Below are 110,692 nucleotides of genomic sequence, written 5' to 3'. Positions count from 1 at the left end.
TTGAGCCAGCCGGCGAGCTTCAAGGCAAAGGGGTCGAGCTTGGAAGGGCTGACCCGCTTGGCGTAGTGCGGCTCGGCCTCGCCCGCGCGCAGGTACTTGCGGATGGTGTTGCGCGAGAGGCCCGTGCGGCGGGCGATCTCTCGGATGGACAGCTGCTCTCGCAGGGCCCAGCGCCTGATGACACTCAGTGTTGCCACGTCTATCACTCCTGGTCTCCTGCTGCTTAAGAAAGCAGCAGGTTAGGGTTAGTACGTGGATCAGATTTAGATGGAAATCCTGGGGGTTAGTGGGTCACTTCTGCGTGGAAATCAACAAGGGGAGCCAGGACCCGTCGAAGGCACCTTGCCTGAAACTTTGCGGAGAGGTCAACCAGTCGGCAATGCAGAAGACGCCGACCTTTGCGTTCGACCTTATTGGGCTTCCGCCCCCTTCCTATACTGCCTGGGAACCGGCCCCGGCGCTGGCTCTGCGAGCCATCCTATTGAGGAGCCCCCAGCGGGCTCACCCACAGCCGCCTGCTTGGCTGCTGTTTGCACGTCTCGCGTTATAGCCCCTCCTGTGAGCGCTGTGCCGGCTATGTCCCGCACGCGTCTCGTACGCCTTGACTCTGTACCCGGCTACGGAGTTCTCATATGGGATTTGTCTTCTGGAAGCGCCACTTGGCTCGACCAGACGACAAAAACCAGCGGCTAAAGGAGAAAGAAATGACATTCGTGCGCTCCATCGCGGTCGTCTTCGGCGCCGCCCTCGTCAGTTTGTTTTCATTCGGGCAAGACGACCATCAGGCCCATCATCCTGCGGGTTCGAGCGCCCCTGGGACTTCGGCTCTAGTGGCGCCGAGCTTCGAGGGCATCCCGGAGCACTCGCGGATCAATGCTGCCTGGAACGAGCAGGCGTAACGGAGAACCCCATGGCAAAGAACAAGAAGGCCGCGACAGGCGCGAAGAACAAGGCTCATGCGGACGTGACCGATGTCGCGCACAACCCGTCGCGCGACGAGGCAACGGAACGCTCGATCGGCCGCGAGGACTATGAGGCGCAGTTGCACATGCTGCAGATAGAACTCGTGAAGCTGCAGCGTCACTTCATCAAATGTAGCGACCGCATCCTCATCCTCTTGGAGGGACGGGACAGTGCGGGCAAGGATGGCAGCATCAAGCGACTCGTCGAACACCTGAGTCCGCGGGAAACCCGGGTCGTCGCGCTCAGCAAACCCTCCGATCGGGACCGCACCAGTTGGTACTTCCAGCGCTACGTGCCGCACCTACCGGTCGGCGAAGAACTCGTTGTGTTCAACCGCAGCTGGTACAACCGCGCCGGCGTGGAGCCGGTGATGGGTTTCTGCACGGCTGAGCAGCACGAGGAGTTCATGAACTCCGTGCCGAAGTTCGAGGAGATGCTGGTCAACTCCGGCATCAAGCTGCTGAAGTATTACCTCGACATCGGGAAGAAAGAGCAGACCCGCCGGCTCAGTGAACGCCGCCGTGACCCGCTCAAGCAATGGAAATCAAGTCCGGTCGACGCCGTGGCGCTGAAGCACTGGGACGGCTACACGCGTGCGCGCGACGAGATGTTCATACGCACGCACACCGCTGCCGCTCCCTGGTCCGTCGTGCTCGCCGACAACAAGCGAGTCGCCAGGCTCAACCTGATCAGGGACGTCCTCTCGCGGCTCCACTACGCGGGCAAGAAGCACAAGCTCATCGCACCCGACCGGGAGATCGTCTTCGAGTTCTCGCAGGACTGCCTGGATTCCGGCCGACTCGCACGTTGATACATCGAACAGAACCAACAGGATGAACCATCTATGAAGTCAATCAACGTTGAAGTCGGAGGGCTCATATCGAGCCTGAGCGCGGAGGGAGTACGTCGCAAGTTGCTGCAGCTTCCCGGCGTCCATCACGCGGATGTCAACTACGTTGCGGGAAGCGCAACGGTCCATCTCGACGAACGGCAGCTCAGTGTCGAGGATCTGCGCCGCCGGATCGTGGAGTGCGGCTATCACTGCAGTGGCGAGCAGACGCCTAAGCATGTGTGCGATCCCGCCACGGGCAGTACGGCGGGCCAGCGCCATGACGGACACGCCGATCACGCCGTGTCTGCGAAGCAGGAGGATCACGCGGTGCATTCGGGGCATGCCCATGCAGTCGGAGCGACTGCGACGATGGCCGCCTCGCCGGCCTCCCATGCCGGGCACCAGGGCCACGCAGGCGAGCCCGTCATGGACGACATGATGCACGACATGGGGCACGGGTCTGGGTCGATGCAGGACATGGCCCGGGACATGCGCAATCGGTTCTTCGTGTCCCTGATCTTTTCGATTCCGGTGTTTCTCTATTCGCCGATGGGGAAGATGTTCGGCGACTTCCAGACACCGTTCGGGCTGGACAACAAGCTCTTTCTTTTCATCTTCGCGAGCGCGGCGATCCTCTATCCCGGCTGGCCTTTCTGCATCGCTGCGTGGCGCGCTTTGCGCAACGGTGTCGCCAACATGGCCACGCTGGTCGTGCTGTCGGTGGGCGTGGGATACCTGTTCAGCGTCGGAGCGACCTTCTTCTACGAGGGTGAGGTGTTCTATGAAGCGGCGTCAGTGCTGCTGGTTTTCATCCTGCTGGGCCACTGGTTAGAGATGCGCGCCCGCGCGGGTGCGTCCGACGCGATTCGCGCGCTGATGGATCTCGCGCCACCGATGGCCACCGTCGTGCGCAACGGTGTCGAGACCAAGGTGCCAACCGCCGAGGTCGTGGCCGGTGAACTGGTGGTGATCAAGCCCGGCGACAAGATCCCGGTGGATGGCGAGATCGTCGAAGGAGCCTCGCAGGTCGACGAGTCGATGCTGACCGGCGAGTCGATGCCGGTCAAGAAGGTGGTAGGCAGCACCGTCGTTGGCGCCAGCATCAACAAGAGCGGGAGCTTCCGCTACAAGGCCACGAAGGTCGGTGCGGACACGGCATTGGCCCAGATCGTCAAGCTGGTCCAGGAGGCCCAGAACTCGAAGGCACCCGGCCAGCTGCTGGCCGACCAGGCGTCGCAGTGGCTGGTGCTGGCGGCGATCGTGATTGGCTTGTTGACCTTCAGCGTCTGGTACTGGGTGATGGGCCAGACGCTGCTATTCGCACTCACCTTGACCATCACGGTATTCGTGATCGCATGCCCTGATGCGCTGGGCCTGGCCACGCCGATGGCCATCATGGTCGGGACCGGCCTGGGTGCGATGAACGGCATCCTCTTCAAGAACGCGGCCGCGCTGGAGAACGCTACCAAGCTGACAGTGGTGGTGTTCGACAAAACCGGCACCTTGACACTCGGGCAGCCCGATGTCGTCGAGATCGTGGCCGCGCCCGGTTTCGAAGAGGCGCGGCTTCTGGCGACGGCCGCCGCGGTGGAGAAGTTCTCCGAGCACCCCCTTGCACTCGCAGTGCTCAAGCGTGCGGGGGACATGCCGACGGAGGTCACAGAGAACTTCACCAACATCGATGGGCAAGGTGCACGGGCCACCATCGGGGGCGAGACGGTGCTGCTCGGGAACCGGCTGCTGATGCAGTCGGAGCAGGTAGACCTGGCCGTCCTCTCCAGCGAGGCAACGCGGCTGCAAGGCGGCGGGCGCACGGTGGTCTATGTCGCGCGCGGCGGCCGGCTGATTGGCCTCATTGCAATCGCGGACGCCGTCCGGCCGACCTCGCGCGAGACGATCTCCAAGCTGCAGGCGCGGGGCGTGAAGGTCGCGATGCTGACCGGTGACAACCAGGCGACCGCCGAGCGTATCGGCAAGGAATTGGGGATCGACATCGTCCTTGCGGACGTGCTGCCCGGCCAGAAGGCATCCAAGATCAAGGAGTTGCAGCAGCAGGGTCACAAGGTGGGCATGGTCGGCGACGGCATCAACGACGCGCCAGCGCTGACCCAGGCCGACGTGGGCTTTGCGATCGGCGCCGGGACGGATGTCGCCATGGAGAGCGCCCAGGTGGTGTTGATGAAAAGCGACCCGTACGACGTCGTCGGGGCCATCGAGCTCTCTCGCGCAACGCTGCGCAAGATGCACCAGAACCTATGGTGGGCCGTGGGCTACAACGTGGTCGCCTTCCCGCTTGCGGCTGGGGTATTGTACCCCTTCACGCTGTCGCCGGAGGTTGCCGCGTTGTCGATGTCCGGTAGTTCCGCGATAGTGGCCATCAATGCACTGATGCTCAAACGCACGCGCCTACCGGGCATCAAGCGCGTCACGTCGCGCGCCTCCGCTCAAGCGGTCGCGTGAGCCCGTGCTGCGAACCACCATGGTCGAGAGCCACCCGATGAGATCGCCGCCATACAAAGCCACGCCGGCCCGTCAGGGCGACCTGGGCGTCGTTCAGCTGGGCTGGCTGTCGGCGGCCGTGTTCGTTGTCTCGGCCGGGTATGGCGCGTTGATGCCCTTGATTCCCGACTGGCTGCGCCCTCTGATGGGCGACGCGGATCCAGCGGTGCTCGCGCGCCATGTCGGCTACCTCAGCGGCATCTACACGGCCGGGATCCTTGTGGGGGCGCCGCTGTGGGGCGTGCTGGCGGACAGGCTGGGACGCGCCCGCGTGCTGCTGGTCGGGCTGGTCGGCTATGTGGCGAGCCTGCTTCCGCTGCTGCGCCCCGAATCTGTGGGCGTGGTCGGCATCTATGCGCTTCGCGGCGCTGCGGGCTTCTTTGTCGCCGCAGTCGTGCCCGTGGTGCCGGCGCTCGTCGCGCAGTACACGCCTCAGGCGATACGCGCCAAGCGCTTCGCATGGTTGGGCGCGATGTCGCTGCTCGGGTTCCTGTTCGGACCCGGCCTCAACGCCGTCGCGGATCGCCTTGCCGGCTTGGGCGTCGTCGCCGCCTTCGTGCAGGGGTCATCGACCAAGCTCGTGATCGGACTCTCGGCTGCGCTGGGTGCGTTGATGATGCTGGGCCTGGCAGCCACGCTTCCCGCGCCGTCCACCACGCTGGATGCGGGCCCGAGCGATGACGACGGCGCGCCCGAGAGCCGGTCCTTCACGCTCTGGCTGCTCAATGGCGTGGTCATGTTCGTGCTCGCCGGCTTTGAACTCGGCATCGTGCTGCAAGGCCAGCGTCATCCCGATCTCACGTCGCGCGAGGTGTCGTTGATGTTCGCCGAATGCAGCCTGGTGATGTTGGGCGTCAACGCGGTCCTGTTTTTCACCGGCTTGCTTGAGCGCGCTGATCCCCGTCGCATGTTGGCTGCCGGCATGGTTCTGGGTATCGCGGGACTCGCGGTGCTGGCTCGCCATGGCAGCGAGACCTGGATGTACGTTGGCGTCAGTTTTACAGCGGCGGGCACCGGTATCGTGCTGCCGACCGTTGCCTACCTCGCCGCAGGCTCCGCACGTCGGCGGCTCGGAACCGCGATGGGCGGCCTAGCGGCAGCAACTGGCTTCGGGCAGACGCTGGGATCGGCAGTCGCCGGCTGGCTATTCGGCACCGACATGCAGGGCAGCTTCGCATGGCTGTCCATCCCGCTCGTGGTCACCCTCGCTTTCTTGCTGATTCCCCGGAAGTGGTGGCCAGCGAACCCGGCCCTGCTGACAGCTTCATTTTCCTCCACTTCATCCACCTCCACGGAGACCGAACCATGAGACTTATCCTGACGACCCTGCTCGCAGCGCTTGCCCTGTCGCTGAGCGGATGCGGCTACAACGACTTCCAGCGGTTGGACGAACAGACCAAGTCTGCCTGGTCCGAGGTGCTGAACCAGTACCAGCGGCGCGCAGACCTGATACCGAACATCGTGGCGACGGTGAAAGGAGAGACCAACTTCGAACAAGAGACGCTGACCCGGGTCGTCGAAGCGCGCGCCAAGGCCACCTCGATCCAGGCTACTCCGGAACTCGTCAACAACCCCGAGGCGTTCCAGAAGTTCCAGGCGGTGCAGGGCGAGCTGTCCGGCGCGCTGAGCAGGCTGCTGGTCGTGAGCGAGAACTACCCGCAGCTCAAAGCCAACCAGGCCTTCCAGGAACTGCGCGCGCAGCTTGAAGGCACCGAGAACCGCATCACCGTGGCCCGCGGGCGCTATGTGAAGGTGGTGCAGGACTACAACGTCCTCACGCGCAGCTTCCCGACCAACATCACGGCCAAGGTGTTCAGCTACGACGTCAAGCCGAACTTCTCCGTCGCCGACGAGAAGGCGATGGCCACGCCGCCCCAGGTCGACTTCGGCGCCTCGGCACCGGCGGCGCGCCCCTGACATGAGCACGCTGAGAACAGCGGTGCCGTACCCGGCCGCCCACCTACGCCTGGCCCGCATGTTGGCTTGGCTGTTGCTGAGCCTGTTCCTGGTGGTCGCGTCCGCGCAGGAACTGGTCGCTATTCCGCCGCTGCAGGCGCGTGTCACCGACCTCACGGGGACGCTCGCCGCCGATCGGATCGCCTCGCTGGATGCGCAGCTTCGTGCTTTCGAGGAACGCAAGGGCGTGCAGATCGCGGTGCTGATGGTCGGCTCCACGCGGCCCGAACCGGTCGAGCAGTACGCCATGCGGGTGGTCGAACAGTGGAAGCTCGGCCGCCGCAAGGTGGACGATGGTGCACTGCTGCTGGTTGCCAAGAACGATCGCGCCGTGCGTATCGAGGTTGGCTACGGCATCGAGGGCGCGCTGAGCGATTTGGTGGCGCGGCGCATCATCGACGAAGTAATCACGCCGCGCTTTCGCCAGGGCGATTTCGACGGTGGCATCGCGGCAGGCGCCGAACAGATCATGCGCGTCGTCGACGGCGAAGCCCTGCCTGCGGCGGATCCACGGCGGCAAGGCCGGACCAACGACATCGGCCAGGCCTGGCCCTTCCTGTTCATCGTGGCTTTGATGCTGGGCGGATTGCTGCGCAACGCGCTCGGTCGGGTCCCTGGCGCCGTGGTCACAGCCGGGGTATTGGGTGCTGCGGCGTGGCTGGTGGTGGGCACCCTCGCGGTAGCCGCGCTGGCCGGATTGGCGGGATTCTTCGTCACGCTGCTAGGCATCGGCATGGGCGGCCACGGCGGCATGCATGGGCACCATCGGGGTGGTGGGTGGCCTGGTGGCGGATTCGGCGGCGGCGGAGGAGGATTCCGCGGCGGTGGCGGTGGCTTTGGTGGCGGTGGCGCCTCAGGACGGTGGTGAGATGAACATTCAACGACTTCTTCGCCACCTCGCCACCACCGGCCGCGCGGTACGCCGCGCCTTCCCGCCGCGCACTCTGGACGCCATCGAGCAAGCCATCCGTGCGGGAGAGTCCCAGCATGGCGGCCAGTTGCGCTTTGTGGTCGAGGGCGCGCTGGATGGATCGCCGCTGTGGCGAGACCAGTCGCCGCGCGAGCGAGCGCTGGATCTGTTTGCCCGTATGGGCGTATGGGACACGGCGCATAACAGCGGCGTGCTCATCTACGTGCTGCTGGCCGATCGGGCGGTGGAGGTCGTGGCCGATCGCGGCATCCATGCCTGTTGCGGTGCCGACATGTGGTCAGGTGTGTGCCAGCGCATGGAAGCCCAGTTCGCGCAGGGGCACTTCGAGGCCGGTTCCATGGAAGGCATCGCCGCCGTCAGCCATCTGTTGATGCAGCACTTTCCGCGCGACGCGGGCGACGGAAACGAGTTGCCCGATCGGCCAGTTCTTTTTTGAACGACAACATCCTTGGAGACTTTCCATGCAACTTCAGTTTTTGGGTGCCACGGGCACCGTGACCGGTTCGAAATACCTCCTGCGCCATGGCGACTCGACAATCCTGGTGGACAGCGGCCTGTTCCAGGGCTTTAAGCAGCTGCGGCTGCGCAATTGGGAGCCGCTGCCGGTCGCGCCCAAGACGATCGATGCTGTCGTGCTCACCCACGCCCACATCGATCACAGCGGCTACCTGCCGCTGCTGGCGCGGCAGGGTTTTCGCGGGCGGGTCTATTGCACGTCCGCGACGCATGAGCTATGCAAGATACTGCTCACCGACAGTGGTCATTTGCAGGAAGAAGAGGCGAAGTTCGCCAACCGCTACGGCTTCTCCAAGCACAAGCCCGCGCTGCCGCTGTACACGCGGGAGGATGCCGAGCGCTGCCTGAAGCTTTTCTCACCGCGTCCGTTCGCCGAGGCCTTCGAAGCTCTGCCCGGACTCACAGCCCGGCTGGAGCCCTCGGGGCACATGCTCGGCTCCGCCTTCGTGCACCTCAGCGATGGGCAGCGGTCGGTGCTCTTCTCCGGCGACATCGGCCGCCCGAACGACCCGGTGCTGCGCCCGCCGGTGCAGGTTCCGGGCGCAGACTACCTGCTGGTGGAGTCTACCTACGGCAACCGCAAGCATGAAGAGACTGACGCGCTGGAAAAACTGGAGACCGTGATCAATCAGACCGCCGCCCGCGGCGGTGTCGTGGTCATCCCCGCGTTCGCGGTCGGCCGCGCCCAAAGCCTGATGTATGGCATCTACCAGCTCAAGAAGCAGGGCCGCATCCACCACCTGCCGGTGTACCTCGACAGCCCGATGGCCATCGATGCGACGCAGCTGTATCACGCCCACCGTGACGAGCATCGGCTCTCGCCCGAGGAGTGCGAGGGCATGTGCCACGCCGCGAAGATCGTCAACAAGGTCGAGGAGTCCAAGGCGCTCAGTGCCAGCCGCGGCCCGATGGTGATCATCTCCGCCAGCGGCATGGCCACGGGTGGCCGGGTGGTTCACCACCTGAAGTCCTTCGCACCCGATCGGCGCAACACGATCCTGTTCGCCGGCTACCAGGCGGGTGGAACCCGCGGCGCGGCGATCCTGCATGGTGCGTCCACCGTTCGCATCCATGGCGAAGACGTGCCGATTCGCGCCGAGGTGGCCTCGCTCGACAACCTCTCCGCCCATGCCGATGCCGACGAGATCATCGCGTGGCTGCGCGGCTTCACGCAAACGCCGCGCCGCACGTTCGTGACGCACGGCGAGCCCGAAGCGGCCGATGCGCTGCGCTCGCGGATCGACCATGAACTCGGCTGGGCGGTCTCGGTGCCCGACTACCTGCAGACCGTGGAGCTTGCATGACAGCGCAAATGCATGAAGCCGGCCGCACCAAGGAGGCCGGGAACAGGCTGCAGGCGTGGCGCACGGGCATCGACACCTATCAGGAGCCGGTGGTCTACATGCGGCGCGACTGCCCTGTCTGCCGGTCGGAGGGTTTCACGACCCAGGCGCGCGTGCAGCTGACGGCCGGCCGCCGCAGCATCGTGGCGACGCTCAGCGTCGTCGATGGGAATTGGCTGGCCGAGAACGTCGCTGGCCTGTCCGAATCGGCATGGGCGTCGCTGGGGGCGCAGCCGGGCCAGCTGGTCACGGTGACCCATGCACCGCCGCTGGATTCGCTCAGCCATGTCCGGGCCAAGGTCTACGGCAATGCCCTGGGCGATGCCGAGTTCAGCGCCATCATCTCCGACGTCGCGGCGGGCCATTACTCGGACCTGCATCTGGCCACCTTCATCACCGCCTGCGCCGGCGATCGCCTGGACCTCGCGGAGACAGTCTCGCTCACGAAAGCCATGATTGGCGTCGGTGACCGCATCGATTGGGGGCGCCCGCTGGTGGTGGACAAGCATTGCGTCGGCGGCCTGCCCGGCAACCGCACGACCCTGCTCGTGGTGCCCATCGTGGCCGCCTGCGGCCTCACGATGCCCAAGACCTCCTCGCGCGCCATCACCTCGCCGGCCGGGACGGCCGACACGATGGAGGTGCTGGCGCCGGTGAACCTGGATGTGCCGAGCATGCGGCGCGTGGTCGAACGCACGGGCGGCTGCATCGTCTGGGGCGGCTCGGTACGGCTCAGCCCCGCCGACGACATCCTCATCCGCGTCGAGCGGCCGCTGGACCTGGACAGCGAGGGCCAGCTCGTCGCCTCGGTCCTGTCCAAGAAGGCCGCCGCGGGCTCGACCCATGTGCTGATCGACCTGCCCGTGGGTGCCACCGCCAAAGTGCGCAGCGCGCAGGCCGCGGCGGCGCTCGGTCGGCGCCTGCAGGAGGTGGGCAGCGCCATCGGCCTGCACGTGGCCTTGCGCGTCACCGATGGTGAGCAGCCGGTCGGCCGCGGGATCGGCCCGGCACTGGAGGCCCGCGACGTGCTGGCCGTCCTACAAGGGACGCCCGAGGCCCCGGCCGACCTGCGGGAGCGAGCGTTGCGGCTGGCGGCGGACATCCTCGAAATGGGCGGTGCAGCGCCCGCCGGCGGCGGCCTGACGCTCGCCGCGCAGGTGCTGGCCGACGGCCGCGCCTGGGCCACGTTCCAGGCGATCTGCGCTGAGCAGGGCGGCCTGCGCAGCATCCCGGTGGCAACGCATCGGCACACCGTCGCATCGCCGTCCACGGGACGGGTCTCCCGAATCGACAACCGGCTGCTCGCGCGGGCGGCTAAGCTCGCCGGAGCACCGACCGCCGCTGCCGCCGGCATCGACGTGCATGCGCGCCTGGGCGACCAGGTCGAAGCGGGACAGCCGCTCTTCACGCTGCACGCCCAGGCGCCGGGCGAGCTGGCCTATGCGCTGCAGTTCGTCCGCTCGCGCCCACCGATCTTCCAGATTTCGGAGAACCTATGAAACCTCTCGTTTTTCACCTGCCGGGCGACGAAGACTTCGCCGATGGACTGATCCGGGCGTTGGGCGCGCAGCGGGCTGCCCTGCAGCTGCACCGGTTCCCGGACGGCGAGTCGCTGGTGCGGCTGGACGCCGACGTCACCGGCCGCACCGTCGTGATCGTGGCCAGCCTGGCACAGCCGGACGCCAAGGCGCTGCCCTTGTTGTTCGCCGCGGACGCAGCGCGCGACCTCGGCGCCACCCGCGTGTTGCTGGCTGCCCCGTACCTGGCGTACCTGCGTCAGGACCGGCGCTTCAACACGGGCGAAGCCATCACGTCCCGCACGTTCGCTGCGCTGGTGTCGACGGTGTTCGACGGTATCGTCACCGTCGATCCCCATCTGCACCGCTACCGCTCGCTCGGCGAGGTCTACCGGGTGCCGACCCGTGTGGTCCAGTCCGCGCCCGCCATCGCGGCCTGGGTCGCAGCCCATGTGGACCGTCCCGTGTTGATCGGACCCGATGCGGAAAGCGAGCAATGGGTCCAGGAAGTCGCGCGCTTGGCTGGCGCGCCGTTCACGGTGTTGCAGAAGATCCGCCGGGGCGACAAGGACGTGGAGGTCAGCCTTCCCGACACCGCGGCCCTGGCAGACCGCCAGCCCGTGCTCATCGATGACATCGTGTCCAGCGCGCGCACGATGATCCAGGCAATCGTCAGTGTGCGCAGCGTGGGATTGCCGCCACCGGTGTGCATCGGGGTGCACGCCCTGTTCGCCGCCGACGCGTACCACGCACTTCTTGCGGCAGGGCCCCAGCGGGTGGTGACCTGCGACACCGTGCCGCATGTCTCCAACGGCATCAGCGTGGTGGCACCGCTGGCGACAGCGGTGCAGGAACTGATGGAAGTCGGCGCGCCATGAGCCGCTGCGCCACGCTCGTCATGACGCTCACGATCGAGGGGAGATGACTGCCCATGTGCTTTTCCGCACCCGCCAGTTTCACGGCCGCAGCGGTTCTGCTGGGCCTGGGGACCGTCACCATGCGCCGGGCCCGCTCACGGCGCGAACTGCCGTATGCCGCCATCCCGCTGCTGTTCGGGGTCCAGCAACTGCTCGAAGGCATGCTGTGGCTGACGTTCCCCGACCGCGCGCCCTTGCTGAACGTGGCGCTAACGCATCTCTACTCGTTCTTCTCGCACGTCCTGTGGCCGATCTACGTCCCGCTGGCTGCGCTGGCGCTGGAGAGCGTCCGTTGGCGCCGTCGGGTTCTGGTGGCCATTGCAGTCGCGGGCGCGCTCGTCGGTCTGTACCTGCTGGCGATGCTGGTGAAGCTGCCCATCACGGCCCGCGTGGTCGGCCAGCACATCCTCTACGACTCTCCGCACTTCTACGTGATGACCACGATGGCCCTGTATCTGATCGGCACCTGCGCAAGCCTGATGGTTTCTAGCCACCGGCGCGTGGCGGCTTTTGGGGTGGCCGCCTTTGTCTCCGCAATCGCCGCCTACATGTTCTATGCAACCTGGTTCATCTCGGTGTGGTGCTTCTTTGCCGCTGTGCTCAGCTTCATCGTGCTGTGGCAGTTCCGTGAGCCCCGAGCGAGGCTGGCCGTGCCATGACGAATCCTCCGGCCAGATTCAAGCCCGCACTGGCCTACGCGGACTGCGGCCGCACGCAGGGCCCGATGCGCCGCGCGGCGTTCTTCACGGTTCAGTTGCTCGACGGATTCGAGACCATGCGCGATGCGGTCGCCGGCCGGCTGCCGACGGTATTCGCGCAAGCGGAACTCGCGCAAGGCACCAAGACCGGGCACTTCATCGCCGCGTTCTGCATCCTGTCCCTGCACCGGGTAATCGAGGAGGGCTCATGACCGCACAAAACCGTCTGTCCGTTCTGTTCTCCGACATCGCACCGGCGGACCAGGCCGCGCTGCAGCAAAGGCTTCCGACCCACTGGCACGCGCACTTCGTCCAGAACGAACGCCTGGTGGTATCCGATGTCGGCGATGAAGACACCGAGGTGCTGTGCGTCTTCGTGCGCACGCGCGTTGACGAATCGGTGCTCCGGTTGCTGCCGCGCGTGCGGCTCGTGGCAACGCGCTCCGCGGGCTTCGATCACATCGACCTGCAGGCTTGCCGCCGACGCGGCATTGCCGTGTGCCACGTGCCGGACTATGGGTCTGCCAGCGTCGCCGAACATGCCTTCGCGCTGCTGCTGGGCGTGGCTCGCCATCTGACACAAGCCCACGAGCGGGCGCGCCAAGGTTCGTTCGCTTACCGCGGCCTCACCGGCTTCGAGCTGGAAGGCAAGACGCTGGGCATCGTCGGGCTGGGCCGGATCGGGCGCCACGTGGCCCGTATCGCCCTGGGCTTCGGCATGGAAGTTCTCGCGTACGACCCGGCCCTCGCCCCATCGCTCGACATCACGGCAGCACCCATCGCCGGCGTCCGCGTGGTGACGTGGGAGCAGATCCTGCAAAGCAGCGATGTTCTGAGCCTTCATGTTCCGGCCACGCAGGCCACGCACCACCTTCTCGATGGCCAGGCCTTCGCGCGCATGAAACCGGGCATGGTACTGATCAACACGGCACGGGGTGCGCTCATCGACGAGGCCGCCCTGCTGCACGCACTGGAGGCAGGTACCGTCGCCGCAGCAGGACTGGACGTGCTGGAACAGGAAGGGGATCTGTCTCCCGAAGTGCCCACGGGCTGCGGCGGACTGGGTTGCGATACCGGCTGGTCGGCATCCAGCCCACTGCTGACGCATCCGCGTGTGCTCGTGACACCGCATGTCGGGTTCAATACGTCGGAGGCGATCGCGCGCATCCTCGACGAGACCATCTCGAACATCGCAGCCTGGCATGCGGGCCGCCTGCGCAACAGGTTGGATGAGCCATGACGCGACCGAACCGCCCCGTTTCCACCGTGCGTCTTGCGGGCCGCCCAACGCAACGCTCGGCGCTGCGCCGGGCCACGCAGATCGCTATGGCCCTGAGCGGGTTCCTGCTCTGGGTGGCCTGGCACCGGGGCCTGATGCGCTGCGATACCCACCGGGCGGCCGACCGCTTCGCCGAAGTGCTGCAGCGATTGGGCACGACCTTCGTGAAGCTGGGCCAGCATCTCAGCCTGCGGGCCGACATTCTGGCGCCCGATGCGCAAGAGGCTCTGGCCAGCCTGCAGGCCAATGTGGCGCCGTTTCCTCCCGAGCAGGCGGTCCAGGAGGTCGAGGCGGCGCTCGGCCGCCCATGGCAGCAGGTCTTCGCACGCTTCGACATGCACGCGCTCGCCGCGGCCTCGATCGCCCAGATTCATCGTGCAGCCCTGCCGGACGGAACGGAAGTGGTGGTGAAGATCCGCCGCCCTGGCGCGGCCGAGCAGGCCGAGATCGACATGCGCATCCTGCGCCGCATCGTCCTGGTCATGCAGGGGCTCGTGCCCTCGCTGCGTCGCTGGGGGCTGGCAGCCATCGTGGACGAGGTTGCGGCCAACTTCCGCTACGAGATGGATTTGTCGCGCGAGGCAGCTTCCGTGCGACGTTTCGCCGACGCCTGGCGCGGCTCTGCCGACATCGTGATCCCCGACGTGGTGGACGGCCTGTGCACGCCGACCGTCATGGTCCAGCAGTTCAGCCACGGAGCTCACCTGCACGGTCTGCCTTCGCCCACCGCGGTGGCGGCCGCGGGCAAACTCGTGGACAGCTACGTCGCCCAGATCTTCCGCGATGGCTTCTTCCACGGCGACCCCCATCCCGGCAACGTCTTCGTGATGGACGATGGCCGCATCTGCCTGCACGACTTCGGCATCGTGGGCCGGGTCGACGGCAACATGCGGCGGGCGCTGGTGGCGTTCGCCCTGGCCTTCGTCGAGCAGGATGCCGAATGGGTGGTCGACGCCTGGCTGGACCTGGGCCTGCTCGGCGACGGCACCGATCGGGCCGTGTTCGTGCCTGTCGTGCGTGCCCTGGTCGCAGACTGCGCACAGAGGCCGCTGAAGGACTGGTCGCTCTCAGGTGCTCTCGCGCAGCTCGTGGCGGCGGGCCGGACCCAGGAAGTCCGGCTGCCCAGGGACCTCCTCGTGCTCACGCGTACCCTGTTGTTGCTCGAAGGGACGGTGCGCCTGCTGGCACCCGAGTTTTCCATCATCGAAGCCATCTCTCGCCACACGACCACGGGCGTCTTCGACGAGCCCAAGTCTGCGGCATCGCAGCGTCTGCCCTATGAACTGGGGAACGCGGCCCACGCCCTGCCCACGCTGCTGGCGCGGCGCCTGCACAGCGTACTGCGGCAGCGTGAGTTGCTGCAACTGTCGATCAAGCCCGACGCCCGGATGCTGAGCGGTATCGACCGCCTCGGCCGCCGCATCGCCCTCGCGCTCGTGACGCTGGGCCTGTACATCGCGTCAAGCTTGCTGATGCAGCACGCCGTAGGCCCTCGCTGGGGCGACATGCCGGTGCTCGCGCTGCTGGGCTATGCGCTGGCGATCCGGTTCACGTTTTTCATTGCGCGCAGCCGTGGCTGACGCGTCTCATCAAGTCAGGAGCAAGGAATGAACAAGGTCAGAGTGGCGGTGAACGGGTACGGTGTGATCGGCAAGCGGGTGGCAGACGCGGTCGCGCTCCAGGAGGACATGGCACTTGCCGGCGTCGCAGACGTGGTGCACGACTATCGACTACAGGTCGCCGCGCAGCGCGGCTTCGCCATCCACGCGGCAACCTTTGAAGCTGAAGGAGCGATGCGCGCCGCAGGTCTTGCTTTGGCGGGCAATCTGGCAGAACTGCTCGCGAAGGCCGATGTCGTGGTCGACTGCACGCCCAAGAAAGTCGCTGCGGTCAACAAAGAGGTGTACGCCGCGGCCGGCGTGAAGTCGATCTTCCACGGTGGTGAGTCTCATGCGCTGACGGGGCACTCATTCGTCGCGCAAGCGAACTATGCGTCGGCCATCGGCCGCGAGTCCACTCGCGTGGTCTCCTGCAACACCACGTCCATCGTGCGAACGCTGGGGGCGCTGCGGACGGCCGGCCTGCTCAAGCGTGCACGCGGCACGCTCATCCGCCGCGCATCCGACCCCTGGGAAGCGCATGCTGAGGGCATCATTAACACGCTCGTGCCGGAGAAGACGATCCCCAGCCATCAGGGACCGGACGCGCGCACTGTGATCCCGGACCTGGACGTCGTCACGATCGCGGTCAAGGCGCCGCACAACAGCAGCCACCTGCACACCTGGTGGGTCGAACTGACGAGGCCGGCCACGCGCGACGAGGTGCTGGCGGCCTTCCGTGCGGCACCACGGATCGCGTTCGTGCGTTCCTCGGATGGCCTCGTGGCACTCAACAGTACGGTGGAGCTGATGTCCGATCTTGGCCGCCCGCGCGGCGACATGTGGGAGGTCGCCCTGTGGGAGGACGTCCTCGCGGTAGATGGCGACCAAGCGTACTACACCTACCAGGTCTTCAACCAGGCGATCGTGATTCCCGAAACCATCGATGCGATCCGCGCGCTGAGCGGCATCGAGTCCGATCCGTCAGCGTCAATCGCTCGGACGGATGCCGCACTCGGCTTGCGGCACGACTTCATCCACGACCGCGACTAGGCGTCGATTCACGCTTGGGCGGTACATTCTGCCGCTGGTGCCGATCGTGCCTCGACGACCGTGCATCACAGCAGGTGCGATATCTCGTTCAACGGCTTTAGGCCTGAGCCGAATCTGCCGATCGCATCGCGATGCGCGCCAAGCTCGCTGTAGGGGAGGTAGCGAATTCCCAGCTCCGCCACCCGCGTGAATGCCGGCCGACGCAACTGGCTGCGGACATCCTCGCGGCGAGCGTCCGGCGCCACCAGGAACATCGATACGCCCGCTCCCAGTTCCGTTCCCAAGGCCAGGTCGAGCATGCGCACGATGCCGGAATAGATCGAGGTCGAGTGCTCGACCTCGAAGGCAGCGGCGACCTTCGAGCCGTCGGCCTCCACCCAAATGACGTCGATCAGGCGAACAGAGTCCAGACCGGCCCGGGCCTGCGCGGGGAGCTGCGTCAGACAGCCGTCTCCAAGGCGACCTCCCTGATAACTGCGCCCCTGATCGTTGGACGCAATCCAGACACCGTAGCCGAGCGACTTGCCCAGGTCGCGCAGCCATCCCTGAATTTCGGTGTGGGTCGCGTCGCTCTCGCGCTCCGCGGCCCAGCGTTTGTGGGCCGCGGCCGATTCCTCGCGCACCTTTTCGAGATCGGCCTCCCAGCCCTGGAGGGCGGCCGCATCGTCATCGCGCGGTGGCGCCGCGTACCGGCCCGAGCCGATGTCGAACAGCAGCCCAGCCAGTGCCCCCATGTCGTTCGACAACGCGTTGCGGTGCTGGGCATTGAGGCGAAGGCCGCCTTCGCGCATCGAGAGGTAGTGCTCCCACTTGCCGAGCTTGACGCTGCTGCCCGTGACCGCGTTGTAGCCCTTCACGATCGCGGTGTTGAACGGCATCACGATCGTGGGGTGAACGAAGTACAGGAGATTCGCCACGGCGGGGCCCAGACCCTTGATCTGACGAGCGTCGATCCGCCGTATTGCTTCGATCACTTCCTCTGCGCTGTTGCAGCAGTCGCAGGTGTGCAACAACCGGGCAAAGGCCTGTTGGTTGGTCGCGTTCTCGTAGATGTCGGGAATGCGCAGCTTGGGCTTCCACAGGAATGCATGGTCTGCCCCCTTGAAGATCTGGCGCTGCTCTGCCACCGAGCCGACCACCGTTTCGAGCGAGGAACCGCGGAATGCGCTACCGAAGGTGCCCGCATCGATGTCCTTGACCACCTGCGCCAGGCCGCGGCGAATCGAGCGGAAGTTCTTCAGCCGTTCTTCCCAAAGGAACCAGGTGTTGTAGGTGCTCAGCGGATCGGCTTTCCAGTGACCGATGAGAGTTTCAAGCGCGTGGGACATGGTCTCGATAAATGGGCGGGCACAGGGTTCCAATTGGACCACGGCCTCGTACCGATCGGCGCCGGAAACGACGTTATTCTTGTCCCTATGGGGAGAACAGGGGAATCATGCCGAGACCATCACCGCCCGCGGGTCGCCGTGGCCTCCCACCGCGGCCAACTCCTCGGCGGTCAATATGCTCGCGGGATCGACGCCGAGCGCCTGCGCTGCCTCGGTCGCGACGTGCGCCCACGTGCAGCGGTTCGCGAACAGCATGCCGGCAACGTCGAGCGTCCCACCGCGCGCCTGGTAGCCCAGTGCACGGGTCTGCCGAGGCCCTGTATCGATGCGGCGCAACAGGCCCAGCGTCGGCTCCGGCCGCATGTGCGAGACGATGACGCGCACCGCAGCGGTGTCCGGGAACAGCGAGCGCAATGCCGCGTCGCCCGCCACGAAAGCCCGCTCGCGCTCGTCGCGTGGCAGCCGGAAGCGGCCCGGCTCGATGACGCAGGTGACTGCCGTCCGATGCCCGGCGTCGTCCAGCCGCCGCGCCGCGAGCAGCGCCTGCTGTAGCTGGTACGCACCGATGGCGACCAGCAAGACATCGGGTGCGTCGCAGGGCTTCACCACGCAGGCACCCTCATCGGCCAGACGCTGGGCCTGTTCGCCGCTCAGTTGGCTGGCCATGGCCCGCTTTGGAACGACCAGTGTCCAGAACTGGCCATGCGAGGTGTAGGCGGCTCGCAGCGCCGCGACGGCACTGTTGGCATCCACCGGGAACAACACACGTGCGGTGTCGGACATCTCGCCCAGCAGCGCTTCGGCCAGTGTCGGGTCCTGATGGGACTGCTCGTTTTTGCCGTTCTCCCAGGTGTGGGATGTCGCCACCGTCACTACCGACAGCCAGCCCGGAGGCATGCCGGCCTCCGCCTGGTGGCGCGCGAACAGGATTTCCTGCCGCAGTGCACCCAGCATCTTCACGGCAAAGGCCTCGTAAGAAACAACGAGGTTGATGCCGCCCTTGTTACCCAGCGCCGCACTGACCACAGCCTCTTCGTTGAGGGCCGTGATCACGGCACCATCCACGGCTTCAGCCAAGCCCGGTTCGGGCGTGAAGACGCGGTGTTTGAGCAGGTCCAAGGTCTGGCCCATGCGGTTGCTGCGCAGCTCGTCGGGATTGCCGACGCGCGGGCGCAGTTGAGTATTGGCCTTGATGATTGCGGCGAAGGCCCCGTCGAGCGCGCCCATCGGCGAGACATCGTTGTCGTGCCACTGCGGCTCCGGAAGCCTCGGCGCTGCGACCTGGCGATGCGCTAGGGCATGGTCCCGCTCAAGGGGACGGCGCTGCACCTCATGCCTGCAGAGCAGGGCCACCGCTTGGTCGATTTCACCCGGCGGTACAAACAACGCGCGCGCGCCCTCGTTGAACTGCTGCCGTGCTGACGGGTCGAGACGGGGATTGCCCGCCAGCGGCAGGTTGTGCGCGGCGTTGGTTCCGGCACCGGGAAAACCGAATCCTTTGGGCGCTTCGGCGATGGTGTAGTGAAGTGGCACCGGGTACTGAACGGTTCCACGCGAAACCCCCGTAGCGCAGGCCGCCAGCCGTTCCTCCATCGCGTGGATGGCCCAGGCGAATGCGGCGGGGTCGGTGCCGTCGATCTCCATAGGGTCGAAGCCGTTCAGGCGCAGATGCTGCTGGAACCATTCGAGGCCGCCCTGCTGCTGCATGGTGCTGCGCTGCTCAATGCGACGGCCGTTGAGGATCATGAACGGAGCCACGAATCCACTGTCCTCGGCGCGCCACCAGCGCGGCGCCCAGTCGCTGCCGCGCTGCTCCTCGAATGCACCGTCGCTGAGGAACACCACCAGCCGTTCGCCGGGCAGGGGCATGTGCACGTACTGCAGTTCGGCAAAGCCGAGATAGCCCCCCTCGGACAGGCCGCCTGCCGTGTTCGGGCCGACGTGGCTGCCCAGCGGCGAGGCCGGGCGCCCCTGCGCGTCGATCGCGTAGCTGTAGAAGTCCCGAGCGAAGCGCGTAAGGCCGTTCTCGCTTCGGTCGTACCGCTCGGCGTGGCGCGGCGTCATGTTGCCAACAAGCAGGTTGCAGGCGTCGATGCCCGCCACGCAATGGCCTTGACCCATCAGCCAGCCGCGTGTCAGGCCGCTGAGCGCGTTCGCGGCAAGGTAGCCGACATAGGCCGGCACGATGTTCAGTGATCCGCCGGTGTGGCCTTCAGGCGTCTCCTTGAAGTCCTCGGCCGCCATTTCCCGGCCGTCGGTATAGACCCGATCGGCATAGGTCATGTGAACCGTTAGCCACATCCCGGCCACGGCCAATCGGTCTGCGGCCCACAGCGTGCGGTAGATCGCGGATGTGTCGCTCGCCTTGCCTTCGGCGACCAGCACCTGTGCGAGGTCGTGGATTCGCAGCTGCGTGAGGTCGTTGTGGGCGATGGGGCCATGCCCGCGCGCCCAGCGCGCGAACTCGGGATCGAATTCGCGGAACAGTCGCACCCGCTCGGCGACCCAGGGGAGGTTGTGATTCATTTTGAAGGTCCTTGGAACCGACCCGCAATGACGAGCGTCGGTGGGGTTGGGAACGCCGGCGTCTCGGATCGCCGGCGCAGAAACGAATGGCATGGCGCTGGGCACGTCAGACCTGCCTCGCATATAGCACCGCGGCCACGGCCCACAGCAAGGCAGGCAGCAATAGCACCCAGCGGAAGTCCGAGTGGAGGACGAAGTCCATCGCACTCATCAGCCCGACCGTCACAAGCCCGGAGAACGCGACGGCCCCGCCGGTACCGCCTTGCCGCTCGCGCATGGCCATGCGCGCCAGGTGGACGATCAGTACGCACGCGCCCGTCATGAAGCCGCCCATCACCGTGAACACGATTCGCCGCCATGCCTCCAGACCGGGTGCCAATCCACGAAGCCGATCCAGCGGCACGCTGATGAAGCGCGGATCCTCGGGCAGCAGCGCCGGCCGCAGGAACACGAAGTAGGCGCCCAGCCTGACGAGCCAGACGCCGCAGGCCATGAACAGCGACATGGAGGTGCGCGGCGCCTGCGTGCGCAGAGGTGCCACCGCGCTGTGTCGGCGGGCGTCTCGGCGTGCTTGTCGGCGGCTCACGGCGTACCATCGCTGCGGCGACCGCGTCACTGCGACCACGCGAAGCCGAACTGCGGATAGGGCGAACGCGGGTCTGCTGACCGTCCACCTCCACGCCCTCACATTGACCTGCATCGGACAGAAGAATACAACTCGCGCAACCCGGTCAGCGGGCCTGCTCATTTTTCGCGCACCGTCATTGGCTTTGATGGGGTAGTACCCGAGTAAAGATCGCGGCGCGTCAAAGGAACGGGCCATCTTCCGTCGTCTCGTTTGGACGCTACGATCTGGTAGATCCCTGTGCCGCCCGCCTCGAATTCCAGCGCGCATGCCGCCATGTACAGGCGCCAGACGCGGAAGGTCACCTCATCGACTTCCTGCAGGGCCTCCTCTCGGCGCGCTTCGAGTCGCTGAACCCAATGACGCAACGTCAGCGCGTAGTGTGATCGAAGACCTTCGACATCATGGATTTCGAAGCCGGACCGCTCCATCCCGAGCTGGATGTTGCTGACGCAGTCCAATTCGCCGTCAGGGAAGACATAGCGGTTGATGAAATCGGTCGCGACAGTTCGGTTCCAGCCCTCTTCGTCATGGGTGATTCCATGGTTGAGGAAGAGCCCGCCCGGCCGCAAAACACGCTGCACCACGGCGTAGTAGGCCGGCAGATGAGCGAGGCCCACATGCTCGAACATGCCGATGCTGGACACCTTGTCGAATACGGCAGTGTCATCGAGGTCGCGGTAGTCGCGCAGCTCAACCGTGACGAGGTCCTGCAAGCCTTCTGATCGGATGCGCTCGCGCGCGTATTCGAGCTGCTGCTGGCTGAGAGTGATGCCGTGCGCGCGGACGCCATGTTCTCGTGCCGCCCAGCACACGAGCGCGCCCCAGCCGCAGCCGATGTCGAGCAGACGTTCGCCGGGCTGCAGCCGCAGCTTGCGGCAGATGTGCTCCAGCTTGTTGCACTGCGCCTGGTCCAGCGTGTCGTCCGGCGTCTCGAAGTAGGCGCAGGAATAGACTCTCTCGGCATCGAGCCAGAGACCATAGAACACGTTTGAAACGTCGTAGTGGAACGAAATTGCTGCTCGGTCGGTTTGGCGCGAATGTCGATGGGAGAAGCGGCGCGCAACGCGCGAGGCCAGACTACGCGATGGTTTCAAACCATCCTGGTCAGACACGCGCAGTATCAGAGCGTCGCGCAACAGGGCCAGCTTGTCGCGCCAGGAGAGCGAGAACTTCTCGAAGTGCGCCTTGAGCCCAAGCGCGGTGTACAGGTCCCCTTCGATGTCGATGGTGCCGCGGAAGTAGGCCTCCGCCAGCAGCAGAGGATCCGGCCGCAGGACAAGGCGTCGAAGCAGTCCCGGGTCGCGGATGATCAGGGTGTACTCTGGATGCGCCTCGAACTCGTGCAGGAGCACATCGCCCAGACGCAACGCCGGCTGGCGCTCGATGCCGGCCAGCAACCGGCGCAGGATGCGCAGCGCGGCGGCATTCATGTCTGGTGACGGGGATTGCGCAAGTGTCTTGGAATGGTTCATCTGGGGCACCTCAGTTGCTCGCGTGCAGCGCAAGCTGCGATGTAGCAGACGACTCTTTTTCGCGCCGGCACGATCGACATGACCAACGCCACTTTTTTGCATGTCCGTAGAGCCTCATGATGTCTGGGACTATCAAAATCGATCAAAGTCGGTCATGCGCGTACACGACTAGACTTCGCTCGCACAGATTTGCGCTGAACGTCCGCTGCCGCTCCTTCGATCAGACTGCAGACGGAATGGCCATCCGGTACTCCGTCAGGGAGTCGCGTCCAGTCGCGGTCTGCCTGCTGCATGCGCAGATGCAGCTCCGTCGCTTCCTTCAGTCGTCGAGCCTGTTCGTCAAGCCGCTCGCTCAGCAGCGCCCGAGCGCGCGGACAAGGAGATGTTCCGCGTTGACTCATCTCAACGAACTCCGCGGCGTCCTTGAGCGTGAAGCCGAGCGCCAATGCGTTGCGGATGAACCGCACCCGCGCCACGCTGCGCTCGGAGAACGCGCGATAGCCGTTCGCGCCGCGACCATCCGGCACCAGGAGGCCAACCCGCAGGTAATGGCGCAGCGTGTCTGGGGTCACACCTGCCTCCCGGGCGCATTCAATGAGTTGCATCACCGTTCTCCAGCGGGGTAGTCTCGCGTCGAAACGCATGGCAGGAGTTTGAACCCAGGTGCCGCACATAGGTCAAGAGCGTGGGTGTTTGATCGGCTGTGATCCCATTGTCCGTGCGCTTTCGGAAGTACAACCGGCAGAACACGGTGACAGGGGTGGACCGGCTTGTGGGCGACGCCGAAAGCGGGGCTGTTGCTGACCACGGTGCTCTCCCTATTCATCGATTTCGTGTTCGGCACTTACCGAACCATTCAACAACCTGGCAGTCTCGTGCGCGATCACCCACTGTTCGCGCGCACGCACGGCCAGCACCGCGACCGAGGACCTTGACGCCTGAAGCTGGGCGACTTCGGATGCCGGACTGAAGGCGAGATTGCGCTCCTCGTCCAGATGCAGGCCAAGGAATTCCAAGCCGTCCAGAATGCGGCAACGCAGCGTCGGGGAGTTTTCCCCTGCTCCGCCAGTGAAAGCCACCGCATCGCAGCCGCCCATCGCCGCGGCGTAGGCACCGATGTACTTGCGCACGCGGTAGGCATGGACCTGCAACGCCATTTGGGCAGCAGCATGACCATCCCGCGCGCGACTCTCGATCTCGCGCAGGTCCGAGCCCACACCCGACAACGCCTTCAGTCCACTGTCGCTGTAAAGCGCCGCTTCGATTTGCACCAGTGACAAGCCCAGGGTACGCGCGACATAGCCTGGCACGCCGGGGTCGAGGTCCCCGCTGCGTGTGCCCATCACCAGACCTTCCAGGGCCGTCATCCCCATCGAGGTGTCGACAGAGCGGCCACGGTCGATCGCGCAGACACTTGCCCCATTGCCGATGTGGCAGCTCACGATGCGCAGTTCGGATGGAGGCCGCATCAACGCGGAACTGACAGCCGCCAGTACGCTCTGGTGCGACAGGCCATGAAACCCGAATCGCCGCACCCCAACTGCGCGCCATGACTGCGGAACGGCATAGCATGAGGCGTGTTCTGGCATGCCGGCATGAAAAGCGGTGTCGAAGACCGCCACGTGGCGCACGCCTGGCCAACGCTCGCGCGCGATGCGGATGCCGGCCAGTGCAACGGGGTTGTGCTGCGGCGCCAGCGCAGCAGCCTGGTCGATCTCGTGCTCGACTTTCGCGTCCACGAAAGCCGCCTCGCGCAAGAAGGGGCCAGCGTGTGCGACACGGTGGCCGATGGCATCGAGCGACGTCACGCCGGAACTTCGTACTTGCCGCTCGATCTCGTCAAACGCCGCGACATCAACTGCGGGATGGTCGATCGTCGATTCGATCACGGGCATGGCCGATGCCGGGTCGAAAACCCCGAACTTGAGGGTCGCACTGCCGGCGTTGATGGCTAGGATGTGCATGTCTTGGTCGCCGTCAGTGCAGATCGACGTCGCGACTGCCGGCCTCGGCAGTATGAGCCAGCCAGTACAACAGGACAACACACAGTGCGAGCAGCGCATGGAGCCACCAGCCCAGTTCATGGGCTCGGTGCTCCAACACCCCGGTACTAAAACGGCTCTTCAGGCGATCAGCAGTCAAAGCTGGAGGGGCCTTTGTCAAAAAGGCTCCAACTCCAGCTTGTTCGCCACGTGAGCCGGCGATTTCAGCAACGAGTGCGCTCATTACCTGCATTTGTACTGCTTCGCCTTCCGAGCATCAGACCTGCATGTTCATTACATCGGTGTAAGCCTGAACAATTCGGTTTCGGCTCTGCAGCGTGGCCTGAAATGCAATGTTCGACTTGACTCCTGCAAGCATCGTTTCTTCAAGACTGACAGTGGGGTTGTCTAAGGTGACCTCGCGGCTCAGGCGCCCAGATTCACTTTGCAATTGGCTCGTGGTCGCTAACGCTTGCTTCATCGCGTCCAAAAATCCACCGTCTTGAACTGTGGATGCTTTGGACACCAACTTGCCCACCGGATTGAATGGCAGTAGTGCGTCAAGCGAGTTTGTGGTGACGTTCATGGTGTGTCCATTGTCGAACTGACGGAGGTTATGAGGGGCCTTTTTTGCTGGAGATCGAGACCAGCGATCGATACGAAATAGTAAGTGTCGCCAGCCGATCAAGAAGCCCTGCAACTGGTGCGTCAGTCGTTCAATTGCACAGCTATGGATAACAGAAACGTCATCTTGCCGACATCGCCGTGAGTTGCCGGTACGCGTAGTGGTGCGCACCGCAAAGCATGAAGGTTGGCAGGTGCCACGCAAAGGGAGCGTGGTCTACGGCCGTTGCGCAATCTCCAGCAACGGTTTGATGCTGGAGCCAAAGCGGCTCCTGGACGCGTGGTTCTGCTCCAGTTGGCTGTCGGGCAGATAACGGATCTTCAGCTCCGACACCCGGGAGCGCAGTGGAAGCGGCCACTGACGCGAGAAGCGCAGATGCGACGCTACGGGCTTGATGCCCTGCGCGCACGGCGCTCCAGCGTCAACTGGCGCGGCCCCTGGTGGAACCCCGGGCCAGGCACATGGTCGCCGCACTGCCGCCCAAATACTTCACAGGCGTGGGGCTTGTATCGGTAGTTGACCATCCACCAACACCTCCAGCGTTTCACTTGAACCGCCGTAGGCGGAACCGCACGTACGGTGGTGTAAGAGGGGTGAGGGGTTACCCCTCACCCCTCTCGATCATGACAAAGATGTAATGAAGCCGTTATGCTTTTGACAGCTAGTCGTTTGCACAATGACAAAAGTCAAAAATGCATCACAAATCCATGAACAATCTCTGGCTTTCACGACCTACCTCAAGCCTCTGGCTGGGCGCCGCACTAATGGTGCCGTCCCTGGCATTTGCACAGATGCCAGAGGGCGAAACCGCGAAGGTGGGCTACCTGCTCTCGTACCGATCAGCCCTCTCGGGTTACGAGGCCTACAAGGAGCAGTCCGTCCAGCCCTGGAAGGCGGCGAACGACAAGGTGGGTGAAATCGGCGGCTGGCGCGCCTATGCGAAGGAAATCAAGTCGGGCCAGCCCGGGTCCGCCAAGGACGCTGCTCCCGTCACCGACCCGCATTCTGGCCATCACGGGGGAGAAAAACCATGATGCGTTTGCGTGCCACTCACGCCAAACTCGCTCTATCTGCACTCGGACTGGCGGTGCTGACCGGCTGTGCCAGCGTCAGCCTGGATCAGAACATCAATCGTGTCAACGTCGAAGCGGGCAGCTTTACCGAAGGCAAACTCGCCTTGGCTCGTACCCAGGAGGAAAGCGACCAGCGGGCGCAGGCCGCTCAAGCCTTGCTTGCGCAGCCTCTGGGTCAGAAAGAAACCGTTCAGTTGGCTTTGGTTAACAGCCCGTCTTTGCAGGCCCTGCTGGCGCAAGGCTGGGCGGAGTCTGCCGATGCCGCGCAGGTGGGGCGGATTGCCAACCCCATCTTCAGTTTTGAGCGCATGACGGCCGGCACTGAGCTGGACTTGGGGCGTGCGCTGTCCTTTGGCCTGTTGGATCTGCTGACCCTGCCGACCCGGTACGGTGTCGCCACCCGGCGTATCGAGCAATCTCAATTGCGCCTGACCGGCAGCGTGGTGGACCAGGTCACCGGGGTGCGCCAGGCTTGGGTACGGGCCGTGGCCGCGCAGCAGGCGCTCCAGTATGCCAAGCAGGTCTATGACAGCGCCGAAGCGGGCGCCGAATTGGCCCGGCGCATGCAGGGCGTGGGCAACTTCAACCGCATTACCCGCGCACGCGAGCAGGCTTTTTATGCCGATGCCGCCACCCGACTGAGCACGGCCCAGCACCAGGTCACGGCCAGCCGGGAAGAACTGGTACGTTTGCTGGGGCTCGATGAAAGCCAAGCGCAAGCGCTGAAGCTTCCCGAACGTCTACCCGATCTCCCCAAGCAAGCACTGGATCCGCAGGCGGTTGGCTCGCTGGCGACCAAGGCGCGGCTGGACATCCGTCTGGCGCAGGCTGCGCTGGATGGCGCTGCCAAGGCCCAGGGCTTGAACATGGTGACCAGCTTCACCGATATCGAACTCACTGGGCGCCGCAATACCACCTTCGACAATGCCGAGGGCACCCGCTCTACCGCGCGCGGCTGGGAAGTCGCGGTACGCCTGCCCATCTTTGACTGGGGCGGAATGCAACGCGATGCGATGAACGCTCGAACGCTGGCGGCCGCCAACCAGCTTGAAGGCACGGTGCGTTCCGCGGGCTCCAGCCTGCGCGAAAGCTATTCGGCCTATCGAACGGCCTACGACGTGGCGCGGCACTACCGCGACGAAGTGGTTCCGGTGCGTAAGGTGATCGCGGAGGAGAACCAGCTTCGCTACAACGGCATGCTGATCAGCGCGTTCGAACTGCTGGCCGATGCGCGCGACCAGGTCGGTGCCGTCACGGCGGCCCTGGACTCCCAGCAGCAATTCTGGCTGGCCGATGCCGCATTGCAGGCATCCGTAATCGGGCGCCCCACCAACACCACCTTGTCGGTCACCACCAGCGCCCCCAGCGACGCGGGTGCCGGTCACTGATGCAGAGACGATTGCCATGACATCCAGAAGAGATTTTTTCAAGTTCGCCGGTATTGCTGGCGGCGCGGTGGCGGCTGGCGCGGTCAGCCGTGTCGCCATGGCGGCCTTGCCTGAGCCCGTCATTCAGACCAGCCCGAACACCATGGCCCCGCTGATGCCCAATTCGGGACGGCCGTACAACCCAGTGGTGACGCTCAACGGCTGGACGCTGCCGTGGCGCATGAACCAGGGCATCAAGGAGTTCCACCTGGTCGCCGAACCGGTGGTTCGCGAAGTGGCACCAGGGATGAAGGCCCACCTGTGGGGCTACAACGGACAGAGCCCCGGCCCTACCATCGAGGTCGTCGAGGGCGACCGTGTGCGCATCTTCGTGACCAATAGGCTGCCCGAGCACACCAGTGTTCACTGGCACGGCCAGCGCCTGCCCAACGGCATGGATGGAGTGACCGGTCTGACGCAGCCGGCGATTCCGTCTGGCAAAACCTTTGTCTACGAGTTCGTGGCGCGCCGCCCGGGCACCTTCATGTACCACCCGCATGGCGACGAGATGGTGCAAATGGCCATGGGCATGATGGGCTTCTGGGTCACGCACCCGAAAGCTAGGCACCCGCTGATCGACGAGGTGCAACGGGACTTTTGCTTCCTGCTCAGTGCCTATGACATTGAGCCCGGCGCGGCTACACCCAAGGTCGCGGAGATGACGAACTTCAACCTGTGGACCTGGAACAGCCGTGTCTTTCCTGGCATCGACTCTCTGAATGTGCGTCTCAACGACAAGGTGCGCATCCGCATGGGTAACCTCACCATGACCAATCACCCGATGCACGTGCATGGCCACGAATTCGTGGTCACGGGCACCGATGGCGGCCCCACGCCCAAAAGCACGCGCTGGCATGAAGTAACCACCGACGTGGCCGTGGGGCAGATGCGCCAGATCGAATTCGTCGCCGACGAGGAGGGCGACTGGGCCTTCCACTGCCACAAGAGCCACCACACCATGAACGCCATGGGGCACGACATTCCCACCATGATTGGCGTGGATCACAGCGGCCTTGCCAAGAAAGTCAACAAGCTCATCCCGGACTACATGGTTATGGGCGAGCGCGGCATGGCCGACATGACGGAGATGGAAATGCCGATTCCCGACAACACCATCCCGATGATGACCGGCCAGGGGCCGTTCGGCTCGGTGGAGATGGGCGGAATGTTCAGCGTGCTCAAGGTACGCCGCGACCAGAAGCCGGGTGACTACAAGGATCCGGGCTGGTTCAAGCATCCCGCAGGCACGGTGGCGCATGAGTACACCGGCCCCATGGCCGAGCCCGCACGCTTCAGCGCCGAGGGCGGCCAGTCCATGCCGCGCGCTCGCAAGCCAGCAACGCCGACCGAAGTCAAGGTGCGCAAGCCCACTTCGCATGGCGAGCATTGAGTTTTCCCTGCAATCTTCAATATTCAACTGGAAACTACCCATGAAATTCACGCGATCCACTGTTTCTCAACTCTTCGCCATGATCGCGTTGGCCGCATCGGGGGCAGCCTTCGCCAGCGGCAACCATGCGGGCGGCCACGGCCATGATGAGGGTGGCGAGACGGCCGTTGGCAAGCCCGGCGTCGCCGCCAAAGCCAGTCGCACCATCACCATCGAAATGAGCGACAACATGCGGTACACGCCGTCGAACATTCAGGTCAAACAAGGCGAGACCGTGCGCTTCATCGTCAAGAACACAGGACAGGTCAAGCACGAACTCAGCCTGGGCACCGAGAAGGAATTGCTGGAGCACCTGGAGCAGATGAAGAAATTCCCCGACATGGAGCACGACGAGCCCAGCAAGATCACCTTGGGGCCGGGCAAGCAAGGCGACATCGTCTGGCAGTTCACCAAGGCGGGAGCCGTGAACTTCGCCTGCCTGATGCCTGGCCACTATGAGGCCGGCATGAAGGGCGCCATCAAGGTGGGCCGCAAATGATGGCCTGAAACGCACACCACAGCTGGCCCGGCCATGGCCGGGCCAGCCCATAGATCCATCCATTTACCCAGAGGTCACCATGAACACCATCCAACGTCTGCTCACCATTTCCGCCCTGGCCATGGGCGTTGCCCTGCCGATGGCGGGCCATGCCCAGGTCAGTCCCAATTCAGGCCAGACTGCGGCGCCCGCACCCGCATCCATGACCGACGGCGAGGTCAAGAAGGTCGATCCGGACAACGGCAAGATCACCCTCAAGCATGGGGACATCAAGAACCTGGACATGCCCGGAATGACCATGGTCTTCACCGTCCGCGACAAGGGGCAGCTCACCAACCTCAAGCCCGGCGACAAGGTGCAATTCATGGTCGTCCAGGAAGGCGGGAAGATGATCGTCACCGATATCCAGTCCGTGCGCTGAGCAAATTCACAACCGCGCCATCTCGTGGGGCGCGGCAGACCTAGTCAGCCCCTCCACCACAAGGAGGAGGCATCATGGTTCACATTCGCCATACCCTGATCGGCCTCTGTGTCGCCGCCGCCTCCATGGGCGTGCTGGCGCACGGCTCCGACGAGCACAAGGACCAACCTTGGCGACGTGCGGTTTGAGCGCTGTCACGATCGAGGTGGTGTTTCCTGCGGCTTCGAGCACTACTTCGTCGTAGGCTTGCAAGCCTTGAGCAGACTTTTGCAGCGCGTCGTGCTGAAGCATGACTCGGCCGCCGGCTCGCAAGTGGTCGTCCTTCAGATAGGCAATCTCGCCAAAGGTTCGCGAGACATTCAGTCCGATCACTCTCATTGTCAAAGCTCCTTTCTGTGGGTTGAACACGTCACCGTGGGAGCTTGTGGGCAACACGACAACTACGGAATCGCGCGCGCAGCGAAACCCGGCGGCCCGCAGGGGCGGCCAGCTACTATTGATCCGGCCCTTTTGTGTATGAACGCTCACACTGAGCTTGTCGAGGGCGCAGCCTTATTGCTTCGGCCCCATGAAGTCTCAACCTGCGGCATATTTGACCCTGGGGTCCTGAAAGTAGCTCATCACCCGCTCGGGTGACTTCTCCAACATCGCCATATGCTCGTTGGCTGCATCGCGCAACTTGGCCTTGGTTCTGACGGGCACCCGCTTGCCTATGGCCTGCTTGAGGTCGGCGTTGAGCCGTTCTTCCGGGTTGAGCTCGGGGCTGTAGCTGGGCAGGTAGAACACTTCGATTTGTTGGGTTCTCTGTGCCAACCAGGCCTTCACTGGTTTACTGTGGTGGACGCGCAGGTTGTCCATAATCAGAAACACCTTCTTGCCCGCGTCCTTGATCAGCGCTTGCAGGAACTCGATCAGCCGCTCGCTGTTGAAGGCCTCGTCAATGATCATCCAGCGCGCCTTGCCCCGGTTGGTCACGGTGGCGATCATGGACAACTTCTGACGTGTGCTGCCCACGGTGTAAGCCACGGGTTTTTCACCCGCTGGTGCATAGCTCCAGCCGCGCACATCGGTGTTGACCAGTGCGGTTTCATCGCCCCAGTGAATTTCGCCACCCTCTGCGCTGGCCTTTGCCTCGATGGCCGGGTAGTGCTCATCCAGCCAGGCCTTGACCGCCTCGGGTCGCTGCTCGTATGCCTTCTTGATGGGCTTTTGTGGGGTAAAGCCCCAGCGCGCCAGGTATTTTCCCACAGTGCGCACGCCCAGCTTCAAGCCGCATTCCTGCTCGATGAGTTGCATGACAGCAGCGCGACTCCACAGGAAGAAATCTATCTTCAACTGCTCGGGACGCTTGTCAGAGATGGTCTTTTGAATGTGGGCTTCCTGCTGCGGTGTGAGCAATCGGGCATCCCCTTTGGCTCGCCCACGGCCTGCGGGTTTGATGCCAGCCCAGCCGCCTTGCTCAAACAGGTCCAGCACCCGGCGCACTGCCGGGTAGCTCAAGCCCGTCATCTGCACCAACTGCATGACTTTGATGCCTCGTTTGTGCAGCCGCACGACTTGCTTTCGCCGCTCGTGCAACTGCTCCAGTGTCTGGTAACGCGCGTCTTCTTTGTCCATGGAGGTTGGAGAAAACAAACACCCAGAAATTCAATCTTTATGAGGCCGGATCAATAGCACTGGCGAAAGTGCAAACATCATGAGGCCGGAGCAATAACTCGAGCTATCGGCTCATTGAATAAATCGACCTGCCCACGCTACGTGCTGCCAGGTGCTCCCGTCCCGGATGGGCTCATCCATACGCGGAGGTCGGCCGGGACTGTGGGGCTCCGCCCAGTTCGCGCCGCTCCCTGATAAAAATGTCATCGGGCTGTCTAGATTCTGTTGGGGTGCGCTCTCTACGATCAACACATCTCCTCAACGCCCAAGCAAGGCATGAGAGATGCAAGTTTTATTCACCATCGCTAGGAGCTTCAACCATGATCCAACAACGCCTCTCCCTTTCTTCCATGATTGCCGCCGCGGCCGCAGTGGTTACCTTGGGCCTTCCAGGGATTGCTTCGGCAGCGTACGAGCATCCCGCCAACAACGAAAAGGGCTTCATCGTTCACCCGGAACATTTCAAGAGCGAGAAGACGCGAGAGCAAGTCATCGCAGAAACCAAGGCAGCTATGCAGCAAGGACGCCTTTCTTACGGCCAAAGCAACTTCCCGCTTCGCACACCTGATGCGGCAGGTCCAGGCAAGACGCGTGAGCAAGTAATCAACGAATTGCGGAGCGAGTCCCCTGAAGAGCGCGACGCGCGTCTGCGTCTCTACTCCCCGGGTTGATTGCCCACGTTTGGGATGCGGAAAATTGCTTGGAATACATTCTGTGGGATTGTTGGCGTCGGGCTGACTGATAGAAATCTAGTCTAAACAGTTCATTCCAAAATGATCGCAGGCCAATGCTCCTCGGCTTTCGGTAAAATTGTCGGCGCCGCGCGTGTCTATCTGGTCGGTTAGATTGCCTCGATTGTCCTGGCAAGACGTTAGCGATCCAACCGGCCGCGCATCCGGACTCCGAGCCGAAGAAACGTGATTTTTAGTACGTTGATTTTTAAAGATATTTTTTAAGTTTCTTAACAGGCTGCTGAAATACTCCCCTGCGGTCGAACCTGCTCATCGGCTGCAGCCACATTTTTCGCAGAAGCTTTCCGTATGCTGGAAGTCAGCCCGCAAACACGCGTGTTTTCAGCCGCAAAGCACGGTTTTCTGATCCTTTTCCCTTCACATCTGCCCCTGCAGACGGATTTGCCCCAAGCTGCGCAGTCGCGTGAGGTTGTAGCCAGCCATCGTCAGCACAAACATCTGGTCAACTTTCTTGATCCCGCGCACCAGCACTTGGCGCATATGCCCCACCGTCTTGGCCCAGCCAAAGCCCTGTTCGATCAGCTTTCTCTTTTGCTGCGAGATGGCATAGCCTTCGCTGCCTGCGATCCTGTCAGATACCGCAGATTGGCGCCCCGTTTTGTTCTGCGCTACGTGGGGCAGTACGTTCATCTCTTGCAGGGCTTCAATGAATTCCTTGGCGTCGTAGCCCTTGTCCGCGCCCAGCGTGATCGTGATGGACTCATCGCCCGGTAGTGCTTGGCGCGCATCGTTGATCATGACCTTGGCCGCTTCGCGCTCTGCATAGCCATCGGCCTGGGTGACCACAGCACTGACCACCAGCCCGTGGCGGTTGTCGGTGAGCGTGTGGCCCATGAAGCGCAGTTCGCTGGCGGTCTTGCCCTTGCGGTACGGCCGCGCATCCCCATCCGTAGTGGATTCATGGGTGTCATTGCTGCGCTTTTGGTCTTTGAAGTTGCCCGCGTCGGTGCCGTCATCGTCCTTGCGGTCTTTGCGCACAAAGCTCTTGTGGCCCGCCCAGGCCTGGATCAGGGTGCCGTCCACGCTGAAGTGCTCGCCCGAGAGCAGTTCCTGCTCCTGGGCTTGTTGCACGATCTGATTGAAGAACTCGATGACCGCATCGTGCTCGATCAGGCGTTCGCGGTTCTTGCTGAAGACGGTGGGCACCCAAACGGCATCGTCCATGGCCAGGCCAATGAACCAGCGAAACAGAAGGTTTTATTGGGTCTGCTCCATGAGCTGGCGCTCCGAGCGCACGCTGTAGAGCACCTGAATGAGCATGGCGCGCAGCAGCTTCTCGGGGGCAATGCTGGGGCGCCCGCCTTTGATGTCGGCCGCATACATCTGAGCAAACAGCTCGTCCATGTTCGCCAGGGCCTTGTTGACCATGATGCGGATCACCCGCAGGGGGTGATCAGAGGGCACGAAGTCATCGAGGTGGCGCATCGTGAACAGGCTCTCGGTGAAGGTGTCGGCTCCGCGCATGTCTGGCTTGTCTGTATGGTCGGTTGGTTTGCCTCGATTGTCCTGGCAAGGCGTCAACCGGGAGGTGACGGCGGGGAGTATTTCAGCAGCCTGTTAAGAGCTGGGCGCGGCGGGGAGTATTTCTGTTAAGCATTTACCAAGGGTGATGCGTCATTTATAGATCACCTCGATTGCATCAATTCAGACAGACACATGCGTGCCGCGATCCCTTTTTTCGCCGATACAACCATTTCCGCCGAAAAATCCAACTCTCATTGATGTCCAGAGTCTGACGCAACAGCCTTGCCTTGATGCATCGCAGCAGCAAGTAAGCAGGCCGCGCCAAATGCGATCGCAACGTCAGCCAAATTGAAAGCCGGCCAATGCGCTCCCTGCCAATGGAAATCCAGGAAGTCGACTACAGCCCCTCGCAACAGTCGGTCCACTGCATTACCCAGCGCCCCACCTAAGATTAGGCAATAACCAACGCCTTCCCATTTCGACACGCCCTGACGCAACAGGCGGATCAGCCAGAGCGAGACTCCCAGCGCTAGCGCGGCAAATCCGAAGCGCGCCCAGTCGCCTGCACCAGCCAGCAGGCTGAAAGCGGCACCGTTATTCCTGAAATGGACGAGATTGAAGAAGGAGGTTACAGCGACTTGGTCGCCATAACCGTAAAGGAGCGAGACGACGGCCTTTGCGAATTGATCGCCGAGTAGCACTGCGGCAGCCAAGCCATACCAGATGCCGGCCGCTCGAAGAACCGTCAACCTCCCTGCAACCGGCAGCATCGTCAGCAGCGAGCCAGCAAACACCAGGCTACCGGAGGCAATCCCCCAGCCGGCCAACACATCAGCCGGAAAGTGCATGCCCGCTGCAATGCGCGACCAGCCGACCAGAACGACATAAGCAACTAATACCATTCGCTGGCGAACACCGGCCAGCGGCCACAACGCCCCGACAACAAGTGCGGCGTAGGTGGAGTGACCGCTCGGTAGGCTATAGTGCGCCTCCACCGTGCCAAGCACGTGATCCAACTGACCAAATACCGCCGCCGGTCGCGGAAAATCGAGCCAGAGCTTCAAGATGGAGGTGATCGCAAATGCGATGCCGAAGCTGATCACGAATTGAAGAAGCTGCCGCCGAATCGCCAAGGCGCGCCCCGTCACCACCGTTGATCTTGACCATGCCCACAGTGTGAGCAGGACCAAAGGCGCAGTCCAGTAGTTGCCCAGGACGTTGCTGAAGAGCCAGGCCAGTGGCATCAAAATCGGCGGCGTGGCCTCGTTGATGAACTGAAACAAGGCGCCATTCAAGCCACCCCAATCATAGAGAACGGACTTCCAGCTCATCGGCGCAGGAGCCTCAAGCCGTTGCCGACCACCAGTAGACTGGCCCCCATGTCGGCAAACACCGCCATCCACATCGTCGCGCTGCCGAATACGGCCAACACCAGGAACACTGCCTTGATGCCCAAGGCCAGCGCAATGTTCTGCCACAGCACCGCATGGGTCTTGCGCGAGAGACGGATGGTGCTCGCCAGACGCCGCAGATCGTCATTCATGATGATGACATCGGCCGCCTCCATGGCGATGTCGGTGCCAGCGCCGCCCATCGCAAATCCGATGTCGGCCTGCGCCAATGACGGCGCGTCGTTGATGCCGTCGCCCACCATGGCGGTCATGCCATGCGCGCGCTGCAATTCGCCGATGGCGGCTTGTTTGTCCTGTGGCAGCAGGTCGCCTCGGGCGTCGGCAATACCGGCCTGAGCTGCGATGGCACGCGCCGTGGCAGGGTTGTCGCCGGTCAACATGACGGTTTTGACGCCCATCGCGTTGAGTTCAGCAACCGCTTGGGTTGAAGAGTCCTTCAAGGTATCCGCCACGGCGAACAATGCCAGCACCCGGTCTTCGGCGGCGAGCAGCGTGATCGTGCGACCGAGAGCCTCATGCTCTGCCAACTTGGCTTCGAGTTCGGCGCTGCACAGGCCCTGGTCATGAATCAGGCGGTGGTTGCCCAGCACGAAGCGCTGGCCTTGCAGGCTGCCTTGCACGCCTTTGCCGACCAAGGCCTCGAAGGCTTCCACATCCAGCCGCTCGCCAGCCAGCGATTCCGCTATGGCTTTCGATACCGGATGGTCGGAGCGTGCTGCCAAGCTTGCGCCGACTACCGCAGGGTCGAGATCCCCGGCGGACCAAGGCAGGGCTTCCCAGTGCACCAGACGCGGCTTGCCTTGCGTGATCGTGCCGGTCTTGTCCAGCGCCACGGCCTTGATCTGCCGGGCTTGCTCCAGATAGATGCCGCCCTTGATCAAGATGCCTTTGCGCACGGCGGCGGCAAGCCCACTGACCACCGTGACCGGCGTCGAAATCACCAAGGCGCACGGGCAGGCAATGACCAGCAGCACCAGGGCCTTGTAAGCCGCCTGCATCCAGGTCAGATCGGCCAGCAAAGGCATCAGCACCGCCACGGCCAACGCAATCCCGAACACGGCCGGCGTATAGATTGCCGCGAAACGGTCGACAAAGCGCTGCGTTGGGGCACGGATCCCTTGAGCCTGCTCCACCGCGTGGATGATGCGAGCCAGCGTCGAGTCGTTCGCTGCGGCGGTCACGCGGATCTCCAACGCACCAGTCTGGTTGATGGTGCCAGCGAACACCGGGTCACCCACGGCCTTGTCAACGGGAATGCTCTCGCCAGTGACGCTGGCTTGGTCCACGGCACTGTTGCCTGATGTCACCAAGCCATCCAGGGGCACCCGCTCGCCCGGTTTGATGCGTACGGTGGCGTCGATCGCAATCGACTTCGAGGCCTGGGCCTGCCAACTGCCGTCGGGCTGCTTCACCTCGGCTTCAGTCGGTGCAAGCGCCATCAGGCCCTTGATGGCGTTACGTGCCCGATCCACCGCACGCGCTTCAATCAGCTCCGCGATGGCGTATAGCGCCATCACCATTGCCGCTTCCGGCCATTGCCCGATCACGAAAGCACCGGTGACAGCCACGGTCATCAGCGCGTTGATGTTGAGCCGGCCCTGGCGCAACGCCTTGAGACCCTTGGTGTAAGTATCCAGCCCAGCCAACCAAATCGCGATAGCTGCGACGGCCATGCCGGCCAGTTTCCAGATCAGTAGATCCGGCGCGAAGAAAGACACAGCTTCCGCTGCGATGGCCATCCCCAGCGCAGCGCCCATCCGCCCAATGCCCACTTCGAAACCATGATCGTGGTCATGAGCGCCTTCGCCTGCATCCCCGTGCTCAGCCGTCGGGGTCAAAGGCTTGGGATCGAAACCGGCCTTGCGGATCGCTTCCAGCGCTTGAGGCAAGTCTTTCGGATTGGCGTCGATAGTCAGGGTGCGGGCGCCAAGTTGGAAGCTCAGGCGGCGGATGCCCGCCAAGGGCTCAAGGGCCCGGCGGATCTCACCCTCCTCGGAGGCGCAGTCCATGGTCGCGATCCGAAAAGTCGTAATCCCAGCCGCTTGCGCCGCAGGTGGAACCGGTGCAGCCATGGTCACATCGCTAGCGCAATGTGAACAGACAGATCCGCCGCACGATGCGATTTCAGATGTGGGCTTGGCAATAGTGTTCATGGAGGGCATTTGAAACCCTGTACCTGCTTCAGAGTCAAGTGCCTACAATGAAATTCTTGTTCTCGGCCCACCCACGGAAGTTGTCATGAAGATTGGTCAGTTGTCGGAAGTCGCGCGTACGCAGGTCGAGACGATCCGCTTCTACGAGCGCGAAGGGCTCTTGGCGGAGCCGAAGCGCACGGCGGGGAACTACCGCATCTACGATCAGACGCATCTGGATCGTCTCTTGTTCATTCGCCATTGCCGTGCCTTGGACATGACGCTGGACGAGATCCGGGTGCTGCTGCGTTTCCTGGACGCCCCCACCGAGAACTGCTCTGCGGTGAATGCTCTGATTGACGCACATCTTGGCCATGTGGCCGCGCGCGTCAAGGAGTTGCACCTGCTGGAAATCCAACTCAGATCGCTTCAGCAACGCTGCCAAGCGGGGCACGTTGTCAGTGAATGTGGAATTCTCAACGAGTTGACGCAGCAATCTCGAATTGGCCAGTCGGGGGCGCCTGAGTTGCTCGGACGGGGGCGTGGACTCTAAAAACGAGGTGAGGGGCGTGTCCGGAATTTTGTGTAAACGGTTCGGACTTCAATTAACGGAGAAGCGGTCTCCAAACTGAATGGTAAAGCGCGTCAGCGCAGCCTTCCAATCGCGGATGGGCATGGTCCACTTCTGACTGATGTTGCGCAGGGCCAGGTAGAACAGCTTGGTCAGCGCCTCATCGCTGGGGAATGAGCCTCGGTTTTTGGTCAGCTTCCTCAGCCCCATGTTCACCGACTCGATGGCATTGGTAACCGGCATGATGCGCTTTGGCGCCCCAGCGTCCCCGCCGATTCCAGCATATGGTGAGCCCATCCGGGACAGGGGCACCGGGAAGCATGAAACGTGGGCAGGCCGTTTTATACGATGAGCCGAGAGCTCGAGTTAGTAGCTGGCCGCCCCTGCGACCCGCCCGGTTGCGCTGCGCGCGCGAATCCGTAGTTGTCGTGCTGCCCACAGCTTCCATGGTGAGGTGTTCCAACCCACGCAAGGAGGTTGACCATGAGAGTGATTGGACTGGACGTCTCGCGCACCTTTGGCGAGATTGCCTACCTGGAGAATGGCCTGCTGCGCCCTGGCGGGCGAGTGGTGCTGCAACACGCCGAGCTCGAGCGCTTCGCACAGAGCTTGCGGGCCAGCGACGAAGTGGTTCTTGAAGCCACCGGCAATACGGCTGCCATCGTGACGGCTCTGAAGCCGCACGTGGCCAAAGTGGTGATCGCCAATCCGCTGCAGGTCCGGCTGATCGCAGAAGCCCGGGTCAAGACGGACAAGATCGACGCGGCGATCCTGGCGCAGTTGTACGCCAGCGGCTTTTTGCCGCAGGTGTGGATGCCCGACGAGCGAACGCTGACGCTGCGCCGTCAGGTGGCGCGCCGCTCGCAAATCGTCAGGCACCGGACACGGCTGAAGAATGAGATTCATGGCGTGCTGGCTTCTCACCTGATTCCCCATTGTCCCGCAACCGACCTGTTCGGCAACAAAGGCCGCGCCTGGCTTGGCCAGCAGCCGCTTCCGATGGATGAACGCCTGGCTGTGGAGCAGCGCCTGCGTGAACTCGATCGGCTGCAGGAGGACCTGGCAGCGATCGAGAACCTGCTGTGCAAATCCGTTTTGCAAGAGGAGCAAGTCAAACGGCTGCTGACCATCACGGGTGTGAACTGTATTGTGGCCATCGGCCTGCTGGCTGCGATTGGCGACATCGGCCGCTTTGCAAGCGCCGCCAAGCTGGTGAGCTACTTCGGGCTCAACCCGCGGGTGCGCCAGTCTGGCTTGCAGCCGGCCCAGCACGGACACATCAGCAAGGTCGGGCGCGCCCACGCCCGCGCGATGCTGGTGGAAGCCGCATGGTCGGCCGCCAACGCGCCTGGCCCGCTGCGCGCGTTCTTCCTTCGAATCCGGGGCAGGCGTGGCCAGCAAATCGACGCTGTCGCAACAGCGCGCAAACTGGCGGTGATCGCCTGGCATGTGCTCACCGGGCAGGAGGACTTTGCGTGGACCCGTCCAGCGCTGGCAGCCAGGAAGCGTCGTGAACTTGAGCTGCGTGCCGGGCTGCCAGTCAAGAAAGGGCATCGCGGCCCGGCGGCCGACTACAACGGCAAGGAAATACGTGAACGCGAACACGCTGCAGCGCAGCTCGCCGAGCAAGCCTACACGCGCTTCGTCGCCAACTGGCAACCCAGAAACAAGTCTTCGCCACCCCCTTTGACCCCGTTGGGAAGATGACTTCTCCAAAAAGGTTGTCAATTTCATCCGTGGTGTAGATGACCTTGCGGATGTCGGGCGGGTAATCAAAGAACGGGGTCAGCCGAGCCCAGTTCCTGCGCCAGGACTGGCCAATGGGCAGGTACTCCTGGTCCCATTTTTCTTCAAACTCCCCGAGCATCAGTTCGGCCTCCTCCAGGGTGGCGGCGGCGTAAATGCAGCGCAGGTCAGCGGCCACCTCTTTCCTGCGTTTCCACGACACGTAGTTCAGGCTGTGGCGCACCATGTGCACGATGCACAGCTGCACCACCGCCTTGGGGAACACGGCCTCGATGGCTTCGGGGAAGCCCTTGAGCCCGTCAACGCAGGCAATGAAGATGTCCTGCACGCCCCGGTTGCGCAGTTCCGTCACGACCTGCAGCCAGAACTTGGCGCCCTCGGTCTGGGCCAGCCACAGGCCCAGCACCTCCTTGTTGCCTTCCATGGTGATGCCGATGGCCAGGTACACCGCCTTGACCCGCACCGCCCCTTCGCGCACCTTCACGTGGATGCAGTCCATGTAAACAATGGGGTAGATGGCGTCCAGCGGACGGGACTGCCAGGCCTTGACCTCCTCGCTGACAGCGTCCGTCGCCGATGAAATCAGGCTGGGCGAGACTTCAGCGCCGTACATCTCCTGCAGGTGGCTTTGAATCTCGCGCACCGTCATGCCGCGGGCGTACAGCGAGATGATTTTGTCGTCGAAGCCGTTCCAGCGGGTCTGGTGCTTGGGGATGAGCTGGGGCTCGAAGCTGCCATGGCGGTCGCGGGGCACCTCGATGGGCAATTCGCCGAAATCGCCCTTGAGGGTCTTCCTGCTCTTGCCGTTGCGGGTGTTGCCAGCTTCGTTGGCCACCGTTTCATGCCGGTCGTGGCCCAGGTGCTCGGTCAGTTCGGCGTCCAGCGCCTTCTCCACCAGCAGCTTGGTCAGCTGCTTGAGCAGGCCGTTCTCGCCGATGAGGTCTTCGGGCTTCTTGTAGTTGGCCAGCAGGCCAGACAGCAGTTCTTTGGGTACGTCGTGTTTCTTGGTGCTCATGGTGCTTACGGACAGGCCGGCTTGCGCCGGCAGTGGATTGTCCGTTTACACAAAATTTTGCACACCCTCGAGGTGAGCTCCATGGGCGCGTCTCGAGCGGAGCATTTTGGGGAGTTCCGGCTCACGCCTGCTCGTTGCCCACCCCGCAGCAGCGAGTCCGGGCCTCCTTTGCGCTACTTCAGGATGAAGCGGACAGACGCAACGGAGTTACCCGCCTTTGAGACTGCGATAACAGCTTTGGTACCCGCTGGGACTTTGAAACTGCCCGAGCTTTCCAGTTTGCCGTCACCAGCCTGAAGTTGGATGTCCTGCTTGTCGCTACCAGACAAAAGCGTGACCTTTGCGGTCATCCCCGCGACGGCAACGGGCTTGCCGTGGTCGCGCATATAGAGCTGCAACTTGTCCGCTGTGGCGACAAATTCGTATTCGACATCCTTTGCTTCAGCAACAGCGCCTCCGTGCATGGGCTTTGCATCGTGACCATGATTGTCAGCCGCGAAGGCCATGCCCGAGATCGACACCGCCAGGGTGAGAATGAGTTGGGAGAGTTTCATGGGATTACCTTTGGAAAGAGGTTTCAGGGAAGGAAAGGTCCCGCGATCAGCGGGACCTTCTACAGCTACACGGGAGTGGAAGCGACCGGGTGAGAAGGTTCGGCCGAAACATCCTCCTCTTCCTCATCGGGCCTGTGGGCCAGACGGTAAAGAATCGGCAGAACGAGCAACGTGAGCAGTGTGGAAGAAAGAATTCCACCGATCACGACGGTTGCCAAAGGACGCTGGACTTCAGCGCCGGTGCCAGTAGCGATTGCCATGGGAATGAAGCCCAGGGAGGCCACGAGCGCCGTCATGAGAACGGGGCGCAATCGTGTCAGAGCGCCTTCGCGGATTGCATCGTCAAGCCCAACACCTTCTTCCCTCAAGCTGCGAATGTAGGAAATCATCACCAGCCCGTTGAGCACGGCGACCCCTGAAAGCGCGATGAACCCAACGGCAGCTGAGATGGACATCGGAATGTCGCGAAGCCAAAGCGCCAGGATGCCCCCCGTCAAAGCGAATGGGATGCCGGTGAAGACCAGCAATCCGTCCTTGGCGTTTCCGAACATCGCGAACAGCAGTACAAAGACCAGCAGCAGGGACACTGGCACAACGATCTGCAGGCGCTTAGTGGCCGATTGCAGGTTCTCAAAGGTTCCGCCCCAGCTCGTCCAGTAGCCCGTAGGAATCTTGATCTGAGCCAAGCCTTGCTCGGCCTCCGCTACAAAGGAACCCACATCGCGTCCCCGCACGTTGGTGCTCACCACGATACGTCGCTTGCCGTTCTCGCGGCTGACCTGGTTGGGGCCGGGCGCAAGTTCGAATGTGGCGACTTCACCCAGTGGGATGAAATTCGTCCTGGCTTCCGCAGAACGCGGCAGCGGTATGGGCAGCCGCTTCATGCCTTCCAGGTCATTGCGCAGGGCCTCAGGGAGGCGAACAAGAATGTCGAATCGACGGTCTCCCTCGAACATGGTGCCGGCCTCGCGCCCGCCAATGGCAGTAGCCACGGTGTCCTGGATGTCAGCAACGTTCAATCCATAGCGCGCGGCCTTCTGCCGGTCTATGTTCACAGTGAGCATCGGCAGGCCCGTCGTCTGCTCGACCTTCACCTCGGATGAGCCCTGGATCTTCTGCAGCATTGCAGACACTTCTTCAGCAGACTTGTTCAACACTTCCATGTCGTCACCGAAGATTTTTACTGCCACGTCACTGCGCACACCCGAGATCAGCTCGTTGAAGCGCAGCTGAATGGGTTGAGAAAACTCATAGTTGTTGCCGGGAATTTTCCCAAGGATCTCCTGGATCGCCGCGAGCAGTTCGTCCCTGGTCTTGCGAGGCTCCGGCCATTCGTCCATCGGCTTGAGCATGATGTACCCGTCTGAGATGTTCGGCGGCATGGGGTCCGAGGCAATCTCCGCAGTTCCGGTCCTGGCGAAGATTCGTTCGATCTCGGGGAACTTCGCTTTCAAGGTGCTTTCGATCTGCTGCTGCATTGCAACCGACTGGGATAGGCTGGTGCCCGGAATGCGCAGTGCCTGAATTGCAAAGTCACCTTCATTGAGATTGGGAACAAACTCGCTGCCCATGCGGGTCGCGATCACTCCACACAAGATCACCGCGACGGCGGCGATGGTGAGAACGAGCGCTTTGGCGGACATTACGCGATCGAGCATGGGCGCATAGAGGCGCTTGGCATGGCCCAGGAGAAAATTCTCCTTTTCGCTAACCCGATTGCCGATGAAGAGCGCTACGGCTGCAGGGATGAACGTCACGGACAAAATCATCGCGCCCACCAGGGCGGCGACAACGGTGAATGCCATCGGGTGAAACATCTTTCCCTCAACGCCCGTGAGCGCGAAGATGGGCAGATACACCACCATGATGATCAGCTGTCCGAACAGCAAGGGACGGCGCGACTCCTGGGATGCCAGGAACACTTCATGGAAGCGCTCTGCTCGCGTCAGCGGTCGGCCGTGATGCGCCTGCGCATGGGCCAGACGCCGCACGCAGTTCTCCACGATCACGACAGCACCGTCAATGATGATGCCGAAGTCCAGGGCTCCTAGGCTCATCAGGTTGGCGCTCACCTTGTACTGGACCATGCCTGTGAACGTGAAGAGCATCGACAAGGGGATGACCATTGCCGTGATGATCGCTGCACGGATGTTCCCCAGAAAAAGGAACAGGATCACGATCACGAGAACGGCACCTTCTAACAGGTTCTTCTTCACCGTACTGATGGCCTTGTCGACGAGCACGGTACGGTCGTAGACCGTCACCGCGTGGACTCCTTCGGGAAGGCTCTTGTTGACCTCGACCATCTTCTTGCTCACGGCCTGCGAGACGGTCCGGCTGTTTTCGCCGATCAGCATGAACACGGTACCGAGAACCACTTCTCGCCCGTTGTCCGTTGCGGCGCCCGTTCGCAGCTCCCGGCCAATACCCACTTCAGCCACGTCCCGGATGCGCACGGGCACGCCGTTGGCACTACTAAGGATCACGTCGCCAATGTCTTCCAAGGACTTCACCTGTCCTGGTGCTCGAATGAGGTACTGTTCACCGCGCTTTTCGATGTAGCCCGCGCCCACGTTTCCGTTGTTGCGGTCCAGAGCGGTGACCACATCCTGCAGCGTCACGCCTAGTGAAGCCAGGCGCTCGGGGATTGGCGCTATCTGATACTCCTTGGCGAAGCCACCAATGGAGTTGATTTCCGTCACGCCAGGAACATTTCGCAGTTGCGGCTTGATGATCCAATCCTGGATCTCTCGCAGGTCCGTAGCGGTGTAGGGACTCCCATCAGGTTTCTTCGCGCCGTCTTTTGTTTCTACTGTCCAGAGATAGATTTCTCCCAGCCCGGTCGAGATGGGCCCCAGGGCCGGTGTGATGCCTGCAGGCAATTTGTCCCGAGCCTCCTGGATACGCTCGTTCACAAGCTGGCGTGCGAAATAGATGTCGGTACCGTCCTTGAAAATGACGGTTACCTGCGACAGTCCATACCGTGAAAGCGACCTGGTTTGTTCCAGGTTCGGCAAGCCGGCCATGACCGTCTCGATAGGGTAGGTGACCCGCTGCTCCGTCTCCAGCGGCGAGTAACCCGGTGCCTGCGTGTTGATCTGAACCTGTACGTTCGTGATGTCAGGGACAGCGTCGATGGGCAGCTTTTGATAGCTGAAAACGCCGAGCGCAGCCATGGCAAGGGCCGCAAGTAGCACCAACCATCGTTGTTCGATTGAAAATCGAATGAGTTTTTCAAACATGTATGGGCTCCGTGATCAGTGCGTGTGTTCGGCAGATCCCTTGCCGAGCTCGGATTTCACGACGAAGCTCCCCGATGAGGCGTAGGGCATGCCGGCCTTGAGGCCCTGAAGGACCTCGACCCGCTTGCCGTCGCTGCGACCAAGTTTCACTGGCTGGGTAATGAAGCCGCCGTTGACCTTGAGGAAGACAACGGGCTTGTCTCCAACGTTCTGCACGGCGTCAGCCGAGATCGTCACGGGCGCCGCCGTTTCTTCGGACACAACTTCAACGTTCACGAACAGGCCGGGTCGCCAAGCGCCCTTGGGATTTTCAAGAACCACGCGGGCTTTTGCTGTGCGGGTTTGCTCGCCGATCAGCGCCCCCACAAATGCGACGGTGCCAGTGGCGGAGGCGTCAAACGCCGTGGCCTTGATGGTGACCTTCTCGCCCACCCGCACCGACGGCAGGTCTTTTGCCGGAACGTTGATCTCCGCCCAGACCTGGGTGAGGTCCGAGATGGTGAACACGGCTGCATCTTCCTTCACGGCTTCGCCGAGACTCAGGTGCTTCTCGATGACGATGCCGTTGAAAGGTGCCCGCAGTTCGATGCGATTCAAACCGGACATCGACGAGGTGGACAGGCCCAGTGCACTCAGTTTCTGATTGGCGTTAGCCACAGCCACCTCCGCTTCGCTCAAGGCCTGCTTGGCCTGCAGATAGTCCTGCTCAGCCGAGACCTTCTGCTCCCACAGCTTCTTCTCCCGCTCGTAAGTGGTCTTGGCCAGCGCCAATCGCTTTTGAGCGGTCTGCAACTCGCTGCGCTGCTCTGAGGCGGTCGGGCTTGCAATGGCGGCCAGCACCTGCCCTTTCTTGACGACTTGGCCAAGGTTGGCGCTGACACTTTCCACCACTCCCGCAAGACGGGGGACAACGTGCGAAGTGCGGTCTTCGTTCAGCCGGATCTCGCCGGGCAAAAGCAGTGCCGTCTTGATGTTGGCTGCCGACGCGGTGTCCACACTGATCGATGCCGCCTTTATCTGGGCATCGGTCAGTTCGATCTTTCCTTCTTCCTTGCTCATCACGAACATGAAGGGCTCGGTGGTAGTCTGCGCAATGATCTCGATGTCGAACGCATGGGGTTCGGCAACGATCTCGCGACTGACCAGGTTGTCTTTTTCCGCAGCAAATGTCAGCTTTTGCTTTTCGTCCGTCGGGCGGGTCACTGTTGCCGTGACCGTTGCCGCGTTCAGGGTTAGCGCCTTGTCTTTGTCGAACAGCCAGATCCGCAGCCTAGGCTCGCCGCCGTCCTCTGAAAGCAGTGCCTCCAAGCTGAAATCCCCCTCTTTGAAGACGGTGCCGCCGTGGGCGCCCTTGGCTTCGCTCTTTTCGTGGTGTTCGCCGTCAGCATGGCCCTTGTCATCGTCGTGGCCCTTTTCACCGCCTTGGCCATGGTGCTCTCCGTCACCATGCCCCTTGGCCTCGGTGTGGCCTCCGTGACCGTGGCCATCGCCCTCGGCGGCCGCCGCTTTCGGCTTGCCTCCGCCCTGCAAGATGAAGGCTCCTGCCCCGACTCCCAATGCCAGGACGACGGCAATGGCGATCAAGTGCTTTTTGCTGATGGTGGATTTGATGGTGTTCATGGTCATTCTCAGTTCTGCGGTGCGGTCAGGCGGGGGGCGTGGGGGCCGCCGAGCAGGCGATCAACATCGGCTGCTGCACGATGTGCCTCGCCAAGTGCTTTGAGATATTGGGATTTGGCGGTGAAGTAGGTGCGCTGCGCATCGAGCACCTCCAGGAAATTGAACTTGCCGTTCTCAAAGCCAATGGTGGCTGCGTCATAAGCGGACTTCGCCCCCGGAAGCACGTCCTGCTGCAGAGACTGGATCTCCGCTGCGATTGTCGTAAGTCGCTCCCAGGCCTGCGCCACTTCGCTGTGCAGGCGCACGGTGGCCCCCTGCAACTCGTCTCGGGCCTTGTCCTCCAGCTTCAGTGCTTCGAGGAGATTGCCTTGGTTGCGGTCAAACACGGGCAGAGGCACAGAGACACCGAAAAGAAGGACATTTCGTTGTGTCTCGTTACTGCGCTGCATGCCAACGCTGACGGTGACATCCGGCACTCGCTTGCTTTGTTCCAGGTCGGTCAAGGCCTTGCGCCGATCCACCTCGATCCTTGCCAGGACAATCGCTGGCGAAGAAGAAATAAGGGACTGAAGATCGGCGAGTTTCGGGACAGGGGGGAGGTTCTCGGCCTTGCCCCCCAGGAGCGTGAAAGGCGCTTCGATCCTTCCCAATAGCGCGAACAGACGAGATAGGGCCTTGCGTTGTTCGCTCGCGGCCTGGGCGAGCTCGACGCGAATGCCCGCTTCCTCAACCCGGGCCTTGGACTCTTCGACAGGTGACACTTTGCCGGCGGCCACCCGCTTGGCGACAGTGTCGGTTGAAGACTTGGCCAGCGCCACGCTGTCCTTGGCGAGCACCAGGCGTTCTTGCGCAGTCAGCACGTCGAAATAGGCGGCAGCCACGTTGGCTCGCAAGGTTGCCTTCAGCTCGTTGAGCTGGGCTTGCGCCTGCTCGCGCGATTTTTCGGCTGCCTTGGTGCGCGCGGCACGCTTTCCTCCCAATTCCACCGGAAGGTTGAGCTGCCAACTTTGCGTGCGCGTTTTGGAGCGCGCGTCTTCCAGCGAGTAGGCGAGCTCTGGATTGGGGCGTGCGCGCCCTTGCAGAACTTGCCCCTCGGTTGCCTCCAACTGGCGCGTAGCCGCTGCCACCTCGGGATTTCCCTCCAAAGCCAATTCGATTGCCTTGGTTAGCGACAGTGGCGTAGCGGATGCTGTTACGGCAGTCTGAAGTGCTTCCTCGCCACCGACGGGCCGTTGTGACACGCCCTGCGAAAAGGCGCTACTGGAAGCGGCCAGCAATATGGCCGCCGCGCTAGCTGCGAGCCTGACTTTCTTGTGGCCGCGCCATGCGTCCGGCTTTCTTTGAAGGTAAATACCCTTGAACATCCGATTCTCCAGTGATTTCAAAACACGAAGGAATCGGCGGAGTGGCAACCGTGCAGCTGCCTGGCAACTCGTCACTCATCACAGCCGCGACACGCGCAACTACATCCGCCGGTGGGGCGGACACGAATGACTGAAGGAAGGAGAGATGCCCCGCCGATTAGGCGAGGACGGACCACTGAGGGCGGTCAGGGGGAGTGGGCGTTACAGCAGCCAACCGCTCGTTCGGCTGGGCACCCACACTACTGTCGTGAGAGGCGCCTTGCTTGGCATAGGAAAAGTTGAGGGCGCCGATGCCGGCGCCATGGCAAACCCAGCAATCGACATCAAACTGGTCGGCGCTTTGCCCATTCTTATCTGCTTGATCGATCACGCTCTTGGCCTCATGCTTGTGCTCATGATGCCCCACGTGTTGTGTCTGAGCCGTAGCGCGTTCATGCATGCAATAGGTAGCAACCGCAGACCAGCTGAACTGGAATGGTAGCAATGCAAGCATAAAAACAGCTATCAAGCGGCGCATTATTTGAGTCTAGCACGCGACCATGAAGTCTTCGTGTGGGGTACGGATGGACTCTGGATAGAGGCTATGCATTGAAGAATCAGCCACCCGATCCGTACAGTTCCTGGATACGCTGTTTTTCAGCGGCAGACATGTTCAGGTATTCCTGTTGCACCTGCTCACGGGTCTTGGAGGGGCCCGTTGCCTTGACAGGCAGAGCACCGCCGCGCGCGAGGATCGCCAGCGTGCCGTCCTTACGGGCGACGGCCACCGCCTGAAGCACGTCAGCACGGGACATCGTGCTCTGGAAATGGTCGGGATGGGTGGTAAATCCCACTTCGCCATCTGCGGGGTGATACAGCGAGGATGCAGATGCCAGGCTTGGAGCCGCGATGGCAAGGGCGATCAGGGAAAGCGTGAGGGGTTTGCGAACAATCATGGTTTTGTCTCAGGGTTCAGGGGAGCCCTTGGCGGCTTGCCTGAGCTATGCCTTGCGACACGGGGTGAACTTTAGAAAACGGCCAGCGACAAGGAGCCAACAGTCAGATGACAAATTCGTAATATTCGAATGCCCCGCATGCTTCGAGAATGGCGTCATGAAAATCTTGCTCATTGAAGACGAAGTCAAGCTTGCCGAGTACCTGCGCAAGGGTCTCGGCGAGGTCGGCTACGTGGTGGACGTGGCCCACAACGGCGTGGATGGCCTACACATAGCCCTCGAAGGCGGGCACGACCTGCTGGTGCTGGACGCAATGCTCCCAGGGATCGACGGTTTCAGCCTCCTTACCGCTTTTCGCAAATCCCGGCAGACACCCGTTTTGATGTTGACAGCGAGGGTGAGCGTCGAGGACCGGGTGCTGGGACTGCAGACAGGTGCTGACGACTATCTGGTCAAGCCCTTCGCGTTTTCCGAACTGAACGCACGCATCCAGGTGCTCCTGAGGCGCACCCATGGCGCACGGGATGCGGCAGAACCCACGCAACTGCGCCTTGCCGATCTCGAAGTGGACTTGGTGCGGCGCAAGGCGTTCCGTAGCGGTCAGAAGTTGGAGCTGACCGCCAAGGAGTTCCTGCTTCTGACGCTGTTCCTGCGAAGGAACGGCGAGGTGCTGTCTCGCACTGAAATTGCCGAGCAGGTGTGGGACATGAATTTCGACAGCAACACCAACGTGGTAGAGGTCGCCATCCGGCGCTTGCGCAACAAGATTGACGCGCCCTTCGAGAAGGTACTGCTTCACACAGTTCGGGGTATGGGTTACATCATGGAAGAGCGCAACGAATGAAGGCACTGATCCAACATCGCTCACTGCGCCAGAGGCTGTCGTGGTGGTTGGCGTTGCAAAGCTTTGCAGGCTTGTGCCTGGTCTGCCTGGCCGTGTATCTGGTGACCGAGTTCAACTTTCGCGATCGGCAAGAGGAAACGTTGGCGCAAAAGGAAAACGTCATTCGGCATCTGCTGGCGGATGGTAAAGAGCACAGGAATTCTGAAGACCTCGCTCACAAGCTCGACGATTTCCTGGTGGGGCATGGCGATCTATCGCTTGAAGTGACCCAGGCCGATGGGGTCGTGCTCTACGCGCACGCGCGCAACCAGAATGCGAAGACGGTATGGCGCCAACGGCAGTTCGAGGTGGAGCAGGTCGCGGGCTCGGCCTCGAAGAGTTTGCGCGTCCGGCTGTCGCTGGACATCCAAACCGACAATCAGTTGCTTCACCGGCTCGCAGTCACCCTGCTGGTGGCGGCTATCGGGGGAGCCGTCGTAGTTTCGCTGGGCGGCTTCTCTCTGGTCAACCTCGGGCTTGCGCCCGTGCGAAGGCTGGCCAGCCAAACGCGCGCACTGTCGGCCGGCAACCTGCATCACCGGCTCGATGGGGGTGAGCAACCTCTTGAGCTTGTGCCGCTGATTGACCAGTTCAATGCACTCCTGGCACGCATCGAGAAGGCCTACTCACAGATGGAGGGCTTCAATGCAGATGTAGCGCACGAGTTGTGCACGCCACTGGCCACGCTCATTGCCAACAATGAACTGGCGCTAAGGCGCCCTGAACAGACGGACATGCGGGAGGTCCTCGCCTCCAACCTGGAGGAACTGCATCGCCTGACCGGCATCGTCAACGACATGCTGTTCCTATCCCAGGCGGATCGGGGCGTGGGCGCACGCCGCGCTCCCGTAGCGAGCCTTGCAGCGGTGGCTGCAGACGTGCTGGACTACCACGAGGCGGCGCTGGCCGAGGCCAGTCTCACCGCCAAAGTGGTGGGCGATGCCCATGGCGCCTTTGACGCGCCGCTGTTGCGCCGGGCCCTGTCAAACCTGCTAGGCAACGCCACCCGATACGCAAAAAATGACTCAATCGTCCAGATCACCTTCAAGCCCTCTGATGAGGACCGCGTGCTGATCAGTGTCGCTAACTACGGAGATACCATCGATCCAGAGATACTTCCGCACCTGTTTGATCGATTCTTCCGCGGCGATCCCGCTCGCAGCCATGGGCAAAGCAACCATGGCCTCGGCTTGGCCATCGTTGGCGCGATCGCTCGCATGCACCAGGGTGAGCCGGTTGCATGGTCAGAGAACGGGGTGACGATTGTCGGGATGGAAATCCGCGCTCTGTAACGGGCTCTGGTGCCGGTGATCCCACTTACGCATCCATGAGCCCGAACTGTGCTTCTTAGGGGGGCCTGGATCGATTTTCTGATTTATGAGTTCGTGTTTTCCGACTGGCTTTTCTGCAATTGGCCGAAGCGACTCCATCGCACTTACTCCAATGCAGGATATTTGCCCATGTCTTCATGGTTGGACCTTGTCACCGCGATAAGGTCAAGGTCCGCAAAAGATGACAGAAAAGTCACCATGCTGTCCTCGTTCTGTTGGGTCGGGGTTTCTACGATGAACACATCTTCTCATCGCCTGGCAAAGGCATGGGAGATGCAAGTTTTATTGACTTCTATAAGGACCTTAGCCATGACTCAACATCGCCTCTCCCTTTCTTCCATGATTGCAGCAGTGGCCGCAGTGGTCACTCTGGGTCTACCGGGGATGGCTTCGGCAGCATACGAGCATCCTGCCAACAATGAAAAGGGCATCATCGTTCACCCGGAACACTGGAAGAGCGAGAAGACGCGAGAGCAGGTTATCGCGGAAACCAAGGCTGCCATGCAGCAAGGACGCCTGTCTTATGGCGAGAGCAACTACCCAATGCCTGTGCCTAATGTGGGTCCAGGGAAAACTCGTCAAGAAGTGATCAACGAAATGCTGAACGAGTCACCTGCCGAACGCGACGCGCGCCAGCGTCTCTACTACCCGGGTTGATAGCCCCCAATTGGGGCTCCAGCAGAGCACGTTGAATCCATTCTGTGGGATCGCTGGCGTCGGCCTGACTAACCTCGGGACAGCCCAGGCCGCCGTCCAATTTCCCATGACATCCCGCCGCCGCGCACGATGGCGGAAAGCTGTTGTCCCAGCCGTTGCTCTATCACTGGCTTCCACGGCACCAGACTGAAGCCCTTGCCGTCGTCCAGCATGGCGTAGCGTCCACTGACGAGCATGACGGAGCGCCGATAGATCCCAGCCACGCGCTGGCCGTCGACCAGGGGCCGATGCTCCAGCCCGGTTTCGGCGGCAATGTCCTTGGCGGCTTGCGCCAGTTCCCGGTTGCGCAGCGTGCTCAGCAGGTTGCGCGCCAGGACCACGCGCTGGCCACGCCGCTCGGCCAGCCCCTGTTCGGTCAGGAAGTCGGCACGCTTCTGTAGTGCCTCCTTGACCTCGCTGCCAAAGCCCAAATCGCCCAGCCCCTTGTCGCCGCCGATCAACTGCTGATCCAGCCAGGTGACCCCAATCACGCGGGCCTGCCGCTCAATGGGTAGGTGCGATTTCAGCTCCACGGCCACACCGCCCAAGCGTTGCGCATCGTATTGGCGGCCACGTTCGGGCAGGTCGTCGGGCACCTTCCACAGCTCCTCGGTCACACGTTCCACGATGCCGGCCCGGCGCAGCGCTTCGAGGCGGCGGACGTGGGCCGCAACGACTTCCTGCGGATCGCGGCCGGCCTGCACCTGCCCCTGGGCCACGGCCAGGTGATAGTCGGTGCGGTACAGGCCATCGCTGGTCAGCGCGGCGATATTGCGGTCAGCGGTCCGTACTTCGGCGGAACCGCGCACCTCCACCAGCGCGCCGGTCGGATAGTTTGCGGGTTCGTCGCGGGCATTGAGCGCGACATAGTGGGCCTTGCCGTCCGTGCCGTCGATGACCAGATAGCCCCGGTCGCGCAACTCGTCGGCCAACCCCTTGGCGGTCACGCGGCCAATGATGCTGCGCCCATCGTCGCCGGGCTCGAACACCGCCAGTTCGCGCGGCTGCCCGCTCATCGCCCGCTGCATGGTGCGGATGATGTCGCCGCGCTCGCCCAGGGCGCGCAAGGTCTTCTCGGCGTCGGCATGGATGACCCAGGTGCCAGGCTGCGTCTCGTCGGCCAGGCCCAGCCGCTGCAAGTGTTGCAGGCGGCCGATCAGCAGCAGGCGCTGGCGTCGCAATTTGGGTTCGTTGAAACGTTCGATCTGCACCCGGCCATCGTCGCCAGTCTCACGTTTCAGTGTGCGATCCAGGCTCGTCCAGCGCTCCTGCTCCACCTCGCGCTGCAGGCTCTGCTGGATCTCCAGTTCGGTGCGCGGCCCCAGCCATTCGGTCGCCAGTTCGGCGGCCCGATGGCGGAAGCCATCGGCGATGTAGTCGCCCGCGATGATGAGGTCTTTGCCGGTGTCGTCGCGCCCCCGCACGATCAGGTGGGTGTGCGGGTTGTCGGTGTTCCAGTGATTGACTGCCACCCATTCCAGCCGCGTGCCCAGGTCGGCCTCCATGCGGCCCATCAGGTGGCGCGTGTACGTCCGAAGATCGTCCAGTTCAGCGCCATCCTCGGGTGAAATGATGAAGCGGAAGTGGTGCCGGTCATCCTGGCTGCGTTCCTTGAACGCATCCAGATCGGCTTCGTCCGTCTGCGGCCCATAGGTGCGGCCCGGCTCACCATCGCGGCCCGCGCCATCGCGCTCGATGTAGCGCAGGTGCTTGGCAAGCGATTGCGGGCTGGCCTGGCGCTGGTTGACCAGCAGCGTCTTGATGGTGACGCGCCGGGACAGCTGCGTGAGTTTCGCACCGGCGAAGCGCGCCGCCGTATGCCCACGCCCCAGGCGCGAGCCGGGGCGCTTTCCGGTGCCGCCAGCCGACGCCGGGCGGCGCACCGAGGACTTGCCGCCGCTGGTTTTGCCAACCTGCTTGAGCACCTTGGAGACAAAGCTCTGGCCGCGGTTCTTCGGGGCCTTCGGAGGGTTTGGACGGATGCGGAAATCGTCGTCGCGGCGGTTGCTCATCGCTGTCTCCCTGGGAAGTCGTGGCGTGTCCGGTCGTGCGAAGTACGCGGACATGCCTGCATTGGCGCGGGCCTCGCGCCCCACGCGGCACGGCGGCGAAGCCGCTGTGTGCCGCGCCACCCCCACGTGCAGACTGGCTTTGCGGGCGGCTGGGTGCCGCCCCCTTTTGTCTTGCCTTCCGCCTTTGCCTCCCGCTTTCGCTCCCGGCAGCGGCGGCCCAGTGGCGCTGCGCTGCTTGCAGCCAGCCCGCCGGTGAACGCGGTCAGGGCCGCAGCCCGGGCGCGTTCAAGGCAAGACGCCTGCACGGTGGACGGCTGCGCCGGATGCAGCGCGAAGTGCAATGCGAACGCATTTGCACCGCACGCGCGGCGACACGGCAGCAGCCACTGGAAAGACACGCCTGATGGCACGACAAGATGCACGGCAACGTGCAGCGAATCGGCGGTCATCATGGATGTGACTCCAGCCAGACCGGATGCGCCACGCCGATCACGGCAGATGCGCTGACCGGCCCGAAATACCGGCTGTCGAACGACGCCGGATTGGTCGTGCTGAGAAGGAACAGTTCGCCAGGGCGAAGCCGCCGACACTGCGGCCAGGATGGCAGCGAGCGGCCCAGACGGTCGACTCGCAGCACGGTGGCCGAAGGCACGCCGTCGATGCGGACGCTACCGCCAGTGATGCACACCTCCTGCGATGCGACCGCACCCACGCGCTTGAGCAGCGGAACCCGCGTCGGCAGGTAGCCACGCTGCGCAGCCAGAGTGGCGGCCTCGGCCGGGAGCGGAACCAGCACGATGCTGCCCACGGACAACGGACGTGGCAGCGAGTCGGTCCGGTTGCTGGATGGATCGACGCGATACCAGCCGACCGCCACGCTGTCGGACGGGTTGTAGATCAGGCGCGGCAGTGGCGACAGGAAGGACGCCCAGGCCAGCGCGGCGAGGCCACAGGCGGACAGCGCAGCCAGCACGATGCGAACGCGCAGGCGCGAGCGAGGATGCGGCGCGGCTTCTGCTGAATGTACGGCGGTGGAATGAGTCGTCATGGCAGCGCCCTCCCGGCCAGCCAGGCGGCGTGCCGCTCGGCGCTGTAGCCGGGCAGTGGCAAGCGCGCCGCGAGCCGGTTGCCCAGCGTGCGCCAGTACGCGGGCGATGCGGCGGCAGGCGCGATGCCCAGCGCCTCGATGGCGTCGATGCGTTCCAGCACGGCGCGCACGGCGTTCTCGCCCTCGGCGTGCAGCAGCAGGCGCGCACCCGGCTGCACGCCGGGGATGCGCTGCGCCGCATCCAATGGCGTGCAAGCCTGCATCACCATGAGCTGCCAGCGGATCGTGCCGTAATCGTTGGACTGCCAGCGGATGCGGCAGAACATGGCGTTCGGCAGGAAGATGGCTACGCTGCGCCAGCGGTCAAGCCGCAGCGTGCGCGCCGGCTCACCAAAGCGCAGATAGAGCTTGAAACGGTGCTCAAGGAAGGCCAGCGAAACGCGCGTCAGCGGCGTTGAGGCTGGCCGGCCCGTGAGCGCAGCAAGTGGTGGCGACGGTGCCGCCGTGGCTGCGGTAGCAGCAGGAAAAGTAGATGCGTTCATGGCGTGTTCTCCGGGAATTCCCGCTCCAACAGTGCGCGCAAGAGGTCGGCCACCGTCACGCCTTGCGTGAAGGCCGACACCTTGATGCGCGAGCGCATGGCGGGCGTGATGTCGAGGGTCAGGCGGGCGGTGTAGAGGTCGCCTTTCTGGAGCGCATCGGCATCACCTTGGCGAATCCACGCCTCGGCGTGCGGATTCGCAGGCGGGCGCGCGCCGATGCCGACGCGCTTGCCAGAGCGTTTACCGCTGGGTGCTGGCTTCGCTGTCATGTCGGCCACCGCAACAGCTCATCGACCAGTGCCGTGATTTCGCGTGCGGCGGCGCTGTCCGGCGCCGTCTCGCGTGCGACCCGGCCGGCGGCCACGCTGTCTGCGAAGACGATGCGCTGGTGCACTTCCGAGCGCAGCGCAGGAAGTGGCTGCTCGGCGAGCGCGCCGCGGGCTTCGCGCCCGATCACCGTGGTGCTGACGCGCCGGTTGATGACGAAGGCCGCGCGCAGCGCAGGCCGGAACACCTGCGCCTCACGGATCAGCGCCACCATTTCCGCTGATGCCCACAGGTCGTAAGGGCTGGGCTGCACCGGGATCAGCACCCGCTCAGCCGCCAGCAGCGCGGAGCGCGCCAGGGCGGCGATCCTGGGTGGCCCATCAATGACGACGTGATCGGCCCGTCTGGCGAATTCTGACGCTTCCTGATGCAGGGTTTCGCGTGCCAGGCCCACGGCGCTGAACAGCCTTGGAAGACCTTGCTGGCTTCTGCGCTGCGCCCAGTCCAGCGCGGAGCCTTGCGGATCGGCATCCAGCAGGATGACGGATTGCCCTCGTATCGCCAGCTCGCTGGCGATGTGCGTGGCGAGCGTGGTCTTGCCCACGCCGCCTTTCTGGTTGAGCAAGGCGACGATCATGGCGCGGCCCTCCAAGCTGGAATGCTGGCCTGTACTTGCCTTGCAGAACGGGGTTGGTTTGGGCTTCTGGCTTGCTGCGCTTTCTGCCTTTCGGCGGTTGTCCACCGAAACGGCGCGCTTCTACTAAAAGTTAGAGAATTTAAGTTAGGTAAGTTAAGGGAGGCCGAAACCCGCGCCAGCATTGGCTTTGCAGCCGATTGGCACGCCTGATAGCACGATAGTCCCACGCCCGATAGCACGATACCTGGCACGCCTGATAGCACGAGCCCGTCCACAGGCCGCGCACCTGTTATCCCCGTGCCGTGTACGGCACGGGCCGGAAGGTCAGCAGCTCGGCTCCGGTGTCCGGCATCCGTTCGATGCCAAGGACATAGCCGGGCAACGATTGCCGCGCCACCAGAGCGCGCAGGTCGTAGGCGAAGTCGTAGGGCTTGGCCGTGCTGCCCGATTTGCGGTGCAGGTGCCGGAAATCGAACTGCCAGCCGCCGGGCTGATGTCCCCCATGCTTGCGCACCAGCCGGTACAGCCAGCGCTCGATCCCACCCGTCAGCCGGAAATACGCCGGGTCGATGGTCAGCACCAGGGCCGCATCCAGCACGCCCGCATAGAACCAGTCCGGCAGGATCAGCTCGATGCCCAGCGGCGTGCCGCCGGCATCGGCCAGTTCCTTCCACTCGTTGATCCACGAAAACCGATGCAATCGCCGCCCGGTCGTCTCCCGGATGGAGGTTGCCACCGTGGTGGACTGCAAGCGATCCAAGGCCGCTTTGAGGCGCTGGTAGTCGCGCAGCGACGTACCGCGCCCGACGAAGCGCAGGATCTCGTAGGGCGTGGCCTGCATCAGCCGCGACGGGCGCAAGCCCGCATCGCGCGCTTCGACGATCTGGCTGGCGGCCCAGATCAGGATGTCGGCATCCCAGATCGTGGCAATGCCGTGCTCGGCCGTCCCTTCCACGCGGATCGTGATGCCGCTGGCGCGGAAGTCGATAGGCGCAACACGCCGCGACTTCGCCAGCGAGAAGAACGGAAAGGCCATCAGGTCCTGGCTGTCGCGCGGCGCCATGTCGCCCGGCAAGGCGCGGAACAGATCGAGCTGTTCGCGCTCCTGCGAAGGCTTGGACATGGCTATGGCCACCCGCGCGCCAGCGATCAGCGCGCACGGCTGTCCGCCGAGTGCTGCTCGGCGTACTCGGGATCGGACGTGCTCTCGAAGCTGCGCTCCGCGGCCCAGGCATCGAGGTCGGCTACGGCGTACATGACGCGTCGGCCGAACTTGCGGAACTTCGGACCGCCTCCGATCACGCGCTGTTTCTCCAGCGTGCGCGGCGACAAGCGCAGGTAGTCGGCGGCTTCGTCGTTGGTCAAATAGCGTTGGGGTTGCGCAGCAGCCGTCGAGGGTGTGGCAGCAGGTCGCAAGGGAGCAGGACGCATGGTGAAAACCTCCATCGGTTAAAAGGCTCCGGCGACACAACGCAACCGGATGGAGGCAGTCTCAGAAAACGCGGCTGTTCTGCTCAGGGTCGATCTGCGCTGGATGCAGAACGACCCTTCTCAAGCGGCGGCAGTTGTGCTAGGCGGCGGTAGCCGCCGCGCATCAACGCATCGCCGCGCTGCACCAGGCGGCGCACCTTGGAGCGCAGGCCGCCGTCGCTGTACCAGTCGGCCGCCGCATCGACTCCGTACAACCCTTCGGCGATCCCGCGCAAAGAGGCGCCCGCCAGGGCCGCATCGAGCGCCTGCAAGGTGTGCAGTTCCTGCAAGACAGGCAGAGACGGCCGAGCCGATGCCATGGCAGCAGGCGCGACATCAGCGGCGGTCGAGAGCTGTTGCAGCATGGCGGCCAGACCTTGCAATTGCGCGCAGGCGCGGATGGCATAGGCGAAGGCCATGCCATCGGCTAGGCCAGGCGCGATAGCCAGCCGCAGGCTGTAGCCGGGCCAGCGCAGCACCAGCATCAGTCGCTTGCCGTCATGGATCAGGCATTTTCTGCCGGGCAGACTCCAGAACGCGAAGACGATGGCGTCCATTGGCGGATCAGCGTCAGGACAGAGCTGGAGCACGCCATCGTGGTCGGGGAACCAGGCTGGATGCGCGTCACGCGAATCCAGTTCTGGGTCTTCCAGCAGGCGCAAGCCCCAACGAGGCGCCGTATCGGATCCGCGACGACGGCGCAACCAGTCGAGCCGGTAATCGGGATTGCGGCGCAGGTACTCCCAGGCCAGCGCAGGACCATCGAGGTGCAGTATGTAGAGATACGCGGCTGTCGGATACCAGGGTTCGGTGTGATGCACGGCCATAGCGCAGGCTCCTGTCGAAGATCAGGAACGTCGCCACGGCCAAACATGCGGAGCTATCGCATCAGCATCAAAACATCATCAAAATCGGGGTAAGTTAACCATTGATATTCAAGATCGATTGGCTCCGGGGGTATTGCGAAATTCGTCCGAATGCGACGACCGCACGGCCACATAGAACCGCGCAGTACATAACACCATGCTCCAGCCCGCATGAAAGATCATGACTGCTTTAGCCACGGATGCACAGGTTGGATGCAAGAGTTCAGATTCAGACCAGCCAGGTCTTGAATAAGACTGAAATAGTCTCAATGCGCCCGGCTGCGCTGGAGCGCGAACGGTTCAATCGACGATGGAACCGTTTTCCTGGGCCAGCCGCAGATACTCCGACAGTGGCCGTACCGCCTGGAAATACCGATCCCGCATGACCGGCAGCTTGTTCGGGCCGACGATGGAGGCCAGGTCGGATAGCTTGATATGACCCAGCTCGGGCATGCCCAGCCCCAAGTCGACCAAGCCATGGGCGGTGTCCCGATCCGCCGGATTGAGCGAAGCCAGCAGCCAGGTCGCATGAGCATCCGGCGTGAAAAGCCGCACCACGGGCAACGGGTCAACGTACTGACCTTCAGCGCGGTCTTGGCCGTTGGTCAGCAGTTGCACGCGCTCGTCCTCGGTGATGAGTGTGTTCATGGTGGCCATCCTTTCGTCGGTGCACGAATCCGCCAAAATGTGAAGGCGCAAAACCGCATCGGTGGAAGTCAGGAAAGACACAAATGTGATTCTGCGGTTCTGCCGGAAGACACAGATGCGGATTTACTGATTTCCGCAAAAGCACAAAAAGAGCCCTATAGATTGTAGTCCTATAGGATGCAATCGAATTTCATCTTAGGTTTTGGGGAGAAACCTGAGGTGGAGGCAAAGCACTCATTAGCAACAGCATTGAAAACAGTCCGCAAGGCGCGTGGACTGAGCCAGGAAGCATTTTCCGACGTATCCAGCCGCACGTACATGAGTTCGCTGGAGCGGGACCTCAAAAGCCCGACCCTGAACAAGCTGGCCGAGCTGTGCGAGGTCATGCAGGTGCATCCCGTCACGCTGCTGGCGCTGGCCTATGCGGGCAAGAACCCGCAGCAAGCCGACCGGCTTCTGGCGCAGGTGCGGCAGGAGTTGGAGGCGGTGTTGAAGGCTATCAACGAATCGTAGCGCACCTGGGCGCTGGCTTGGCCGATCCGGCGCAAGCCGGTTCGGCACTCTTGCAGGGGTGCCAAGCCATGTGCGGCGGGGATGGGCCTTGCGCCGATCCCCAAGAGGCAAGCGAAGCGCGCAGTGCCGCAGGCGCGAAGGCGGAAGGGATTGACGCCGCATGGCCGTGAAGACATAGAGGCGGCACGGGGCGCAGACCGAAAGCCCGGCGGCGCATTGCACCGACACTCCCGAGGCAAGCGTTCGCCACTCCTGGAAATTCTTACATTTAATGTAAAGTGATACAAATTCTAGGGGCCGGGACAAAGGCGGCACGATGCAGTTGTTTGTCAGGCAGTAAGCATGCCCTAAGCACCGCTCACCTGTGTACTAACGGAGATTGAGAAAAATCATGGCATATCGAAATGGAAACTACACCGCCTTTTACGTAAATGAGCCGTTTGATCCCAGTCCGTTGGGTGCTAACGCAACAAAAGATTTTTGCTACTACAACACCCTGCGGATGTGGAAAGGTGCTGACGCGGCGTTCCCTTTTGTTGACTCGCATGAAAAGACTTACAGCGTCCGCGACGGTAGCAATTGGGATTTGACATTGAAGCCGCGACTCAGAGAGCGCATTCGGAGCTCAAAGAATATCGTCCTTTTTCTGAGTTCGATCACTGCAAATTCTTGTGCGCTCCGAGAAGAAATTGACTATGCAATTAATGACCAGGGACTCCCGGTCATTGTGATCTACCCCGGATATGACACAAAAGAAAGCCTTCTGGCCAATGGATTTCTGAAGAAAGAGGTGAAGAATCTTTGGGAGAAGCTGCCCGTCTTTAGGGATTCGATGGGAAAGGTGCCTACTCTTCACGTTCCGATGAATAAAGAGCTCATAAAAAAATCTCTGCAGGATAGCGACTTCATGGTTGGCAGCAAGAAAGAGTCCGGAATTTATCGATACAACCCGTAATTCAACCGATATAGCAGAGAAAATAGTTTGACCAACCTATGGCAAAAGTTAGCTTCGTTGACAAGCGAATTGTAAAGAAATTCCTTGAGATCACCTCCGCTGCCAGCGGCACGGTATCGGCAGTCGTTCTATTCGTTGATATTCCTGTCGAATGGAAATTGCGAGCCGGCTGGGCTTTCTTGATTCTACTGGCGCTCACCTATTTGGTGATATGGATCTGGTCGAACAATCTAAACAGCATCGACATAAACGTTGAAGGCAGTGATGTTACGATCAAGGTGGGTGACATTTTTCAGCAATCAGGATTGAAAGCAATCGCCTTCAATGAGTATTTCGACACACAGGTGGACAACAAGATCATCAGTGAAAAATCTCTTAATGGCATCCTGATAAAAAAGCACCTCGATATTTCTACCTCTGAGCTAGATCTTTATATCGAGAACTATGCTTTCGATGGCAGCGAGGTTTTGGAAATTGAAAATGACCGAAAACAAGGAAAGAGGCAAAAATATCAAATCGGGACAATTTGTCTCTACAAAGATTATCTACTGACGGTGTTCTCCAAGTTCGACGAGAACAACAAAGCTCTTCTGACGATGCCAGAGTATCTTGAATTCCTGATTAATTTCTGGGACAGGGTAAATAATTTATATGCCCAAAAGAGTGTCTCCACTACGATTTTTGGCTCAGGAATTACTCGCATCAAAGGGCATAAGAATATCGCCGATGAGGATCTTTTGAAGATAATGTTGTGGACGTTCAGAATCAGCGAAATGCGATTCAAGTATCCTGCGAAGCTAACCATCATCATTCACAAGGACAAGATTGGCCAGATCAATCTTCTCGACATTAAATCGGTGAGAAATGGTGTGTGATTTTTGCCGTGGCGGCCATACATGGGCGCCACGCACAGCGCGGCGGAGATGGGCCTTGGGCCGATCTCCTGTGGAGGCAAGCGGAGCGCGCAGCGCCGCAAGCGCGAAGACGAGAGGGATTGAAGCCGAATGGCCGTGACGGCAAAGGCCGGCACGGGACGCAGTCCGAAAGCCCGGCGGTGCGTTGCACCGACACGTCCTGCATGTGCCTTTACAGACCCAAGCTGTTCTCCAGCTACTAGGCAATGCTTGGGCCCAAAACAAGCGGTCGACAAACGATTGGTATTGCGCAGCGCTGCATCAGCAGCACAGCGCCCCGCCGCAATGGGCGGGGCGCTGCGCGGACTTCAGGCCGCCTGTGGCTTGCTGCGCGACCAGATCAGGGTGTGCGTGCCGTCTTCTTCCTCAATCAGGCGGGCATAGACCGTCGCCGGAAACGAAGGGTCATCGAGGGTGCAGGACACGTAGGCTCGGCCGGCCTCGCTGGTCTTCTTCCACGCCGCGCCCACGTCGTAGCCGGATGCCTGGATGCGGAAGTCCGGGGCGTTCTCGTTGCCGCCCTTGTCGTTGGAAACCAGCTTGGCCTTGACGTTGAGCGTCAGGGTGCGAAGCGAGCCGGTGAAACCGTCTTTGTCTGCGGTGAAGGTGCCGATGGTTGCCATGATGAATTTCCTTTCGGTTGAACAAGGTTCGCGCCCATCGCGTCCTTGTTGTGATCCGGCCGGCGGGGGACGGGCTGGCTGCACCGCTTGCGGTCGAAACGCAGTGGAGAGCCGGGAGGCGAAAAGAATTTGTCCCGCGAGGAATGCGCTGAACGCAGTGACAAAGCAGGGGAAATTGTTTTCGATGAACGGTTGCAGCCATGAAGCCCGAGGCGCAGCCGCGCCACCGCCAGGATTCACAACGAGACAAGGACGCCTTGGGCCGATCCGCTCCGAAAGGAGTTATGGCCGACTCGGCATCCCCGCACGAAGGCTTCACCGACTCGTTCCCTGACGCGGGCCAGGTCAACGCTCCAACGACTGACCAGAAAGCCCCTGCCGCACCTTGCGGTGTCGGTCTTGAGGCGTGGCGTGGAAGTCCCATAGCTAGGCCGGGCGTTGTGTCCGTGAACTGTCCTTCGTGACGTAACGGGCGAGAACCGCCAGCGTCGAGGACGGCACGCATTCGCACAACCTGCCTCAGCAAGCCCCGGCGTATGCGCCGCATCCAACCCATCGCGGCGGGGCGCTGGCCAGGCCGATCCGGCGGAAGCCGGTTCGGCGGATTTGCAGGGGCGCCAAGCATCGCGCGGCGGGGATGGGCCTGGCGCCGATCCCCTGGAGGCAAGCGAAGCGCGCAGCGCCGCAGGCGCGAAGGCGTGAGGGATTGAAGCCGAATGGTCGTGATGGCAAAGACGGCACGGGGCGCAGCCCGCAAAGCCCGGCGGCGCATCGCGCCAGCACGCTCAAGCGTCCTGAGCACCCAACAAAAAATTCGCACATCGAGCGACGACAAAGATCACCCGTTATGCGTCCTATGCCATCATCAAGCCGGTCGTCGCATTGCAATTGAGGCAGTCACTCCGTACCAGCAATAGCTTGGATCAAATGAATAGCGGGAGATCTTTCTCTACGAGGCTTATCAACTTGGGAGCGATCTGACCACTGATCTTGACGGTGCCGTTCGCGGCAAATGCAATTTGCCCTCGCAGTCCACTCAAGACGAGTTCAAACACTGCAAGCTCGACCTTGTACTTTAAGCCCGCGAGAACCTCCATGCTCTCAACCACCATCCCCTCGTTCGACACGAACTCCATTCGAGCGACGAGATTGTCAGCGAGAACCGCACCAACGACCTTCAAACCTATGAGCTTAGAAGAATCGACGGAATTGAAAACGGAAGAGGGGCGCTCCTTGTCGAACGTCACCGGTTTCGCAGTAAAGCCCATGCCGGCCAAGGTTTCGAGCGCATTGAGGAGATCGCGAATGTTTCTTCCAGCATTCTCAATTCTCAGGAAGATCAGGTCACCCAGTTCTACAACTGCAAAATCGGTAAAGCTTACGCTGTCTATCTGCTCGTAGGTCGGTGCCCCTTCGGCATCCAGCTTGGTTACGACGACTCGTGATCGCCAAAGATACCGGTAAGAGGCACCACCACTTGGTGCTCGCGCAAACCCGTGAGCGGCTGCAGACTCGAAAGGGCAGTTGGCGACAATCGCCGCCAAATCCCGAGCGCGGGCTGGTAGTTGAATACGAAACCACCGATACCTGATCTGCATCACTCGCTCCCGGTGTCAGTATCCTGAAATTCAACTCTCAGCGCCGCAACCAGGTCTCGGGCCTTCGACTCAATGACCCGCGAAAAAGCATCAATTTCATGCTTGTATGGTTGTCGTCGTCGTGTCGAGATTTTTCCCTCTTCGACTGGGAACACGCCACTCAAGATGAATGAAAATCCCGTGCAATCCTTGAGATCAGAAAAGCCCGCCTCAATGTCGTAAACATTGCCTGCTCCCATGGTCTCGGTTGCAGTCCACCCCATCTTGATGATGTAGTAATTTTCTTCATCAAGGAGTCCATTCAGAATTTCCGATCGACTGACCCCGTTGCCGCGAAGAAAAACTCGTTCCACATGGGTCTCAGAACCCTCGGCATCCTCTTCTTCTCCGTCCTGCTCAGGCTTCGCTTTGAATACGTAGACGTCAGTCACGTCACGCCGGACAAAGCCAGGCAGTGAACTCGCCAGCTCGTGAAAGAACTTGGATCGAAGCTTTGCCCACGGAATGTCAAACAACGCAACGACAACCTTGGTCAATGGCTCCGAGGTCGATTTCTCAACCTTTGCTAATAGCGTTTCCCGGACTCCGTTGAGGTAGTCGTTCTGCGTATTTCGCACAACATACCCTGCCGGGGATTTGACGAATTCAATGGTTCCATCACGAACTTGAACTTGCGAGAACTCGCTGCGTTTGTAATCGATCTGGGAATATTGAACTCGAATGCTGAGATTGTCGCCTTCTCGCGTCACTTGCACTGTGTCGCCGCTTGCCTCCATTTCTTTCTTCAACTGCTCAACGACGCCTTGCAGTTCGTCGGTATCACTTACCCCCGATACATCCATTGACGTCGTGCGCTCACGTCTCACGACGACGCCGAGTCTGGCCGCAATCTCCTTGTGGTCGTAGTAGTCGTGCGTCAGCGTTGAGAAGTATTTCGCAAGGTCTTCTCGCGATGTCTTCTTGCTGACCACGATATTGCGGCGTTGAAACAGCCGGATGACGGTCGGTGTATCAACCTTGTGCTGATTCAATGCATCGAAGACATTTTTATCACTTGCGTAGTAAAGCGATGGGCCATGAGCCCGCTTCTTCATTCCCGCCATCCCATATCTCCCGGATTATACGTGCTGGTAACGCTTGTAATCCTTTCAATCTGGATCTTCGCGAGAATTTCCTCGCGTGCAGAATCAAACCCCCAGGCCTTTACATATTTCTTCTGGGCTGTGAGGAAGATGGATTTGAGATCATTGGGTGCGTCTGGGTCAGTGACGCGCAGCAAAATTCGCTCACCGGACTCCAGCATCTGGAACCTCGACAAGCTGTCGAGAAAGTACTCAAACTCTTCTGGGCTGGATGCAGGTGCGTTGTAGTAGATGATGTAGCCCGCACTCTGACTATCCGTTGCGGCGTGCTTGATGATGATGTATGGTGAAGTCAGCGTCTCTACAGTCGCCGGCTGCGCCCAAACATCCCCCTGTCGGCGTGACATCACCAAATCAGGGTAGTAGAACGTGTATGTTTGCGGCAGTTCACCTTCGCCTTTCAGGCGGAGAACGTCGTTCGCTATGCTGTACAGGCGCTGAATGTCTTTTGGCCCAAGGTAATGCAGCTGAGTTCCAGGTGCCACAGGAAGTGCTTGCAGATCGACCTTGTCGATGGCCTCATAAAATGGCTTGTCGTAGCCATTGTCATGATTGTGAACGAATAGCAGCCCACGAACCTCATACGCCTCTGATTCGTCAACGGAGTATTTTGACCTCCAAGAATCTGAGCCTCGCGCACAGTCAATCGTCATGCACAGTGATTTGAAGGCACTGCGCAATCTAGTAGAGTTAATTGAATCAGCGGCATAGCTCTTTAAATCGGTGTGGAGATAAACCGTCTTGCCTAAATATGGATCTTGGTACAAGAAAACAACGTCACCGGGGTGGGTAGCCTTTGGCTTTCCACCTTCGCCAAGGTGCTTTTCATTGGAGCACTCAAAGTTGTCATCCATCTTGGGATGAATTCCCCACAAGAAATGCTTCAAAATATCCTTTGAAAGCCTCGGTGCGATCTCACCAATGTTTATTGTCTCCGCCACAACTCCTCCTTCTTGTTTGGCTGCTACGGAGGCCTGGGCACCAGCTACGCCCTGCCACCAATAAGCAGGGAAATTAGAGCATATTCCACACGTGCAATTGCGCTACGAAGCCCCATTCTCTTGGGTAGAACGTGCCCGAGGCATCGCGCCGCACCGCAATGCCTTCAACGCCGCCGCTTGCCTCTGGGCGCAGGCGGCGGCGCGTGATGTTCCGGCAGCTTGGCTTCTGTACCGGGCGCGGCTACCGCCGCGCCCGGATTTTTGTATTCATCGGCCCCACGGCGAGACGCTGGGGCCGGTGCTGGGATGACGGCTATTCCTTCGTCTCGATGATCCACCATACGGCACGCGGCCAAGAGCGGCCCGTGATGGGGTGCATGTCCGTGCGGTCGGCGCGGGCCGTCCAGCCCGAAGGCAGGCGGTGGCCGCGCACCGTGCCGGGCGCATAGACCGCCGCCATGCGCGGGCGGCTGGTGTTGGTCGTGGGCATGGTCTGGCTCCTTGCAGGAAGCGCCCCGGCCGAAACCGGGGCGCTTCCTGCGGCGAGGGTCACGCGGCCAATGCCTCTGCGGGTTCATCCGCCACGGTGGCGGCTTCTTCCGCATCGTGCTGCTCCGCATCCTGCGGGCCTTCCTCGGGCGCGTCCTCCTGCGTGCCTTCGGCCTTGAAGATGGCGGGCATCCAGCCCGTGCCATCGGCCAGCCGCTCGGCTTCGCTGGCAATGTCGACCTTCTTGAGTTTCGCTAGCCGGGTGACATGCTCCGGCGCGAACTCGCCCACGGCTTGCAGGATGACGACCTTCGGCACATGCCGGAAATACCCCTCGGCGGTCGGCTGCCACCATACGGCCATGTCCAGCCCCACGGCCTGCGCCAGTCCCGCGCCCGGCTGGTGTGGTGTGGCGCGGTGCGTCACCACGTCCGCCGTGGACGCCGCGCACACGGCCAGCAGCTTCACCAGTTCGCCTTGCTCCATCACCAGCAGCGCGGCGAACAGTTCGGCGCTGTCCTTGGGCAGCTTGCCGCCCCATGCTTGCTGAATCTCGCGCAGCGCCACGGCGGCGGACGATTCCGGCCAGTCCGGCGCCATGCCTTCCAGCCGGTTCTGCACGGTCAGGCGCACACCCAGCGGTTGGTCTTGCCCGTAGGGGCGTTCCTGCAGGACGGTTTGCACCATGCCATGCGCCAGCGCGGCCAGCGCCACCTGCGGATGCCGGGCGACTTCGATTTGCAGCGCGGCAGTGCGGTGGGCGCTCAACCGTTGCGCCAACCGGTCGGACATGGCGGGTGCTTTCGCTTCGTCTGCCGTGTCGCCTTCGTCGTTGTTCTCGGCTTCCTCGCTGCCGAAACCCTGCCGTAGCCGTTCCAGCGTGCGCAGCGCCTTCGCTTCGGCCTCACGCATCAACCCGCGATGAATCACGATCTGCCCGTTGCGGTCGATGGTGACGATGGCCCCGGCTGCGGCCTTCACGCTCGTGCTGTAGCCCTGCAAGCCATCTTCCAACGCCTGCAATTGCTCGCCCAGGGCTTCGCCTTCCTCCTGCAAGGCTTCGGCCTTGTCCTCGTCGTCGGCCTCCATCGCGGCATCGAGGGCTTCGGCCACCTCCCGCATCTTGGCTTGCAGCTTCTCGATGCGCAGGGCTTCGCGCTTGCTCGGCTCGCGTCGCTCCCTCGGGGCACGCTGGAAGGCTTGCAAATCCGCATAGATGGCGGCGGGCGCAATATCCACCCATGCCCAGCCTTCGGACTTCACCTCAGCGGCGATGCCCGCCAGCCTGTCTTGCGCCAGCCGTTCCAGCAATGCGGCATCGGTCAAATACACGCCCGCGTCACCTTCTGCGAACAGGTCACGGCGAACACCGCCGCCCGCCTGTTCGTAGGTGTCCAGCCCGACGAAGCGCACCAGCGGATGCCGGTAGGCGTCTATTTCCCGTTCGGTCAGGCGTTCGCGCAGGTTGTGCGGGCTGCGCTGCCACGTTGGCGCATCGTAGAACGCGGCTTCCTGCGCGGCGTGGTCGTCGGTGATCGCAAGCGCCATCAACTGATCGAGCGTCACGGTATCGGCTCGATAGTCGGCCATCAGCCGGGGCGAAACATTCGCCAGCTTCAAGCGCCGCTGTACCACCAGCGGCGTAACGCTGAAATCCGCTGCAATGTCTTCAATCGGTCGGCCTTCGGCCACCAGCGCGGCAAAGGCTTCAAACTGGTCTGCCGGGTGCATGGCTTCGCGCTGCACGTTCTCGGTGAGGCTGGCGGTGCGCGCCGTGCCATCGGCCACCAGCAGGCAAGGCACTTCCCAATCCTTGGCGATGCGGTGCTTCTTCGCCAGCAGCTTCAACGCGGCCAGCCTGCGGCCACCGGCCACCACCTCGTAATGCTCGCCACCTTCAACATGTTGATTGGCGGGAATCACGATGAGGTTTTGCAGCAGGCCCACGCGCTGGATGCTCGCGGCCAGTTCTGGGATGGACATGCGCGGGGTCTTGCGCACGTTGCGGCCCGTGGGGCGCAGCACCAGCCGCGACAGCGGAACCAGAATCATGTTCTTGCTCGGGTCTGCGGCTTGCAGCACGTTGGCGGCAGTGACGGCGTGGGCTTCGGTGTGGTTAACGGCGTTCATGGTGTATCTCCAATCAAGTGAAACAGACAGGGAATGGAGGGGAAACCGCCCCTCCGGCGGGGGACGGATCAGGCTTTGAGTGCGCGCATGCCATCGGCCAGCAGCCATAGGGCGCGGTTCAAGCGAACGTCGGAATCAATGCCTTGCACGGGGCGGGTCTGCTGCCTGCGGCCATTGGCGCTGCGGCCATGCAATCCGCCTTTGGTCAGGTTCTCTTGCGTGCGGTTGAACACGCTCCACAGGTCCGGGCGGCGGTCATCGAAGCGGCGCGGCATCAGGATTTGGTTTTCCGTGATGGGCGCGGGCTTGTCCGGGTCGTCGTACTTCAACGCCAGCGCGGCGCGGGCGAACACTTCGGATTCGCCATCGTCCAAGGTGATGCCGCGCATCAGGTCGCGGGATTCCTTGACCCGCTCGAAGCCGCTCAACACCTCGTAAGCGCCCTCAATGACGTGCCCGGCCACGTTGCCTTTGTGGGGTGCGCGCACATCGGCCACGGTGTCACCGCACACCAGCCCATTGCTGCACACGAAACGGAACATTCCGGCCAGCATCTGATAGCTGCTGGTGCCGTCATGCGAGTTCAGCAGCACGATTTCGTTAGCTTCCGCGCCATTGATCTGGCTGGCATGGCGCAGGCGCAGCATGTGTTTCGTGTGCTCGCGCTTGCCTTCATCGCGCACGCGGGTCTGCGCCACCATGAAGGGCTGGAAGCCTTCCTTGCGAAGCTCGGTCAGCACCGCCGCCGTGGGGATGTAGCTGTACCGCTCTGAGCGGCTTTGGTGCGGGGCGTCCGCGAAGATGGACGGGGCCACCCTGCGAATCTGGTCATCCGACAGCGGGTAGTCGCTGCGAAGCGTGGGGGAATGGGAAGCGAAACGGGTTGCAAGCATGATCTTTCTCCTGACAAAGTTGGCTGTTGAAGAAAACCGCATACCGGATTCCTAGATTCGAAGCCCAGCCTTCCGGCTGTTTGGTGCGGTCGGCACGAAGAACCCGGCTGGCCTCGTTGCCACCGTCTTTCCTGAGTTCATCGCCCGCGACGGAAGGGAGCCCATGGATGGGGGCCGTCAAGGAGACAAGCGCGGGGTTGGTGCGGCCCGCAGGCGCAGCCGAGGACACGGTCCTGCGCGCCTTGACGGCACACGGCCGCGGGCTACAGTCGCGAGCAAGGTGATGGAGTCAGGAAAGATGGCTGGACAGGCAACGGCCGCCAATCTGTGCCGACCGCACGGCAAGCGAAGCGCGCAGGCCCGAAGCTGGAAGCCGGGCCGGAGACGTCAGCCGAGCGGAGCGAGGGAACGATGGAAGCCCGAATGGGGCGAGACCCCGCAGGGGGCTCGATGCGAAGCACGACAGCGCGACCGACCATCTCCCAGGTGGCCGGGGACGCCCGGACTTCAACGCTGGATGAGCAAGATGCCCAGGACAGACACCATGTCGCAGGCATCGGGAAACTGGCTCTACTGCTTTTTGCGGCAGTGGCTTTGTGGCAGAGCCGGCACAGCCGGTTCGGCGGTATCGAGGGGCGCCAAGCTGCGCGCGGCGGGGATAGCCCGCAGGGCTTTCCCCTGGAGGCAAGCGAAGCGCGCAGCGCCCCGTCAGGGGCGCGAAGGCATCAAGCCGAGTCGCCAGGGCGCAGGCTGGATTCCGAAACCGGCATCCACGGCGATGACGAGTTCAGCAGGTAGCGCGCACCGCGCGCGTACAGGCCAGAAAGCCCGGTTAGCCGGTAGAACCCGGTGACACGGTGCAGGAACTGTGCGCCAAACTCGTTGGTGTAGATCACCGCGTCGCCGATCTTGAAGCGCAAGGGCCGACCGTTCTCCGGCGCGAATGGCTTGAGCGTATCGTGCTCTGCCGTGATTTCGATGATGTAATCGTGATGGCTGCTCATGGCATTGATCTCCTTCGACAGTTGAGAAAGCACAAGGAGCGCCTGGCGGCGCTCCAAGGGCGAGATCAGACAACGATCCGCCCGGCCAGCCGCGCATCGCGCGCGTAGGCGCTCAACCGCTTCTCGGCGCGGAACGACAGGTCGCGCTCGATCGGCAGGCCCAGCCTGCCGCGCACCGTCGCCAGCTCGCCCAGGCTAACCCAGCCGATTTCCGGCATTCCCAGGCCCAGGTCGCAAAGACCAAAGGCGTGGTCATGGTCATCGGGACCAATCTCGGTCAGCAGCCAGGTCGCGCCGGCGTCCGGCGTGAACAGCTTGACCACGGGCGCCGGATCGAAGTCCGGGTTGTCCAAGGATTCGCGGCCGTTGGCCAGCAGCACGATGCGCTGCGCGGCAGTGATGAGTGCGATGTTCATGGTGAACTCCTGAAAGGTTGCCGGGCGGAATTGCCCGACCCTTCCGGGGCACGGCGCAGCGCAAGCAGTCAGGGGTCAACGACGGCCGCCAGGACGCAAGCGCCATCGGCGCGCAGCCCTTGACGGCGAGAACGCCGTGGCACGATGAAGGGAACAGCAAGACCGCATCCCTCGCAACTCCACACACCCCGGCTTTCGGCAAGTGCGCAGCACGCGCAGGCCCTCGAGGGCCGGAGTTGCATCGCTGGACGAAGCAAAAAAGGGGGCCGAAGTCCCCTCGGTTAGATCAGGCCGCGTTCGGCAAAGGACGTGATGTTGCCGCCCGCCACGATGATGTGATCCAGTGTGCGGACGTCCACCAGCACCAGCGACTCCTTGAGCCGCTGGGTCAGCGCCTTGTCGGCGCCGCTCGGCTCGGAATTGCCACTCGGATGGTTGTGCGAAACGATGACCGCCGCCGCATTGAGCCGCAGTGCCTCCTTGACCAGCTCGCGCGGATTCACCGATGCGCTGTCGATGGTGCCTCGGAACATCTCGGCGTATTCGATCAGGCGATCCTGCGTATCGAGGAACAGCACCGCGAACACTTCGTGCTCGAAGCCGGCCAGCTTGGCGCGCAGGTACTCCTTGACCGCAGTCGGCGAACTAAAAGCCGCGCGCAGGCCCAAGAGGGCCGGAGGCGTCAGGGGTCAAAGCCGGATGACAGCCATTTGTTCGATGGCGTTGACGGGCGCTAGGTCATGAGCGCATTGCGTCTTGGCTCAGAGATCGCGCAGGAGCTTGGCTTTCAGTACATCGTGACGATGAATGAAGCCGATGCCTTCAAGGAAACCATCGATGGCTTCGACCTCAACGACTATGTGCTGCCTAAACGTTTGACCGATGCCACCGAAAACGGTGGATTGTTTGGCATAAGGTTTGGATAAATAGATTGGTAGCAATTGGAATCTAGGCGTGGCGGCCCGTCGCTGGCCTCCAATGGAAATAAAATGGATAAGAAGACCAAGGGATCGTGGCTGATCCATCACACCAATACCTTCGTGCTGCCATCCAGCTTGCGGTGAATCAGCGATACCAGCGTCAGGATGTCCAGCGCGTCCTGTTCGGACATGGGCCAATGCGTCTTGGGTGCATGGGCCAGCGGATTGCGCACGGCGCCGAACAGGCCGATCAGCAGGTTGGCAAAGCCTTTCTGCTCGCTCTTTTCGGACTCGGTGGTGAGTGGGCCCAAGACGAGAATGGGTTGCTGGCCCGCGAATGCCTTGTTCACCAAGTCAGCGCCATCGCCGTTCAGGCCCGACAGCAGGCGAATCCGCTCCGCAACGCCTTTCGTTGCCTCGAACACCGCATGGAAATAGTTTTCATCCAGCAGCTCGGCACGGCAATAGTTCAGCACTTCCGCGTGGACGACGCGACTTTCCAGCGCGGCCTTGAGTCGTCCCGCGCGGGCGCGCGCGGCATCGAGCGTCGTGGCCTTGTCGGCGTGCCCGACCTTGCCGTCTTCGCGCACATAGAAACCGGAGAAGGCAAGGACAACATTCAGTTCGTCACGCCGCCATGCAAACGTCGCAGGGTCGCGGGCGTAGTTCACCGGGTTCATCGCGCGATTGATGAACATGATGAGATGGTTGCCGAGCTGGTGGTGGTTCTGCGCGCCGGCCAGCGCATTGAACAGCCGCTTCCACTTGGTCATGCCGGGCGACGTGTCGGCAACCTCGATTTCTTGCAGTAGGCGATCGATCTGCGTTCCGCTCAGGCCGCGCTCGGTATCGGCGAGCACGCGGCACGCGGCTTCAAGGTGCTGTGAGCTGAAAGGGTCAATTCGGGTCGCCAATACTGTCTCCCTCGCCAGGCATCAGATGATGGCCTGCAAGCCCTTGTCGGCGATGACGTTGAGCAGTTTGAGCGCTGGCCCCGTGGGATGGGTGTCGCCTTGCTCCCACTTGCGCACAGTCGAGGCCGATGTGTGCAAATGAAGAGCGAACACCGGCTGGCTGAACTTCAAGGCTTCGCGCAGGCGTTTGATGTCAGCAGCATTGAACTCCCGCACCGGCGGCGGGCAGATCGCGTCGAACTCGCGCATCGTCACCTTGCTGATCGCTCCCGCTTCGTGGAGCGCAGACAGGTCGTCACGCAGGGATTCAATGATCTTGCTCACAATGCACCTCCAATAACACGCCCGACTGCAACGCCTTCGACAAGGCTTCGGCGGACAGTTCCAGGAACACTTTGCCGGCGAACTGCAGCGCCTTCTTTTCGTCCTGTGTGATGTTTGCCTTGTCGCTCTTGGGGAACCCATACAGGAACACGTAGCAGCTACCGAACCGGGCCGACAGCAGCGTGCGGTAGCCGCCGCTCTTGCCACCGCCGGGGCGGGCCACCCGCTTCTTGTAGAGGAAGCCGCCCAAGTCCGCGTCAATCAGACCGCTTTCCATCTCCTGAACCGCCTTGCACAAGGCGGCATCAGGCAGCTTTTCGCCCGCCTGCCACCGCGCAAAGTCCCTCCGCTTGAGGACGATGGTCATCTTGACCTCCAAACTATACCCGAAACGGGCACACTTTTCCAGTCGCCAGCGCGATGTACGGGCGGGGAGGGCAGCCGAGCCGATTGGCTTGACGGCGACACGGCAATCAGGGGCGCCATGGCGAGTTTCTGGTTACTGATCATGTGGTTACCTCTTTCGGTTCTTGGCGCGTGCTGACGACCGACTTGCGCCGGCTCGCCACCAACTCGGCCGCCTTACGCACCGGGTCGTCCTCGGTGTGGACGTAGCGCATGAACATCGCCACGGTCTTGTGCGCGGTCAGCGCCATGCCGACCTTGACGGGGATACCGGAATTGGCAATGTCGGTCGCTGAGCGGTGGCGGATACCGTGGGTGCCGACCTTCGGTACTCCGGCGCGATCAAGGATGCGCCGCCATGCCTGATAGTAAGAATGGGGGCCGAGTGGCTTGTCATGGTCGAGGATAGCCGGGCAGACGTAGGGCGACTGGTCATAGCGAGGCGCGTTCGTCAGTAGCTGGCGGACTTCCTCGCTCAACGGCTTGGACATATCGCCCGTCTTGCTGTCCGGCCAGACAACCCGGCCATTGGGCAAGTCGAGCCAATCCCACTGCAACAGCAGGATCTCCGACATTCGGGCCGCGAACTCGAATTGCAGCCGGACGGCCAGCAGATAGATCGGGTGTTCCAGTCCCTCGGCCTCGGCCTTGTCCAAGTAGGCGAACAGGCTGGCCATCTGTTCGTCGGTGATGAGCCGGGTCGAGCCTTTTTCCGGGTACTTGGGCACGTGGCGGCAGGGATTGGAGCCATCGGGCCGATAGCCCCACAGTTCGGCAAGGTTGAACATCTTTCGGACGAGCGACAGCACGCGGTTGGCCTGGGTGGGTGACTTCTCCATGCGCTTCATCAGCGCGGTGATGTCGTGGCGCGTGACCTCGTGAACCTTCTTGCTACCGAAGGCCGGGATGACAAAGCTGTCGATCTGGTACTGGTAGCCGGCCTGCGTGCTGGGCTTGTTGTGCGGCTTGGAGTGGTCGTCCATGAACCGGCCGCACAGTTCCTTGACCGTCGGCGCCTTGCGGGCTTCGGCCTTGTCGTGGCCAGGGTCGCCGCCGCGCCGGACTTCGGCCAGCCAGTCTTGCGCCAGCGATCGTGCTTGTTCGACCGTCAGCTCGCCGAATTGGCCGAGTGCCGGCTTGCGCCGCACGCCGGAGTTTGTGCGGTACTGAACCATGAATACCTTGCGCCCGGTTGGTGTAACCTTGCACAAGAAGCCCGGAACGAGCGTATCCCGGAGTTCCACGTCGCAGGTCTGCGCCTGCGCCGTGTCAACGACGGACTTTGTGAGTTTGATCTTCGCCATGAGGTGCTCCTGAAAGGCTCCGATTCCAGGGGCCGGCTAGGAGCCAAGCGTAAGGGAACCGGGGCGGATTGCATCGCGCACCGGGATATGATGGGAGTCATTGGCCTCGGGGAAAACCTGCCACAGCAAGCCTCATCCAAGCCTAGCGTTAACCCGGCGCGGATGTCATGCTCTGGCTTAAAATCCGCCGCTTTCCTGAAAAGGGGCGTGCCGGTTCGACCCCGGCTCGGGGCACCACTACGATTCAATCATGTCAAGTTACAACGCTCCCTTTGAAATTCATGTCCACGGACAGGTCCAGCTGCGTGCCGATGCGAGCTTCGAGCAGCTCCAGGATGCGCTCAAGCCCCTTTGGAAATATGCCGGAGCCCGCTCGCTGGTTGATGGCGCGGCGAGCGCCTACGAAGAAGAGCCCGGCATCAAGTTCGACCCGCAAGAGCACATGCTGCAGATGTGCTGGACGGTGCGTGGCGATGAAGATTTTCGCCAGTCGCTCGATGAGATGTGCATGAGCCTCAACGAGCTGGCTGAACTGGGCGCTGCCATCGAGGTGACGTTCTACGACGCCGATTTCGACGAAGAAGAGGAAGACGATGGTACCGAGTCGCGTGACGATTTTGTGATGCTGTTCGTGGGGCCCACGCCGGCAGCCATCATGCAGGTGCAGCGTGACCTGCTGGTGCAGGATGTCGTGAACATGATGGAGCGCCACTTTGACGGCGCCGAGCTCGGTGGTGTGGTGGCCGAGATCGACAAGCTGTTCACGCAGCGCTTCGATGCCCTGGTCAATTCGCTGGAAATTGGCAAGCCTCCGCGCGGGTCGGGCGGGCCAGGTGGCTCGGGTGGCGGTCACGGTGGCGGGCGCCGGCCGCGCCATCTGCACTGAGAAACGCTGGTAGGGGCCGCGGCGCAACGGGCCTTGCGCTGTGTGCAACACACGCGCAGCCCCTGCGGGTGACTTGATGACAACCGATCTGCCTTACCTGCGCAGCTACCCTCCATCGCTGCAAGACCAGGCCCGGCATGTGCTGGGCCAGGGGCAGCTGGGCGCGGTGCTGCTGCGCAAATATCCCCGGCCCCACGCGGTGCGCAGCGACAAGGCCTTGTACGACTATGCCGCGGACCTCAAGTCACGCTACCTGCGCAACGCAGGCACGGTGACCAAGGTGGTTTTTGACAGCAAGATCCATGTCGTGCGCCATGCGCTGGGCTTGCACACCTCGGTGTCGCGCGTGCAGGGCAACCGCCTGGCGGCCAAGCACGAGATCCGCGTTGCGGCGATGTTCAAGCAGGTTCCGGACGAGTTCCTGCGCATGATCGTGGTGCACGAGCTGGCCCATCTGCGCGAAAAGAACCACGACAAGGCGTTCTACCAGCTGTGCGAGCACATGGAGCCGCAATACCACCAGTACGAGTTTGACGTGCGCCTGTACCTCACGCACCTGGAGCATGCGGGCGAGCGCTTGTGGGCGGCGCAGTAGCGATCAATTCAATCGCCTCTGGCGCTCCATTCATCGGCGCTACAGCCTGATTGAATCTGCATTCAGGGGATGGCAACGGTGCCGCAGCAGTCGGGCGGCAACTGCAGCCAGCGCGCTGCCGCCGCCTGCAATGGTGCGAGGGCACCCGTGGTGAGCAACCGGATGGGGGCGGGTAGCTGGGCGACTGCATCCCCTGGCGCCAGCAGCCCATCCTTGTGCAGCAGGCGCCGTGTCTGCCGGGCCACCGGCTCGCCGGTTTCGATCAGCCGCACCTGCGGGCCCACCAATGCGCGCAGGTCGTCCACCACAAACACATAGTGCGTGCAGCCCAGCACCAGCGTGTCGATCTCGCCCGGTGCAGTGCCAAATGGGCCCATGGCGCTGGTGTAGCGTGCGCAAAGCGCTCTGGTTTCTGTTGCGGACGGGTCGGTGGCCAGGGGCAGCGCCGTGCTGTGCTCGATGGCGCGGGCCAGGCCATCGCAGGGCTGGACCACGAACTCGGCCTGCCCGGCCAGCGAAGCCAGCAGCCTGGAAAATTTGCCACTGCTCAGCGTGCTCCGCGTGCCGATGACGCCGATGCGCCCGGTTTGGCTCAGCGTGACTGCCGGCTTGAGGGCGGGCTCCAGGCCCACCAGCGGCAGGTCGGGCTGGCTGCTGCGCACTTCATGGATGGCGGCGGCTGTGGCCGTGTTGCAGGCCACCACCAGGGCCTTGATGTGGTGCTGCTCGCGCAGGTAGCGCGTGATCGCATGGGTGCGGGCGCACACGAAAGCGTCGCCACGCGCGTCGCCGTAGGGCGCATTGCCGCTGTCGGCCAGATAGACAAAGCGTTCGTGGGGCAATTCGGCCTGCAGTGCCCGCAGCACGCTCAGGCCCCCGATGCCACTGTCGAAAACGCCAATGGGTTGCGCGGCAAGGTTCATGGTGTCAGGGCGAACAAGAAAAGAAGGCATGGCGGCAACGCACCCGCCGTGCGCGGGCGGCACCGATGAGTGGTCAGCTCGCCGCCATGCCTGGCGGCATCAGGCGGCCGCGACTTCAATGCCCTTGAATTCGCCCGTGGCGATGCGCTTTTGCCACTCGGCCGGGCCGGTGATGTGCGCGCTGGTGCCGCCCGAGTCCACCGCCACGGTGACGGGCATGTCCACCACGTCGAATTCGTAGATGGCTTCCATGCCCAGGTCTTCAAAGCCCACCACCTTGGCGGTCTTGATGGCTTTTGACACAAGGTAGGCGGCGCCGCCCACGGCCATCAGGTAGGCGCTCTTGTGGTTCTTGATGCTCTCGATGGCCACGGGACCGCGCTCGGCCTTGCCGATCATGGCGATGAGGCCAGTCTGCTCCAGCATCATGTCGGTGAACTTGTCCATGCGCGTGGCGGTGGTCGGGCCGGCGGGGCCCACGGCCTCGTCGCGCACGGGATCGACCGGGCCCACGTAATAGATCACGCGGTTGGTGAAGTCCACCGGCAGTTTCTCGCCCTTGGCCAGCATGTCCTGGATGCGCTTGTGCGCGGCATCGCGGCCGGTGAGCATCTTGCCGTTGAGCAGCAGCGTGTCGCCGGGTTTCCAGCTGGCCACTTCTTCCTTGGTGAGCGTGTCGAGGTTGACTTTCTTGCTCTTGTTGTAGTCGGGCGTCCAGTCGACGTTGGGCCACAGGTCCAGGCTCGGGGGCGTGAGGTAGACGGGGCCCGAGCCATCCATCACGAAGTGTGCGTGGCGCGTGGCAGCGCAGTTGGGGATCATAGCAATCGGCTTGCTGGCCGCGTGCGTGGGGTACATCTTGATCTTGACGTCGAGCACCGTGGTCAGGCCGCCCAGGCCCTGCGCGCCAATGCCCAGGGCGTTGACCTTCTCGAACAGCTCCAGGCGTAGGGCCTCGACCTTGTCGAGCGCGGGGCCGCCGGTCTTGGCGGCTTCGGCCTTGGCCTGCAGTTCGTACATGTCCAGGTCGTCCATCAGGCTTTCCTTGGCCATCAGCACGGCTTTCTCGGCCGTGCCGCCGATGCCGATGCCCAGCATGCCTGGCGGACACCAGCCGGCGCCCATGGTGGGCACGGTTTTCAGCACCCAGTCCACCACGCTGTCGCTGGGGTTGAGCATGTACATCTTGGACTTGTTTTCCGAACCGCCGCCCTTGGCCGCCACGGTGATGTCCACGGTGTTGCCGGGCACGATCTCGGTGAAGATCACGGCGGGGGTGTTGTCCTTGGTGTTCTTGCGGTCGAACTGCGGGTCGGCCACCACGCTGGCGCGCAGGGTGTTGTCGGGGTGATTGTAGCCACGGCGCACGCCTTCGTTGATGGCGTCGTCCAGGCTGCCGGTGAAGCCTTCCCAGCGCACGTCCATGCCCACCTTCAGGAAGACGTTGACGATGCCGGTGTCCTGGCAGATGGGGCGCTGGCCGGTGGCGCTCATCTTGCTGTTGGTCAGGATCTGGGCGATGGCGTCCTTGGCGGCGGGGCTTTGTTCGCGCTCGTAGGCGCGGGCCAGGTGCGCGATGTAGTCGGTGGGGTGGTAGTAGCTGATGTACTGCAACGCGGCGGCGATGGACTCGATCAGGTCGGCTTGGCGAATGGAGGTCGTGGTCATGGCAGGTGGGGTCCGTGGGAAAAATCGCGAACCCGAATTATCCCCCTGCGGGCTTGCGCGGCGCTGTCAGGGGGTGATCGAGGCTGCTGCGGGCGGTGGTGGCGCCCCGGGGGTGGCGCAGAACCGGGTGAGGTGGGTATGCTGCGGCCTGGTGGCTCGACCCTTTCTTCAATCGCTCGCAGAGCGGCAAGGCACAAGCGTGATGACATCCCGACCTGACGCGGCCGCAGTCCGCACCGAAAAAGACAGCTTCGGCCCCATCGACGTGCCCGCCCAGCGCCTGTGGGGCGCGCAGACCCAGCGCTCGCTGCAGCACTTTGACATCTCGGGTGAGCGCATGGCGCCGGAGCTGATCCGCGGCCTGGCCCAGGTCAAGCGCGCCAGCGCCTGTGTGAACAATGCCTTGGGCCTGCTCGATACCGTCAAGACCACGGCCATCGTGGCGGCGGCCGACGAGGTGATCGGCGGTGGCCATCCGCAGGAGTTCCCTTTGGTGGTGTGGCAGACCGGATCGGGCACCCAGACCAACATGAACATGAACGAGGTGCTGGCCAACCGCGCCAGCGAGCTGCTGGGTGGCCCGCGCGGCGAGGCGCGGCTGGTGCACCCCAATGACGACGTGAACAAGAGCCAGTCGAGCAACGACGTGTTCCCCACGGCCATGCACTTGGCTGCGGTGGATGCGCTGGTGCACCGGCTGCTGCCCGCCCTGCAGCAGCTGCGCGCCACGCTGGCGGCCAAGTCAGCAGCCTTTGACGGCATCGTCAAGATTGGCCGCACCCACCTGCAGGACGCCACGCCGCTCACCCTGGGGCAGGAAATATCGGGCTGGGTGGCGCAGCTGCAGCACGGCGAGCAGCATGTACGCGCCGCGCTACCGCATTTGTGCGAGCTGGCCCTGGGCGGTACCGCCGTGGGCACCGGGCTCAATGCCCCTGCCGGCTATGCCGTGGCGGTGGCCCGCGAGCTGGCCGAACTGACGGGGCTGCCCTTGGTCACCGCGCCCAACAAGTTCGAGGCCCTGGCCAGCTGCGATGCGCTGGTGCATGCCCACGGTGCGCTCAAGACCCTGGCCGCCAGCCTGATGAAGATTGCCAACGACGTGCGCTGGCTGGCCAGCGGCCCGCGCAGCGGGCTGGGCGAGATCACCATCCCCGAGAACGAGCCGGGCTCGTCCATCATGCCGGGCAAGGTCAACCCCACGCAGTGCGAGGCGCTGACCATGCTGTGCGCCCAGGTCATGGGCAACGACGTGGCCATCAACCTCGGCGGGGCCTCGGGCAATTTCGAGCTGAACGTGTTTCGCCCCCTGGTGATCCACAACTTTCTGCAGAGCGTGCGCCTGCTGGCCGATGGCATGGCCAGTTTCAACCACCACTGCGCCGCAGGCATTGAACCCCACCGCGCGCGCATGGCTGAACTGGTGGAGCGTTCGCTGATGCTGGTGACGGCACTGAACACGCACATCGGCTACGACAAGGCCGCGCAGATCGCCAAGAAAGCCCATGCCGAAGGCAGCAGCCTGCGCGACGCGGCGATTGCCTCGGGCCATGTCACTGCCGATCAGTTTGACGCCTGGGTGGTGCCCGAGGGCATGGTGGGCCGGTAGCCGCGAATACCCAGGACATGGTGGGCTGCCGGGTATGTTGCTATACAAAACATGGCTCAATGCGCTGGTGAATAAAGTGCTGCAGGCTGGTCTGGTTGAACTTTTACGCGCTATTTCGCCACCGCAAGCGCCTGCGCGATCCAGCCGTCAAAAGTCTTCTGGTGTGCCTTGATCCAGCCATCGGTGTGGCGCGCCACATCGCTGGCCTTGTTTTCGCCCCGGCCCATGCGCAGGTTCTGGGCGTTGATGTCCGCCACCGGCAAGTGCATCACCTCAAACAGCCGGGCTGCGGCCGGGTTCTGCTCGGCAAAGGCCTTGTTGGCCACGATGTGCTGCTGGTTCACCTTGAAGCCATAGTTCTTGCCGTTGGGCAGGCGTGTGTCCTCGCCTGCCGCAGTGGGGGTGTCGGGCACTTCCAGCCAGACCACATCGGTGCCAGGGCGCAGCACGGCGCTGACCCAGTAGGGCATCCAGGTGTAGTAAAGGATGGGCTGGCCCTGCTTGAAACGGGCGATGGTGTCGGCGATCAGCGCGGCGTAGCTGCCCTGCTTGTGGCTGATGGAGCCGCCCAGCTGATAGGCCTTGAGGTGGCGTTCGATGGCCAGCTCGCAGCCCCAGCCGGGATTGCAGCCGGTCAGGTCGGCCTTGCCGTCGCCGTCGGTGTCGAACAGCTGGGCAAGCTTGGGGTCCTTGAGCTGGGCGATGTGGGTGATCCGGTACCGCTCGGCGGTCTTCCTGTCGATCAGGTAGCCCTGGGCGGCGTTGTCGGAGTACACGCCCTTGCGGTAGAGCTTGGCATCGCCGCCGCTGTTTTGGTAGAAACCAGCGTGCAGCAGGTTCCAGTGGGTGGCCATGAAGGTGGCGTCGCCACTGGCGATGGCCAGGTGCTCGGTGGCGGGCTCCAGGTCTTTCATGGGCTGGACGTCATAGCCTAGTTTTTCGAGGGCGCGCGCGACCAGCAGGGTCTGGAAGGCCTCTTCGGCGATCGAGCTCTTGAGGGGTTGCACGCGCACGCCCTTGCCGGGCAGGTTCTGCGCATGGGCGGCGCCCGCCAGGCCGATGGCCAGCAGGCTGGTGGCGAGGGCGGTCCTGGCGGCGAGGGCGAAAAGTGGGTGGCTGGTCATGGTTGCGGACTCCTTGAACGGGGATCGGAACAATCGGCGGATGGGCTTGGCGGGCCAGGCACGGCCGCCTACTAGCGGCGCTCTGGTGCCAGCCGGGCCGTGGCCTCGGGCGGCGCCGACGTTGCCGGCGCGCTGGTTGCCGTGGTCGTGGGGGCGGTGGCGCGGCGCAGCAGGCGCCAGGCCAGGCCGGCCGGGCCGGTCTGCCACCAATGGCGCACGCCCCGGCGCGGCTGGCCCATGGCCTGGGTGATGCGGTCCAGCATGACGGCCAGCAGCACAATGCCCAGGCCTCCCACGGTGGCCAGGCCCATGTCCAGGCGGCCAATGCCGCGCAGCACCATCTGGCCCAGCCCGCCCACGGCGATCATCGAGGCGATCACCACCATCGACAGCGACAGCATCAGCGCCTGGTTGATGCCCGCCATGATGGACGGCAGCGCCAACGGCAACTGCACCTTGACCAGCATTTGCCAGGGCGATGCACCATAGGCCCGCGCGGCCTCGATGAGGTCGGGGCGCACCTGGCGCAGCCCCAGGTTGGTCAGCCGCACCAGCGGCGGCAGCGCGAACACGATGGTCACGATCACGCCCGGTACGTTGCCAATGCCAAACAGCATCACCACCGGAACCAGGTACACAAAGGCCGGCGTGGTCTGCATGGCATCCAGCAACGGGCGCATCCAGCGCTGGGCGCGGTTGCTGGCCGCGAGCACAATGCCCAGCGGCAGACCGATCACGATGCAGAACGCCAGCGAGGTCAATACCAGCGAGAGCGTGACCATGGCATCGGACCAGATGCCCAGCAAGGCCACCAGCAGCAGCGCGGCCACGGTGCCCAGGGCGATGACGCGGCCCGCGAACTGCCACGCCAGCAGTCCCATCAACGCCACCATGGCCAGCATGGGCACGCTGGTGAGCAGGCCTTCCACCCAGGTCAGCGTGCCGTCAATCGGCGCGCGCACGGTCTGGAAGAACGGGCGGAAGTTCTGCACCACCCAGCCCAGGCCTTCGTTGATCCATGCCTGCACGGGCAGGGCGCCGTCCCACAGTGGCCCCGCCTGCCGGACCTCGGCTGCGGCATCGCTGCTGGCCGATGGGATGGTGGTTGCTTGCGTCGGGGCGTCCAGCCAGCTGCTGGCGCTGTCGGTGGCGGTGTTTGCGGGGGCGGCGCCCCAGGGATCGGGGCTGTCAGCGGGGGGAACCAGGGCGGGTGCATCCGGCGCTGCCGCAGGCGTGTCCCACGGGGGGACGGCCGGGCTGGATTCGCTGGCCGTCGCCCACGGATCGGTGTCGGCCGGCGGTGGCAGCACGGAGGCCTCGGGTGTGGACAGTGCATCGTTCATGCGAGGCTCCTTTCTGGGGCCAGGGGGGCCACGGGGGGCGGCGAGGGCGGAACCGGTGGGGTGTCGCGGTCCAGAAACTTCAGCAGGGTGGTTTTGCTGACCGCGCCCTGAAAGTGGCCTTGGGGGCCCACCACCGGCAGGGCGCAGGGCGCCTGTGCCACCTGGCCGAACAGGTCGGCCACGGCCGCGTCGGCGGCAATGGGTTCGACGTTGGGCAGAAAGGCATGCTGCAAGCCCAGCGGCCCCACATGGCCGTCCAGCGCGGTGCGCAGCGAGTCGGCCGACACGGTGCCCAGGTAGCGCTGCGTGGGGCTGATCACGTAGGCAAAGTCGCCGTCCTGTTCTTCCAGCTGCTTGAGCGCGGCGCGCGAGCCCCGGTCGCTGTGTTCGGACACCACGGTGAAGCGCTGGCGCGCAATATCGCCCGCCTTGAACACGGCGGCGGCATCCACGCCGCGCACGAAGCTGCGCACATAGTCGTTGGCGGGGTTGCGCAAAATATCGTCGGGCGCGCCCACCTGCACCACCTGGCCGTCTTTCATGATGGCGATGCGGTCGCCGATGCGCATGGCCTCGTCCAGGTCGTGCGAGATGAAGACGATGGTGCGCCGCTTGACCTGCTGCAGGCGCAGCAGCTCGCTTTGCATCTCGGTGCGGATGATGGGATCCAGCGCCGAGAAGGCCTCGTCCATGAGCAGGATGGAGGGATCGGATGCCAGCGCGCGCGCCAGGCCCACGCGCTGCTGCATGCCCCCCGAAAGCTCGTCGGGGTAGCTCGCCCCCCAGCTGGCCAGGCCCACTTGTTCCAGTGCCAGCGCGGCCTGCGCCTGGCGTTCGGCCCGGCCCACGCCCGCCAGTTCCAGGCCCAGGGCCGTGTTGTCGAGCACGTTCATGTGCGGCATCAGCGCGAACGACTGGAACACCATGCTGATGTCTTTGCGCCGCAGTGCGCGCAGTTGGCTGCTGGTCAGGCGGCTGATGTCGATGCCGTCCACCAGAATGCGGCCGGCACTGGGCTCGATCAGCAGATTGAGCAGGCGCACCAGGGTGGATTTGCCCGAACCCGACAAGCCCATGACCACGAAGATTTCACCGGCTTCGATGGTGAACGTGGCGTCGAACACGCCGATCGAGTGGCCGGTGCGCTCCAGGATTTCCTGCTTGCTGCAGCCCTGGTGAACCAGCTCCAGTGCCTTGTGCGGCGCTTCGCCGAAGATTTTGAATACATGGTCGATGGTGATTTTTTTTGCCACGCTGGTGGATCTCCCTCGTTGAACGGATGGAACACAGCCCTGTCGCCATGGGCGAGCAGGTTCGGAGCCCAAGCGAAACCCTGATGCGGCGGCCGACCCCGGCTGCGATCAGCAGGGGAGGGCAGGAAAAGGAAGAAGCCTGGCAAAGCCAGGTCGGCCCGAATGGCACGCAAGGTGGTGCGCAAGGGCCTGGGGGTGTTCCGCGGGAGCCGGGACAGGGCTCATGGACCACGGCTGCCACCGGGCACAGGCACGGTGGCGGGGATCAGGGTCGAGACTTCGGCGGGCTGGAGTGACCGAAAGGGCCACGCCAGTGAGACATTCATCCCGGGTTCGGGTGAATTACCTGCGTTGCAGGTGGTTAATCAGCCTTGAAGTATATGAATTTAGTGTTTTTGAGTCAAAACACCGGTTATTTCCATTGTGATATGCGTGAGCGCGGGCACAAACCGATGCACTCCCCCGCATGCCCCGGCATGTCGGTCGGTCCTCTTCGCGACAGATACTCTGATGCTATTAAAAAAATAGCTGCTAGCGCTTTATCTATAAGCGCTAGCAGCCAATTTCGTTCAAGACCAGGATTTAATGCCTGTCGTGGTTGCTGTTGAGCAGCTTGTCGGTGTAGGCAATGGCCAGTGCGCTGGCCAGGAAGACCACATGGATGATGGTCTGCCACATCAGCACCTTCACGTCGTAATTGGCGGCGTTGATGAAGGTCTTGAGCAGGTGGATGGAGCTGATGCCGATGATCGACAGACCCAGTTTCACCTTCAGCACCGAGGCATTCACATGTCCCAGCCATTCGGGCTGGTCGGGGTGGTCGTCCAGGCCCAGCCGGCTCACAAAGGTTTCATAGCCGCCCACGATCACCATGATGAGCAGGTTGGAGATCATCACCACGTCGATCAGCGCCAGCACGACGAGCATGATCACGGTTTCGTTCAGGGCGGTGATCTGCACCTCCGGCTTGTAGCCGATGCTGGTGATCAGCGCCTGCAGCGCCGTCTGGCTGCCGAACACGGCCTCGACCAGATGCCACAGTTCCAGCAGGAAATGCCATACATACACGGCCTGCGCCGCAATCAGCCCGAGGTAAAGCGGCAACTGCAGCCAGCGGCTGGCAAAGATCAGCGCGGGCAGCGGACGCAGGGGAGACGGGGCTTTGGGCGTGGGCGTGGACATGAAGGCCTGTGCAGGAAATGAAATGAGGCCAGATTTTAGGTGGTGCACGCGTGCACAGGTTGTAAGCTGAAACCCGTCAGTGGCTTGTAAGTGGGGTGGCAGACAGTACCGCCCAGTTCCATCAGACCCAGGAGACAACACCATGAGTTCGCCCAATTCCTCGATCGAGTCCGTGCTGGTTGAAAACCGCGTGTTCCCGCCCTCGGATGCGATTGCCAAGGCCGCCCGCATTTCGGGCATGGCGGGTTATGAAGCGCTGTGCGCCGAGGCCGAGAAGGATTTCGAGGGCTTCTGGGCCCGTCTGGCGCGCGAGAACCTGCAATGGGCCAAGCCCTTCACCCGCACCCTGGATGAGTCGAACGCTCCGTTCTTCCAGTGGTTTGCCGACGGTGAACTCAACGCGTCGGCCAATTGCCTGGACCGCCACATCGGCACCCCCACCGAGAACAAGACGGCCATCATTTTCGAAGCCGACGATGGCGTGGTGACCCGCATCACCTACAAGGAACTGCTGGCCCGCGTGAGCCAGTTTGCCAACGCCCTCAAAGCCCATGGCGTGGGCAAGGGCGACCGGGTGCTGATCTACATGCCCATGACCATCGAGGGCGTCATCGCCATGCAGGCCTGCGCGCGCATAGGCGCCACGCACAGCGTGGTGTTTGGCGGCTTCAGTGCCAAGGCGGTGCACGAGCGCGTGATGGACGCCGGCGCCGTGGCCATCGTCACGGCCAACTACCAGATGCGTGGCGGCAAGGAACTGCCCCTGAAGGCCATCATCGATGAAGCCCTGGCCAGCGGCGGCTGCGACACGCTGCGCCATGTGTTCGTGTACGAGCGCACTCCCACGGCGTGCAACATGGTCGAAGGGCGCGACAAGACCTTTGCCCAGGCACTGGCCGGCCAGAGCACCGAGTGCCCGCCCGTGGCCGTGGGCGCCGAGCATCCGCTGTTCATCCTCTACACCTCGGGCTCCACCGGCAAACCCAAGGGCGTGCAGCACAGCACGGGCGGCTACCTGCTGTGGGCCAAGCTCACCATGGACTGGACGTTCGACCTGCGCCCCGACGACATCTTCTGGTGCACGGCCGACATCGGCTGGATCACCGGCCACACCTATGTCGCCTATGGCCCGCTGGCTGCGGGCGCCACGCAGATCATCTTCGAAGGCATTCCCACCTTCCCGAACGCCGGGCGCTTCTGGCAGATGATCGAACGCCACAAGTGCTCCATTTTCTACACCGCCCCCACGGCCATCCGCTCGCTCATCAAGGCGGCCGAGGGCGATGCGGCGGTGCACCCTGCACGCTCCGACCTGTCGAGCCTGCGCATCCTGGGCAGCGTGGGCGAACCCATCAACCCCGAAGCCTGGATGTGGTACTACAAACACGTGGGCGGCGAGCGTTGCCCCATCGTGGACACCTTCTGGCAGACCGAAACCGGTGGCCATGTCATCACGCCGCTGCCCGGCGCCACGCCGCTGGTGCCCGGCAGCTGCACGCTGCCACTGCCCGGCATCACCGCCGCCATCGTGGACGAAACGGGCAACGACGTGGCCAACGGTGCGGGTGGCATCCTGGTCATCAAGCGCCCCTGGCCCAGCATGATCCGCACGATCTGGAACGATCCCGAGCGCTTCAAGAAGAGCTACTTCCCCGAAGAGCTCAAGGGCTACTACCTGGCGGGCGATGGCGCCGTGCGCAGCGCCGACCGCGGCTATTTCCGCATCACGGGCCGCATCGACGATGTGCTCAATGTGTCGGGCCACCGCATGGGCACGATGGAAATCGAATCGGCCCTGGTGGCCAAGACCGACCTGGTGGCCGAAGCTGCCGTGGTGGGGCGCCCCGACGACGTGACCGGCGAGGCCATCTGTGCCTTTGTGGTGCTCAAGCGCTCGCGCCCCACCGGCGAAGAGGCCAAGCAGATTGCCAACGAGCTGCGCAACTGGGTGGCCAAGGAAATCGGGCCGATTGCCAAGCCCAAGGACATCCGCTTTGGCGACAACCTGCCCAAAACCCGCAGCGGCAAGATCATGCGCCGCCTGCTGCGCAGCATCGCCAAGGGCGAAGCCATCACCCAGGACACCAGCACGCTGGAGAATCCGGCAATTCTGGATCAATTGGCCCAGACCAATTGATCCAGAAGGCGCCGCAAGGCGCCGGCGCGCAGCGCTTGCCGGATTCGGGGTCACTCATATCGCGCAGCGATGTGATGTGACCACAAAATCCTCGCCGTTCGGTCACTGCGCATCATCGAAGCGGCTGACCCATTGATCCAGAAGGCGCAGCTCGCTCTACCCCTCTGCGCGTGCGCAACGCGCTGCCCGCCCTGTGGAGGCTGGCCGGTGCCTGTTCCTTCGCTGGTTCCCGCGCGGGTGGTACAGCCATGGGGTACAACACGGCATCTGCTCTCCCGCGATCCCGGCCGGGCGGCAGTTGTCCAAAGGAGTACCTCCATGCAAATGCGATCGACCATCTTGCTTTTTATCGTGCTGGCCATTGCTGTCCTTGCCGCCCTGAATTGGGGGCTGCTGGCAGCTTCCACGCAGGTGTCATTGGGGTTGATGACCTTTGAGGCGCCTTTGGGCTTGCTCATGCTGGGCCTGACCACCCTGCTGGGCGTGTTCGGTGTGGCCTACGTGCTTGCACTGCAGGGGTCGGTGCTGATGGAAGCGCGTCGCCACTCCAAGGAGATGCAGGCCCAGCGCGAACTGGCCGACAAGGCCGAAGCGTCGCGTTTCACCGAGCTGCGCAGCTTCCTGGAGGCGCAGCATTTGAAATCCCATGCGGATTTGCTGGCGCGCCTGGACAGCCTGGAGTCGCATCTGGCGGCAAGGGCCGAAGAATCCGACAACACCACGGCTGCCTACGTGGGCCAGCTGGAGCAGCAATTGCGGGGGCGCCCCGGCACCAGCGTTGTCTGACATGCTGCGCGGCGTGGGTGGTGCGTCGCAAATGCGGGATGATGGACGCGTGTGTCACCCAAAACAATGGCCGCGCTTCCCAAGGAAAGGCGCGGCCAGAGAATGCAAAGCGTTCGGCTTCGCAGCGGGAATGGGTCGAATTACTTCTGCGTCAGAACCCAGGCAGCCAGTTTCTTGGAGTCCGCTTCATTGACCTGTGCATTGGCAGGCATGGGCACCGGGCCCCACACGCCAGAGCCACCCTTGACAATCTTGACAGCCAGCTTGTCAGCAGCGTCTTTCTGACCGGCGTATTTTGCCGCCACATCCTTGAAGGAAGGGCCAACCATCTTCTTGTCCACGGCGTGGCAGGCCATGCAATTTTTCGAGGTGGCCAGTGCCAGATCGGCCATTGCGGGAGCTGCCACCGACAGTGTCATGGCAAGAGTGATCAGGGTACGCTTCATGGTGGGGTTTCCTCTGGTTGAGTTACAGTGCTTTCAACGAAATTGTAGTGATTCGGGTTGACATTTCCCTGCCTTTTGTCAATTCATTCATCGGATTTGTGTTTTTTGGAGTTCATCATGTACCTGTTAGGCCTGGGGCTCTTCCTGGCGTTGTTGAAGTACCTCGAAATCGGGCCGGTGGCCGCGTGGTCGTGGTGGTGGGTGCTGTCACCGTTTGCCATCACAGCCCTGTGGTGGGCCTGGGCTGACGCCACGGGTTACACGAAACGCAAGGCCATGGAGAAGATGGACCAGCGCAAGCAAGACCGCATCAACAAGCACAAGGAAGCGCTGGGGATCCAGCCGCGCAAGCCGCGCTAGGGATCTTCTGCACGAATCGAGCGGCAAGTGAGCGCTGCGGATCGGAACGGGCTGCAAGGCGTAAAACGCAGCAATAGCCGTAGCTATTGCGAGTATTTGCAACGCCGCAGACCGCCCCGAGACCGCAGATGCACACGGCACGATGATCCGTGCAGAGGATTCCTAGGCATGGCGGCGTTGCGTGGCCACCTCCCGCCGCGATAATTGCGCAGACCTTGCCCTCCGAATTCAGTTAACCCTACCCCCACATCACGATGCCTGTTTACCGCTCCAAAACCTCCACCGCCGGCCGCAACATGGCGGGCGCCCGTTCGCTCTGGCGTGCCACTGGCATGAATGACGACGATTTTCAAAAACCCATCATCGCGGTGGTCAACTCGTTCACGCAGTTCGTGCCCGGCCATGTGCATCTCAAGGATCTGGGCCAGCTGGTGGCGCGCGAGATCGAGGCCGCCGGCGGCGTTGCCAAGGAGTTCAACACCATTGCGGTCGATGACGGTATCGCCATGGGCCACGACGGCATGCTGTACTCGCTGCCCAGCCGCGACATCATTGCCGACTCGGTCGAATACATGGTCAACGCGCACTGCGCCGACGCCATGGTGTGCATCTCCAACTGCGACAAGATCACCCCCGGCATGCTGATGGCAGCCATGCGGCTGAACATCCCCGTGGTGTTTGTCTCGGGCGGCCCCATGGAAGCGGGCAAGGTCAACAAGACCGACCCCACCACCCACGCCGTCACCTTCAAGAAGCTGGACCTGATCGACGCCATGGTGATGGCGGCCGACGACAAGGTGTCCGACGCCGACGTGGCCGAGATCGAGCGCTCTGCCTGCCCCACCTGTGGTTCGTGCTCGGGCATGTTCACAGCCAACTCGATGAACTGCCTGACCGAGGCCCTGGGCCTGTCGCTGCCGGGCAACGGCACGGTGGTGGCTACGCACGCCGACCGCGAACAGCTCTTCAAGCGCGCCGGCCGGCTGGCGGTAGAGCTGTGCAAACGCTACTACGAGCAGGACGACAGCAGTGTGCTGCCCCGCTCCATGGGCTTCAAGGCATTTGAAAACGCCATGACGCTGGACATCGCCATGGGCGGCTCCACCAACACCATCCTGCACATCCTGGCCATCGCGCAAGAAGCCGAAATCGACTTCACCATGGCCGACATCGACCGCCTGTCGCGGTCCGTGCCGCAACTGTGCAAGGTGGCGCCCAACACCGACAAATACCACATCGAAGACGTGCACCGCGCGGGCGGCATCATGGCCATCCTGGGCGAGCTCGACCGTGCCGGCAAGCTGCATACCGACACGCCCACCGTGCACGCCAAAACCATGAAGGACGCGCTGGACGAGTGGGACATCGCCCGCAACCCGTCGGATGCGGTCAAGACCTTCTACATGGCCGGCCCCGGCGGCATTCCCACGCAGGTGGCGTTCAGCCAGGCCGCGCGCTGGCCCAGCCTGGACCTGGACCGCCAGGGCGGCTGCATCCGCGCCAACGAACACGCGTTCTCGCAAGAGGGCGGCCTGGCCGTGCTGACCGGCAACATCGCCCTCGACGGCTGTGTGGTCAAGACCGCCGGTGTGGACGCCTCCATCCTGGTGTTCGAAGGCCCCGCCCATGTGGTGGAGTCGCAAGACGAAGCCGTGGCCAACATCCTGGCCGACCAAGTCAAGGCCGGCGACGTGGTCGTCGTGCGCTACGAAGGCCCCAAGGGCGGCCCCGGCATGCAGGAAATGCTCTACCCCACCAGTTACATCAAGTCCAAGGGCCTGGGCAAGGCCTGCGCGCTGCTGACCGACGGGCGCTTCTCGGGCGGTACCTCGGGCCTGTCGATCGGCCACTGCTCGCCCGAGGCCGCCGCCGGTGGCGCCATTGGCCTGGTGAAGAACGGCGACCGCATCCGCATCGACATCCCCAACCGCACGATCAACGTGCTGGTGTCCGACGAAGAACTGGCCCGCCGCCGCGCAGAGCAGGACAAGCTGGGCTGGAAGCCCGCCCTGCCGCGCCCCCGCAAGGTGTCCGCCGCCCTCAAGGCCTACGCCAAGCTGGTGATGTCGGCCGACAAGGGCGCCGTGCGCGACCTGTCGCTGCTCGACTGACACCACCCGGCGCACAGGCGCTGTGTGCATGAACCCACCGGTCACTAGACCGGTGGGTTTTTTTTGCTCTGTCTTGAATAGCTGCTGGCGCTTATTTCGTAAACGCTACAAGCCAATTTGCTTGGAATTTCAGTGCCTTTCCGCCCTGGCTTGCGGACCCGGCGCACCGTGCCGGGCACAATACCGCCCACCATGCTGACCTACCCCCACATCGATCCCGTTGCCCTGCAGATCGGCCCATTGGCCATTCACTGGTACGGCCTGACCTATCTTGCGGCTTTTGGCTTGTTCATGCTGCTGGGCATTCGCCGCCTGCGCCATGAGCCCTTTGCCTCCATCACCGGGCCGGGCGCCTGGTCGCGCCGGGATGTCGAGGACATTCTTTTTCTGGGCGTGGTCGGCGTGGTGGTGGGCGGGCGGCTTGGATATTGCCTGTTCTACAAGCCGGGCTACTACCTCAGCCATCCGCTGGAGATCTTTGCCGTGTGGCAGGGCGGCATGAGTTTTCATGGCGGGCTGCTGGGCGTGATCGTGGCCATGCTGTGGTTTGCCCATTCGCGCAAGCGTCCCTGGCTGCAGGTGGCCGATTTCGTGGCACCCTGCGTGCCCACGGGGCTGGCGGCCGGGCGGGTGGGCAATTTCATCAATGGCGAGCTGTGGGGGCGTTTTGCCAGCCCCGACCTGCCCTGGGGCATGGTGTTTGCGCACAGCGGCTCGATGCAGCCGCGCCACCCGTCGCAGGTGTACCAGTTCCTGATGGAGGGCCTGCTGCTGTTCGTGCTGCTGTGGCTGTATGCGCGGCGTGAACGCCGCCAGGGTCAGGTGGCGGCGGCATTTCTGGCGGGTTACGGCGTGTTCCGCTTCATTGCCGAGTATTTCCGCGAACCCGATGCCTTCCTGGGCATCCTGTCGCTGGGCATGAGCATGGGCCAGTGGCTGTGCCTGCCCATGATCGTGGGCGGTGTTGCGCTCTGGCTGTGGGCAGAACGCCAGCCCGTAGCGGCTCGAAAATAACGATGAAATAGGCCTTCAGCGCTTTATGTGCAAGCACTGGAAGCTATTGAAAGCATAGTTATGGCCGTGCGCTGAGTTCAGCCACCTGCTGGCGCAGGGCGGCGTTTTCGGCCATCAGCTCGGCCACGCGTTGCTGCAGGGTGGCCACGGTGTCGGGTGCCTCATCACCTGCTGGCTCCACTGTTTCCTCGCGTGGCTTGCGCTTGGCGTCGCGCACGCGCTTGGCCGCCTGCTTGAGCTCGTCCTTGCCGGCGATGGCGGCCGCCACCTGCTCCTCGGCGGGCAGGCTGGCCACGGCGGCAGCGGCATTGAGCGAGATCGTGCCGGACTTGACCGCAGCCACCAGTTCGGGGGCTGCCTGCTTGCGGATTTTTTCGATCATCCCGACCTGGCTGCTGCTCAAGCGCGCCGCCCGGGCAATGGCTTCGCGGCTGTTCAGGGGCTCGGGTGCCGGTTCCGGGGAGGTAGCCGCTGCATCGTGCCCGGCGGGTGCTGGTGCGGGGTCGGCCGCTGCCAGGGCGGCGGCGCGCCGTTCGGCCACGATCTCGCGTTTGCGCAGGGCCAGCACGCCGCGCTGGAAGTCCGACACGCTGCGCCGGCCCAGGTGCTGGTCGATCATCCACAGATGCACGTCTTCCATCGACTGAAAGCGCGTGTTCTGCACCGTCTGGAAGGGCAGGCCATGCTTTTGGCAGATGCCGTAGCGGTTGTGTCCGTCCACCAGCACGTCGCCCCACAGCACGAGGGCGTCGCGGCAGCCCTCGGTCAGCAGGCTGCGCTCCAGGGATTCGTGTTCCTCGGGGGTCAGCGGATCGATATAGGCTTTGAGGTCCGGGTTGATGACGATGTTCATGGAGCGCAACAGGGGAGCAGGGCAGGGGCGGCATTGTAGGTGCAGCGGCCGGCAATGTTGCGTTGCCGCGTCGAACGACGGTTTTCAGTGGGATTGCTGGTAAGCCCTGATGGACTTATGGCGCGTCATTTCCAATAATTATCAGAAATTACATCCAATGCCTTCGTTTGAGATCACATTGGATGCGATTGAACGACGATCAACCCCAGGGCGTCTGGCGCGGTGTATTTCACCCGCGGGATTCCTCGCCTATCCAGGAGCCTTTGTTCGCCATGCGCACCGTTCCCAACTCTTTGCACGACGAAGCCGCAACGCGGCTGCGCGAGCAGATCTTTGCGGGTTCGTTGCCACCGGGCAGTTTTCTGGATGAGGCGGCCCTGTGCGAGCGGCTGGCCATTTCGCGCACCCCGCTGCGCGAGGCGCTCAAGGTGCTGGTGGCCGAAGGGCTGCTGCGCCACGAGCCGCGCCGAGGCTGCTTTGTGGCCGAGGTCACCGAACGGGATCTGGACGAGATTTTTCCTGTGATTGCCCTGCTGGAGGGCCGCGCTGCACATGAGGCCACCTGCCGCGCGGGCGCTGCCGATGTGGCCGCGCTGCAAGTGCTGCACCTGCGCCTGCAGCTGTGCGCGGACGAGGGGCGCATCACCGACTACTACGGGGTCAATCACGCCATCCATGAGGCTTTCATCACGCTGGCCAACAACCGCTGGCTGGCCCAGGTAATTGGCGATCTGCGCAAGATCCTGCGCCTGGCGCGGTTGCAGCAATTGCATGCGCCGGGGCGCCTGCAGCAGAGCCTGGCCGAGCACCTGGCGGTGTTTGAGGCCCTGAAACGCCGCGACAGCGATGCCGCCGAAGCGGCCATGCGCACCCATTTGCTGCACCAGCGCGAGGCGCTGCGTGACGTGGCCCGCCATCACCACTCCAGGCTGAACCCATGACCAATACCACTGAATGGATCACCCGCAGCGTTTCGCGCCTGCGCTCCGTGGCACCCGCCCCTGACAAGGCGCCCAAGGCCGCCAAGGCGGCCACCGAAAAGCATGCGACCGATGGTGCCGCCAAGGCTCCGGCGCCGCGCTCCACGCACGAGCGCTTGCAGGCCACGCTGCGCCGAGGCAGCGAGTCGCTGTCGCCACGCGCCTTGCGCCGTCTGCTGGCCGATCTGCAGGAAGTGGTGGCGCCGCAGGTGAGCGAGCTGGAGGGCGGACGCCGTGCCCAGGCCGTGGCGGCGTGGTACAGCCAGGCCGAGCCCGAAGAACGCCGCGACATGTGGCTGCTGCTGTGCGAGCAGTTCGCCCCCGACGCCACGCGCTTTCAGTCGGCGCGCCAGCGCTACGAGGCCGCCGCCGGCACGGCGGATGAAGGGCAGGCCGAAATCAGCCTGCGCCGGGCGCTGGTGTCGCCGCGCACGCGGTTGATGCAGCGCTTTGCGGTGTTCCCTGAGGGCATGCGCTTTCTGGTGGACCTGCGCGCCGAGCTGCTGCCCCAGCTCAAATCCGACAAGCGCCTGGTGGCGCTCGACGCCGATCTGGAGCACCTGTTCTCCACCTGGTTCGACGTGGCTTTTCTGGAACTGCGGCGCCTGTCGTGGGATTCCCCGGCGTCGCTGATCGAAAAGCTCATCAAGTACGAGGCCGTGCACGACATCCGCAGCTGGGCCGACCTGAAAAACCGGCTCGACAGCGACCGGCGCTGCTACGGCTTCTTTCACCCCCGCCTGCCCAACGAGCCGCTGATCTTTGTGGAGGTGGCGCTGGTGGACCGCATCTCGTCCAGCATCACGCCACTGCTGGACGAGGCGGCGGCCCCTGCCGACCTGGGCAAGGCCACCACCGCCATCTTCTATTCGATCAGCAACACGCAGCCGGGGCTGCGCGGTGTGAGCTTTGGCGATTCGCTCATCAAGCATGTGGTGGAAACGCTCACGGCCGAATTTCCGCGGCTGCGCACCTTTGCCACGCTGTCGCCGATTCCCGGCTTTCGGGCCTGGCTGGGCAAGAACGCGGGCGCCATGCTGCAGCGCCTGGACGACAAGCGGCGCGCCGAACTGGGCCGGGCCGTGGGGGCCGAGCAGCCCGAGGCCGCGCACCTGCTCGCCGGCGCGGACAAGGCGCTGGAACTGGATGCGCGCTCGCCCGTGCGCCAGATGCTGCTGGAATGCGCCGCTTACTATCTGGGCCGCGCGCTGCACGAAGGCAAGCCCGTGGATGCGGTGGCGCGCTTTCACCTGGGCAACGGTGCGCGGGTGGAGCGCCTCAACTGGGCCGGTGACCCGTCGGCCAAGGGAGTGAAGCAGTCGTATGGCCTGATGGTGAACTACCTGTACGACCTCAAGCGCATCGACAAGCACCGCAGCCTGCTGGCGCAAGGCAAGGTGCCTATGTCGGGGGACATCGACAGCCTGTGCCGCGGCTGATGGGTATCCGCAGGGGCTTTTTTCTTTCCACTTTTACAACGACAGGAGACAAAATGAAAGAGCAGTACATGCAACGCCGCACGCTGCTGGCAAGTGCCGCTGCCGCAGGTCTGGCGATGGCTTCAGGTGCCAGCTGGGCACAGGCAGGCTGGCCCACCAAGCCGGTGAGCCTTGTGGTGCCGTTTCCCGCCGGGGGGGGCACCGACGCCTTTGCCCGGCCACTGGCCGCGCAGTTCTCCAAGGTCACGGGCAAGACGCTGGTGATCGACAACCGGGGCGGGGCAGGCGGCACCGTGGGCGCCAGCTATGCGGCCAAGGGAGCGCCGGACGGCTACACCCTGTTCATGGGCGCCGTGCACCATGCCATTGCGCCCAGCATGTACCCCAAGCTCGACTATGACATCGAGAAAGACTTTGTTCCCCTGGCGCTGCTGGCCAATGTGCCGCAGGTGCTGGTGGTCAACCCCAAGGCGGTGCCGGTCAGCAGCTTCAAGCAGTTTCTGGAGCACGTCAAGCGCAACCCCGCCAAGCTCAACTATGGCTCGGCAGGGGCCGGCACCTCGCACCACCTGGCCGGTGAGCTGTTCAAGCAGCAGACAGGCACCTTCATCACGCACATTCCCTACCGCGGCGCGGGCCCCGCGCTGCAGGACCTGATTGCGGGCAATGTGGACATGATGTTCGACGGCCTGGGTTCGTCGGCCACGCACATCAAGAGTGGCCGCATCAAGGCGCTGATGGTGTCGGGCAGCAAGCGCAACCCGGCGTTTCCCGATGTGCCCTGCGCCGCCGAGCTGGGCCTGCCCGACTACACCGTGACCACCTGGTATGGCCTGTGGGCACCCAAGGGCACACCGGCCGATGTGCAGGCGCGCATCATCGAAGACATCCGCCGCATCGGCACTGCCGACGAGATCAAGGCCGTCTGGGCCAGCAACGGCGCAGATTACGGCGGCATGACGCAGCCGCAGTTTGCGAGCTTCGTCGGCGCCGAGGTGAAGCGCTGGGCGCAGGTGGTCAAGGCGGCTGGCGCCAAATTGGATTAACCCCCTGTGGCGCTGCGCGCCTTCCCCCTGAAGGGGAAAGCCACCGGTGGCCCGGCAAAGTCGGCTCCACGGTGGCACTGGTTTGCGGGCATGCCTGTTTCACCAACGGCGTGCTGTGCTCAACTTGAAAGGTCATCAACAATATGTCGGGTGAAGTGGTGATGGATGTCGGCGAGCGTGGCGTGGTGCATGTCACGCTGCGCCACACCGGCCGGCTCAATGCAATGTCGCGCGCCATGTGGCGCCAGTTGCGCTCTGTTTTTGAGGGCATCCAGCGCAATCCGCAAGCGCGCTGCGTACTCATAGAGGGGGCCGACGGTGCCTTTTGTGCTGGCGGCGACATTTCCGAGTACCCGGCCTTCCGCTTCGATGCCGCCGCGCTGCGCGACTTCCACGAAAACGATGTCTGGGGCGGCCTGCAGGCCATGCTCCAGTGCGATGTGCCCATCGTGGCGCACATTGCCGGCGCCTGCATGGGCGCGGGCGTGGAGATTGCCAGCTGCTGCGATATCCGCATTGCCGGCAGCAGCGCGCGTTTTGGCGCACCCATTGCCCGGCTGGGTTTCCCCATGGCGCCGCGCGAAGCGCAGCTGGTGGCGGGCGCGGTGGGCGACGTCACCGCGCGCCAGATGCTGCTGGAGGCCGCCACTTTTTCTGCAGCCGAGATGCTGGCGCGCGGATTTCTGAGCTGCGTGGCCGAGCCCGGCCTGCTGACTGCCGATGCACTGGGCACGGCCCGCCGGGTGGCCGCGCTGGCGCCTGGCGCAGCACGCCTGAACAAGCAGACCTTTCGAGCACTCAACATGCCCGTGGTGACCGATGGAAAATCACCTGATGCTATTGACATGGTAGTGAATGGCACACCCGATCCCTATGCCTATGCCGACAGTGCCGAGCACCGTGAAGGCATTGCCGCCTTCCTGGCCAAACGTCCTCCTGTTTTCTGATTTGCCATGAAAAAAACGAACAGCAACTCCAATCTGTTTTGCGCCTTGCGCGCTGCGTTCCCCCGGGATCTGGACCAGATCGCCGTCGAGACCACCTCGCCCCAGGGCGAGCCGCTGCACTACACCTGGCGTGACCTCGACCATGCCAGCGCACGCATCGCCAATCTGCTGGCGTCGCTCAAGCTGCCGGAGGGCAGCCGTGTGGCGGTGCAGGTGGAAAAGTCGGTCGAAGCCATGCTGCTGTACCTTGCCACGCTGCGCGCAGGCTATGTGTTCCTGCCGCTCAACACGGCCTACCAGAGCGGCGAGATCGAATACTTCGTGGGCAATGCCGAACCTGCCGTGGTGGTCTGCACACCGGGCAACTTTGGCTGGGTGTCCAAGATCGCCTTCAAGGCGGGCACGCAGCATGTGTTCACGCTGGGCGATGACCGCAACGGCAGCCTGCTGGAGCGGGCTGCACACCACAAGGACGAGCATGTTCCCGTGGTGCGCAATGCGGACGACCTCGCCGCCATCCTCTATACCAGCGGCACCACGGGCCGCAGCAAGGGCGCCATGCTGACGCATGGCAACCTGCTGTCGAATGCCCAGGTGCTCAAGGATTACTGGGGCTGGAAAACTGGTGACGTGCTGATCCACGCGCTGCCCATCTTCCACGTGCATGGCCTGTTCGTGGCCATCCACGGCGCGCTGATCAACGGCAGCAAGATGATCTGGATGGCCAAGTTCGACCCCAAGGCCGTGCTGGCCGCCATGCCCCGTGCCACCGTGTTCATGGGCGTGCCTACGCTCTATGTGCGCCTGCTGGCCGAGCCGGGCCTGAACAAGGAGGCCGCGAAGAACATGCGCCTGTTCATCGCAGGCTCGGCCCCGTTGCTGATCGAAACCTTCACCGAATGGCAGCAGCGCACCGGCCACACCATTCTGGAGCGCTACGGCATGAGCGAGACCATCATGCTCACCTCCAACCCCTATGCGGCCGATACACGCCACCAGGACCAGAGCGAGCGCCGTGGCGCCACGGTGGGCTTCCCGCTGCCTGGCGTGGGCCTGCGCGTGGTGGACGATGCCAACAAGCCGCTGCCCGTGGGCGAGATCGGCAACATCCAGGTCAAGGGCCCCAACGTGTTCAAGGGCTACTGGCGCATGCCCGAGAAAACGGCCGAGGAGTTCACCGCCGACGGATGGTTCAAGACCGGCGATGTGGGCAAGGTGGACGAGCGCGACTACGTGAGCATCGTAGGCCGCAGCAAGGACCTCATCATCAGCGGCGGCTACAACGTGTACCCCGCAGAGATCGAGGGCTTTATCAATGAGATGCCCGGCGTGGCCGAAAGCGCTCTGGTGGGCGTGCCCCACCCCGACTTCGGCGAGGTGGGCGTGGCCGTGGTGATCGCCAAGCCCGGCGCGCCACTCAGTCCTGAGGCCATCGTGGCTGCGCTCAAGTCACAGCTCGCCAACTTCAAGATTCCCAAGAAGTGTTTTGTGGTGCCCGAGCTGCCCCGCAACACCATGGGCAAGGTGCAAAAGAACCTGCTGCGCGAACAGTACAAGGGCTTGTTTGGCTGAACGCCCAGCGGTTCAGTCATAAAAAACGGGGCCCTTGTGGCCCCGTTCCGTTTCTATTTTCTAGCCATAGCACTTGGCAGCAAAGCGCCAGAGGGCAATGTTTCCTTAGCGCAGCACCAGCACCGGAATGTGCGAGTGCGTGAGCACATGCTGGGTTTCGCTGCCCAGCAGCAGGCGCTTGATGCCCTTGCGGCCGTGCGAGGCCATCACGATCAGGTCGCACTTGTGCTTTTTGGCGGCCGAGATGACGGCTTCGGCCACCAGATCGGACTTGGCTACTACGGCCTTGACCGTGACGCCTTCAGCGCTGCCCTGGGCCTTCACCTTGTCCACCAGCGCCTGGGCGGCGTCGCCCCACTGCTGCTCGATGCGCTTCACGTCAATCATGTCCACCGGCATACCGCCTTCAAAATAGCTGCGCGGGTAACGTGGAACCACCTTCAGTGCTACAACCGTGGCACCCGACAGGGCGGCCAGCGACAGGCCGGTCTCCACCGCCTTGTTGGAAAGTGCGGACCCATCAGTGGCCACCAGAATGCGTTTGTACATGCTTGACTCCTTGTAGTAGGGATTGTGAGAGCTTAGAGAGGATCATGTTTTTCGGCTTGATCCATGTCAATGTAAGTGTCATGCTTAGCCGATAGGCTCGCGCCATGTCCACGAACTCCTCTACTTTGCCAGATATGGCGCCCCATGTGCTGCTGGACGACCCGCAGGAGTGGGCGGCATTCGGGCGGCTGCGCCGGCCTGCGGGCAGCGGGACGCAAGACGCGGTGGCCGGGCAGTCCGTGTCCGGGGCGCTCGCCGAGGTTTCGCCCGATGCCGTGTGGGAGTCGAATGTGGTGCTGGAGGGCATGCACTGTGCGGCCTGCGCACTCACCATCGAAGAGGCATTGCGGTCCGTTCCGGGGGTGGAGCAGGTGGATGTGAGTGCCGCCACGCACCGTGCGCGCGTGGTGTGGCGGTCGGGCCGGGTCCTTCCGTCGCAGTGGATGGCAGCGGTGCAGAAGGCGGGCTACCGGGCCTTGCCGGCGATGGATTCCCATGCGCGCGCGCAGCGCCAGCGTGAAAACCGGCGTGCGCTGTGGCGCTGGCTGGTGGCGGGCTTTTGCATGATGCAGGTCATGATGTATGCGTGGCCTGCCTATGTGGCGCAGCCGGGGGATCTGACGGGCGAGATGGAGCAGCTGCTGCGCTGGGCCTCGTGGGTGCTGACGCTGCCCGTGGTGTTCTTTGCCTGCGGCCCCTTTTTTACCAGTGCGCTGCGCGACATCCGTCTGCGCCGCGTCAGCATGGACCTGCCGGTGGCCTTGGGCATGGCCATCACTTTCGTGGTGAGCACGGCAGGCACGTTTGACCCCGCAGGCATCTTTGGCCGCGAGGTCTATTTCGACTCGCTGACCATGTTCGTCTTTTTCCTGCTGACCGGCCGATGGCTGGAGCTGCGCCTGCGGGACCGCACGGCCGGCGCGCTCGAAGCCGTCATGAACCGCCTGCCCGACAGCGTGGAGCGGCGCGGTGCCGATGGCGTTTTTACCCGCGTGGTCACGCGCCGGCTGGCCGTGGGGGACACCATTCGCGTGCTGCCTGGCGAGGCCTTTCCTGCCGATGGCTGCATCACAAGCGGCAGCACACAGTCCGACGAAGCCTTGCTCACCGGCGAATCCACGCCCGTGGCGCGGCCCTTGGGCAGCCAGGTGACGGCGGGCAGCTACAACCTGCAGGCCCCGGTGGAGGTGCGGGTGGAGGGCGTTGGCGGGCAGACCCGGTTTGCCCAGATCCTGGCCCTGATGGAAAGCGCCTCGCTGCAAAAACCCCGGCTTGCGCAGTTGGCAGACCGCATTGCGCGGCCCTTCCTGCTGGCGGTTTTGCTGGCGGCCGGTCTGGCGGTGGCCTGGTGGTGGCCGTCAGACCCCGGCCATGCACTGATGGTGGCCGTGGCGGTGCTCATCGTTACCTGCCCCTGCGCCCTGTCGCTGGCCACGCCGGTGGCCATGCTGACAGCGGCCGGCACGCTGGCCCGCCATGGCGTGCTGGTGCGCAACCTGCAAGGGCTGGAGGCACTGGCCAGCGTGGATACCCTGGTGTTCGACAAGACCGGCACCCTCACCCGGGACGGCATGGCCGTGCAGGCAGTCCGCTGCGCACCGGGCCTCACGCGTGACGACGTGCTGGCGCTGGCGGCCACGCTGGCGCGGCAATCCATGCATCCGGCATCCCGCGCCATCGTGTCCGCGGCATCTGGGTCCAGCGTGCGCTGGAGTGCGGTGAATCTGCGCGAGGATGCAGGCCTGGGGTTGGCGGCCGAAATACATGACGCACGGGGCTCCGTAGCCCCGCGTTGGTTGCGGCTGGGTTCTGCCCGGCATGCAGGCGTGGCTGCGCAGGATGGCGGGGAAGCGCTGCAGGTGGTGCTCTCGGAGCAGGGGGGCGATGGCCAGTTCGCAGAGCTGGCACGTTTCGACGTGATCGAAGATGTGCGGTCCGAGACGGCTGACGTGGTGCGTGCCTTGCAGCAGGCGGGCGTTGCGGTGCAGATTTTGTCGGGCGACCGACCCGGCGCGGTACAGCGGGTGGCCGCGCAGGCGGGCATCTCCCAGGCAAAGGGCGAATGCAGTCCCCAGGACAAGCTGGCTGCCTTGCAGGATCTGCAGGCACAGGGGCGCCAGGTGGCCATGGTGGGCGATGGCCTCAACGATGGCCCGGTTCTGGCGGGGGCGAACGTGTCGTTTGCCTTTGGCCGCTCGGTGCCGTTGGCCCAGGCGCGTGCTGATTTCGTGGTGCTGGGCGGCAGTTTGTCGCTGGTGCCGCAAACTGTGCTGCTGGCGCGCCGGACCCTGCGTGTGGTGAGGCAAAATCTGGGGTGGGCTGTGGGCTACAACGCGCTGTGTGTTCCCCTGGCGCTGGTCGGCTGGATGCCGGCCTGGCTGGCGGGGCTTGGCATGGCGCTCAGCTCTCTGCTGGTGGTGCTGAATGCCGCCCGTTTGTCGCGCGCCTTGCCCGGTGTGGGGGTGTCGGCGGTGAACCTGCCCGAACAGGCGAAAGGCACAGTCCGCATGACTTCTGCTTCCCCATCTTCTCTGGACCCGGCCTGATGGACATCCTGTATTTGCTGATCCCTTTGTCGGTCATTTTGGTGCTGATGATCCTTGCGGGCCTGTGGTGGGCGATCTACCAAGGCCAGTTCGAGAGCGTCGAGCAAGAGGGTGAACGCATTTTTCGTAATGATTGACATGTGTCAATGTCGAATAACCCTACTTAAATAAAACTATTCCTGCATTAAAACGAGGTGCCCGATGGATTCTCCAAAAACAATGACTACGCACTACAGCGACACGGTGGTGCGTCAGTTTTCTATCATGGCCGTGGTATGGGGGGTGGTTGGCATGCTGGTAGGCGTATTCATCGCCGCACAGCTGGCATGGCCAGAACTCAATTTCGGCATTCCCTGGTTGAGTTACGGGCGCTTGCGTCCGCTGCACACCAACGCAGTGATCTTTGCGTTTGGTGGTTGCGGGCTGTTTGCCACCAGCTATTACGTGGTGCAGCGCACCTGCCAGACGCGCCTGTTCGCGCCGGGCTTGGCGGCATTCACGTTCTGGGCCTGGCAACTGGTCATCGTGGCGGCGGCGATCAGCCTGCCACTGGGCTACACCCAGGGCAAGGAATATGCCGAGCTGGAATGGCCCATTGACATCCTGATTGCAGTGACCTGGGTGTCCTATGCCATCGTGTTCTTTGGCACGGTCGGCACGCGCAAGGTCAAGCACATCTATGTGGCCAACTGGTTCTTCGGTGCCTTCATCCTGGCCGTGGCCTTGCTGCACATCGTCAACAGCGCGGCCATTCCCGCTGGCTTCATGAAGAGCTACTCGGCCTACGCGGGCGTGCAGGATGCCATGGTGCAATGGTGGTACGGCCACAATGCCGTGGGCTTTTTCCTGACCACGGGCTTCCTGGGCATGATGTATTACTTCATTCCCAAGCAGGCGGGCCGTCCGGTGTACAGCTACCGCCTGTCCATCGTGCACTTCTGGGCGCTGATCTTCACCTACATGTGGGCAGGCCCTCACCATCTGCACTACACCGCGTTGCCCGACTGGACGCAGTCGGTGGGCATGGTGTTCTCGCTGATTCTGCTGGCTCCCAGCTGGGGCGGCATGATCAACGGCATCATGACCCTGTCGGGTGCCTGGCACAAGCTGCGTGACGACCCCATCCTGCGTTTCCTGATCGTGTCGCTGTCCTTCTACGGCATGTCCACGTTCGAAGGCCCGATGATGTCCATCAAGACCGTCAATGCCCTGAGCCACTACACCGACTGGACCGTGGGCCATGTGCACTCCGGTGCGCTGGGCTGGGTGGGCCTGATCACCATGGGCTCGCTCTACTACATGGTTCCCCGCCTGTTCGGCCGGGAAAAGATGCATTCGATCAAGGCGATAGAGCTGCATTTCTGGATGGCCACCATCGGCATCGTGCTGTACATCGCTGCCATGTGGATTGCCGGCGTGATGCAGGGCCTGATGTGGCGCGCCATCAACCCGGACGGCACCCTGACCTACACCTTCGTTGAAAGCGTGAAGGCGACCTATCCGTTCTATGTCATCCGCGTCGCCGGTGGCCTGCTGTACCTGGGCGGCATGATCGTCATGGCCTGGAATGTGTGGGCGACTGCTATTTCTGGTCGTTCTGTCAAGGTGGCCATTCCCGCTGTGAACGCTGCGCACGCCTGAGCCCGAAGGAGCCCATTCATGTCTGATAACAACCAAAATGCTTCTGGCGGCTTCTCCCACGAGAAGGTGGAAACCAGCAATTTTCTGATGATCGTGCTGATCCTGCTGGTGATCGCGATTGGCGGCCTGGTGGAAATCGTCCCCCTGTTCTTCCAGAAATCCACCACCGAGGCGGTGACCGGCGTGCAGCCTTATTCGGCGCTGCAACTGGTGGGGCGCGATGTGTATATCCGCGAGGGGTGCTACAACTGCCACTCGCAGATGATCCGTCCGTTCCGTGCAGAAACCCTGCGTTACGGCCACTACTCCGTGGCCGGTGAGTTCGTGTACGACCACCCCTTCCAGTGGGGCAGCAAGCGCACGGGCCCCGATCTGCATCGCGTGGGTGGCAAGTACAGCGACGAATGGCATCGCATTCACCTGAACAATCCGCGTGACGTGGTGCCCGAGTCCAACATGCCTGCGTATCCATGGCTGGAGAAAAATGCCATTGATCCAGCCGATGTGGCGCCGCGCATGAAGGCCTTGCGGACCGTGGGCGTGCCTTACACCGACGCGCAGATCGCTGCGTCTGCTGCCGACGTGAAGGGCAAGACCGAAATCGATGCCTTGGTGGCTTATCTGCAAGTCATGGGCCGCGCGCTCAAGTAAAGGAGATTGGCCATGGACATCACGACCATGCGCATCGTCGCCACATTGGCATCGATGGCCTGTTTTATTGGCATCTGGGTCTGGGCCTACAGGGGCCGCAACAAGTCCCGGTTTGATGAGGCAGCCCGGCTGCCCTTCGAGCAAGATTGACCTTCACCAGAACGAGAACACCCCATGAGTGACTTCACCAGCAATTTCTGGTCGGTCTTTGTGACCACGCTGACCTTGGTCGGCATCATCGCCTGCGGCATTCTGCTTTGGATGGCGGGCCGCAAGAAGGTTATGGCCACGGCCGAGAACACCACCGGCCACGTCTGGGACGAGGACCTGGTCGAAATGAACAACCCCCTGCCGCGCTGGTGGGTGTGGCTGTTCGTCATCACCATCCTCTTCGGCCTGGGCTATCTGGCTGCCTATCCCGGTCTTGGCACCTTTACGGGCAAGCTGAACTGGACGCAAAAGGGTGAATACGAGGCTGAAATGGCCAAGGCCAAGACGGAAATCGAGCCGCTGTATGCGCGTTTTGCTTCCATGAAGCCTGAAGACGTGGCCGTGGATCCGCAGGCCCATGCGATCGGCGAGCGCTTGTTCATGAACAACTGCGCCCAGTGCCACGGTTCCGACGCCCGCGGCAGCAAGGGCTTTCCCAATCTGGCAGATGCTGACTGGCTGCATGGTGGCACCCCTGAAAAGATCCGCGAGACGCTGCAGAAGGGGCGCATCGGCAATATGCCTCCCATGGCCGCCGCAGTGGGTTCGCCGGAAGATGTGCGCAATCTGTCGCACTATGTGCTGAGCCTGTCTGGCAGCCCGCATGATTCGCTGCGGGCATCGCTGGGCAAGACCAAGTTCGTGGCGTGCGCTGCCTGCCACGGCAACGACGGCAAGGGTAACCAGGCTTTGGGCGCCCCCAACCTCACGGACGACATCTGGTTGCATGGATGGGGCGAAGCAGCCATCACCGCCATGATCAACAATGGCAAGGTGAACGAGATGCCCGCACAGGCCGACAAGCTGACCGAGGCGCAAATCGGGGTGCTGGCATCGTATGTGTGGGGCTTGTCCAACAAGCCTGCCGCAGCCCGATGAACTCGGGGTGGCTCCAGTTCCGACTGGGGCTGCTTTGCAGTGCTAGTTATCCGCTTCCATAGTCCGCACCATGAAATCATCCGACAAGGCGCCGCGCAAGGTCATTCCCATCGCGGCGGCCACGCCCGAGCCGTCGGCGGAGGGTGAACTTGTCTCCCTTTACGAGGCCCAGAAAAAAATTTACCCACGATCGATCAGTGGGTTCTTTGCGCGTTGGCGTTGGGTCATGGTGTTTCTCACGCAGCTCGTTTTCTATGGGCTGCCCTGGCTGGAGTGGGGCCAGCGCCAAATGGTGCTGTTTGATCTCGGTGCCCGTCGGTTCTATATTTTTGGGTTGGTCCTGTACCCACAGGATTTCATCTATCTCACGGGTTTGCTGATTATTTCAGCGCTCTCGCTGTTTCTGTTCACTGCGGTTGCGGGTCGTCTGTGGTGTGGCTTTGCCTGTCCACAGACGGTCTATACCGAGATATTCATGTGGATAGAGCACAAGATCGAAGGCGATCGCAGTGCGCGACTGCGATTGGATGCCGGTCCCTGGACCTTTGAGAAGATTCGCAAGAAATTCTTGAAGCAGACGGTCTGGGTTGCTGTTTCCCTCTGGACGGGTTTCACTTTTGTCGGGTATTTCGTGCCGATTCGGGAACTGGGTCCCGAGTTGTTGGCTTTTGCTGGCACCTGGCAGATTTTCTGGGTGTTTTTCTACAGCTTGGCCACCTATGGCAATGCTGGCTTCCTTCGGGAGCAGGTATGCAAATACATGTGCCCCTATGCGCGTTTCCAGAGCGCAATGTTCGATCGCGATACCCTCATCGTGACCTATGACGAAGCCCGCGGCGAGCCGCGCGGGCCCAGGGTCAAGACGGTGGACTACAAGGCCAAGGGCCTGGGCGAATGCATCGACTGCACCCTGTGTGTACAAGTGTGTCCCGTGGGCATCGACATCCGCAAGGGTTTGCAATATGAATGCATTGGCTGCGGTCTTTGCGTGGATGCCTGCAATACCGTGATGGACAAGATGCATTACCCCAGAGGCTTGATAAGGTATTCGACCCAGAATGGTGTTCTGCATCGCTGGAGCCAGTCGCAAATCTTGCGCCATGTCTTGCGCCCTCGCGTGCTCATCTACACCGCGGTTCTGGTGGCTTTGTGTGTGGGCATGCTGGCCAGCCTGAGCACGCGCACCCCCCTGAAGGTGGACATCGTGCGTGACCGTGCCGCCTTGTCCCGCATTGTTGCGGGGGGCAAGCTTGAAAATGTCTATCGACTGCAGATCATGAATGCCACAGAGGCCGCACAGCGCTACCGCATTACTGCGAGCGGGCTGGATGGCTTGGAAGTGGCTTCGGAGCAGGAGGTGGACATTGGTGCTGCAGAATCCCGTTGGGTCGCGGTGCGACTGCAGATACCGTATGGATCTGCGGCCCCTGGTTCCCATGCGATTCATTTCGATATATCTGCACTGGAAAGCGGCGGCAAAGTGACTGAGAAATCCATATTCCTGGTGCCACGCTGAGTCAATTGAGTGAAGGTCACGCTGTGCGCTGCATGGCGTCTTGTGGCCTGTATGCTGATACCTGAGGAGCTTCCATGCCAACCAGCCCCGTTATTACTCCCGGACCCCAGCCATGGTGGAAGTTTGGGCATGTCTGGCTGGTGATTGCCGGACCGGTCATTGTGGTGATCGCCGGCTTCATTACGCTGTGGCTTGCCGTGAGTCGGCCGGACCCCGTCGTCGAGGAGGACTATTACCGCAAAGGGATTGAGATCAACCAGACGCTGGCACAGCCAGAGAAAAGTTTGGCCCCTGCGCTCAAGGGCCGCAACCATGCGGCGACACCTGCCGTAGATCAGCCTCGCTGAACGAGAGTCCCAACTGGTCGCATACAAACGCTCCCCGCAACCCCGAGGAAACACACGATGTGGACACAACGCCTGATGTGGATTGCATGGCCCGCTTTTCTGGTGGCCGGGATCCTGGAAATGCTGGTTTTCGCCATGGTGGATCCACAGGATCTTCATTGGCTCGGTCAACCATTGACGCTGTCCCGCCAGGGGGTCTATACCCTTGCGTTCTTTGCGTTCTGGATCATTACCATGGCTGCCAGCGCGCTGACAACGCTGCTCTCCATGTCACCCTTTGAACTCAACCGCTGCCCCGTGCCTCCGGATGCCCGACCGGACGATTGCCACAAGGCATCGTCATGCCCGTGACGGCCCATACCTGAACAGCGATCAGTGACAAGCCTGCTGGTTGTTGACAATACGCTTGAGTGCCTCGGTGTCCAGAATGCGGACATGGCGCTGTTTGACTTCTACCGTGCCATCTTCCACAAACTTCGAGAACGTGCGGCTGACTGTCTCCAGCTTGAGTCCAAGGTAACTGCCGATTTCTTCCCGTGTCATTCGCAATACCAGTTCGGACTGCGAGAACCCGCGGGCATGCAGGCGTTGCACCAGGTTGAGCAGGAACGCGGCCAGGCGCTCTTCTGCGCGCATGCTGCCCAGCAAAAGCATCACACCGTGTTCACGAACGATTTCCCGGCTCATGATCTTGTGAACGTGGTGTTGCAACGCCGTGACTTCGCGCGATAGTTCTTCGATGCGATCAAAGGGCATGACACACACTTCGGCATCTTCGAGGGCGACTGCATCACAGGTGTGATGGTCGTTGACGATGCCATCGAGTCCAATGATTTCACCCGCCATCTGAAAGCCTGTGACCTGGTCGCGCCCATCTTCGGTAGCGACGCAGGTCTTGAAAAAACCAGTGCGAATGGCATAGAGAGAAGTGAACGACTCTCCATTGCGAAAGAGCGTACCTCCCCGCTTGATTTTTCGCCGCACTGCCACGATATCGTCAATGCGTTGCAACTGCTGCTCGTTCAGGCCTACGGGCATGCACAGTTCTCGCAGGTTACAGTTGGAGCAGGCGACTTTGATGGTTTGCGGGTTCATGGGCACTGGGACCTGGACAGGTCAGGGTAATTGGCTTGTATCTGCTGGGACTCCATTGTCCCGTGGTGCACGCGTGGCGGCTGACTTGAATCAAATTGTCCCCCCTGTACCCATTCGTCTTCTTGATTAAGGTCAAGGACGTGGGCCAAAGGGTACGGCACAGTACCGATGCACGCAAGGATATTTTCCCATGACCGCTGTTACCCCAGAACTTCTGCGCCGTTTTGACATTCCAGGACCGCGCTATACCTCCTACCCCACGGCTGACCGGTTTGTGGAGGCTTTTGGGCAAGAGGACTATGTGTTGGCACTGTCACAGCGCCGGCTTGGTGCTACGGCCATGGCACTGCCGTTGTCGCTGTATGTCCACATTCCGTTTTGCGAATCGTTGTGCTACTACTGTGCCTGCAACAAGATCATCACCAAGCACCATGACCGTGCCGACGTGTATTTGCGCTACCTCAGCCGCGAGATTGATCTGCACACGGCCCACTGCGGCACCGGACAGGTGGTCAGCCAGTTGCACCTCGGGGGCGGCACGCCGACCTTCCTTTCGGACGACGGGCTGCGCCAGCTCATGGCAACGCTGCGGCGCAGTTTCACCTTTGCGCCGGGTGGTGAGTATTCCATCGAGGTGGATCCTCGCACGGTCACTTCGGAGCGGCTGGCGGTGCTGGCGGAGCTCGGCTTCAATCGATTGAGCTTCGGGGTGCAGGATTTTGATGCCGAGGTTCAGAAGGCCGTGCACCGCATTCAGCCCGCAGAGCAGGTGTTTGCATTGGTGGAAGCGTCTCGTGCGCTGGGCTTTGAGTCGGTCAATGTGGATTTGATTTACGGGCTGCCGCGCCAGACACCCGAGTCGTTTGATCGCACGCTGGCACAGGTGGCCCAGTTGCGCCCCGACCGAATCGCTTTGTATGCCTACGCCCATTTGCCCGATCGTTTCAAGCCGCAGCGGCGCATCATCTCGACAGAATTGCCCGCTGCATCCGCCAAGGTGACCATGCTTTCGCGTTCGCTGGACGCGTTCATTGATGCCGGTTACGTCTATGTAGGCATGGACCACTTTGCCTTGCCTACGGATGCGTTGGCGGTTGCCAAGCGGCAGGGGCGCCTGCACCGCAATTTTCAGGGCTACAGCACCCAGCCCGACTGCGATCTCATCGCCCTGGGCGTATCCGCGATCGGCCGGGTGGGCGCGACCTACAGCCAGAACGCCAAGTCGCTGGAGGAGTACTACGACCATCTGGATCAGGGGCGGCTGCCCGTGGTGCGGGGGTTGGCGCTGAATCGTGATGACCTGGTGCGCAGGGCCGTCATCATGGCGCTGATGTGCCAGGGCGAGGTGTTGTTTGAGCCCATGGATCAAGCTTGGCTCATTGATTTTCGGAAGTATTTCGCGCCGGAACTGGAGCAGTTGGAGTCCATGACCGAGCAGGGACTCGTTACGTTGACTGCCGAGGGTGTCAAGGTAACGCCCATGGGCTGGTTCTTTGTGCGCGGCATTGCCATGGTGTTTGACCGCTATTTGCAGGCTGACCGCAATCGGGCCCGGTTTTCGCGCATCATCTGATACCCATCATTCGAGCTGTGCCCCGGTCTTCATGCTTGCACCCCTTGCCGTAACGGCTTTGCTCATGGGGCTCGCTGGCGGGCCCCATTGCTTGGCCATGTGCTCCGCGCCTTGCGGTGCGATCATCGGCCAAGGGGTGGCGCGCTCGCAAGCGGGCAGTCCCGTCTCTCAGCCGGTTCAGTGGTTTCCCAAAGATGGAACCGCTCGCCGGCTGTTCGCATTTCACTTCGGGCGCCTGGCGGGCTATGCCGGGGGGGGCGCCCTGGCAGCGCTGGCCATGGACAGTCTGGCATGGGTGACCCGGCAAACCATGGCCTTGAGTCCGGTATGGACGCTGATGCACGTGGCGGTCATGGCCTGGGGTTTGATGATGATGGTGCAGGCGCGACAGCCTGCGTGGGTAGAGCAGGCAGGGCGTGCAGCCTGGCGCCGCGTGCAACCCCTTGTCCGCGCGCCGGGTGGACTGCTGGTGGCGGGCGGGCTTTGGGCACTCATGCCATGCGGATTGCTTTATTCGGCCCTGCTGGTGGCAGCGCTCAGCGGCAGCGTGTTGCAGGGCGCTGTCACCATGGTGTTTTTTGGCGTGGGGAGTGGGTTGTGGCTGGTGGGCGCGCCCTGGCTGTGGGGGCGGCTGCGTTCACGCATCAACGCGGTGCGAGCCAGTTGGGGAACCCGGCTGGCGGGTGCGCTGCTGGTCGGGGTGGCGGGGTGGGCATTGTGGATGGATCTGGTTTACAAACCCTCTCTCTGGTGCAGATAACTTCAGCGGGAAATACCTTGGGGTCACTCTGGCGGGTGGCGTCACGCCAGAACTTCATCATTGGGATTGCGGGGCACAATGGCCTGGGCGGCGGCGATAATCCTTGCAGCCAAGGGTGGTGCGCATGTCTCCATGTTTCTCCATGCATGCCGTGAAACTCCGTGAATTCCTTCCTCCTTATTGATACCGGCCCGCTTCGCATCGGCATGTATGTTCAGCCCGACGTGGGCTGGATGCACCACCCATTCAACGACCGTTATGCCAACGTCGTGTCGGTCGATTCGGCCAGACCGCTGAGGCCCAAGGTCATCGTTCATGATGCCCGGGTGCCCAAGGACGAAGCCCCCGTGCTGGACCTGGAGGCGATGCCCGAGCGGGCTATACGGCGTAGCCTGAAGCCTGCGCAGTTGCCGCGCGATGCGCTTGGCTATCTGTCTCCGCGCAAGCGGATCTGCCATTTTTTTGCGCGCGCTGTAGATCCTGGTCCTGACGAGGTGCACGCATGAACCCGCTACCACCGCAGTCTTGGCTGGACGGCCTGCAGGAAGCGGTGTGGCTCGTGGATGCCGGCAGTTTGTGCATCGTCCAGTCGAACCAGGCGGCTGAGCGACTGGTGGGCATGTCCGGGGAGGACATGGTCGGCAAGGCGGTGACAAGCCTGGCGGCAACACCCCAGGACTGTGCATTCTGGTCCGAGCCATTGGCCACTCTTGCGAAGGGCATCCACTCCCACACCTGCGTATGGCGGGCCGATGGCGTCCTGGTTCCGGTCGATCGGCGTGTGACCTGTC

104 protein-coding genes and 6 pseudogenes (1 of these 110 only partly in view) are annotated in these 110,692 nt (G+C 62.8%); 56 read left to right on the top strand and 54 right to left on the bottom strand.

Features of this window, described 5'->3' with window-relative positions:
- A partial coding sequence (locus K225_RS0107180; RefSeq protein WP_026435776.1) for a winged helix-turn-helix transcriptional regulator occupies positions 1-206 on the bottom strand: 206 nt, incomplete at its 3' end.
- A 426-nt stretch (positions 207-632) separates the two neighbouring features.
- Between K225_RS0107180 and K225_RS0107175 the strand changes: the two genes are divergently transcribed.
- The 15 genes from K225_RS0107175 (at position 633) to K225_RS0107105 (ending at position 16,102) form a co-directional block, all read left to right on the top strand.
- The gene (locus K225_RS0107175; protein ID WP_236748630.1) at positions 633-899 is read left to right on the top strand and encodes a hypothetical protein; all 267 of its coding nucleotides are present in this window, start codon (positions 633-635) and stop codon (positions 897-899) included.
- 11 nt (positions 900-910) lie between these two features.
- Complete coding sequence (ppk2, locus tag K225_RS0107170; protein WP_026435774.1) at positions 911-1,774, top strand: polyphosphate kinase 2; 864 nt, start codon at positions 911-913, stop codon at positions 1,772-1,774.
- 33 nt (positions 1,775-1,807) lie between these two features.
- Positions 1,808-4,255, top strand: a complete 2,448-nt coding sequence (locus tag K225_RS0107165) for a cation-translocating P-type ATPase (RefSeq protein WP_026435773.1) — start codon at positions 1,808-1,810, stop codon at positions 4,253-4,255.
- 19 nt (positions 4,256-4,274) lie between these two features.
- Positions 4,275-5,603: an MFS transporter gene (locus tag K225_RS0107160; RefSeq protein WP_034711985.1), complete on the top strand. Its 1,329-nt coding sequence runs from the start codon at positions 4,275-4,277 to the stop codon at positions 5,601-5,603.
- Positions 5,600-6,211, top strand: coding sequence for a LemA family protein (locus K225_RS0107155; protein WP_005795319.1), 612 nt, complete (start codon positions 5,600-5,602; stop codon positions 6,209-6,211). The genes K225_RS0107160 and K225_RS0107155 overlap by 4 nt, the downstream gene beginning before the upstream one ends.
- 1 nt (position 6,212) lies before the next feature.
- The gene (locus K225_RS0107150; RefSeq protein WP_026435771.1) at positions 6,213-7,118 is read left to right on the top strand and encodes a YgcG family protein; all 906 of its coding nucleotides are present in this window, start codon (positions 6,213-6,215) and stop codon (positions 7,116-7,118) included.
- Between the two features lies 1 nt (position 7,119).
- Entirely contained in the window at positions 7,120-7,617 is a 498-nt protein-coding gene (locus tag K225_RS0107145) for a TPM domain-containing protein (protein WP_026435770.1), read from the top strand.
- A gap of 25 nt (positions 7,618-7,642) precedes the next feature.
- Positions 7,643-9,001, top strand: a complete 1,359-nt coding sequence (locus K225_RS0107140; protein WP_005795326.1) for an MBL fold metallo-hydrolase — start codon at positions 7,643-7,645, stop codon at positions 8,999-9,001.
- A complete protein-coding gene (locus K225_RS0107135) occupies positions 8,998-10,539 on the top strand; it encodes a thymidine phosphorylase family protein (protein ID WP_026435769.1) in 1,542 nt (513 codons plus the stop codon). Before K225_RS0107140 ends, K225_RS0107135 begins: the two co-directional genes overlap by 4 nt.
- Entirely contained in the window at positions 10,536-11,435 is a 900-nt protein-coding gene (locus tag K225_RS0107130; protein WP_026435768.1) for a ribose-phosphate pyrophosphokinase, read from the top strand. The genes K225_RS0107135 and K225_RS0107130 overlap by 4 nt, the downstream gene beginning before the upstream one ends.
- Before the next feature lie 53 nt (positions 11,436-11,488).
- The gene (locus tag K225_RS0107125) at positions 11,489-12,133 is read left to right on the top strand and encodes a DUF6629 family protein (protein WP_003121541.1); all 645 of its coding nucleotides are present in this window, start codon (positions 11,489-11,491) and stop codon (positions 12,131-12,133) included.
- On the top strand, positions 12,130-12,384 hold the full coding sequence (locus K225_RS0107120; protein WP_009516033.1) for a hypothetical protein: 255 nt from the start codon (positions 12,130-12,132) through the stop codon (positions 12,382-12,384). Before K225_RS0107125 ends, K225_RS0107120 begins: the two co-directional genes overlap by 4 nt.
- The gene (locus tag K225_RS0107115) at positions 12,381-13,412 is read left to right on the top strand and encodes a hydroxyacid dehydrogenase (RefSeq protein ID WP_026435767.1); all 1,032 of its coding nucleotides are present in this window, start codon (positions 12,381-12,383) and stop codon (positions 13,410-13,412) included. Before K225_RS0107120 ends, K225_RS0107115 begins: the two co-directional genes overlap by 4 nt.
- Before the next feature lie 86 nt (positions 13,413-13,498).
- The gene (locus K225_RS0107110; protein WP_026435766.1) at positions 13,499-15,031 is read left to right on the top strand and encodes an AarF/ABC1/UbiB kinase family protein; all 1,533 of its coding nucleotides are present in this window, start codon (positions 13,499-13,501) and stop codon (positions 15,029-15,031) included.
- A gap of 27 nt (positions 15,032-15,058) precedes the next feature.
- Positions 15,059-16,102 (top strand): type II glyceraldehyde-3-phosphate dehydrogenase, encoded by a 1,044-nt coding sequence (locus K225_RS0107105; protein ID WP_026435765.1) that lies wholly within the window; start codon positions 15,059-15,061, stop codon positions 16,100-16,102.
- Between the two features lie 65 nt (positions 16,103-16,167).
- Here K225_RS0107105 and K225_RS0107100 read toward each other — a convergent pair whose 3' ends face one another.
- The 8 genes from K225_RS0107100 to fliE all read right to left on the bottom strand — a co-directional run bounded on the left by K225_RS0107100 (position 16,168) and on the right by fliE (position 24,624).
- Complete coding sequence (locus tag K225_RS0107100; protein WP_005794599.1) at positions 16,168-17,430, bottom strand: hypothetical protein; 1,263 nt, start codon at positions 17,428-17,430, stop codon at positions 16,168-16,170.
- Between the two features lie 105 nt (positions 17,431-17,535).
- Positions 17,536-19,956, bottom strand: a complete 2,421-nt coding sequence (locus tag K225_RS0107095) for a D-xylulose 5-phosphate/D-fructose 6-phosphate phosphoketolase (RefSeq protein ID WP_011805852.1) — start codon at positions 19,954-19,956, stop codon at positions 17,536-17,538.
- A 106-nt stretch (positions 19,957-20,062) separates the two neighbouring features.
- Positions 20,063-20,461 (bottom strand): hypothetical protein, encoded by a 399-nt coding sequence (locus tag K225_RS0107090; protein ID WP_026435764.1) that lies wholly within the window; start codon positions 20,459-20,461, stop codon positions 20,063-20,065.
- A gap of 239 nt (positions 20,462-20,700) precedes the next feature.
- Positions 20,701-22,056 carry a cyclopropane-fatty-acyl-phospholipid synthase family protein gene (locus tag K225_RS0107085; protein ID WP_026435763.1) on the bottom strand — a complete coding sequence of 452 codons (1,356 nt, stop codon included), beginning with the start codon at positions 22,054-22,056 and terminating at the stop codon, positions 20,701-20,703.
- Positions 22,057-22,208: 152 nt separating this feature from the next.
- Positions 22,209-22,661, bottom strand: coding sequence for a MerR family transcriptional regulator (locus tag K225_RS0107080; protein WP_005794607.1), 453 nt, complete (start codon positions 22,659-22,661; stop codon positions 22,209-22,211).
- Between the two features lie 213 nt (positions 22,662-22,874).
- On the bottom strand, positions 22,875-24,020 hold the full coding sequence (locus tag K225_RS20505) for an acetate/propionate family kinase (protein ID WP_202900028.1): 1,146 nt from the start codon (positions 24,018-24,020) through the stop codon (positions 22,875-22,877).
- A 13-nt stretch (positions 24,021-24,033) separates the two neighbouring features.
- On the bottom strand, positions 24,034-24,282 hold the full coding sequence (locus tag K225_RS22370) for a hypothetical protein (RefSeq protein WP_162143883.1): 249 nt from the start codon (positions 24,280-24,282) through the stop codon (positions 24,034-24,036).
- Positions 24,283-24,315: 33 nt separating this feature from the next.
- A complete protein-coding gene (gene fliE / locus K225_RS0107065; RefSeq protein ID WP_026435761.1) occupies positions 24,316-24,624 on the bottom strand; it encodes a flagellar hook-basal body complex protein FliE in 309 nt (102 codons plus the stop codon).
- Positions 24,625-25,370: 746 nt separating this feature from the next.
- Between fliE and K225_RS0107055 the strand changes: the two genes are divergently transcribed.
- The 5 genes from K225_RS0107055 (at position 25,371) to K225_RS0107035 (ending at position 29,512) form a co-directional block, all read left to right on the top strand.
- Entirely contained in the window at positions 25,371-25,697 is a 327-nt protein-coding gene (locus tag K225_RS0107055) for a hypothetical protein (RefSeq protein WP_026435760.1), read from the top strand.
- Positions 25,694-27,124 (top strand): TolC family protein, encoded by a 1,431-nt coding sequence (locus K225_RS0107050; protein ID WP_026435759.1) that lies wholly within the window; start codon positions 25,694-25,696, stop codon positions 27,122-27,124. Before K225_RS0107055 ends, K225_RS0107050 begins: the two co-directional genes overlap by 4 nt.
- Positions 27,125-27,140: 16 nt before the next feature.
- Positions 27,141-28,553 carry a multicopper oxidase family protein gene (locus tag K225_RS0107045; protein WP_026435758.1) on the top strand — a complete coding sequence of 471 codons (1,413 nt, stop codon included), beginning with the start codon at positions 27,141-27,143 and terminating at the stop codon, positions 28,551-28,553.
- Positions 28,554-28,593: 40 nt separating this feature from the next.
- The gene (locus K225_RS0107040; protein WP_026435757.1) at positions 28,594-29,091 is read left to right on the top strand and encodes a plastocyanin/azurin family copper-binding protein; all 498 of its coding nucleotides are present in this window, start codon (positions 28,594-28,596) and stop codon (positions 29,089-29,091) included.
- Positions 29,092-29,170: 79 nt separating this feature from the next.
- Entirely contained in the window at positions 29,171-29,512 is a 342-nt protein-coding gene (locus K225_RS0107035; RefSeq protein WP_026435756.1) for a copper-binding protein, read from the top strand.
- A gap of 576 nt (positions 29,513-30,088) precedes the next feature.
- On the opposite strand, the gene K225_RS0107030 is transcribed toward K225_RS0107035, so the two are convergent.
- Complete coding sequence (locus K225_RS0107030) at positions 30,089-31,129, bottom strand: IS630 family transposase (protein ID WP_026435755.1); 1,041 nt, start codon at positions 31,127-31,129, stop codon at positions 30,089-30,091.
- A 359-nt stretch (positions 31,130-31,488) separates the two neighbouring features.
- On the opposite strand from K225_RS0107030, the gene K225_RS0107025 reads away from it, so the two are divergent.
- Positions 31,489-31,839, top strand: coding sequence for a DUF4148 domain-containing protein (locus tag K225_RS0107025; RefSeq protein WP_026435754.1), 351 nt, complete (start codon positions 31,489-31,491; stop codon positions 31,837-31,839).
- A gap of 438 nt (positions 31,840-32,277) precedes the next feature.
- Here the strand turns inward: K225_RS0107025 and K225_RS20495 are convergent.
- From K225_RS20495 to K225_RS0107010, 3 genes and pseudogenes are all read right to left on the bottom strand, one after another.
- Positions 32,278-33,384, bottom strand: a pseudogene (locus K225_RS20495) (IS5 family transposase).
- Positions 33,385-33,635: 251 nt separating this feature from the next.
- Complete coding sequence (lspA, locus tag K225_RS0107015) at positions 33,636-34,715, bottom strand: signal peptidase II (protein ID WP_026435753.1); 1,080 nt, start codon at positions 34,713-34,715, stop codon at positions 33,636-33,638.
- Complete coding sequence (locus K225_RS0107010) at positions 34,712-36,805, bottom strand: cation-translocating P-type ATPase (protein WP_034711971.1); 2,094 nt, start codon at positions 36,803-36,805, stop codon at positions 34,712-34,714. The genes lspA and K225_RS0107010 overlap by 4 nt, the downstream gene beginning before the upstream one ends.
- Positions 36,806-37,034: 229 nt before the next feature.
- Between K225_RS0107010 and cadR the strand changes: the two genes are divergently transcribed.
- Entirely contained in the window at positions 37,035-37,481 is a 447-nt protein-coding gene (cadR, locus tag K225_RS0107005) for a Cd(II)/Pb(II)-responsive transcriptional regulator (protein WP_026435751.1), read from the top strand.
- Between the two features lie 48 nt (positions 37,482-37,529).
- Here cadR and K225_RS0107000 read toward each other — a convergent pair.
- Positions 37,530-37,736 (bottom strand): annotated as a pseudogene (locus K225_RS0107000) (transposase); the annotation flags it as partial.
- Positions 37,737-37,997: 261 nt separating this feature from the next.
- Between K225_RS0107000 and K225_RS21615 the strand changes: the two are divergent.
- A complete protein-coding gene (locus tag K225_RS21615; protein ID WP_369794841.1) occupies positions 37,998-39,206 on the top strand; it encodes an IS110 family transposase in 1,209 nt (402 codons plus the stop codon).
- Positions 39,207-39,216: 10 nt separating this feature from the next.
- On the opposite strand, the pseudogene K225_RS20485 reads toward K225_RS21615, so the two are convergent.
- From K225_RS20485 to K225_RS0106960, 7 genes and pseudogenes are all read right to left on the bottom strand, one after another.
- A pseudogene (locus K225_RS20485) lies at positions 39,217-40,260 on the bottom strand (IS256 family transposase); the annotation flags it as partial.
- A gap of 173 nt (positions 40,261-40,433) precedes the next feature.
- Positions 40,434-40,814 carry a hypothetical protein gene (locus tag K225_RS0106985; RefSeq protein WP_026435748.1) on the bottom strand — a complete coding sequence of 127 codons (381 nt, stop codon included), beginning with the start codon at positions 40,812-40,814 and terminating at the stop codon, positions 40,434-40,436.
- Positions 40,815-40,879: 65 nt separating this feature from the next.
- Positions 40,880-44,056, bottom strand: a complete 3,177-nt coding sequence (locus K225_RS0106980) for a CusA/CzcA family heavy metal efflux RND transporter (RefSeq protein ID WP_026435747.1) — start codon at positions 44,054-44,056, stop codon at positions 40,880-40,882.
- Between the two features lie 15 nt (positions 44,057-44,071).
- Positions 44,072-45,682, bottom strand: a complete 1,611-nt coding sequence (locus tag K225_RS0106975) for an efflux RND transporter periplasmic adaptor subunit (protein ID WP_026435746.1) — start codon at positions 45,680-45,682, stop codon at positions 44,072-44,074.
- Positions 45,683-45,684: 2 nt separating this feature from the next.
- Positions 45,685-47,040 carry a TolC family protein gene (locus K225_RS0106970; RefSeq protein ID WP_026435745.1) on the bottom strand — a complete coding sequence of 452 codons (1,356 nt, stop codon included), beginning with the start codon at positions 47,038-47,040 and terminating at the stop codon, positions 45,685-45,687.
- Between the two features lie 157 nt (positions 47,041-47,197).
- Complete coding sequence (czcI, locus tag K225_RS22365; protein ID WP_026435744.1) at positions 47,198-47,557, bottom strand: cation efflux protein, CzcI family; 360 nt, start codon at positions 47,555-47,557, stop codon at positions 47,198-47,200.
- Between the two features lie 79 nt (positions 47,558-47,636).
- Complete coding sequence (locus tag K225_RS0106960) at positions 47,637-47,975, bottom strand: DUF4148 domain-containing protein (RefSeq protein ID WP_026435743.1); 339 nt, start codon at positions 47,973-47,975, stop codon at positions 47,637-47,639.
- Positions 47,976-48,132: 157 nt separating this feature from the next.
- Here K225_RS0106960 and K225_RS0106955 point away from each other — a divergent pair, with 157 nt between their 5' ends.
- From K225_RS0106955 to K225_RS0106940, 3 genes are all read left to right on the top strand, one after another.
- Positions 48,133-48,819 carry a heavy metal response regulator transcription factor gene (locus K225_RS0106955; protein WP_026435742.1) on the top strand — a complete coding sequence of 229 codons (687 nt, stop codon included), beginning with the start codon at positions 48,133-48,135 and terminating at the stop codon, positions 48,817-48,819.
- The gene (locus tag K225_RS0106950) at positions 48,816-50,150 is read left to right on the top strand and encodes a heavy metal sensor histidine kinase (RefSeq protein ID WP_026435741.1); all 1,335 of its coding nucleotides are present in this window, start codon (positions 48,816-48,818) and stop codon (positions 50,148-50,150) included. Before K225_RS0106955 ends, K225_RS0106950 begins: the two co-directional genes overlap by 4 nt.
- A 348-nt stretch (positions 50,151-50,498) precedes the next feature.
- A complete protein-coding gene (locus K225_RS0106940) occupies positions 50,499-50,846 on the top strand; it encodes a DUF4148 domain-containing protein (RefSeq protein ID WP_026435740.1) in 348 nt (115 codons plus the stop codon).
- 68 nt (positions 50,847-50,914) lie between these two features.
- Here K225_RS0106940 and K225_RS0106935 read toward each other — a convergent pair whose 3' ends face one another.
- From K225_RS0106935 to K225_RS0106890, 9 genes are all read right to left on the bottom strand, one after another.
- On the bottom strand, positions 50,915-52,897 hold the full coding sequence (locus K225_RS0106935; protein ID WP_026435739.1) for a relaxase/mobilization nuclease and DUF3363 domain-containing protein: 1,983 nt from the start codon (positions 52,895-52,897) through the stop codon (positions 50,915-50,917).
- A 448-nt stretch (positions 52,898-53,345) separates the two neighbouring features.
- Complete coding sequence (locus tag K225_RS0106930) at positions 53,346-53,945, bottom strand: S26 family signal peptidase (RefSeq protein ID WP_026435738.1); 600 nt, start codon at positions 53,943-53,945, stop codon at positions 53,346-53,348.
- The gene (locus K225_RS0106925) at positions 53,942-54,487 is read right to left on the bottom strand and encodes a DUF2840 domain-containing protein (RefSeq protein ID WP_026435737.1); all 546 of its coding nucleotides are present in this window, start codon (positions 54,485-54,487) and stop codon (positions 53,942-53,944) included. The genes K225_RS0106930 and K225_RS0106925 overlap by 4 nt, the downstream gene beginning before the upstream one ends.
- The gene (locus tag K225_RS0106920) at positions 54,484-54,756 is read right to left on the bottom strand and encodes a hypothetical protein (RefSeq protein ID WP_026435736.1); all 273 of its coding nucleotides are present in this window, start codon (positions 54,754-54,756) and stop codon (positions 54,484-54,486) included. Before K225_RS0106920 ends, K225_RS0106925 begins: the two co-directional genes overlap by 4 nt.
- On the bottom strand, positions 54,753-55,391 hold the full coding sequence (gene parA / locus K225_RS0106915) for a ParA family partition ATPase (RefSeq protein ID WP_026435735.1): 639 nt from the start codon (positions 55,389-55,391) through the stop codon (positions 54,753-54,755). Before parA ends, K225_RS0106920 begins: the two co-directional genes overlap by 4 nt.
- 289 nt (positions 55,392-55,680) lie before the next feature.
- Positions 55,681-56,514 carry a replication initiator protein A gene (locus K225_RS0106905; RefSeq protein ID WP_034711961.1) on the bottom strand — a complete coding sequence of 278 codons (834 nt, stop codon included), beginning with the start codon at positions 56,512-56,514 and terminating at the stop codon, positions 55,681-55,683.
- Positions 56,515-56,540: 26 nt separating this feature from the next.
- Positions 56,541-56,822: an AlpA family transcriptional regulator gene (locus tag K225_RS0106900; protein ID WP_026435733.1), complete on the bottom strand. Its 282-nt coding sequence runs from the start codon at positions 56,820-56,822 to the stop codon at positions 56,541-56,543.
- An 83-nt stretch (positions 56,823-56,905) separates the two neighbouring features.
- Positions 56,906-57,688 (bottom strand): DUF2285 domain-containing protein, encoded by a 783-nt coding sequence (locus tag K225_RS0106895; protein ID WP_026435732.1) that lies wholly within the window; start codon positions 57,686-57,688, stop codon positions 56,906-56,908.
- A gap of 339 nt (positions 57,689-58,027) precedes the next feature.
- Positions 58,028-58,375, bottom strand: a complete 348-nt coding sequence (locus tag K225_RS0106890) for a DUF2958 domain-containing protein (RefSeq protein ID WP_026435731.1) — start codon at positions 58,373-58,375, stop codon at positions 58,028-58,030.
- 219 nt (positions 58,376-58,594) lie between these two features.
- Here K225_RS0106890 and K225_RS0106885 point away from each other — a divergent pair, with 219 nt between their 5' ends.
- The 3 genes from K225_RS0106885 (at position 58,595) to K225_RS0106875 (ending at position 60,718) form a co-directional block, all read left to right on the top strand.
- Positions 58,595-58,888: a helix-turn-helix domain-containing protein gene (locus K225_RS0106885; RefSeq protein WP_026435730.1), complete on the top strand. Its 294-nt coding sequence runs from the start codon at positions 58,595-58,597 to the stop codon at positions 58,886-58,888.
- A gap of 391 nt (positions 58,889-59,279) precedes the next feature.
- Positions 59,280-59,843, top strand: coding sequence for a hypothetical protein (locus K225_RS0106880; RefSeq protein WP_026435729.1), 564 nt, complete (start codon positions 59,280-59,282; stop codon positions 59,841-59,843).
- Between the two features lie 38 nt (positions 59,844-59,881).
- Positions 59,882-60,718: a macro domain-containing protein gene (locus K225_RS0106875; protein ID WP_026435728.1), complete on the top strand. Its 837-nt coding sequence runs from the start codon at positions 59,882-59,884 to the stop codon at positions 60,716-60,718.
- Between the two features lie 347 nt (positions 60,719-61,065).
- On the opposite strand, the gene K225_RS0106865 is transcribed toward K225_RS0106875, so the two are convergent.
- The 10 genes and pseudogenes from K225_RS0106865 to radC form a co-directional block, all read right to left on the bottom strand.
- Positions 61,066-61,380, bottom strand: coding sequence for a DUF736 domain-containing protein (locus K225_RS0106865; protein ID WP_026435727.1), 315 nt, complete (start codon positions 61,378-61,380; stop codon positions 61,066-61,068).
- 923 nt (positions 61,381-62,303) lie between these two features.
- On the bottom strand, positions 62,304-62,978 hold the full coding sequence (locus K225_RS0106860) for a hypothetical protein (RefSeq protein ID WP_034711958.1): 675 nt from the start codon (positions 62,976-62,978) through the stop codon (positions 62,304-62,306).
- The gene (locus K225_RS0106855; protein ID WP_026435725.1) at positions 62,978-64,081 is read right to left on the bottom strand and encodes a hypothetical protein; all 1,104 of its coding nucleotides are present in this window, start codon (positions 64,079-64,081) and stop codon (positions 62,978-62,980) included. The genes K225_RS0106860 and K225_RS0106855 overlap by 1 nt, the downstream gene beginning before the upstream one ends.
- Complete coding sequence (locus K225_RS0106850) at positions 64,069-65,061, bottom strand: hypothetical protein (RefSeq protein ID WP_026435724.1); 993 nt, start codon at positions 65,059-65,061, stop codon at positions 64,069-64,071. The genes K225_RS0106855 and K225_RS0106850 overlap by 13 nt, the downstream gene beginning before the upstream one ends.
- Before the next feature lie 313 nt (positions 65,062-65,374).
- Positions 65,375-65,551 (bottom strand): hypothetical protein, encoded by a 177-nt coding sequence (locus tag K225_RS22435; protein ID WP_167372727.1) that lies wholly within the window; start codon positions 65,549-65,551, stop codon positions 65,375-65,377.
- 59 nt (positions 65,552-65,610) lie between these two features.
- Positions 65,611-67,680 (bottom strand): ParB/RepB/Spo0J family partition protein, encoded by a 2,070-nt coding sequence (locus K225_RS0106840; RefSeq protein WP_026435723.1) that lies wholly within the window; start codon positions 67,678-67,680, stop codon positions 65,611-65,613.
- Positions 67,681-67,748: 68 nt separating this feature from the next.
- Entirely contained in the window at positions 67,749-68,576 is an 828-nt protein-coding gene (locus K225_RS0106835; RefSeq protein ID WP_026435722.1) for a DUF932 domain-containing protein, read from the bottom strand.
- A gap of 722 nt (positions 68,577-69,298) precedes the next feature.
- Positions 69,299-69,577 carry a hypothetical protein gene (locus K225_RS0106830; RefSeq protein ID WP_026435721.1) on the bottom strand — a complete coding sequence of 93 codons (279 nt, stop codon included), beginning with the start codon at positions 69,575-69,577 and terminating at the stop codon, positions 69,299-69,301.
- Positions 69,578-69,642: 65 nt separating this feature from the next.
- Entirely contained in the window at positions 69,643-69,993 is a 351-nt protein-coding gene (locus tag K225_RS0106825) for a DUF2958 domain-containing protein (RefSeq protein WP_026435720.1), read from the bottom strand.
- 281 nt (positions 69,994-70,274) lie between these two features.
- A pseudogene (radC, locus tag K225_RS20480) lies at positions 70,275-70,649 on the bottom strand (DNA repair protein RadC); the annotation flags it as partial.
- 45 nt (positions 70,650-70,694) lie between these two features.
- On the opposite strand from radC, the pseudogene K225_RS0106815 reads away from it, so the two are divergent.
- Positions 70,695-70,919: pseudogene (locus tag K225_RS0106815) on the top strand (DUF2326 domain-containing protein); the annotation flags it as partial.
- 98 nt (positions 70,920-71,017) lie between these two features.
- On the opposite strand, the gene K225_RS0106810 reads toward K225_RS0106815, so the two are convergent.
- From K225_RS0106810 to K225_RS0106795, 4 genes are all read right to left on the bottom strand, one after another.
- On the bottom strand, positions 71,018-71,827 hold the full coding sequence (locus tag K225_RS0106810; protein ID WP_026435718.1) for a TIGR02391 family protein: 810 nt from the start codon (positions 71,825-71,827) through the stop codon (positions 71,018-71,020).
- Between the two features lie 21 nt (positions 71,828-71,848).
- Positions 71,849-72,151, bottom strand: coding sequence for a DNA-binding transcriptional regulator (locus tag K225_RS0106805; RefSeq protein ID WP_026435717.1), 303 nt, complete (start codon positions 72,149-72,151; stop codon positions 71,849-71,851).
- Complete coding sequence (locus K225_RS0106800; RefSeq protein WP_026435716.1) at positions 72,135-72,518, bottom strand: type II toxin-antitoxin system RelE/ParE family toxin; 384 nt, start codon at positions 72,516-72,518, stop codon at positions 72,135-72,137. Before K225_RS0106800 ends, K225_RS0106805 begins: the two co-directional genes overlap by 17 nt.
- Before the next feature lie 139 nt (positions 72,519-72,657).
- The gene (locus K225_RS0106795) at positions 72,658-73,860 is read right to left on the bottom strand and encodes a site-specific integrase (RefSeq protein WP_026435715.1); all 1,203 of its coding nucleotides are present in this window, start codon (positions 73,858-73,860) and stop codon (positions 72,658-72,660) included.
- A 250-nt stretch (positions 73,861-74,110) separates the two neighbouring features.
- On the opposite strand from K225_RS0106795, the gene K225_RS0106790 reads away from it, so the two are divergent.
- On the top strand, positions 74,111-74,746 hold the full coding sequence (locus K225_RS0106790) for a DUF6806 family protein (RefSeq protein ID WP_026435714.1): 636 nt from the start codon (positions 74,111-74,113) through the stop codon (positions 74,744-74,746).
- Positions 74,747-74,822: 76 nt separating this feature from the next.
- Positions 74,823-75,341, top strand: a complete 519-nt coding sequence (locus K225_RS0106785) for a M48 family metallopeptidase (RefSeq protein WP_026435713.1) — start codon at positions 74,823-74,825, stop codon at positions 75,339-75,341.
- Positions 75,342-75,403: 62 nt separating this feature from the next.
- On the opposite strand, the gene murI is transcribed toward K225_RS0106785, so the two are convergent.
- Positions 75,404-76,264 carry a glutamate racemase gene (gene murI, locus K225_RS0106780; RefSeq protein ID WP_026435712.1) on the bottom strand — a complete coding sequence of 287 codons (861 nt, stop codon included), beginning with the start codon at positions 76,262-76,264 and terminating at the stop codon, positions 75,404-75,406.
- Positions 76,265-76,363: 99 nt separating this feature from the next.
- Positions 76,364-77,932: a fumarate hydratase gene (locus tag K225_RS0106775; RefSeq protein ID WP_026435711.1), complete on the bottom strand. Its 1,569-nt coding sequence runs from the start codon at positions 77,930-77,932 to the stop codon at positions 76,364-76,366.
- A gap of 202 nt (positions 77,933-78,134) precedes the next feature.
- On the opposite strand from K225_RS0106775, the gene fumC reads away from it, so the two are divergent.
- Complete coding sequence (gene fumC, locus K225_RS0106770; RefSeq protein WP_026435710.1) at positions 78,135-79,541, top strand: class II fumarate hydratase; 1,407 nt, start codon at positions 78,135-78,137, stop codon at positions 79,539-79,541.
- A gap of 110 nt (positions 79,542-79,651) precedes the next feature.
- Here fumC and proX read toward each other — a convergent pair whose 3' ends face one another.
- The 4 genes from proX to K225_RS0106750 form a co-directional block, all read right to left on the bottom strand.
- Positions 79,652-80,665 carry a glycine betaine/L-proline ABC transporter substrate-binding protein ProX gene (proX, locus tag K225_RS0106765; RefSeq protein WP_026435709.1) on the bottom strand — a complete coding sequence of 338 codons (1,014 nt, stop codon included), beginning with the start codon at positions 80,663-80,665 and terminating at the stop codon, positions 79,652-79,654.
- 71 nt (positions 80,666-80,736) lie between these two features.
- Positions 80,737-82,008 (bottom strand): glycine betaine/L-proline ABC transporter permease ProW, encoded by a 1,272-nt coding sequence (proW, locus tag K225_RS20475; protein WP_081679612.1) that lies wholly within the window; start codon positions 82,006-82,008, stop codon positions 80,737-80,739.
- Entirely contained in the window at positions 82,005-83,261 is a 1,257-nt protein-coding gene (gene proV / locus K225_RS20470) for a glycine betaine/L-proline ABC transporter ATP-binding protein ProV (protein ID WP_034711952.1), read from the bottom strand. The genes proW and proV overlap by 4 nt, the downstream gene beginning before the upstream one ends.
- Positions 83,262-83,843: 582 nt before the next feature.
- Positions 83,844-84,443, bottom strand: a complete 600-nt coding sequence (locus K225_RS0106750; RefSeq protein WP_026435708.1) for a TIGR00645 family protein — start codon at positions 84,441-84,443, stop codon at positions 83,844-83,846.
- 142 nt (positions 84,444-84,585) lie between these two features.
- Between K225_RS0106750 and acs the strand changes: the two genes are divergently transcribed.
- On the top strand, positions 84,586-86,580 hold the full coding sequence (acs, locus tag K225_RS0106745) for an acetate--CoA ligase (protein ID WP_026435707.1): 1,995 nt from the start codon (positions 84,586-84,588) through the stop codon (positions 86,578-86,580).
- A 318-nt stretch (positions 86,581-86,898) separates the two neighbouring features.
- On the top strand, positions 86,899-87,366 hold the full coding sequence (locus tag K225_RS0106740; RefSeq protein WP_026435706.1) for a hypothetical protein: 468 nt from the start codon (positions 86,899-86,901) through the stop codon (positions 87,364-87,366).
- A 140-nt stretch (positions 87,367-87,506) separates the two neighbouring features.
- On the opposite strand, the gene K225_RS0106735 is transcribed toward K225_RS0106740, so the two are convergent.
- Positions 87,507-87,812: a c-type cytochrome gene (locus K225_RS0106735; RefSeq protein ID WP_026435705.1), complete on the bottom strand. Its 306-nt coding sequence runs from the start codon at positions 87,810-87,812 to the stop codon at positions 87,507-87,509.
- 117 nt (positions 87,813-87,929) lie between these two features.
- Here K225_RS0106735 and K225_RS0106730 point away from each other — a divergent pair, with 117 nt between their 5' ends.
- The 3 genes from K225_RS0106730 to lgt all read left to right on the top strand — a co-directional run bounded on the left by K225_RS0106730 (position 87,930) and on the right by lgt (position 91,297).
- Positions 87,930-88,172, top strand: coding sequence for a TIGR04438 family Trp-rich protein (locus K225_RS0106730; RefSeq protein WP_026435704.1), 243 nt, complete (start codon positions 87,930-87,932; stop codon positions 88,170-88,172).
- Between the two features lie 254 nt (positions 88,173-88,426).
- A complete protein-coding gene (gene ilvD / locus K225_RS0106725; protein WP_026435703.1) occupies positions 88,427-90,283 on the top strand; it encodes a dihydroxy-acid dehydratase in 1,857 nt (618 codons plus the stop codon).
- Between the two features lie 192 nt (positions 90,284-90,475).
- A complete protein-coding gene (gene lgt, locus K225_RS0106720) occupies positions 90,476-91,297 on the top strand; it encodes a prolipoprotein diacylglyceryl transferase (RefSeq protein ID WP_026435702.1) in 822 nt (273 codons plus the stop codon).
- 58 nt (positions 91,298-91,355) lie between these two features.
- Here the strand turns inward: lgt and K225_RS0106715 are convergent, their stop codons facing one another.
- Positions 91,356-92,150, bottom strand: coding sequence for a hypothetical protein (locus K225_RS0106715; RefSeq protein ID WP_026435701.1), 795 nt, complete (start codon positions 92,148-92,150; stop codon positions 91,356-91,358).
- A 272-nt stretch (positions 92,151-92,422) separates the two neighbouring features.
- Here K225_RS0106715 and K225_RS0106710 point away from each other — a divergent pair, with 272 nt between their 5' ends.
- From K225_RS0106710 to K225_RS0106690, 5 genes are all read left to right on the top strand, one after another.
- The gene (locus tag K225_RS0106710) at positions 92,423-93,091 is read left to right on the top strand and encodes a GntR family transcriptional regulator (RefSeq protein WP_026435700.1); all 669 of its coding nucleotides are present in this window, start codon (positions 92,423-92,425) and stop codon (positions 93,089-93,091) included.
- Positions 93,088-94,569, top strand: a complete 1,482-nt coding sequence (locus K225_RS0106705; protein ID WP_026435699.1) for a malonyl-CoA decarboxylase — start codon at positions 93,088-93,090, stop codon at positions 94,567-94,569. The genes K225_RS0106710 and K225_RS0106705 overlap by 4 nt, the downstream gene beginning before the upstream one ends.
- A 53-nt stretch (positions 94,570-94,622) precedes the next feature.
- A complete protein-coding gene (locus K225_RS0106700) occupies positions 94,623-95,615 on the top strand; it encodes a tripartite tricarboxylate transporter substrate binding protein (protein WP_026435698.1) in 993 nt (330 codons plus the stop codon).
- A 143-nt stretch (positions 95,616-95,758) separates the two neighbouring features.
- On the top strand, positions 95,759-96,562 hold the full coding sequence (locus K225_RS0106695) for an enoyl-CoA hydratase/isomerase family protein (protein ID WP_026435697.1): 804 nt from the start codon (positions 95,759-95,761) through the stop codon (positions 96,560-96,562).
- A 6-nt stretch (positions 96,563-96,568) separates the two neighbouring features.
- Entirely contained in the window at positions 96,569-98,134 is a 1,566-nt protein-coding gene (locus K225_RS0106690) for a malonyl-CoA synthase (protein WP_026435696.1), read from the top strand.
- Positions 98,135-98,239: 105 nt separating this feature from the next.
- Here the strand turns inward: K225_RS0106690 and K225_RS0106685 are convergent, their stop codons facing one another.
- Positions 98,240-98,683, bottom strand: coding sequence for a universal stress protein (locus K225_RS0106685; RefSeq protein ID WP_026435695.1), 444 nt, complete (start codon positions 98,681-98,683; stop codon positions 98,240-98,242).
- Positions 98,684-98,787: 104 nt separating this feature from the next.
- Here K225_RS0106685 and K225_RS20465 point away from each other — a divergent pair, with 104 nt between their 5' ends.
- From K225_RS20465 to K225_RS0106640, 9 genes are all read left to right on the top strand, one after another.
- A complete protein-coding gene (locus K225_RS20465; RefSeq protein WP_051248743.1) occupies positions 98,788-101,229 on the top strand; it encodes a cation-translocating P-type ATPase in 2,442 nt (813 codons plus the stop codon).
- Complete coding sequence (gene ccoS, locus K225_RS0106675; protein WP_026435694.1) at positions 101,229-101,366, top strand: cbb3-type cytochrome oxidase assembly protein CcoS; 138 nt, start codon at positions 101,229-101,231, stop codon at positions 101,364-101,366. Before K225_RS20465 ends, ccoS begins: the two co-directional genes overlap by 1 nt.
- Before the next feature lie 64 nt (positions 101,367-101,430).
- The gene (gene ccoN / locus K225_RS0106670; RefSeq protein WP_026435693.1) at positions 101,431-102,870 is read left to right on the top strand and encodes a cytochrome-c oxidase, cbb3-type subunit I; all 1,440 of its coding nucleotides are present in this window, start codon (positions 101,431-101,433) and stop codon (positions 102,868-102,870) included.
- 18 nt (positions 102,871-102,888) lie between these two features.
- The gene (gene ccoO, locus K225_RS0106665) at positions 102,889-103,521 is read left to right on the top strand and encodes a cytochrome-c oxidase, cbb3-type subunit II (protein ID WP_026435692.1); all 633 of its coding nucleotides are present in this window, start codon (positions 102,889-102,891) and stop codon (positions 103,519-103,521) included.
- A 12-nt stretch (positions 103,522-103,533) separates the two neighbouring features.
- Entirely contained in the window at positions 103,534-103,671 is a 138-nt protein-coding gene (locus K225_RS0106660) for a cbb3-type cytochrome c oxidase subunit 3 (protein WP_026435691.1), read from the top strand.
- Positions 103,672-103,695: 24 nt separating this feature from the next.
- Positions 103,696-104,610 carry a cytochrome-c oxidase, cbb3-type subunit III gene (gene ccoP / locus K225_RS0106655; protein WP_026435690.1) on the top strand — a complete coding sequence of 305 codons (915 nt, stop codon included), beginning with the start codon at positions 103,696-103,698 and terminating at the stop codon, positions 104,608-104,610.
- A gap of 70 nt (positions 104,611-104,680) precedes the next feature.
- On the top strand, positions 104,681-106,126 hold the full coding sequence (gene ccoG / locus K225_RS0106650; RefSeq protein ID WP_026435689.1) for a cytochrome c oxidase accessory protein CcoG: 1,446 nt from the start codon (positions 104,681-104,683) through the stop codon (positions 106,124-106,126).
- 74 nt (positions 106,127-106,200) lie between these two features.
- On the top strand, positions 106,201-106,473 hold the full coding sequence (locus K225_RS0106645) for a FixH family protein (RefSeq protein ID WP_026435688.1): 273 nt from the start codon (positions 106,201-106,203) through the stop codon (positions 106,471-106,473).
- A 57-nt stretch (positions 106,474-106,530) separates the two neighbouring features.
- Positions 106,531-106,824 (top strand): hypothetical protein, encoded by a 294-nt coding sequence (locus tag K225_RS0106640; RefSeq protein ID WP_026435687.1) that lies wholly within the window; start codon positions 106,531-106,533, stop codon positions 106,822-106,824.
- Positions 106,825-106,845: 21 nt separating this feature from the next.
- On the opposite strand, the gene fnr is transcribed toward K225_RS0106640, so the two are convergent.
- On the bottom strand, positions 106,846-107,568 hold the full coding sequence (gene fnr, locus K225_RS0106635) for a fumarate/nitrate reduction transcriptional regulator Fnr (RefSeq protein ID WP_026435686.1): 723 nt from the start codon (positions 107,566-107,568) through the stop codon (positions 106,846-106,848).
- 190 nt (positions 107,569-107,758) lie between these two features.
- Here fnr and hemN point away from each other — a divergent pair, with 190 nt between their 5' ends.
- From hemN to K225_RS0106615, 4 genes and pseudogenes are all read left to right on the top strand, one after another.
- Positions 107,759-109,141: an oxygen-independent coproporphyrinogen III oxidase gene (hemN, locus tag K225_RS0106630; RefSeq protein WP_026435685.1), complete on the top strand. Its 1,383-nt coding sequence runs from the start codon at positions 107,759-107,761 to the stop codon at positions 109,139-109,141.
- A 31-nt stretch (positions 109,142-109,172) separates the two neighbouring features.
- On the top strand, positions 109,173-109,901 hold the full coding sequence (locus K225_RS0106625) for a sulfite exporter TauE/SafE family protein (protein WP_026435684.1): 729 nt from the start codon (positions 109,173-109,175) through the stop codon (positions 109,899-109,901).
- A gap of 248 nt (positions 109,902-110,149) precedes the next feature.
- A pseudogene (locus K225_RS0106620) lies at positions 110,150-110,407 on the top strand (phosphohydrolase); the annotation flags it as partial.
- A protein-coding gene (locus K225_RS0106615; RefSeq protein WP_026435682.1) for a bifunctional diguanylate cyclase/phosphodiesterase crosses the window boundary here: on the top strand, positions 110,404-110,692 show its start. 2,144 nt of this gene lie beyond the right edge of the window; the window shows 289 of its 2,433 coding nt (coding positions 1-289); its start codon is at positions 110,404-110,406; its stop codon lies beyond the right edge, outside the window. The pseudogene K225_RS0106620 and the gene K225_RS0106615, both read left to right, overlap by 4 nt.

Origin of the sequence: Acidovorax sp. JHL-9, assembly GCF_000426205.1 — a bacterium.
Taxonomy (GTDB): Bacteria; Pseudomonadota; Gammaproteobacteria; order Burkholderiales; family Burkholderiaceae_C; genus Acidovorax; species Acidovorax soli.
The sequence above is the reverse complement of the archived record's forward strand: the minus strand, read 5'-3'. Positions and strand labels throughout refer to the sequence as shown.

Coding starts and splice junctions, on each gene's coding strand:
- K225_RS0107080 (WP_005794607.1), bottom strand. CDS start 22,661: ATGCAACTCATTGAATGCGCCCGGGAGGCAGGTGTGACCCCAGACACG.
- proW (WP_081679612.1), bottom strand. CDS start 82,008: ATGAACGATGCACTGTCCACACCCGAGGCCTCCGTGCTGCCACCGCCG.
- K225_RS0106860 (WP_034711958.1), bottom strand. CDS start 62,978: ATGCAGATCAGGTATCGGTGGTTTCGTATTCAACTACCAGCCCGCGCT.
- K225_RS0106890 (WP_026435731.1), bottom strand. CDS start 58,375: ATGAACACACTCATCACCGAGGACGAGCGCGTGCAACTGCTGACCAAC.
- ccoP (WP_026435690.1), top strand. CDS start 103,696: ATGAGTGACTTCACCAGCAATTTCTGGTCGGTCTTTGTGACCACGCTG.
- K225_RS0107155 (WP_005795319.1), top strand. CDS start 5,600: ATGAGACTTATCCTGACGACCCTGCTCGCAGCGCTTGCCCTGTCGCTG.
- K225_RS0106795 (WP_026435715.1), bottom strand. CDS start 73,860: ATGGCGAAGATCAAACTCACAAAGTCCGTCGTTGACACGGCGCAGGCG.
- K225_RS0106950 (WP_026435741.1), top strand. CDS start 48,816: ATGAAGGCACTGATCCAACATCGCTCACTGCGCCAGAGGCTGTCGTGG.
- K225_RS0106855 (WP_026435725.1), bottom strand. CDS start 64,081: ATGGCGGGAATGAAGAAGCGGGCTCATGGCCCATCGCTTTACTACGCA.
- K225_RS0107090 (WP_026435764.1), bottom strand. CDS start 20,461: ATGTCGCTGTTCATGGCCTGCGGCGTCTGGCTCGTCAGGCTGGGCGCC.
- K225_RS0107145 (WP_026435770.1), top strand. CDS start 7,120: ATGAACATTCAACGACTTCTTCGCCACCTCGCCACCACCGGCCGCGCG.
- K225_RS22370 (WP_162143883.1), bottom strand. CDS start 24,282: ATGAGCGCACTCGTTGCTGAAATCGCCGGCTCACGTGGCGAACAAGCT.
- ccoO (WP_026435692.1), top strand. CDS start 102,889: ATGTCTGATAACAACCAAAATGCTTCTGGCGGCTTCTCCCACGAGAAG.
- K225_RS0106925 (WP_026435737.1), bottom strand. CDS start 54,487: ATGAACGCATCTACTTTTCCTGCTGCTACCGCAGCCACGGCGGCACCG.
- ilvD (WP_026435703.1), top strand. CDS start 88,427: ATGCCTGTTTACCGCTCCAAAACCTCCACCGCCGGCCGCAACATGGCG.
- K225_RS0106920 (WP_026435736.1), bottom strand. CDS start 54,756: ATGACAGCGAAGCCAGCACCCAGCGGTAAACGCTCTGGCAAGCGCGTC.
- K225_RS0107120 (WP_009516033.1), top strand. CDS start 12,130: ATGACGAATCCTCCGGCCAGATTCAAGCCCGCACTGGCCTACGCGGAC.
- lgt (WP_026435702.1), top strand. CDS start 90,476: ATGCTGACCTACCCCCACATCGATCCCGTTGCCCTGCAGATCGGCCCA.
- K225_RS0106750 (WP_026435708.1), bottom strand. CDS start 84,443: ATGTCCACGCCCACGCCCAAAGCCCCGTCTCCCCTGCGTCCGCTGCCC.
- K225_RS0106785 (WP_026435713.1), top strand. CDS start 74,823: ATGACAACCGATCTGCCTTACCTGCGCAGCTACCCTCCATCGCTGCAA.
- K225_RS0106875 (WP_026435728.1), top strand. CDS start 59,882: ATGGCAAAAGTTAGCTTCGTTGACAAGCGAATTGTAAAGAAATTCCTT.
- K225_RS0107100 (WP_005794599.1), bottom strand. CDS start 17,430: ATGTCCCACGCGCTTGAAACTCTCATCGGTCACTGGAAAGCCGATCCG.
- murI (WP_026435712.1), bottom strand. CDS start 76,264: ATGAACCTTGCCGCGCAACCCATTGGCGTTTTCGACAGTGGCATCGGG.
- fnr (WP_026435686.1), bottom strand. CDS start 107,568: ATGAACCCGCAAACCATCAAAGTCGCCTGCTCCAACTGTAACCTGCGA.
- K225_RS0106735 (WP_026435705.1), bottom strand. CDS start 87,812: ATGAAGCGTACCCTGATCACTCTTGCCATGACACTGTCGGTGGCAGCT.
- K225_RS0106975 (WP_026435746.1), bottom strand. CDS start 45,682: ATGACCATGAACACCATCAAATCCACCATCAGCAAAAAGCACTTGATC.
- K225_RS0106705 (WP_026435699.1), top strand. CDS start 93,088: ATGACCAATACCACTGAATGGATCACCCGCAGCGTTTCGCGCCTGCGC.
- K225_RS0106880 (WP_026435729.1), top strand. CDS start 59,280: ATGGCATATCGAAATGGAAACTACACCGCCTTTTACGTAAATGAGCCG.
- K225_RS0107085 (WP_026435763.1), bottom strand. CDS start 22,056: ATGAACCATTCCAAGACACTTGCGCAATCCCCGTCACCAGACATGAAT.
- K225_RS0107035 (WP_026435756.1), top strand. CDS start 29,171: ATGAACACCATCCAACGTCTGCTCACCATTTCCGCCCTGGCCATGGGC.
- K225_RS0107140 (WP_005795326.1), top strand. CDS start 7,643: ATGCAACTTCAGTTTTTGGGTGCCACGGGCACCGTGACCGGTTCGAAA.
- K225_RS0106625 (WP_026435684.1), top strand. CDS start 109,173: ATGCTTGCACCCCTTGCCGTAACGGCTTTGCTCATGGGGCTCGCTGGC.
- lspA (WP_026435753.1), bottom strand. CDS start 34,715: ATGAGCTGGAAGTCCGTTCTCTATGATTGGGGTGGCTTGAATGGCGCC.
- ppk2 (WP_026435774.1), top strand. CDS start 911: ATGGCAAAGAACAAGAAGGCCGCGACAGGCGCGAAGAACAAGGCTCAT.
- K225_RS0106730 (WP_026435704.1), top strand. CDS start 87,930: ATGTACCTGTTAGGCCTGGGGCTCTTCCTGGCGTTGTTGAAGTACCTC.
- K225_RS0106960 (WP_026435743.1), bottom strand. CDS start 47,975: ATGATTGTTCGCAAACCCCTCACGCTTTCCCTGATCGCCCTTGCCATC.
- K225_RS0106715 (WP_026435701.1), bottom strand. CDS start 92,150: ATGAACATCGTCATCAACCCGGACCTCAAAGCCTATATCGATCCGCTG.
- K225_RS0106905 (WP_034711961.1), bottom strand. CDS start 56,514: ATGTCCAAGCCTTCGCAGGAGCGCGAACAGCTCGATCTGTTCCGCGCC.
- ccoN (WP_026435693.1), top strand. CDS start 101,431: ATGGATTCTCCAAAAACAATGACTACGCACTACAGCGACACGGTGGTG.
- hemN (WP_026435685.1), top strand. CDS start 107,759: ATGACCGCTGTTACCCCAGAACTTCTGCGCCGTTTTGACATTCCAGGA.
- K225_RS0107135 (WP_026435769.1), top strand. CDS start 8,998: ATGACAGCGCAAATGCATGAAGCCGGCCGCACCAAGGAGGCCGGGAAC.
- fliE (WP_026435761.1), bottom strand. CDS start 24,624: ATGAACGTCACCACAAACTCGCTTGACGCACTACTGCCATTCAATCCG.
- ccoS (WP_026435694.1), top strand. CDS start 101,229: ATGGACATCCTGTATTTGCTGATCCCTTTGTCGGTCATTTTGGTGCTG.
- K225_RS0106800 (WP_026435716.1), bottom strand. CDS start 72,518: ATGACCATCGTCCTCAAGCGGAGGGACTTTGCGCGGTGGCAGGCGGGC.
- proX (WP_026435709.1), bottom strand. CDS start 80,665: ATGACCAGCCACCCACTTTTCGCCCTCGCCGCCAGGACCGCCCTCGCC.
- K225_RS0106640 (WP_026435687.1), top strand. CDS start 106,531: ATGTGGACACAACGCCTGATGTGGATTGCATGGCCCGCTTTTCTGGTG.
- K225_RS0107150 (WP_026435771.1), top strand. CDS start 6,213: ATGAGCACGCTGAGAACAGCGGTGCCGTACCCGGCCGCCCACCTACGC.
- K225_RS0106645 (WP_026435688.1), top strand. CDS start 106,201: ATGCCAACCAGCCCCGTTATTACTCCCGGACCCCAGCCATGGTGGAAG.
- K225_RS0106685 (WP_026435695.1), bottom strand. CDS start 98,683: ATGTACAAACGCATTCTGGTGGCCACTGATGGGTCCGCACTTTCCAAC.
- K225_RS0107130 (WP_026435768.1), top strand. CDS start 10,536: ATGAAACCTCTCGTTTTTCACCTGCCGGGCGACGAAGACTTCGCCGAT.
- fumC (WP_026435710.1), top strand. CDS start 78,135: ATGACATCCCGACCTGACGCGGCCGCAGTCCGCACCGAAAAAGACAGC.
- K225_RS0106900 (WP_026435733.1), bottom strand. CDS start 56,822: ATGCGTCCTGCTCCCTTGCGACCTGCTGCCACACCCTCGACGGCTGCT.
- K225_RS0107095 (WP_011805852.1), bottom strand. CDS start 19,956: ATGAATCACAACCTCCCCTGGGTCGCCGAGCGGGTGCGACTGTTCCGC.
- K225_RS0107050 (WP_026435759.1), top strand. CDS start 25,694: ATGATGCGTTTGCGTGCCACTCACGCCAAACTCGCTCTATCTGCACTC.
- K225_RS0106695 (WP_026435697.1), top strand. CDS start 95,759: ATGTCGGGTGAAGTGGTGATGGATGTCGGCGAGCGTGGCGTGGTGCAT.
- acs (WP_026435707.1), top strand. CDS start 84,586: ATGAGTTCGCCCAATTCCTCGATCGAGTCCGTGCTGGTTGAAAACCGC.
- K225_RS0107175 (WP_236748630.1), top strand. CDS start 633: ATGGGATTTGTCTTCTGGAAGCGCCACTTGGCTCGACCAGACGACAAA.
- K225_RS0106985 (WP_026435748.1), bottom strand. CDS start 40,814: ATGAAACTCTCCCAACTCATTCTCACCCTGGCGGTGTCGATCTCGGGC.
- K225_RS0106895 (WP_026435732.1), bottom strand. CDS start 57,688: ATGGCCGTGCATCACACCGAACCCTGGTATCCGACAGCCGCGTATCTC.
- K225_RS0107030 (WP_026435755.1), bottom strand. CDS start 31,129: ATGGACAAAGAAGACGCGCGTTACCAGACACTGGAGCAGTTGCACGAG.
- ccoG (WP_026435689.1), top strand. CDS start 104,681: ATGAAATCATCCGACAAGGCGCCGCGCAAGGTCATTCCCATCGCGGCG.
- K225_RS0107105 (WP_026435765.1), top strand. CDS start 15,059: ATGAACAAGGTCAGAGTGGCGGTGAACGGGTACGGTGTGATCGGCAAG.
- K225_RS0106935 (WP_026435739.1), bottom strand. CDS start 52,897: ATGAGCAACCGCCGCGACGACGATTTCCGCATCCGTCCAAACCCTCCG.
- K225_RS0107010 (WP_034711971.1), bottom strand. CDS start 36,805: ATGGACTGCGCCTCCGAGGAGGGTGAGATCCGCCGGGCCCTTGAGCCC.
- K225_RS0106865 (WP_026435727.1), bottom strand. CDS start 61,380: ATGGCAACCATCGGCACCTTCACCGCAGACAAAGACGGTTTCACCGGC.
- K225_RS0106940 (WP_026435740.1), top strand. CDS start 50,499: ATGACTCAACATCGCCTCTCCCTTTCTTCCATGATTGCAGCAGTGGCC.
- K225_RS0106700 (WP_026435698.1), top strand. CDS start 94,623: ATGAAAGAGCAGTACATGCAACGCCGCACGCTGCTGGCAAGTGCCGCT.
- K225_RS20505 (WP_202900028.1), bottom strand. CDS start 24,020: ATGCACATCCTAGCCATCAACGCCGGCAGTGCGACCCTCAAGTTCGGG.
- K225_RS0106775 (WP_026435711.1), bottom strand. CDS start 77,932: ATGACCACGACCTCCATTCGCCAAGCCGACCTGATCGAGTCCATCGCC.
- K225_RS0107160 (WP_034711985.1), top strand. CDS start 4,275: ATGGTCGAGAGCCACCCGATGAGATCGCCGCCATACAAAGCCACGCCG.
- K225_RS0106955 (WP_026435742.1), top strand. CDS start 48,133: ATGAAAATCTTGCTCATTGAAGACGAAGTCAAGCTTGCCGAGTACCTG.
- K225_RS0106970 (WP_026435745.1), bottom strand. CDS start 47,040: ATGTTCAAGGGTATTTACCTTCAAAGAAAGCCGGACGCATGGCGCGGC.
- K225_RS0107045 (WP_026435758.1), top strand. CDS start 27,141: ATGACATCCAGAAGAGATTTTTTCAAGTTCGCCGGTATTGCTGGCGGC.
- K225_RS0106980 (WP_026435747.1), bottom strand. CDS start 44,056: ATGTTTGAAAAACTCATTCGATTTTCAATCGAACAACGATGGTTGGTG.
- K225_RS0106690 (WP_026435696.1), top strand. CDS start 96,569: ATGAAAAAAACGAACAGCAACTCCAATCTGTTTTGCGCCTTGCGCGCT.
- cadR (WP_026435751.1), top strand. CDS start 37,035: ATGAAGATTGGTCAGTTGTCGGAAGTCGCGCGTACGCAGGTCGAGACG.
- K225_RS0107025 (WP_026435754.1), top strand. CDS start 31,489: ATGATCCAACAACGCCTCTCCCTTTCTTCCATGATTGCCGCCGCGGCC.
- K225_RS0107125 (WP_003121541.1), top strand. CDS start 11,489: ATGTGCTTTTCCGCACCCGCCAGTTTCACGGCCGCAGCGGTTCTGCTG.
- K225_RS0106840 (WP_026435723.1), bottom strand. CDS start 67,680: ATGAACGCCGTTAACCACACCGAAGCCCACGCCGTCACTGCCGCCAAC.
- K225_RS0107165 (WP_026435773.1), top strand. CDS start 1,808: ATGAAGTCAATCAACGTTGAAGTCGGAGGGCTCATATCGAGCCTGAGC.
- czcI (WP_026435744.1), bottom strand. CDS start 47,557: ATGCGCCGCTTGATAGCTGTTTTTATGCTTGCATTGCTACCATTCCAG.
- K225_RS0107055 (WP_026435760.1), top strand. CDS start 25,371: ATGAACAATCTCTGGCTTTCACGACCTACCTCAAGCCTCTGGCTGGGC.
- K225_RS0106740 (WP_026435706.1), top strand. CDS start 86,899: ATGCAAATGCGATCGACCATCTTGCTTTTTATCGTGCTGGCCATTGCT.
- K225_RS0106930 (WP_026435738.1), bottom strand. CDS start 53,945: ATGACGACTCATTCCACCGCCGTACATTCAGCAGAAGCCGCGCCGCAT.
- K225_RS0107040 (WP_026435757.1), top strand. CDS start 28,594: ATGAAATTCACGCGATCCACTGTTTCTCAACTCTTCGCCATGATCGCG.
- K225_RS0106790 (WP_026435714.1), top strand. CDS start 74,111: ATGTCAAGTTACAACGCTCCCTTTGAAATTCATGTCCACGGACAGGTC.
- K225_RS0107115 (WP_026435767.1), top strand. CDS start 12,381: ATGACCGCACAAAACCGTCTGTCCGTTCTGTTCTCCGACATCGCACCG.
- K225_RS0106830 (WP_026435721.1), bottom strand. CDS start 69,577: ATGAGCAGCCATCACGATTACATCATCGAAATCACGGCAGAGCACGAT.
- K225_RS22435 (WP_167372727.1), bottom strand. CDS start 65,551: ATGCCCACGACCAACACCAGCCGCCCGCGCATGGCGGCGGTCTATGCG.
- parA (WP_026435735.1), bottom strand. CDS start 55,391: ATGATCGTCGCCTTGCTCAACCAGAAAGGCGGCGTGGGCAAGACCACG.
- K225_RS20465 (WP_051248743.1), top strand. CDS start 98,788: ATGTCCACGAACTCCTCTACTTTGCCAGATATGGCGCCCCATGTGCTG.
- K225_RS0107110 (WP_026435766.1), top strand. CDS start 13,499: ATGGCCCTGAGCGGGTTCCTGCTCTGGGTGGCCTGGCACCGGGGCCTG.
- K225_RS0106825 (WP_026435720.1), bottom strand. CDS start 69,993: ATGAACATCGCACTCATCACTGCCGCGCAGCGCATCGTGCTGCTGGCC.
- K225_RS0106660 (WP_026435691.1), top strand. CDS start 103,534: ATGGACATCACGACCATGCGCATCGTCGCCACATTGGCATCGATGGCC.
- K225_RS0106710 (WP_026435700.1), top strand. CDS start 92,423: ATGCGCACCGTTCCCAACTCTTTGCACGACGAAGCCGCAACGCGGCTG.